Source organism: Bradyrhizobium monzae, from assembly GCF_021458635.1.
Classification (GTDB): Bacteria; Pseudomonadota; Alphaproteobacteria; order Rhizobiales; family Xanthobacteraceae; genus Bradyrhizobium.
In genome coordinates this window covers 57,672-169,566 of sequence record NZ_JAIRDQ010000011.1, presented here as the reverse complement: position 1 = coordinate 169,566, position 111,895 = coordinate 57,672, and the positions used below count along the sequence as shown (strand labels likewise).

The following is a 111,895-nucleotide window of genomic DNA, read 5'->3' as shown; positions in this document are numbered from 1 at the left end:
GCCGCTGTGGCAGGCGCTGAGCGAGGCCGGCTTGCCCTTGTCCTGGGTACCCGACGATCTCGGCGGCTCCGGCGCGAGCCTTGCCGACGGTTTTGCCTTGCTGAACGCAGCCGGCCGTTTCGCGATCGCGGTTCCCCTGGCCGAGACGATGCTCGCCGGCTGGCTGCTTGCGCAGGCGAAGATCAGTTCGCCCGAAGGTGAGATGACCGTGCTGCCTGCGTCTCCGAGGGACCGCATCACGCTCGATGCTGACGGCGCGCTCTCCGGCCGTTGCCGCGGCATTCCCTTCGCCAAGGCTGCGAAGCATTTTGCAGTGCTCGCGTATGGCAAGGACGGCATCTCGATTGCGCTAGTCGATGCGGGCAAGGGCCGGATCGAATCCGGTCTCAATGTCGGCTACGACCACAGCGATACCGTCACGCTCGACAAGGTCCAGCCTGTCGCCATCAAGGTCGCACCCAAAGGCTTCGACCAGACCACGATGATGCTGATCGGCGGCGTCGCGCGCAGCCTGCAGATCGCGGGCGCGCTGGAATCCATGCTCGACATCTCCGTGCGCTACTCCAACGAGCGCGTCGCATTTGAGAAGAAGATCTCGAAATTCCAGGCGGTGCAGCACAATCTCGCGCGCCTCGCCGGCGAATCCGCCGCCGCGCTCGCGGCCGCGACTTCTGCCGCGGATGCTATCGCCAACGCTAAATCGTTCGATGACGAGGTCTATCTCGAAGCCGCCTCCGCAAAGATCCGCTGCGCCGAAGCCGCGGAAAAAGGCGGCGGCATTGCGCATCAGGTTCATGGCGCGATCGGTTTCACCAACGAGCACATCCTGCACCGCTACTCGTTGCGGGCGCTGGCCTGGCGCGATGATTTCGGTTCGGAAAGCCACTGGGCTGTCGAGCTCGGCAAGCTGGTCGCCAGGCGTGGCGCCGACGAATTGTGGCCGCTCGTGGCGTCGCGCTAACAGGGAACGAAACACATGACCGCTGCCCTTCGTTTCGATCCGATCCGCCTGCCCGAGAAGTGCGAGCAACTGCGCAAGGAAGTGCGTGCGTTCCTCGCCGAGGAAATCGCCGCCGGCACCTTCGATCCGCACAAGCCCAACCGCGAAGACACGGACGCGCCGGAATTTTCCCGCCGGGTCGGCGCCAAGGGCTGGCTCGGCATGACCTGGCCGAAGAAATATGGCGGCCAGGAACGCTCCTTCCTCGAACGCTACGTGGTGACCGAGGAGATGCGCGTCGCCAACGCGCCGACGCGGCGCTTCTTCGTCGCCGACCGCCAGAGCGGGCCGGTGCTGATCAAATACGCACCCGAACACATCAAGATGGACATCCTGCCGCGGATCTGCCGCGGCGAGATCTGCTTTGCCATCGGCATGAGCGAGCCGAACTCGGGCTCCGACCTGTTCGCGGCGAAGACGCGCGCGACCAAGACCGACGGCGGCTATCTCATCAACGGCACCAAGATCTGGACCTCGTCGGCGCACATCGCCGACTACATGATCGCGATCTTCCGGACCTCGCCGCCAACCAAGGAAAACCGCCGTCACGGCCTGACGCAGTTCCTGGTCAAGATGAAGCAGCCGGGCATCGAGGTGAACCCGATCGGGCAGATCACCGGCCAGTACGAGTTCAACGAGGTCGTCTTCACCGACTTTTTCGTGCCCGAGGATCACGTCCTCGGCGAGGTCGACGGCGCCTGGAAGCAGGCGACGTCGGAGCTGGCCTATGAGCGTTCCGGTCCCGAGCGCTTCCTCGAGACCTATTACGTGCTGACCGAGCTGGTCCGCGCGGTCGGTCCCGATCCGGATACACGCAGCGCCGAAGGCATCGGCCGCCTCGTCGCCCAACTCCACACCATGCGGCGCATGTCGGTCTCGGTCGCCGGCATGCTGCAGGCCGGCAAGGAGCCGGTGGTGGAGGCGTCCATCGTCAAGGACATCGGCACGGTCTGGGAGCAGCAGCTTCCGCACCGCGTGCGCGATCTCGCCGCCTTCGTCGAGGAGACCGCGACCAACCGCGAGACGCTGCAGCGGCAGCTCGACTTCGCGATCAAGACCGCACCGAAACTCACCATCCAGGGCGGCACCACCGAGGTGCTGCGCGGCATCATCGCCCGCGGGCTTGGTCTGCGCTAGTCGCGCGGACCTGGTTTAAGCTAACTTTTCGAGGACATCATGAGCACCTACAAAGATATCGGCGTCGAGAAAGTCGGGCACGTCGGCACCATCGAGATCCGCAGGCCGCCGCTCAATTTCTTCGACATCTCGCTGATCAACCAGATCGCGGACGCGCTCGACGAGTTCGATCGCGACATCGAGATCCGCGCCTCCGTTCTCTCGGCACAGGGCAAGGCGTTCTGCGCCGGCGCGAATTTCCAGGACCCGGCACGGCAGGCGCAGGAAGCGCGCGAAGCCGACAAGACGGCCAAGGGCGATCCGGCCGACAGCCTCGGGGCGATCAATCATCTCTACATCCAGGCCGTGCGCATCTTCCGCGCCAAGAAGCCGATCGTCGCCGCCGTGCAGGGCGCCGCCATCGGCGGCGGCCTGGGCCTCGCAGTGTCGGCGGATTTCCGCGTCACCTGCCCCGAAGCGCGCTTCTCCGCGAATTTCACCAAGCTGGGCTTCCATCCCGGCTTCGGCCTGACGACGACGCTGCCCGAGCTGATCGGCAAGAACAACGCCGAGCTGATGTTCTACACCAGCCGCCGCGTTACCGGCGAAGAAGCCGTCAAATGGGGCCTCGCCAACGTGCTGGTGCCGCAGGATCAGGTCAAGGCGGGCGCGATGAAGCTCGCCGGCGAGATCGCCGAATGCTCTCCGCTTGGCCTGCTCTCAACCCGCGCCACGATGCGCGCCGGATTGGCCGATCGCGTCATGGCCGCGACCAATCACGAGCTCGCCGAGCAGACCCGCCTGCGAGCGACGGAAGATTTCAAGGAAGGCGTGAAGGCCACGGAAGAGCGGCGCACGGCGAATTTTAGGGGGCGGTGAGCGCGGCGTCTCTCGCCGTATCACTCTGACGTCTCTACAACCTCCCGTGTCGTCCCGGCGAAGGCCGGGGGATTTTCTCGTGATCACGGGAGGCACCGATCAGCGCGACGCTTGCGGGTGCGAAGAAGCTGTCGAGCAGATGCGGCATGTTGAATCCCTGCTTTTATCGTTATCCGTCATCCCAGCGCAGCGGCGTAGCCGCTGTCGCTGGAGGTGCCGGAGCGTGGCGAAGGCCTCGAAGGATGAACGGCCACCAATCGGGCCGCACATCCTTCGAAGCTCCCTGCACGTTGCTACGCACCGTACAGCTCGCACCTCAGGATGACGGATTGAGAGCTGCGAAGGCAAAAGCTCAGACAGCAAGCCGGAACATTACCCCGCCCAACAGAAACTCGTTCCCCGCCACCGCCAGCCCCTTTGACCTCGCCACGTGCAGCACGTGTGCCGCATCAGCCACGCGAAACTCCAGCGCACTCATGATCTCGTCGGCACCCTTGACGAAGCGGAACGTCGCATTGGGCAGCTTCAATTCGGCCTCACCATCAGCTGCAACCCCGACGATCTTGCCCCAGTGCGCCGCCAGCCCTTGCGGGTCCGGGCTCTGCATCTCCACGGCCGTCAGCGCTTGCGTCACATCCTTGCGGATGAACTTTTGCCAGTCCGGTCCGGCCGGCGGATACGTACCCAAAATATCGTCGCTGCCTTCGGTGTGGTTGAATTCGATGAAGGCGGCGCGGCAGTCGCGGGGGTGAAGCTGGACGCCGTGATAGGGCGCGTGGTCGATGACGTTAGCTGTGCGCACACCGAGCGCATCGGCGTTGCGGCCGCGCTCGTCCGGATCATTGCAGCAGAAGATCGCCATGTAGCCGCCGCGGCCGCCGGTCTTCTCGATGAAGCGGCCGGCCGTGGTGCCGTCCTTGAAGGGCGCGACGACCTCGAGCATGATCGTGTCGACCGGGAGCAGCGCGTTCTCCAGGCCGTATTTCGCGACATTGCCGTCGCGGTAGCAGACGGCGAGGCCCATGATCTCGGCGATATCAGAGATGACAGGCGCGAGCTGCGGCGCGACGAGACAAATCTGCCGCAGCCGCATATAGGGCGCCATCGTCATGCGCCCCTGAAGGACGGCTTGCGCTTCTCGACGAAAGCCTTCGCGGCCTCCTTGTGATCCTCGGTATCGCTGCAGCGGGTGTGGTGGATGGCTTCGCCGTCGAAGCAATCTTCCAGCGGCAGGTGTTCGGCATTGTTGATGTTGCGCTTGATGTAGCCGAGCGCGATCGACGGCCCCTGGGCCAGGGATAGCGCCAACTCGTGCGCGGCCGCATCGATCTCGGCGTCGGGGACGACCTTGGTCACCATGCCGATCGCGTGCGCTTCCTTCGCCGTCAGCACGGGCGACGTCAGGTAAAGTTCGCGCGCCCGTGCGCTGCCGAGCAGCTGGGTCAAGAAGTATGTACCGCCGTAGTCACCGGAGAAACCGACCTTGGCGAAAGCCGTCGTGATCTTGCAGGATTCCGAGGCAACGCGCAGATCGCACGACAGCGCCATCGAAAGACCGGCGCCCGCTGCCGCGCCGTCGAGCTGCGCCACCACCGGCTTTGGCATCTGATGCAGAATGCGCGAGACCTCCATGCCGCGGCGGAGGTTCGCCATCTTCACTTCGAACGGCAGCGGCGCGCGGCCGGCCGCCATCGACTTGACGTCACCGCCGACGCAGAACGAGCCGCCAGCGCCCTTGAACAGCACCGCACGCACCTCGGGATCGTCGGCCGCGCGCCGCGCCGCCTCGACCAGACCCGCGACCATCTCGGGATTGAGCGCGTTCTTTCGCTCGGGACGGTTCATGGTGATGGTGAGCAGCCCACCTTCGAGGTTTTGCAGAACCATGTCGTTCATGGGACGTCTCCCTTGTTGTTGTTAGACCGGGCTATCACCTCGTCATTGCGAGCGCAGCGAAGCAATCCAGAGATGTTTCCGTGGAGACAGTCTGGATTGCTTCGTCGCAAGAGCTCCTCGCAATGACGATGCTTACTTCTTCACCTGCGGGCAGCGCGACTGCTCCAGCGACTGGAACGATTCGCTGCCGGGCACGGTGGCGAGCAGCTTGTAATCGTCCCAGCGTCCCTTGGACTCCGACGGCTTCTTCACCTCGAACAGGTACATGTCGTGGATCATGCGGCCATCCTCACGGATCTTGCCGTTCTTGGCGAAGAAGTCGTTGATCGGCGTTTCCTTCATCACCTTCATGACTGCGGCAGAGTCGGTCGTACCCGCCGACTTCACCGCCTTCAGATAGTGCATGACGGAGGAATAGACGCCGGCTTGCGCCGAGGTCGGCATCCGCTTGGTGCGCTCCATGAAGCGCTTCGACCACGCGCGGGTGTCGTCGTTGAGGTCCCAGTAGAAGGCTTCGGCCAGCAGCAGACCCTGCGCGGTCTCGAGCCCGATCGAGTCGATGTCGGAGACGAAGGCGAGCAGCGGCGAGACCTTCTGGCCGCCCTTGGTGATGCCGAACTCGGCCGCCTGCTTGATGGCGTTGACGGTGTCGCCGCCGGCGTTGGCGAGCCCGATCACCTTGGCCTTGGAGGCTTGGGCCTGCAGTAGGAACGACGAGAAATCCGACGTATTGAGCGGATGGCGGACGGCGCCAAGCACCTTGCCGCCGGTCTTGGTGACGACGGCGCTGGTGTCCTTCTCCAGATCCTGGCCGAAGGCATAGTCGGCGGTGAGGAAGAACCAGGTGTCGAGGCCCGACTTCACGGCCGCAAGGCCGGTCACGTTGGCCTGGCCGTAGGTGTCGAACACGTAATGGATGGTGTAGGGACCGCAGGCTTCGTTGGTGAGACGGATCGAGCCCGGGCCGTTGAACATGATGATCTTGTTGCGCGCCTTGGCGATCTCGCCGGCAGCAAGCGCGGTCGCGGACGCCGCGACGTCGTAGATCATTTCGACGCCTTGGTTGTCGAGCATGTCGCGGGCGATGTTGGCGGACAGGTCGGCCTTGTTCTGATGGTCGGCCGCCAGCACCTGGATCTTGCGTCCCAGCACCTCGCCGCCGAAATCCTCCACCGCCATCTTGGCTGCGGTCTCGCTGCCGGGGCCGGTGATGTCGGCATAGAGGCTCGACATGTCGAGGATGCCGCCGATCTTCAGGGCTGGCTTGTCCTGGGCCTGCGCAGCACTCGCGCTGAGAGCCAGCGCGGCGGCAAAAATGCCCGACAAAATATGCTTCATTGAAAAGACCTCCCTTGATCGCCTGACTCTGAATGGCGGCTTGATTATTGCTCTTGGCAAACGCTGTTGCCGTAATCATGCCGCATGCGCAAGAGCGCAGCAAGCAGAAGCGCGACGCGCGTCTCGCGACGGCCTCATGTTTTCCGCAAAGCGGAATGGTGTGTTGCGGACAAATATATCCGCGTCATTGCGAGCGGAGCGAAGCAATCCAGACTGCCTCCGCGAAAAGATTCTGGATTGCTTCGCTCCGCTCGCAATGATGGATTGTGAGCAAGCCCCTTCGCGACCCACCGCGCATGAGTTAAGGTTGAAGCACAACGCAACCTCTCCGGGTCTCTTGACGCAACGACTTCACCTCATCGCCACATTCGTTCTCGCCGCGGGTCACACTGCGTTCGCCGCACCGTGCCAATTCGAAGCACAGGGCGAAGGCCACGTCGCGGCCATCGTCGATGCGCGCAGCGTACGTCTCGACGACGGTCGCGAGGTGCGCCTCACCGGGATCGAGGCGACGGTGACGACGAAGCAGGCGCTGACCTCGTTGCTCGTCAGCCGCGACGTGACGCTGCGCAGCGCGGACGACACACCCGACCGCTATGGCCGCCAGGGCGCGCTGGTGTTCATCGGCGAAAGTGACACCTCGGTGCAGGCCATGCTGCTCGCCCAGGGCGATGCCGTCGTTTCGGCAGAGATCGTGGACAAGGCGTGCGCCACCGCCCTGATGTCGTCGGAGGCCGAGGCAAGGCGCCAAAAAAAGGGCAACTGGGCTGATCCGTCGGCCATAAAAAACGCGGAAAGTCCGGACGATATTTTGGCCGGGATCGGGCGCTTTATGGTGGTCGAGGGCAAAGTCCTGTCGGTCCGGCAAGCTGGGGCAACGACCTACCTCAACTTCGGACGAAGCTGGACACGCGGCTTTGCTGTGACTATTTCAAAGCGCACGCTGCCGGCGTTTGAAAGCGCCGGAATAGCCCTTAAGTCCTTGGAAAACAGACGTATTCGCGTCCGGGGCTGGGTTGAGGGGACTACGGGGCCGCGTATCGATGTGCTCCGGGTGGGGCAGGTCGAATTGCTGGGCGCAAACGAGCCTATCGGGGTAAGGCCTTAACAAAGGCCAGGCACGGGTTAAGCGACGTGAATGGGGTGCTAGAACAGCACAAAAAGGGCGTAGGACGCCGCCTTCGGGCTGCGCCGGCCGCGCTTTGCCTTGTGCTGGGCACAGCCCTCGCCGGTTGCGGCGACATGGGCCGGTTCCAGACCGCGGCGGCCCCGCCCACCGTTGCGTTGCCCAAGCCAAAGCCGGCCGTCGCCCAGACCCCCGCCACCGAGAAAGAGCACGAACGCATCCTGGCGAGCTATGGCGGCGCCTATGACGACCCCAGGCTTGAATCACTGGTCAGCAAGACCGTCGACCGGCTCGTTGCCGCCTCCGACCGCCCCGACCAGGGCTACAAGGTCACGATTCTCAATTCCGGCGCGGTAAACGCCTTCGCGCTGCCGAACGGCCAGCTCTATGTCACCCGCGGCCTGCTTGCGCTCGCCAGTGACACCTCCGAATTGTCCTCGGTGCTGAGCCACGAGATGGCGCATGTGCTGTCCAAGCACGCCGCGATGCGCGAGGATCAGGCCCGCCAGGCCGCCATCGTCACCCGTGTCGTCACCGACATGAGCACCGACCCCGATCTCACCGCGCTCGCGCTCGCCAAGACCAAACTGACCATGGCGAGCTTTTCGCGCAACCAGGAGTTCGAGGCCGACGGCATCGGCGTCGGCATCGCCGCCAAGGCACATTTCGACCCGTATGGGGCTGCACGCTTTCTCTCCGCGATGGAGCGCAATGCCGAGCTGAAGGCCGGCAAGAGCTCGCTCGATCCACGCGCGCAGGATTTCACCTCGTCGCATCCGGCCACGCCCGAGCGCGTGCAGAATGCGCAGACCATTGCTCGTCAATACGTCGCCCCCGAAGGCGGCGAGCGTGACCGCGAGAGCTATCTCGCCGCGATCGACAACCTCGTCTATGGCGAGGATCCCAGCGAGGGCTTCGTCCGCGGCCGGCGTTTCCTGCATCCGAAACTCGGCTTCACCTTCCAGGCACCGGATAATTTCACGCTCGACAACACCGCGCAGGCGGTGATCGGCGTGCGCGAGGGCGGCTCGCAGGCGATGCGCTTCGACGTCGTGCGCGTGCCGGCCGAGCAGTCGCTCGGCGACTACCTCAATTCCGGCTGGATGGAAGGCGTCGAGAAGGCGTCCACCGAGGACATCACCATCAATGGTTTTCCGGCCGCGTCCGCCACCGCCAAGGGCGACCAGTGGCAGTTCAAGGTCTATGCGCTGCGCTTCGGCAGCGACGTCTATCGCTTCATCTTCGCCACTCGGCAGAAATCGACCGAGAGCGAGCGCAATGCGCGCGAGACCGTCAACTCGTTCCGCCGCCTGACCCTCGAGGAGATCCAGGCCGCGCGTCCGCTGCGCATCAAGGTGATCACCGTGCAGCCCGGCGACACCGTGGAATCGCTGTCTCACCGCATGGCCGGCGTCGATCACCCGGCCGAACGATTTCGCGTCCTGAACGGGCTCGATCGCAACGCGCAGGTGAAGGTGCGTGATCGCGTGAAGATCGTGACGGACTGAGGCGCGGCACGGCCTGCGCGGCAAAAGCACGCCGTGCGTTTCTGGCCCACGCAAGAATCCCCGAGTGGTTCGGCTGTGGGCTCCCTGCCCTCGAGACAGCGCTCAATCGCGCGGCGGGCACGGCCGCTGAGGCCATCGAGCATCATCAGTCCGCTCTAGTTGACCAGCACCGCACCGTCGCAACGGACGCCTGACACCCACACGTCCGCCTGGCCGACACCGACTCCGAGCGTTGACAACACCGACGCGACGAGCTTGTCGATCGAGCCGGTCGAGCCGGACAGGATCCCACTGACCGCCGACGTCAGCCCCAAGATCGGAACGCCGACGCCGTTGACACTGAGCGAGAGATCGCCGAGCAAGGTCGATGTCAGCGACGAAGTGAAGTTCCGCGTGCTGACCGTTTTCGCCAGTTGCGACTGGATATCGACATAGCTGAAATCGACCGAGGTCGGCGACGTATTTCCGATCGCCGCATGGGCGCGGCCGGCGACGTTGAATCCGCCGACATTGACGAGCACGGCTGCTGGCGGGTTCGGCTTGGTCGAGAAATTCGTCATGTCCGCCAGCGAGACATTGCCGATCCAGGCGTCGACGAGCCCAGGCGTGACGCCAAGCGTCACTGTCGAGCTGGCGATGTTCGCATGGTTGCACGAAATGGCGTTGAGAGTAGCCGTGCCTTGCGCGATTTCGACATAGAGCGGCAGGTTGATCGCAGGAACGATTCCGCTGCCGCCGATCTGGATCATCAGCAGGATCCGTGTCTGGGCCGTGTGAACGCTCGCACCTTGCGTTCCGACAGCGATCCAGCTCGAGCCCACGGGGCGTTCGCCGACCGTCACCACGAGGCTGGCTGCGGCGATGCCTGGCAGCCCCAGATTGACGGGTGCCGTGATCTGGTGCGTACCGTTCGCCACCTCCGCCACAGCGGAAAGCAGGCTGAAGACCGACATGCTGACGCCGACCTTCGGCTTCTGGCCGGTGATCATGCCGTTATAGGGCCCCAGATCGATCACCGAGCCGAGGCTGATCCTGGTCGAGAGGCTGGAGACGGCCTGTGATATCATGGACAGCGCCGTGGTCGCCGAGCTGGGGCCGTTGGTGGCCTGCTGTGCCGCCAGAGCCGCGGCAACCACATCGGGCAATCTGGCATTGCCCGTCAGCAGGTCGTTATACGTCACGCCCGTGAGACTCATGCGTGTCGCCAGCGCCGACAGAAAGTCGAACGCATCGATCCTTGCATTGATCAGCGACTGGTAGTCCATCGCCGACAGCGAAATGTTGGTCCCCAACATGCCGCCGAGAATGGCGTTGAGCAGGCCGCCATTGATCGAAACCAGGCGCGACCCGATCGCGAAGGAGGCGAATGCCGTGCTCGAGGCGGTGGCCTGGGCGTTGATCGTGAACTGGCTGCTGCCGGTGATGTAGCGAGCGAAGTAGAGCGGGGTCTGGGTCCTCAGCGTGACCCGGGCCGCATTGGCGGATCCCGTGGCCGGTGTAACGAAACGCGTTTGCGACGCCACGGCCGAATTGGGTGTGTAGGTACCGATATCCACGCCAACCAGCGAGCTGGCCGGATAATTGTTCTTCACGACCGTCGCGGACGCTGCATTATAGGCATTGGTCAGATTGCTGGCCGCGACGATTGCGGCGAGGTCGGCGGCGCTCTGCGCCTTTCGCTTGTCGGCAAAGATGGATCCGACATCGACGCCGAGCGCGGTACAGCCGATGACCAGGGTCATCAACCCGGCCGCCATGATGGTGAAGTTGCCGGAGCGATCCGCGATGAAGCGGCGAAACACCGTCGTCAGCTTCACGTCAGAATCCTCCGTACGGAATGACCGCCGATCGCGAGATCGATGGCGGCAAAGCAGGGACGAAAGGAAGCGCAAAGATGAAGCTCGACGAGGCGTCGTAGTTGACCGTGACGACATATACGTTCGGATCGGAGCCGGACGGCGCCGCTACGACGTTCACCTTCGTGGCATCGAGCAACGGATAATCGGCAACGCTGGCGACGACGTAGGATGTGGCGAGACTGTTGCGTTCGGTGTCGCTAAGGCCAGCGACCGACGTTCGCGCAGCCTCCGCGGCGAGCTGTTGAACGCCGTGAATCATCGCGAAATAGGAGCCGAACACCACGATGCCGAATATCAATGCGAGAAATATCGGAAGCATGATGGCGAACTCAACCGCCGTTGCCCCACTTTCGTTTCGCGCAAAACGCATGTGAAAACCTCAAATCCCGAATTTCTACGAGCTTGAGGAATGCGGATTTACGATGTATGCACGATGCTACACGCAAAAGTTGAAGTGGCTATGCATGCAAATAGCCATATAGATTCCGTTGAAGTACTTGGTACCGGGAGCAGTTGGCGGCACGCGTTCGATCGTTTGGCCGTAGAGCTCCGGTGAGTTGCCGCTAAAAACAAGAACACTTTTGAAATGGGAGACGAGTTTTCTCGATATCGCCTGCCGGAAGGAGCCCCGGATGCTTCGACAGCAGATTCAAAATATTCCCATGGAAATCATGCGAACCGTCGTGGCTATCGCTGAGACGGGCAGCATGTCCAAGGCAGCAGAGAAACTCAGCCTCAGCCAGCCCGCGATCAGCGCCCAGGTCAAGCGACTGCAGGGCCTTATCGGTGGTGAGCTCTTCACGCGAACCGCGAATGGGACGTCCCTGACCGAGCTCGGCAAGCTCGCGCTCCAGCAGGCCCGGCGCATCATCGATGCCAACGACCAGCTTCTCCGGCTGGGCGGATCAGACCGATCCTCCATGCGGCGGCTCGGCATTACCCAACTGCTCGCTCCGCGGCTGTTCGATGAGTCCAGCAAGGAGAGCCTGGCCGGTGTCTTCGTTTTCGCCGAACATTCCAGCGAAATTCGACGCGGCCTGCTCGAGGGCTTCATTGATGTCGCCTGCCTGTTCCTGCTCGAGGGCTTCGGGCAGGATCTCGAAGACCGGATTGTCAGCGAATTCGAGTTCGAAACGAACTGGGTGAAGTCGAGGGATTTCGTCGCACGGCCTGGCGCACCGATTCCGATCATCACCCTGCCTGAAGACGATTGGATGATCGGGCCGCTGGACCGAAGCGACATTGCCTACCGGATCGTGCTGCGAAGCTCGGATTCCGCTGTGCGCATGAGCGCCGTCCGGGCAGGATTTGGCGTATCCGCCATGCCGGGCGCGCTCGCCGCTCCGGATCTCGTCAAGTCCAAAGATTACTATCTGCCAAAGCTACCGCCCTCCCGCGCGGTCGTCTGCGTTCGCGAGGGGCGGGACGATTCCGATGTGAAGCAACTCGCAAAGCGATTGTCCGCGCTCCTCGCCAGTCTCAATGCCGATAAGGGCCGCGCCTCACGCAGTTGATCGTGGCAGCGTGAACCTACCGCGCCTTTTCCTTCAAGAACGCGATGATATCCGCGCGATCCTGCGCATCCGGCACGTCGAAGAACATCTTGGTTTCCGGCACCATGGCCTGCGGTCCGGCCAGCCATTTGTCGAGGTTTTCCTCGGTCCAGACGATCCCCGACTTCTTCAGATCGGGTGAGTAGTCGTAGCCGGCGACGCTGCCCGCCTTGCGCCCGACCACGCCTTTGTGCATCGGGCCGACGCCGTTCTCGGCGATCGAGTGACAGTCCGCGCAGCCCTTGTAGAGCGTCTGCCCGCGCGCGACATCGCCGGTCGCGCCGGCGGGGCCGACTGCGCATAGAAGCGCAACCGCGATGGCGGCGAGAGCCGGACTTGTCGTGCTTCGCGGAAGGACGAAATTCGACCGGACGTTCATGTGATCTCCTGTTTGCGGCAGCAAACAGGATCGTCCGGGCCGAATTTTATTCCCGTCAGTTCGAAGATTCGCCCGCGTCCATGTCACCCACCTCGCGCTGGCCGCTGAGCCAGAGCGCGAGCAGGGTCCAGAACGCGCCGGAGAGCAGATAGGCACCCGAGGCAATGACGCCGAGATTGGTGGCGAGCAGCAACGCGACCAGCGGCGCGAAACCGGCGCCGAACAGCCAAGCCATGTCCGAGGTCAGCGCGGACGCCGTGTAGCGGTACATCTGCTTGAAGTTCGAGGCGATCGCGCCCGACGACTGGCCGAAGGAGAGGCCGAGCAGGATGAAGCCGATCACCATGTAGATGGTCTCACCGAACGCGCCGGCATCGAGCAGCTGCGGCGCGAAGCCGCTGTAGATCGCGATCGCGATCGCCGATCCCATCAGCAGCGATTTTCGGCCGACCCGGTCGGCGATGATGCCGGACATGACGATCGCGGCGACGCCGAACACGGCGGCGACGATCTCGATGATCAGGAAGCGCACCGGGCTTTCGCGGGTGAACAGGAACACCCAGGACAGCGGGAACACCGTGACCATGTGGAACAGCGCGAAGCTTGCGAGCGGCGCGAACGCACCGAGCATGATGTTGTGGCCTTCGCGCGCAACCGTGTCGGAGATGCGCGAGGGCTGTAGTTCGCGGGTTTCGAACAGCGATGCGTATTCCTCGGTCGTCACCATGCGCAGGCGCGCGAACAGCGCCACGACGTTGATGGCGAAGGCGACGAAGAACGGATAGCGCCAGCCCCAGTCGAAGAAATCGTCGGCCGAGAGGTTGCCGGCGAAATAGGCGAACAGCGCGCTTGCCACGATCAGTCCGAGCGGAGCGCCGAGCTGCGGCACCATCGCGTACCAGCCGCGCTTGGAGGCGGGCGCGTTCAGGGCCAGCAGCGAGGCCATGCCGTCCCAGGCGCCGCCCCAGGCCAGACCCTGAGCTATACGTGCCAGCGCCAGCAGCCAGATCGCGGCGACGCCGATGTCGTGATAGCCCGGCAGGAACGCGAGCGCCACGGTGGCGGTGCCGAGCAGGAACAGCGCGGAGACCAGCTTGGCCGTCTTGCCGTACTCGCGGTCGACGGTCATGAAAATGACGGTTCCGAGCGGCCGGGCGATGAAGGCCAGCGCGAAGATCATGAAGGAGTAGAGGGTGCCGGTCAGTTCGCTCGTGAAGGGGAACACCAGGCGCGGAAACACGATCACCGAGGCGATCGCGTAGACGAAGAAGTCGAAGAATTCCGAGGTGCGGCCGATGATGACGCCGATGGCGATCTCGCCGGGACTGGCCAGGTCATGGCCGTGCTCACCCGAGTGGAGGTCTGCCATTGCGGGGGTCTGTGCCGTCGCCATGCGTGCGCCCTTAACGTCCTGAAAACCAAAGCCGACCGCCCGGCGGACGCCAGGCAAGCTGGCCTTGTTTGACCCAACACCCCGCACTGCAACATTGGACAAATTGTCCAATGTCCGGATTGCTGCGCCGCAGCTACCCATTGGCCCCGCAAAGGAAACTCATTCTCAAAGGCTCGCCCCGTGTCCCGTCTCAAGATCCTGGCGCTGCTACCCCTGGCAGTTGCGCTCAGCAGCTGCAACTACGTCGTGCTGGCGCCAGCCGGCGATATCGCGGCGCAACAGCGCGACCTCGTCATCATCTCCACCGTCCTGATGCTCCTGATCGTCGTCCCCGTGATGGCGCTGACGGTGCTGTTCGCCTGGCGCTACCGCCAGTCCAACACCTCGGCCCGCTACGAGCCGGATTGGGATCACTCGACCAAGCTCGAACTGGTGATCTGGTCGGCACCGCTGCTGATCATCGTCTGCCTGGGCGCGCTGACCTGGATGGGCACGCATCTGCTCGACCCCTATCGCAACATCGGCCGCATCCATGCGGAACGCGCCGTGGACCAGTCCAAGGCTCCACTCGACGTCGATGTCGTCGCGCTCGACTGGAAGTGGCTCTTCATCTACCCGGATTACGGCATCGCCACCGTCAACGAGCTCGCCGCGCCGGTGGACCGCCCGATCAACTTCCACATCACCGCGTCCTCGGTGATGAACTCTTTCTACATCCCCGCACTCGCCGGACAGATCTACGCGATGCCGGGCATGGAGACGTCGCTCCACGCCGTGATCAACCACGCCGGCGCCTACAAGGGCTTCTCGGCGAACTATAGCGGCGCCGGCTTCTCCGGCATGCACTTCACCTTCCACGGCCTCGACGACAAGGGCTTTGACGCCTGGATCGCGCAGGCCAAATCAGCCGGAGGCTCGCTCGGCCGCGCCGAATATCTAAAGCTCGAGAAGCCGAGCGAGAACGAGCCGGTGCGCCGCTGGGGCACCGTCGATTCCGATCTCTACCGCCTGATCCTCAACATGTGCGTCGAGACCGGCAAGATGTGCCAGAGCGAGATGATGGCAATCGACGCCAAGGGCGGTCTCGGCCATGAGGGCCTGAACAACACCCTGCCGCTGGCCTACGACAAGTACGCCCGCCGCGGCACCGCGCTCGGGCCCGAGCCGACCTTCGTCGCCGGCACCTGCACGCCGGATGCGCCGCAGGGTCGGACGACGGCCGCGATCAGGGCGCCGCTCGATCCCGCGCCGCTCACCGGTGCCGGCCTGAAGCGGCCAAGTTTCGCGCCGCTGAAGTCTTCGTCCTTCTTCCTCGGACAACGTCCCAAGTCAGACTCCTGAAGAGAGCTCACATGTCTCCTGATCTTCTCAAGCTCATCTTCGGCCGCCTCGGCATCGATTCGCTGCCGCTGCACGAGCCGATCCTGGTCGGTACTTTCGTGATGGTCGCGCTCGGTGGCGGCGCGCTATTCGCCGGCCTCACCTATTTCCGCCTCTGGGGCTATTTGTGGCGCGAGTGGTTCACCACCGTCGACCACAAGCGCATCGGCATCATGTACATGATCCTCGGCATCGTGATGCTGCTGCGCGGCTTCGTCGACGCGCTCATGATGCGCGCGCAACAGGCGCTCGCGTTTGGCGGTTCCGAAGGCTTCCTCCCCGCTCATCACTACGACCAGGTCTTCACCGCCCACGGCGTGATCATGATCTTCTTCGTGGCGATGCCGCTGGTCACCGGCTTGATGAACTACGTCGTTCCGCTGCAGATCGGCGCCCGCGACGTGTCGTTCCCGTTCCTGAACAATTTCAGCTTCTGGATGACGGTCGGCGGCGCGGTGCTGGTGATGGCTTCGCTGTTCATCGGCGAATTCGCCCGCACCGGCTGGCTGGCTTATCCGCCGCTGTCGAACATCGGCTACAGTCCTGATGTCGGCGTCGACTATTACATCTGGGCGCTGCAGGTCGCGGGCGTCGGCACGACATTATCCGGCATCAACCTGATCTGCACTATCGTCAAGCTGCGCTGCCCCGGCATGACCATGATGAAGATGCCGGTGTTCACCTGGACCGCGCTCTGCACCAACATCCTGATCGTCGCCTCCTTCCCCGTCCTGACCGTCGTGCTCGCGCTGCTCTCGCTCGATCGCTACGTCGGCACCAACTTCTTCACGAACGATTTCGGCGGCAGCCCGATGATGTACGTGAACCTGATCTGGATCTGGGGCCACCCCGAGGTCTACATCCTGGTTCTCCCCGCCTTCGGCATCTTCTCGGAAGTCACCTCGACCTTCTCCGGCAAGCGGCTGTTCGGCTACACCTCGATGGTCTACGCCACGGTGGTCATCACCATCCTGTCGTACCTGGTCTGGCTGCACCACTTCTTCACGATGGGCTCGGGCGCCAGCGTCAACTCGTTCTTCGGCATCACCACGATGATCATCTCGATCCCAACGGGCGCGAAGATGTTCAACTGGCTGTTTACGATGTATCGCGGCCGCATCCGCTTCGAGCTGCCGATGCTGTGGACGATCGCCTTCATGCTGACCTTCGTGCTCGGCGGCATGACCGGCGTGCTGCTCGCAGTCCCCCCGGCCGACTTCGTCCTGCATAACAGCCTGTTCCTGATCGCGCATTTCCACAACGTGATCATCGGCGGCGTGGTGTTCGGCGCGTTCGCCGGCATCAACTACTGGTTCCCGAAGGCGTTCGGCTTCAAGCTCGATCCGTTCTGGGGCAAGCTGTCGTTCTGGTTCTGGGTCACCGGCTTCTACATGGCCTTCATGCCGCTCTATGTGCTCGGCCTGATGGGCGTGACCCGCCGCCTGCGCGTGTTCGACGATCCCTCGCTCCAGATCTGGTTCGTCATCGCCGCGATCGGCGCCGGCCTCGTCTTCCTCGGCATTCTCAGCATGCTGATGCAGTTCGCGGTCTCCTTCCTCAAGCGCGAGCAGCTCAAGGACGTCACCGGCGATCCCTGGGACGCGCGCACCCTGGAATGGGCGACCTCCTCGCCGCCCCCGGACTACAACTTCGCCTTCACCCCCGTCGTTCACGACAACGACGCGTGGTGGGACATGAAGAAGCGCGGCTACCAGCGCCCGCTCATGGGGTTCAAGCCGATCCACATGCCCAGCAGCACCGGCACCGGAATCATCCTTGCCGGCTTCGCCACCGCGATGGGATTCGGCCTGATCTGGTACATCTGGTGGCTGGCGGCTGCGAGCTTCATCGCGATGCTCGTCGTCGGGATCGGCCACACCTTCAACTATCACCGCGACTTCGACATTCCGGCTGACGACGTCATCCGGACCGAGGACGCGCGCACCAAACTGCTCGCCGGAGCCAAGTAAATGACTGTCGCTGTCAATCCCTCGCAAACCGGCGAGCCGGTCTTCTATCTCGCCGACGAACACCCGCATCCGGAAGGCTACAGCACCTCGCTCGGCTTCTGGATCTACCTGATGAGCGACTGCCTCATCTTTGCGATGCTGTTCGCCGCCTTCGGCGTGCTCGGCGCCAACTACGCCGCCGGACCCGCGCCGAAGGACCTGTTCGACCTCAACCTGGTCGCAGTGAACACCTCGATGCTGTTGCTGTCGTCGATCACCTATGGTTTTGCGATGCTGACGATGCAGCAGAACAAGATCGCGCAGACGCAGATGTGGCTTGCGATCACCGGCTTGTTCGGCGTCGCCTTCATCAGCATCGAACTCACCGAGTTCGCCCACATGATCCATGAGGGCGCGACGCCCCAGCGCAGCGCCTTCCTGTCTTCCTTCTTCACCCTGGTCGGCACCCACGGCCTGCACGTCTCCTGCGGCCTGATCTGGCTGGTGACGCTGATGGTGCAGGTCTGGCGCTTCGGCCTGATCGAGGCCAACCGCCGGCGCCTGATGTGCCTGTCGATGTTCTGGCACTTCCTCGACGTGGTCTGGATCGGCGTCTTCACCTTCGTCTATCTTCTGGGAGTTCTGCGATGAACACCGACACCCACGCCGCCCACGCGGACGACCATCACCACGACGACGGCCACGCTCAAAGTACGTTCTCGGGCTACATGCTCGGGTTCGTGCTCTCGGTGGTGCTCACCGCGATCCCGTTCTGGCTGGTGATGAGCGGCACTCTGCCGAGCAGGCAGATCACCGCGCTGGTCATCATGGCCTTCGCCGTCGTGCAGATCGTCGTGCACATGATCTACTTCCTGCACATGAGCCCCAAGTCCGAGAACGGCTGGAGCATGATGGCGCTGATCTTCACGATCGTGATGGTGGTGATCGCGCTGTCGGGTTCGCTGTGGGTGATGAACCACCTCAACAGCAACATGATGCCGATTCACGAGATGACGGGAATGAAGTGAGCGATCCCGTGAGACCCGAGGATAGCGAACCGCGCAGCCCTGCGAGGGCTGCGCGTCCGCGCCTGTGGCTCACGGCTCTCTCGCTCATTGCCTTCGTTGTTCTGATGGCCCTCGGCGTCTGGCAGGTCGAGCGCCGTGCCTGGAAGCTCGCCTTGATCGACCGCGTCGAGCAGCGCGTCCATGCCGCGGCGCAGCCGATCCCCTCGCGCGCAGCTTGGCCCGCGGTCTCCGCCGCAAGCGACGAATACCGGCATGTCAGCGTGTCCGGCCGCTTCCTGCACGACCGCGAGACCCTGGTTCAGGCCGTCACCGAGGAAGGCCCCGGCTATTGGGTGCTGACGCCGCTCCAGCGCGCCGACGGCACGCTTGTCTTGATCAATCGCGGCTTCGTGCCGTCCGAGCGGCGCGACCCATCGACGCGTGAGGGCGGCAATCCGAACGGTCAGGTCGAAATCACAGGCCTCTTGCGCATGACGGAGCCAAAGGGCGGTTTCCTCAGGGACAACGTGCCCCAGCACAACCGCTGGTACTCGCGGGATGTCGCCGCGATCGCGTCCGCGCGCGATCTCCAGAACGTCGCGCCCTTCTTCGTCGATGCCGATGCCGGATCACAATCCGGCAGCGGTCCAATCGGCGGATTGACCGTGGTCCGCTTTCCCAATAACCACCTGATCTACGCGCTGACGTGGTTTGCCCTGGCGTTCATGCTGGCTGGTAGACTTTTCGTCACATTCCGCGGCGGGTTGTTCCGCCGCAAACGCTTCGTCCACGAACCGGCCGGCGGCTCGGATGCCTCCGCCCGCAGGACGGGATCAGATGCTGGAACGATCGTCGAATCGACCTGACGACGGGAACACTTACGGCGAGCTGGCGGTCACGCTGCAATCGCAGGCGGACGCGCGCAGCGACTTGATCGGCGCTGCCCCAACCGACGACGAGACCAACCGCAAGAACATGGCGCTGCTGATCCAGTTGCGCTGGACCGCGGTGGTTGGCCAGATCGTGACCATCGGCGGCGTGCATTTCTGGCTTGGCATTCCCCTGCCCCTCACCCGCATGGGCGCGGTGATCGGTGCGCTGGTGCTGCTCAATGTCTCGAGCCTGGTCTGGGTGCGCCATCGCGCCGCGATCACCAACAACGAGTTGCTGGTCGCGCTGATGCTTGATGTCGCCGCGCTGACCGCGCAGCTTTACCTGAGCGGTGGTGCCACCAATCCCTTCACCTCGCTGTTCCTGCTTCAGGTCACTCTAGGTGCCGTGCTGCTCGATGCCCGGTCGACCTGGTCGCTGGTGGCGCTGAGTTGTGCGAGCTTCGTGTGGCTGACGATGGCCTATCGGCCACTCGACCTGCCGCCGAATCCGCTGAGCGAGACCTATACGCTCACCGTCACCGGCATGCTGCTGGGCTTCATCCTCAACGCCGTGCTGCTTGTCGTGTTCGTCACCCGCATCAACAGGAACCTGCGCGAGCGCGATGCGCATCTGGCGGCACTGCGCCAGCATGCCGCCGAGCAGGACCACATCGTTCGCATGGGCCTGCTCGCCTCCGGCGCAGCGCATGAGCTCGGCACGCCGCTCGCCTCGCTCTCCGTCATCCTGAGCGATTGGCGCCGCATGCCGGATCTTGCCGCCGATCAGGAGCTCGCCGAGGACCTCACCGAGATGGAAACCTCGCTGCAACGCTGCAAGACCATCGTCACGGGTATTCTGGTCTCGGCCGGCGAAGCGCGCGGCGAAGGATCCTCGCCGACGACGGTGACCGCTTTCGTCACCGCGCTGGTCGAGGAATGGCGCGACGCGCGCTCGGCGCGCACACTGTATTTCGTCAATACCTTTGGCGAGGACGTCGCAATCGTCTCGGACGTCGCGCTGAAGCAGGTGATTTTCAACGTACTCGACAACGCCTATGAAGTCTCGCGCGAGTGGGTCGAGCTGGTCGCCGAGCGCGAGGGCGACAATCTCGTTCTGTCGATCAGCGATCGCGGCCCCGGCTTCGCGCCGGAAATGCTGGCGCAGCTCGGAAAGCCCTATCAATCGAGCAAGGGCCGCGCCGGCGGCGGGCTCGGCCTGTTCCTGGTGGTGAACGTGGTGCGCAAGCTGGGGGGCAGCGTGACCGCCGAGAACCACAGGAAGCGCGGCGCCACCGTCCGCCTGACGCTGCCGCTCGTCACGCTCGCGATCGGAGGCAGCTTTGACGTCTGACCGTTCGCTCATCGTCGTCGAGGACGACGAAGGTTTCGCGCGCACGCTGAAGCGTTCGTTCGAGCGCCGCGGCTACGAGGTCGTGCTCGCCGCTTCGATCGAGGAGGTCCGGAAGGTTCTGGAGGAGCGATCCTTCGGCTATGCCGTGGTCGATCTCAAGCTCGGTGGCGCCTCCGGCCTTGCCTGTGTCGAGCTGCTGCATACCCATGACGAGGAGACGCTGATCGTGGTGCTGACGGGCTTCGCCAGCATCTCCACCGCCGTCGAAGCGATCAAGCTCGGCGCTTGCCACTACCTTGCGAAGCCCTCCAACACCGACGACATCGAAGCCGCCTTCAACAAGGCCGAAGGCAACGCCGACGTCGCGCTGGACGTGCGGCCGACTTCGATCAAGACGCTCGAATGGGAGCGTATCCACCAGACGCTGATCGAGACGGATTTCAACATCTCGGAAGCAGCGCGGAGGTTGGGCATGCACCGGCGCACGCTGGCGAGGAAGCTCGAGAAGCGGCCGGTGAAGTAGAGCGGTTCGCCGCGCGGGTGGAAAACACGCAGCCGAACTGATGACCTCGCGGCCATGCATCACTAGACTGATGATCGGTTGCGGCGGCTGACAGCCGCCGTTGTGCTGCAACGCCCCAAGCGAGGAGACCGCCCCGTGACAATGCTCGTCGAGCGCCTCGACTCGTCTGCCGCGCCTTCACGCGCGCGCAGCCAGCGCGAGACCGAAACCGTTCAGTTCGCGCAGGCCGCACTCGCATCCGCCAAGCAGGAGGGCCTGCAACTGGCCGTGCGGGCTCGCTATGTCGCACTGGCGGTCATCGCCTGCCTGCTGCCGGCCATCAACCCGGCCTGGGAGCAGCTCTACTACGTGGCGCTGCTCGGCCTGTTCGCACTGATCGGCTGGGCCCAGGTCAGGGTCGGGCGGGTGGGCGTGTCGCGATCGGAACTGGCGCTTTTGTTCTGCGACCTGGCGCTTCTCACATTCGTCATCGTCGTCCCGAATCCCTTCGGCACGACGCACTGGCCGGTGGCGATGCAATACCATTTCGGCAACTTCATCTACTTCTTCGTGCTGCTCTCGGGCGCCACGCTGGCCTATTCCTGGCGAACCGTGGTTGCGGTCGGAACATGGACCGCAGCGCTCTGGGTGATCGGCGTAGCCTGGGTGTGGTGGCAACCAGATCGCGATCCCGCACTGACCGCCCGCATTGCGGACGCGGTGGGCAGCGATCACAGGCTGCTCGCGCTGATCTCTCCTGCTGCGATCGGATTCGGCCTCCGCATCCAGGAAGTCGTCGTCTTCATGATCGTCGCCGTGACGCTGGCGCTCGCCGTCCGTCGCAGCAACGATCTGCTGATACGGCATGCCGCGGTGGAACGGGAGCGCGGCAACCTTGCGCGCTATTTCTCACCCAACGTCGTGACGGAATTGTCGAAGCACGACGAGCCACTGAAGCAGGTGCGCACGCAGGACGTCGCGGTGCTGTTCGTGGATATCGTCGGCTTCACGGCCTTTGCCGATGTGCGTCCTCCGGAGGAGGTGGTGCGGACGTTGCGCGAATTCCACGGATTGATGGAGCAGGAGGTTTTCCGTCACGACGGGACGTTGGACAAATATCTGGGCGACGGATTGATGGCGACATTCGGCACGCCCTTCGCCGGCACGCGCGACGCCAGCAATGCGCTGCGCTGCGCCCAGGCCATGATGGCGGCAGCGGACGGCTGGAGCGCGCAGCGAAGAGCGTCCGGTGAACCGCCGATGCACGTCAGCTTTGGCCTGCATTACGGGCCGGTGGTGCTCGGCGACATCGGGCACACCTGTCTGGAATTTGCCGTGATCGGCGCGACCGTCAACGCCGCAAGCCGCCTCGAAGCACTGACGCGCACGCTCGGCTGTGCGCTGGTAGCAAGCCACGATCTCGTCAGCCGCGCCAAGCTGGAGCTCGGCAGCACAGCCGACACATTTGCATCGTTGATCGCCCTGGATCCCCAAGCGATCCGCGGGCTCGAGCGGCCGATCGCGATCTGGACCCAGCCGCGCGCAGCGCCGTAAGGCAAGGCTCGACCGCCGCTGCATCACAAACAAAAAGCCCGGCCATCCGGCCGGGCTTTTGATTGCTTGCGATCGACGTGAGCCGCTTATGCGGCCTCGTCAGCGACGGTGGTGCCATCGCCATCAGTATCGTCGGTATCGCCCTCGGCATCCGTCTCGCCTTCGCCGTCGGCGGCTTCCGCCTTGGCGTTGCGGCGTGGGCTCTTGGCGAGCTGGGCCTCGATCTCCTTGACCGCTTCGGTCTCGGTCGAGTGCTGCACCACTGCGATCTCGCGGGACAGACGATCGAGCGCCGCTTCATAGAGCTGACGTTCGCTGTAGGACTGCTCCGGCTGCGACTCCGAGCGATAGAGGTCGCGCACGACTTCCGCGATCGCGACGATGTCGCCCGAGTTGATCTTCGCTTCGTATTCCTGGGCGCGGCGCGACCACATGGTGCGCTTGACGCGGGCGCGGCCCTTCAGCGTCTCCAGCGCCTTCTTGACCAGCGCGGGCTCGGACAGCTTGCGCATGCCGACGTTGGCGACCTTGGCGGTCGGAACGCGCAGCGTCATCTTGTCCTTGATGAAGTTGATGACGAACAGCTCGAGCTTCGCGCCGGCGATCTCCTGCTCCTCGATGGCCAGGATCTGGCCGACGCCGTGAGCGGGATAGACGACGAATTCATTGGCCTTGAAGCCCTGACGCTGGGTCACGACCTTCTTTTCCTCGACCTTCGGCGCAGGTGCAGCGGCCTTCACGGCCGGCTTCGCAGCAGCAACGGGAGCCTTGGCAGGGGCAACAACAGGGGCCTTCGGAGCAACGGGCTTGGCAGCGGGAGCCTTGGCAAGAACAGGCTTGGCAGCAGCAGGCTTGGCAACGGTCGCTTTCGCGGCCGGTTTGGCAGTCTTGTGAGGCATTGCGCTTCTTTTGTTCTTCGAGGACTTTGCAGCCGGCGGCGCCTTGGCAGCGGCCCGACCCTTGGATGCGCTACGGCTGGCCGCGGCGACTTTTTTGGCCTCCTTATGGGAAGCCCTCGCTGAAGTACTCTTTTTACGCGTTTTCTGTGACACAGCCTGCGCGCGGAAACTGCCACGCCCCTGTTCGACATTTGGTTTCACGGGAACCCAACGGAGCCAACTGGGCTGACGGAGGTTCAGCTTAATGTGCCCAATATAGCACATTTCCCGCAAAAATCAATGATTTAGGGGTCTTCAGGGCTGCTTTTCGACGTTGACGAAGGTATTAGGGTTAAGTTTGCGCCGGAATTTAGTCTCCGGAGCCGGGGTTCGGAGAAAAATATTTCTCGAACTTCCCTTCCATCCCGTCGAATTCCTTCGCGTCTTCGGGTGATTCTTTCTTCTGGGTGATATTCGGCCAGCTCTTGGCGTAGTCGGCATTGACCTGGAGCCACTTTTCCAGGCCCGGTTCCGTGTCCGGCTTGATGGCGTCGGCGGGGCACTCCGGCTCGCACACGCCGCAATCGATGCACTCGTCCGGGTGGATGACGAGCATGTTGTCACCCTCGTAGAAACAGTCGACCGGGCAGACCTCGACGCAGTCGGTGTACTTGCACTTGATGCAGGCTTCAGTGACGACGTAAGTCATCCAACGCTCCGAAAAGCTCTTTTAAAAGTCGCGGCTTGCGTAGCGCGGATGGCCCGGCGCTGCAAGGTCGGGAAGCCCCGATCATGACGGCTTTATGTGCTTGATCGACCAAGAAATGAACTCTAAGCGCAATTAATTACTCTTTGCGTTCACCGAGTTCTTCGTAGAGCACGCGCGCCGAGGCCGAATCGCCGCGGCGCTCGTTGAAGCCGGTCACCTTCAACACGCGCACGGTGCGATCGAGCGCGACCGTGATGACGTCGCCGATCTTGATCGCGTGGCCCGGCGATTTCTCGCGCGTGCCGTTGATGCGAACGTGACCGGACTCGACGAGCTCAGACGCGGAGGTGCGCGCCTTCACCACCCGCGCGTGCCACAGCCATTTGTCGAGGCGCTGCCGCTCGGTCGTGGGATCACTCCTTGCGACCGGAGAGCTGCTCTTTCAGCGCGGCGAGCTTGGCGAAGGGCGAGTTCGGATCGGCTGGGCGATCGCGCTCGCGCGGATTCGCGCTCGAGGCGTAGGGACGCAGCGACGGACCACCCTGACGGTCGCGCCCCTTGTCGCGGTCACGACCACGATTGTCGCGGCCCTTGTCGCGGTCGCCGCCGAACTTCTTGTTGTCGCGGTTGCGATCCTTGTTGTCGCGATCCTTGCCCTCGAAGCGGCGGTTTCCTTCCTGACGCGGCGCGCCCTCGGCACCACCTTCGCGCGGCTTGCGGAAATCCCTGCCGCCGTCCCTGCGATGACCGCCGTGACGATGACGCTCGTTACGCTTCTCTCCGTCGGCGGCTTGGGCTGCTTCACCTTCGGCGGGCGGGCTGCCGGCTTCGGCACCAGCCTGCGGACGCTGGTTGTTGTTGTGACGCTGATGACGATGGCGCTCGTGGCGCGGCTTGCGGTCGTCGTGACGGCCACCTGGACGCCAGACTTCGACCAGCTCCGGCTCGGCGGGCGCGGCAGCAGCCTCGGCGGGGGCAGCCTCGGGCGCAGCCGCATCGGGCGACGCTGCGGCTTCGGTTGCAGCGGTCTCGGCCGGAGCGGCTTCAGCAGCAGCCTCTTCAGCAGCAGCCTCGGCGGGCGCAGCAGCCTCTTCCGCCGGCGGCGCGATGCCGGGAGCATCTTCGGGTGTGACGGGCGCTTCGGGCGAGGCTTCGAGCGCCGGCTCTTCGTGAGCGGGCTCGTCGTGCTGCTCCATACCAGGCGCGTCTTCGACTGTGACGGCTTCGATCGCGACGTCCGCGGGCGCTGCGGCCTCCTCGGTCGCGGGCGTCTCGACGGAAGCTTCAGCGGCCGACGTCTCGGCAGCGGGGGCGGCCGGCTTCGGCGGCAGCGGCGCACGCTTCTCCATGCGATAGCCGAGCGCGCGCAGCACCGAGGCAAAATCCTCGCCGGCGGAGCCGGTGAGCGAGGTCATCGCCTGCGTCACCACGAAACCGCGGCCGTCGAACGCGCCGGCGGGCTTTTCGCCGGGCGCGTTGTCGCGCCAGGCCAGCGCCGGGCGGATCAGGTCGGCCAGGCGCTCCAGGATATCGACGCGGACGGCGCGCTCGCCGGCCTGCTTGTAGCCGAGCACGCGATAGGCATCGCGCGGCAGGCTCTTGTCGACCGGGAACGAGGTGCGGCCCGACGATGCCAGATGCTGCGCACCCGACAGTGCCGACAGATCGACATTGTCCTGCTTCAGCGCCCAGAGCAGCGCGGCGAGCGCACGCGCAGCTGGCTTCAGAATGCCGGGGAAATAGATGTGATAGGCGCCGAAGCGGACGCCGTACTTGCGGAGCGTCGCGCGCGAGGGCTGGTCGAGATCCTTCAGCTCGTTGGCAATCTTGGGACGCTCCAGCACGCCGAGCGCCTCGACCAGCTGGTAGGCGATGCCGCGGGCAATGCCGGTGACGTCCTCGGCCTTCGACAGCTCGAACATCGGCCCGAGCAGCTTTTCGATATGCGTCTTGAGCCAGAGGTCGAGCCGCGCCTGCACCTTCTCACGGGGCGCACCGGTCAGGCGCTCGTCCGAGATGATGCGGATGCGCGGATGCAGCGCCTCCTCTGCGGCGGTCAGCCGCGCCACCGCATCGCCGGTCCAGCGGATGGTGCCGTCGGACGTCAGCACGAACTGATCGTCGGGCGCGCCGCCCAGCTTTTCGGCACGCGTATTGATCTCGCCGGCGAGCACCGCTTGCGCGGCAGCCTGCAAGGCTTTCGCATCGGAGCCGGCTTCTGCCGCATCCGGTGCAAAGGTGAAGCCATCGAGGCGGCCGATGACATGGCCTTCGACGATGACTTCGCCGGTCTTGCCGATTTCCGTATTCAAGCTCGTGTTCTCCCGCAGGCGGCGCATCAATACACTGGTCCGGCGATCAACGAAACGCTCAGTCAAGCGTTCATGGAGCGCATCCGATAATTTATTTTCGACCTCACGGGCGATCCCCTGCCAGCGTTCGGGGTCTCGCAGCCAGTCCGGGCGGTTGGCAACGAAGGTCCAGGTGCGAATTTGCGCGATCCGGGCCGACAACGTGTCGATGTCGCCGTCGACGCGGTCGGCCTGGTCGACCTGGGCCGCGAACCAGGAATCGGGGATGCAGCCCTTCTGCATCAGGAAGCCGTAGAGCGTGGTGACGAGCTCGGCATGGGCCGCCGGCGACAGTTTTCGGTAGTCGGGGACCTGGCAGGCCTCCCAGAGCCGCTCCACCGCGGCCTTGCCATGCGCGACATCGCGCACCTCGACGTCGCGGGCGGCGTGGTCGAGCACGCGCATGTCCTCGGCGATCGGCGCCCGCGTCAGCACCTCGTGGCCGGGGCCGAGGTTCAGCGAGACCTGGAGCGCGCCGAGGGAGGAGAAATCCAGCTTCGAGTTGCGCCATTGCAGCATCTTCACGGGATCGAAAATGTGGTTCTGGAGCGCGTTCACGAGCTCAGGCTCGAACGGGCCGCAGCGGCCCGTGGTGCCGAAAGTGCCGTTGCGGGTGGCCCGCCCCGCACGGCCGGCGACCTGCGCGAATTCGGCCGGCGTCAGACGGCGGAACTGATAGCCGTCGAACTTGCGGTCGGAGGCGAAGGCGACGTGGTCGACGTCGAGATTGAGGCCCATGCCGACGGCGTCGGTGGCGACGAGATAGTCGACGTCGCCGTTCTGGAACATCTCCACCTGCGCATTGCGCGTGCGCGGCGACAGCGATCCCAGCACCACGGCGGCGCCGCCATGCTGGCGCTTGATCAGCTCGGCGATGGCGTAGACCTCATCGGCCGAGAACGCGACGATCGCAGTCCGGCGCGGCTGGCGCGTGATCTTGCGGTCGCCGGCGAATTCGAGCTGCGACAGCCTGGGACGGGTGATCATGGAGACGCCGGGCAGCAGCCGCTCGATGATTGGGCGCATGGTGGCGGCGCCCAGCAGCAGCGTCTCGTCGCGGCCGCGGCGATTGAGGATGCGGTCGGTGAAGACGTGGCCGCGTTCGAGGTCGGAGGCGATCTGGATCTCGTCGACGGCGACGAAGGAGACGTCGAGGTCGCGCGGCATCGCCTCGACGGTGGAGACCCAATAGCGCGGGTTCTTCGGCTTGATCTTCTCCTCGCCGGTGATCAGCGCGACCGCATCAGCGCCAACGCGGCCGACGATCTTGTTATAGACCTCGCGCGCGAGCAGCCGCAGCGGCAGGCCGATCATCCCTGAGGAATGCGCCAGCATCCGTTCGATGGCGAGATGGGTCTTGCCGGTGTTGGTCGGCCCGAGCACCGCGGTGACGCCAGCGCCAGGCACGCGATCGGACAGCGCGCGCTCGGAGGCAAAGGGGGAGGAAGAAAAGGCCATGTCTGAATGACTAGGTAGTGGCTGATGGGGCGAATGTCAGTGCTGTTTGGGGCGGGGGCGATCCGTCATCCTGAGGTGCTCGCCTTGCGGCGCAACCGCGCCGTAGGGCGAGCCTCGAAGGATGCACCGCCCTGGTGCCAACCGAGCGGCACCAGCCGGGCCCGTCGTCCTTCGAGGGCCGCTGAAGAAGCGGCCACCTCAGGATGACGGGATGTGAAAACCTCGCGCAACTGTCTCACTTTGCGACGCTTTTCCCTGTGGCCTTAAGTTTCGGAACGACTCTAGAACGAATCGCGGCCGAATCGCTGACTCCCCGGAGAGTCCTGTTACGTTCACGCAACATGTCGCGGGACTCTGTTTCCATCGCACTAGATGGAGTTTTGTGACGCCGCACAAGCGACGATGTGGTGACGGATTTCGTTAAGTTGGGGACGGCGCGGAGTCGAATCAGAATCGGGGAGGAGTCAAATGGATTCCCGAAGAAGACAGCCCTCACCTCATCTTCGTGAAAACAACCCCATGCACAGTAGCTAAGCCATTGATATCACTCATTGAATCATAGCCCGCATGGAGCGGAGCGGAATGCGGGGAGCGAAAGCAAAGAATCCCGGATTTCGCTACGCTCCATCCGGGCTACGGCAGCGCTCCCTACTGCGTCTTCGCCACCCTGGGCGGCAGGGCGGTGGTGATGAAGCTGGTCGCTTCCAGCATCGCCGGGCCCAGCGGCGTCGGCACTTTCAGCCAGAACGGGACCAAAATCCGCGTTCCCGCCACCGGCGCCAAGGCGATCTCGATGTTGCGCTGGGCGGCGAGGTATTTGATCACGGGGCGGTCGGGGATGTAGCCGGCGACCGGCACGAAATACAGCGCGCAGACCACGACCGGGCCGCGATAGCCCTTCTCGGCTTTCACCGTCTCCATGCGCTTGAAATCGAGCTTGAGCTCGTAGCGCATGCGGCCGTCGAACACGGGCGCGCTGCCGTGGCAGGCCTCCGGCGACAAGGGATCACCGGTGCCGGCGACGCGCACCAGCGAGGCCGTCATCGGATCGAACACGCCGCGGCGATGCGCCTCGGTGACGACAATGCGATCAGCATCGACCGGCGGCTCCGGGATGATGCCGAACTCCTTCACATTGCCCTTGTCGAGCGTGATGTGGATCTCTTCGGTCTTCTTCGAGGTGGTGGTGGAGGCCTGGTAGGCGGAGGCGACCAGCCCGCCATTGACCACGCGCCCCTGCGCGGCGCCGGTGCCGGATCCGCCCGCAAACGATTTCAGAATGCCGGTGGTGCCGCCGCTGGCCGCGGCGGAAAACACGTCGTCCTGGATGTCGATGTTCCAGGCGCCGCGGCCAACCGGAATGCCCGCCAGCGTCGCCTCATACTGCGCCTCGAGCTTGCCTTGAGCTGCCGCAGGCTCCGCCGCCCACGCCAGCACCAGCGCGCCAACAGCGGCCAAAGCCAGCCTGCCGGCTGACCGCAGCCGGGGCGGAAAGAGGGAGGACGTGTGCACGAGACGATCCAATCGGGAAGCGAGTGGTTGTTACTTAAGCCTGTTACGGCCGCAAGCAATGCATCCAGGCGCCATAAGCCGGGAACTCACCGGACTCTTCGGCGGCGAATGCGCCCTTTATGTGATGGTAAGGCGTTTTAAACACTGCCGTTTTGGTGATCGGGGGAGCTCCGGGCTCGAACACCTCTCCCTACCCACTCCGCTGTCATGCTCCGCGAAAGCGGGGCATCCAGTACGCCGCGGCTCCTCTGGTCAACTGCAGGCGCCTCGGGGTACTGGATCGCCCGGTCAAGCCGGGCGATGACACCGAGGGTGGGGCACGAAACCTCCGGCCCAAACGCCCCAAAACCTTGACTACCTGCCCCTCACCCCCTATACGTCCGCCCGCTCCCTGCAAGGACAGAGAATTTGCCCCCGTGGCGCCCCGAATGGCGGCCGCAACTCGTTGGGGGCTCGAACAAGGATTAGTGAGATGTCTCGCCGCTGCGAACTGACGGCCAAGGGCCCCCTCGTCGGCCACAAGGTCAGCCACTCCAACATCAAGACCAAGCGCCGCTTCCTGCCGAACCTGGTCAACGTGACCTTCATCAGCGAAGCCCTGGAGCGCAACGTGCGCCTGCGCGTCTCCACCAACGCGGTGAAGAGCGTCGACCACAATGGCGGCCTCGACGCCTTCCTGCTCAAGGCCAAGGCCGACGTGCTGTCGCCGCGCGCCCTCGAGCTGAAGCGCGCCATCCAGAAGAAGGTCGGCCCGACCGCTGCGCCGGTCAAGAAGGCCAGCTAAGAGATTCCAGAATTGGGCGGGGGCTAAGTTGCGTCGCGTGGCGTAGGCTTAGCCAGGTTGAGTTTTGCGTTGCGGCCGGATCGGAAGATCCGGCCGTTTTTGTTTGCGGATTTGTTTGTGGAGCACAATACCCAGGATCGCCAAGAGGCTCACATATTATCCGTTGTGCTACTGTAGCGTGTGAGCTCGTGCTGCTAACAATAATGCTTCTTGACTAGAATCACTACATTCCCTTTTCCGAGCCCCCTTTGAGCCGATCGCGAAAGGAGGCTTGGACAGCGACCTAAGGTTTATAGATGGATTTTGATGTGGCCGGCCCATTCACGCTCGAGCGCTCCGGCCCGAAAAAGATGATTACCGACCTCACAGTAAAGGCTCTCAAGCCTGTCCTGGAAGAATGGGAGGAAGGACTTTCGGACGCCTGCGGATGCTACGTCTTTGCTGTCAGGGCGGGAAGGGTGTCGGACGATTCGCCGTTCACAAATTAGGAAACAAGATCGAGGTTCGAACGAAGCGTGATGGCGCGCCTGAACTGACTGTGCTCATCGATTGGCTCGAGTATTCGAAGCACAGATACATGGACGAAGCTTTGATTTCGCTTGAGGAGAGCAAGGAGACCGACAAGAGCAAAATTCGCAAGGTGCTCAATACTGTTACCGAGAAGACTATCGCCGACCTTGAAGACCCACTCAATTCGTTACGAGCTGAACTCACGAAGAGGGACCTTGCGGGCGCGTTAGAAAATCACCTCAAGGCGATCGAACGGAAGTTCAATCAGATGAAAGAGGTGATGACTCACGCGGGAAGCGCGGGCCTAAATCTGGGAATCCTTTTTCATGAGATAGATCGAGGCGTGAAGAGTCTGACAACGGACATTCGCAAGAACGCCCCGATGAAGACACTTTTGGACAGGGCAGAACATCTCACGTCCCGGCTTCATAAGCTTTCAGCGAGCCCGCTAACAATCCGAGTCATCACAGGCGGGCACACTCCGTTGCCAAGTAGGCGAACTCTTTCGCGCCGCGTTCCGAGAGGCAAGCTGTAGTCCTTGGTGAACATCTCCAACGTGCTGAAGCTCTCGCTGCCTGCGCAAGACCGCCAAGACGCAGCCGCGGCAGATGGTGCTCTCCGATCCCCGGGTCGGCACTGCGATCCCGGGGTCGGCTCTCCGATCCCCGGGGGGCGGCACGGTGACGGCACCGGTAAACAGCATCGCGCGCGCGTTAACCATGGATTAACCAACGCAGCCTAGCCTGCTGCAATCGTCCAGCCATCATTAGCCCGAAATGCCTTCCCGGTTCGCTCCAGGAGAAGCGCCGATGTCTGTTGCGTTGTTGACGTATGCCGATCTGGGTGCCCGCCTCAATATCTCGCGCGAAGCCGCGCGGTCGCTGGCGCGACGTCGCCGCCTGCCGCGCTCGCGTTCGGATGACGGCAAGGCGCTGGTGAGGGTTGATTTCTCCGAGCTGCGGTACACGCCCCGCCCGCGAATGGGCCGCCGGGCAGACTGCATCGAAGTCTCCATGGCAAGGATCGAAGCCGTAGAGCCATTTCCGTTCCGACAGTGTCGGAACGGGGCTCTAAGTTTTTATTCTGACGCGTTTTCCTTGCGCGAACCGGTATCCACTTCGCTCAAAAACGCTTCTGAGACCGAGGCCTTCAAGGCGGAGATTGCGCGGCTCGAAGACGTCGCAACCGCCTACAGGGCGGTGTTCGAGCGCGAGCGTGAGCGCGCCGAGCGCCTCGCAGTCGAGCTGCAGCAGGCGGGCGCCGAGGCGACGGCAGCCAATGCGTGGGCAACCCGACTGGAAGACGAAATGGCGGCGCTGCGGACCGATCGCCGCCCTGGCGGCTCGCTCGCGGAACGCGCCGCGCTTCGCTTGGGACATCTGGCCGCTTCGATCGTGCAAGCAGACCGCATGGCCCGCAGGTAGCACTCGAAACTTCTTTAATCCCCGGCTTGCCGGAGCAATCGCGAGGGAAGAATGACTGACACCACCGATATCCATGAAATGAAGGCCCGCATCGTCGTGTTCGGCGTCGGCGGCGCCGGCGGCAATGCCGTGAACAACATGATCACGGCCGGGCTGCAGGGGGTCGAGTTCGTCGTTGCCAATACCGACGCGCAGGCGCTGGCCATGTCGAAGGCAGGGCGCCTCATCCAGCTCGGAACGAAGGTGACCGCGGGCCTCGGCGCCGGCTCGCAACCGGAACTGGGACGCGCCGCGGCCGAAGAGGTGATCGATACGATCCGCGATCAATTGACCGGCGCGCACATGGTGTTCGTGACGGCCGGCATGGGCGGCGGCACCGGCACCGGGGCCGCACCCATCGTCGCGAGGATCGCGCGCGAGCTCGGCATACTCACCATCGGCGTGGTCACCAAGCCGTTCTACTTCGAGGGCCAGCGCCGCATGCGCTTCGCCGAAGCCGGCATCGAGGAGCTGCTGAAGACGGTCGACACCCTCCTGATCATCCCGAACCAGAACCTGTTCCGCGTGGCCAGCGAGAGGACCACATTCGCCGATGCCTTCGCCCTTGCCGACCAGGTGCTCTATTCGGGCGTCGCCTGCATCAGCGACCTCATCGTCAAGGAAGGCCTGATCAATCTCGATTTTGCCGACGTCCTCTCCGTCATGAAGGAGAAGGGCAAGGCCATGATGGGACGGGGCGAGGCTACGGGCGAGAAGCGCGTGCTTGCCGCCGCCGTGGCCGCGATCTCCAATCCGTTGATCGAGAATCCCTCGATCAAGCGCGCCAGCGGCCTCATCATCTCCATCACCGGCGGCAAGGATCTCATGCTGTACGAGGTCGACGAAGCCGCGACCCGCATTCGCGACGAGGCCGACCCGGATGCCAACATCATCGTCGGCGCGTCCTTTGACGATAGCCTCGAAGGCATCGTCCGCGTCTCGGTGGTGGCGACCGGCATAGACAATCTCGACGCGGAGCAGGCGCTGCCGGTGGAAACCGCCCTCGCCCAACTCGCCGGAAGGCTGCGCAATGACGGCCGGCGCATCGCCGATCGCATCGAGCGCAGCGCACCCCTTCCGCAAGGAGAAAGCCCGCCGCTCCGCCCGCAGCCGCATCATCCCGTGGGGCCACCAGCAAGGCCGGGCCTGGACTATGCGCGCCACGCGGCAATTCAGCCGCTCCATCCCTCCGGCCGCGCCCCGGCGCGCAATGCGCCCGACGAGGCCGTTCTCGATATCCCGGCTTTCCTGCGCCGCGCCGCCAACTGAGCGGTGGCCCAACAACAGGTCGTCATCCCGGGGCGCGACGAAGTCGCGAGCTATGATGCGCAATTGCGCATCTGAGGATCCATCTAACTGCAGGGACTGTGGAGCAATGGATTCTACGGTGCGCAATTGCGCACCGTAGCTCGCGCCAAGAGGCGCGCCCCGGAATGACGGCGAGAGCGCGCAGCGCGCCGATGCTTCACGCTGCCGTGCTGCGCGGGCTCTCTGCGGTTTCCGTCTTGTCCGCCTCCTTGTCACGGGACAGCCACGCCGGGAAGCGAAGCAGGCGCTCGTTGGTGTCATTCGGCAGCTCGACGGGCGGCGCTTCATTGGCCGAACTCGGCAGGTCCGGCACCGCCTGTCCTGCTCGCACCGCATCCGCGCGCTGATCCAGTTCGCGCAACAAGGGATCGAGCACGCTGTCGATCTCGCTCGCCACCGACACCAGGAAACTATTGAGCTCGCGCGCCTCGGGCACGACCGCCGTAGCCTGCTCGATCGCCCTGGAGAGACCGTCGACGACAGGTGCAAACGCGCCGGCGGCTTGCATGATTCGCGTCTTGATCGCTTCGATCTCGCCCAGGACGCGCTCGCGCTCCCGCTTTTTCTTCTCCTCCGAAAGGCGGGCTTCGATTTCGGCGATCTGGGCCGTCAGGGTCGTGGCTTCGGATGCAAGTGCATCGCGTCTTCCGCGCGCGCGATCGAGATCGCGGCTGAGATGGTCCACTAAGTCGTCCTTTCCGAACATGGCTTTGCTCCGTAGGACAGGTGTTTTGCCGAGTAGGACGGCCCTGGCACGTACCGCCAGCCTCGCCACCGACCGGATGGCCGGATCGGCCGAAACAGGCATCAACTTCGGTCGCGTCAACTTCGGTCGCGTCACCTGGGCCGGCATGGTGAATCCCCCCATTGCCAACATTAGGCGACCGCATGGTTAACAGATGGTTAATGTCAACAATCGATGCTGCCACGGGGCATCATGCCGGCGTGCCGGGTCACCTTCGACAAGGTCACCGCTCCCCCTACCCCCGAAAATCGATGCTCCGCAGCACGATCCCCGGCGGCGTGCCCTCGAACTCCGTCGCGCGATATTTGCTCGCCGCCCGCGCTTCGATGCGGTCGCGGAGGCGGGTGAACTGGGCTTCGCGCTGCTCGGGGCGGGTTTGCGGGCCGCGTTCGAGATCGTCCATGGCGGAGGTCGAGATCGCGCAGCGGATTTCCTTCGCGCCGTCCTGCATCGAGAACTGGACGATCCCGCGGTCCTGTTCGTGGCCGATGAAACGGCCGCTGGTGAGGGTCATGGCTTACTCCTGTTACGCGGGTTGTTGCCTGAGGACTGAACGCGCTGCTCCGGCGGTGGTTCGCTCCCTCTCCCGCTTGCCGGAGAGGTTAAGCGAGACCGCCGCCGTGGCTGCCTTCAGCTTTCCCCGCCAAGCCTGGCAAAATCGTCGAGCAGCGCGGCCACCAGGGCGCGGTGGCGGGTGTCCTCGACGGGGAGGCTCGCGGCATAAAGGTTGAGCAGATGGCGCGCCTTCACCGCGGCCTCGGGCCACGACATCGCGGGCACCGTCAGCATGCGGTTTTCGAGCTCGGCCTCGCGCTCGCGCAGATCCCTGACATGGGTCTCGACCTCGGCCAGCGCGCGGCGCAGGTCGGTCGCCTTCTGCGCGGCCATGCCGCGATGCTTGTCGAGATCGACGGTATGGTCGGTCATGCGCGCCTGCCTTTCGCAAAGAGCGGCCCCAACCGACGCCAGCCTGCGACGACCATGCGCCCCTTGCCCGGCAATAGCCAGCACTATCGTCCCCGCGGCCCGCGTGCGCCGCGGTCGCAGGCTGCAGGGCTTGCGCGCGGCGTTTTAGTCCTCGCCATCGGCGGGGTGCAGGCGTAGGCTTGATCGCGTCAGCGCAGCTCACGCAATGGCCGCGGGCCTGTGTCGCGCTGCATCTTCCGCGTCTCGTGTGCGCGGCGCTGCATTGGCTCACGGAGATCGCGCGCGTTATCTCGTCGCCGCGCGCGTCTTGCGCCTACGGCAGCGCCAATCTTGCAATCGGACGAGTTCGAACCCCAAAGGAGACGGACGTCATGGCCAAGGGACAGCAACGCAGCAATCGCGAAGTCAAGAAGCCGAAGAAGGACAAGGCCAAGGTGATCGCCGCGGCACCGAGCCGCAAGGACGCCAACTGGCAGCCGGATTTCGGGCCGGGGAAGAAGAAGTAGGGTTGTCTCCGCGAACGCGAGAATTTAGCGCGAGGTGAGATACCCCTCACCCGTCTCGCCGCTTCGCGGCGAGCCACCCTCTCCCACAAGGGGAGAGGGGAAGCGCCCCACCCTCGTCTCCTCGCCGTCGCGCTTTTTTGCTATGCTCGTCCCGGTAGCATCACCTGGAGGGGCTGACCTGTGGAGCACGCGCGCAAAGCCGAGCCGAAAAACCTCGTCATCTGCTGTGACGGTACCGGCAACGAGATCTCCGAGAACATCTCCAACGTCCTGAAGCTCTATCGCTGCTTGCGCAAGACCGACAAGACGCAGCCGCGGCAGATGGTGTTTTACGATCCCGGCGTCGGCACAGTGACGGAGCCGTCGACGTGGAACAGGTGGAAGGCCAACATCAGGCTGGTGCTGGGGCTCGCCACCGGCTACGGGCTCGATGACAACGTACTGTCAGCCTATTGCTTCCTGGTCGAGCATTACGCGCCGGGCGACCGCATCTCACTGTTCGGCTTCTCGCGCGGTGCCTATACCGTGCGGGTGCTGGCGGGGCTGATCCACAAGGTCGGCCTGATCTCGCCGGAGCAGGCCAACCTCGCAGGCTCGGGCCTCGTCGCCTACAAGCAATATTCCGGGACCGGGCGCGGCAACGACATCGAGGACGTCAAGGACGACGGCTTCGACGAGGACGGGCCGCTGGCCAAGGACACCTTCGATCTCGCCGCGCAATTCGCCCGCATCACCTCGTCGCGCTGGCCGACCATCCACTTCATCGGCGTCTGGGACACGGTGGCGAGCGTGATCGTGCCGCGCGCCGACCGGCTGTATTGGCCGAGCCTGGAGGAGCTGGCCTTCACGCTGCGCAATCCGAGCGTGAATATCTTCCGCCAGGCGATCGCGATCGACGAGCGGCGCTGCATGTTCCGTCTGAAAGCGTACGAGGAGCCGCAGGCGTACTGGAGCAACCGCTTCGTGCCCGACGAGAAGAAGGTGCCGCAGGACATTCTGCAGGTGTGGTTCGCCGGCGTGCATTGCGACGTCGGCGGCGGCTATCCCGAGGCGGAGAGCGCGGAGTCGAAATACCCGCTGATCTGGATGATCGAGGAGGCGGCGAAGGCCGGCCTGAACTTCAACCCGCGCACGGTGAACCAGCTCGCCTGGGGAGTCCCTCGCAAGAACTCGCCGTTCCAATATGTCCCGCCGGCCTTTACCGGCAAGGCGGGCGTGCTGCACAATTCGATGAGCGCGGCCTGGCGCGTGCTGGAATATCTGCCGAAGAGCGCAAAATACAAGGAATGGCCGGAGCGCAAGGTGTTTTTGGGGTTCTACATTCCCGATTGCGAGCCGCGGCCGATTCCCGAAGGTGCGCATGTGCATGAGAGCGTGTTGAAGCGGATGGCGGCGGAGCCGGACTATCGGCCGGTGAACATGCCGAAGGATTTTGTGACGGTGCCGATGCCGGTGGCGCCGGGGGTGGGTGCCGAGACGGCGGGCACACTGCCACCCTCCCCTGGAGGGGGAGGGTCGGCTCACATTGAGCGCAGCGAAATGGGAGACGGGGTGGGGTGATGGTCTCTCCGCAACGAACAGTGCCCGAGTGGAGAGATCACCCCACTCCGCTCGCGCTACGCGCGATCGACCCTCCCCCTCCAGGGGAGGGTGGGCACCCCACTACCGCCACTTTCTCCTATCGCCGCTACTTTTCATTAAAATTCTCACCGAGACCTTAGCCTCATCGCATCAACTCCCCGCCATCATCTCTCCCCAAGCCCACCGCGCCTTGTCTGGGCATGATCTTACCGGAAAAACCGCTTCGCACTTTTTCCGGATCATGCCACCGCGGTATTGGAGGAGAGTGCCAATGCATCCGCGCCGACATGCCCGTGTTAAGCCCGCCGGCCTGGTGTCCCGCCAGGCCAAGATCATCACCGACCCGCGCGCGCCGATCATCGTCTGTACGCTGGTGGACTATTCACCGGGCGGCGCCTGCATCGATCTCGGCGGGCAGGTGAAGATCCCCGACCGGTTCGAGCTGCTGCATGTGAATACCAAAAAGCGTTGCCGGATTGCGTGGAAGCGCGGCACGCGGGTGGGCGTGGTGTTTTGATCCCGCCGTTGCACTGAGTTCGATCCAAAACTGTCGCCAAGCACTCCGCTCGGCTCCCTCCCCCCTTGCGGGGGAGGGAACGCACCGGTGATGCGGCGCGATCGCCTCCTAACAACTACCGTCACACCCGCATCCTCGCCTTCGCGCCCGCGACGATCTGCATCGCCACGCCGGCGATCCAGCCCAGCAGCACCAGCCAGGTCAGCGCGTCGTGCGGATCGAGCCGGAGCACGATGACGGCGACTGACGCGAGTGAGGCGAGCGTGGCGCAGAGTGTGCCGGCGGAGCTCAAGAGTTCCGCGGCGTCGATCTGGCTGTGCGCTTCGTCGAAAGGCAGTTGCGGCGTGTCGATGCCGAGATAGAAGCCGACGACGCCGAGCAGCATCATCAACAGCAGAAAGCCCTGCGTGGTGAGCGATGGGATCGCGGAGCCGACATAGGCGCCGACGAACAGCCCGCACGCAGCGCCGGCCATCGCGAGGCCAATCCGTTCCAGCACATGAGCAGTCTTGCGGACACGAAATCGCATGGCGGGCCTCGCGCGGCTTTGACTGCTGCGGAAGTTAGGCCTGTTTTGCGGCGGGTGGAAGATTGCGAGAGTTACGGATGCGTGAGGTGAGAAGTGTGACGACCTCGCCACACCTCACTCCCCTCACCGCGCCCCGAAGGTGGTCTTGCCGAACAGCGCCTTCTGCGTCGACGGCTGCGAGCGCCAGAATTGCGGTGGTGCCTCGACTTCGCCGCCCAATTCGGCCGCGGCGTGCCAGCCCCAGCGCGGGTCGTAGAGCATGCCGCGGGCGAGCGCGACCATGTCGGCCTTGCCGGATGCGACGATCTCCTCGGCCTGCTTGCCTTCCGTGATCAGGCCGACCGCGATGGTCGGCAATCCGGTCTCGCGCTTGATGGCATCGGCGAACTGCACCTGATAGCCGGGGCCGAGCGTGATCTTCTGCTGCGGCGACACGCCGCCGGAGGAGGCATCGATCCAGTCGACGCCGCGCGCCTTCAGCGCCTTGGCGAATTCGATGGTCTGCGCCAGATCCCAGCCGCCCTCGACCCAATCGGTCGACGACACCCGCATGCCGATGGGTTTTTCGCGCGGGAATACGGCGCGGACAGCGTCGTAGATCTCGAGCGGGAAGCGCATGCGGTTTTGCAAGCTACCGCCATATTCATCGGTGCGCTGGTTCGAGATCGGAGACAGGAATTGATGCATGAGATAGCCGTGCGCGCCGTGCAGCTCGATCGCATCAATGCCGATGCGCTCGGCGCGCTTCGCTGAGTCGACGAAGGCCTCGCGGATGCGCTTCAGCCCCGCGGCATCGAGCGCGAGCGGCGCGGCCTCGCCCTCCTTGTGCGGCAGCGCCGACGGCGCCACCGTCTGCCAGCCGCCTTGCGACTGAGGAATGAGCTGGCCGCCGTCCCAGGGCCGCGCGCTGCTTGCCTTGCGGCCCGCGTGCGCAAGCTGCATCGCGATCGCGGTCGTCGAATGCTTGCGGACCGACGAGAGGATCTGCTTCAGCGCGGCCTCGGAGGCGTCGCTGTAGAGCCCGAGACAGCCCGGCGTGATGCGGCCGATCGCCTCGACATGGGTCGCCTCGATGCAGAACATCGCCGCGCCCGACAGCGCCAGATTGTTGATGTGGGTGAAATGCCAGTCGGTGGGAACGCCGTCCTCGGCCGAATATTGGCACATCGGCGACACCACCAGACGGTTCTTCAAAGTCAGTCCGCGCAGCTTGATCGGGGAAAACAGGACGCTCATGCGGGGGATCCGGGGATGGAGGGCGATCGGGGTGGATGGAAGCAATTGCATGAAGTGTAGTGACCGGATGGCGGATTGCCAGTTGCGCGGGGGACATGGCCGGTCGTGGGGCCATGCATTGCGCGCGCCCTGTCATGGCGGGGCGTGCCGAAAAACTCCGCTATTCCGCCAGCGTGAACTGCAACAGCAGGGTGCGCTGGAGCAGCGAGAAATTGTCGTCCGACACCATCGTCAGCACCGTCTCGCCCTCTGCCGTGACGTGGGCGTCGATGCCTTCCATGTTGTCGACCTCATGGCCGAGATCGGCCTCGAACAGCACGGGGCCGTCGACGACGGCGCCGGGAGCGATCGTCTTCAGGGGGATCGACCGGATGCGGATGTTGATGCCGGTGAACCAGGAGAATTTGCGTTCGAGAATCAGCAGCTCGCCCAATGGCAGCAGCACGGCGTCGCTGATGAACTGCTTGTCGGTGCGCTTGATGCTGAACTGGCCGGGCGACGGGCCGCCGATCAGAAAGCCGATCAGATTGCCGTCGGCATCGAAGCCGCCTTCCGACATCGCGATCAGCGTGCCCGCGAGCGGCATGCTCTGGTCTTTGCCTCTCGGCACGAACACCAGCGCCTCGAGCCCCTTGTTATAGGGCAGCTTGCGCACCGCCGGCGGCGTCGGAAGCACCTCGCCGCGGGCGCGCGTGCCGCCCTTGGCGAAGTCGAAACGCATGATCTGGTTGACGCGTTCGAGCCCGACATAGACGAGCGAGCCGTCGCGCGCGAGCGACTCGGTGTCATACCAGAGCCGCTTCTCCGTGATCGGCCGCCCCTCGGCGTTCAGCATCGGCGCGGCCTCGACATCGTCGAGCCCGACCATCTTGCCGCCGGAATAGCGGATGCGGCCTGTAAACCAAGTGCCTTGATCTGACAGCGCGAGAAAGCGCTCGCCCTTGTCATCGAGGAAGCGGAAGCCGGACAGGCCGCCAAAGCCACGATGCGGCGAGGTCAATACGAGCCCGCTGCGAAAGACGAGCCGACCGAAGCGCGTGCGCGAACGGTCGCGCGGCTCGAAATTGGCAATCGGCCGCGCATTGACCTCGATGCTGACGGGCTCGGTGACGGCATGCTCGGCCTGCGCCGGCTTCGGCGCAGACTGCGCTTGCGCGAGCCGGGGTAATGCGAGAGTGGAAAATCCCGCCGCCGCGTGGCCGAGGAAGAGGCGGCGGGATGTGGTGGTGCTCACGAATGCAATTTGCGTCGCGGGCGATTGGCCGGTTGCGTGGGCGCGGTGTTGGTCTCGCTGAAGAGTTCGGCGAGCTTTTCTGTGATGGCGCCGCCGAGCTCTTCGGCATCCACGATCGTCACCGCGCGGCGATAGTAGCGCGTCACGTCATGGCCGATGCCGATCGCGATCAGCTCGACCGGCGAGCGGGTCTCGATCTCCTCGATGATGTGGCGCAGGTGCCGCTCGAGATAATTGCCGGGGTTGACCGACAGCGTTGAATCGTCGACCGGCGCACCGTCGGAGATCATCATCAGGATCTTGCGCTGCTCGGGCCGGCCGAGCAGGCGTTTGTGCGCCCAGTCCAGCGCCTCGCCGTCGATGTTCTCCTTCAGCAGACCCTCGCGCATCATCAGGCCGAGATTCTTTCGCGCACGGCGCCAGGGAGCGTCGGCCGACTTGTAGATGATGTGACGGAGATCGTTGAGGCGGCCGGGATTGGCCGGCTTGCCGGCGGCCAGCCACGCCTCGCGCGATTGGCCGCCCTTCCAGGCGCGCGTGGTGAAGCCGAGGATCTCGACCTTGACGCCGCAACGCTCCAGCGTGCGCGCGAGGATGTCGGCGCAGGTTGCAGCCACCGTAATGGGGCGGCCGCGCATCGAGCCGGAATTGTCGAGCAGCAGCGTCACCACGGTGTCGCGGAACGTCGCCTCCTTCTCGTGCATGAAGGACAGCGGATGATGGGGATCGGTCACCACGCGCGACAGGCGCGCAGGATCGAGGATGCCCTCTTCGAGATCGAACTCCCAGGCGCGGTTCTGCTGCGCCATCAGGCGGCGCTGCAGCCGGTTGGCGAGGCGGGCGACGATGCCCTGCAGATGCGCGAGCTGCTTGTCGAGATAGGCGCGCAGGCGCTCCAGCTCGTCATGGTCGCAGAGATCTTCGGCGGCGATGACCTCATCGAACTTCGGAGCGAAGGCGTGATATTCGGGCCCGCGCGGCTCGTTCTTGCCATGCGCGTTCGGACGCGTCGCCTCGCCCGGCGTCTCGTCGTCGCCGAGCTCGCCGTCGTCGAACGTATCGGAGGTCGAGGCCTGCGCGCTTTCCATCGCGCTGTCGCTCATGTCTTCGCTCGAGGCCTGCGCCTGGTCGGCGCTCATCTCCTGCGCGGCATCGGAATCGGGCGAGCCCTCGGCACCGGACTGATCGTTGTCGCCGTCCTGGTTCTCGTCGTTGTCGTCATTGTCTTCGCTGTCGGCGCTGCGCTCGTCGCCGAGCTCGAGCGCGGTCAGCAGATCATGCACGGCGTCGCCGAACCTGGTCTGGTCCTCGACGAGGTTGTCGAGCCGGTCGAGCCGCTTGCCGATCTTGTCTTCGAGAATCGGGCGCCAGAGATCGACCATCTTCCTGGCGGCCGTCGGCGGCGCCATGCCGGTCAGGCGCTCGCGCACCAGCATCGCCAGCGCATCGGCCAGCGGCGCATCGGCGCGGTCGGTGATCTCGTCGAACTTGCCGCGATGAAAATGATCGTCGAGCATCGCGGTGAGATTCCTGGCAACGCCCGCCATGCGGCGCGCACCGATCGCCTCGACGCGGGCCTGCTCGACCGCCTCGAACACGCCGCGCGCCTGCGGATTGCCGGGCATCAGCTTGCGATGCAGCTTGGCGTCATGACAGGCGATCTTGAGCGCGATGGAGTCCGCGTGGCCGCGCACGATCGCAGCATCGCGCTTGGTCATTTTTCGCGCGGGTTCGGGCAGCCGCGCCTTGCCGGGCGCGAGGCCCGGGCGCTCGGCCGCAAAGCTGACTTCGAGCTCGGGCGACTTCGCAATCGCCTTGAGGCACGAGGCCACCGAGCGCTTGAACGGCTCGGTCGGCGCTTCCTTGGTGTTGCGGAATTTGGAGTTGGAGGGCGTGCTCATCTCGATCTCACCGTCGTCCCCGCGAAGGCGGGGACCCATAGCCACCGACGGTTTGGTGCGTCAGGGAAAACTATCAGCGTCGCTTCATCGAGAGACCTCGCGGCATGGATCCCGGTTTTCGCCGGGACGACACGCCGCGAGAGAGATCAGGACAGCGCCACGTTGACTGCCGATTCCGGCAGCTCCGCGTTGAAGCAGCGCTGGTAGAACTCGGCGACCAGGGGACGCTCGAGCTCGTCGCATTTGTTGAGGAATGTGACCCGGAACGCGAAGCCGATATCGCTGAAGATATCGGCGTTCTCGGCCCAGGTGATCACCGTGCGCGGGCTCATCACCGTCGACAGATCGCCGTTGGCGAAGGCGTTACGGGTGAGATCGGCGAGACGCACCATCTTGTTGACGATGTCGCGGCCTTCCTGGGTACGGTAGTGCTTGGCCTTCGCCAGCACGATCTCCACTTCCTCGTCATGGCTGAGGTAGTTCAGCGTGGTGACGATCGACCAGCGGTCCATCTGGCCCTGGTTGATCTGCTGGGTGCCGTGATAGAGGCCCGAGGTATCGCCGAGGCCGACCGTGTTGGCGGTCGCGAACAGGCGGAACGACGGATGCGGCTTGATCACCTTGTTCTGGTCCAACAGCGTCAGGCGGCCGGAGACTTCCAGCACGCGCTGGATCACGAACATCACGTCCGGGCGGCCGGCGTCGTATTCGTCGAACACCAGCGCGACGTTGTTCTGCAGCGCCCACGGCAAAATGCCGTCACGGAATTCGGTGACCTGCTTGCCGTCGCGGACCACGATCGAGTCCTTGCCGACGAGGTCGATACGGCTGATGTGGCTGTCGAGGTTGACGCGCACGCAGGGCCAGTTGAGGCGGGCGGCGACCTGCTCGATATGGGTGGATTTACCGGTACCGTGATAGCCGGTCACCATCACGCGGCGGTTGCGGGCGAAGCCGGCGAGGATGGCAAGCGTGGTGGCGCGGTCGAAACGGTAGTCGGAATCGACTTCGGGTACGTGAGGATCGACTTCGGAATAGGCCGGCACTTCGAGATCGCTGTCGATCCCGAACACCTGGCGCACCGACACCTTCATGTCGGGCAGACCGGAAACTTCCTCAACTTTGGACATGGCGGCGGTCGTCATCAATCCTCCGAGGTCCCGGGCGATCCCGAGACCAGTTATTTGCACGTTGGCTGCGGCTGGGTGCGGCTGCGAACCTATCAGAGACAACGTGCCGGCAGAAGCCCGCGCCCCAATCAAAGTTCCGTTGTCTTTTCATTTAGATAGGTAAGGAACGCGATTTTTGGAAGGCTGCCCTGCAAATCTCGCCCAAATTTCGCCCCGGATCGCGGCCGCGCCTAGGCGAATGGCACTTTCACCACCTCTCACTACTTGTGTAAGGGTCTGAACCCGAACGCCCCAGCCCACCACAGAGACGACGTGACGTCATTCCTTGATCCCCTGATATCCTTCGTCTCAGTCCATGCGTGGCTGGCCTATCTGACTCTGTTCTTGGCGGCGCTGCTCGAAGCGGTCCCGGTGGTGGGGTCGGTGATCCCCGGCTCGACCATCATCCTGGCGCTGAGCGCCCTGGTTCCGGGCGGCGATTTGAAACTGCAATGGGTGCTGCTCGCAGCCGCAATTGGCGCCGTGCTGGGCGACGGTTCGGCCTACTGGCTCGGGCACCGGCAGCAGCGCGAGATCCTCAACACCTGGCCGCTGACCAATTATCCGCGCGTGGTCGAGGAGAGCGAGACCTTCTTCCACCGCTTCGGCACCTGGGCCGTGTTCTTCGCCCGTTTCGTGCCGCCGATCCGCGCCTTCGTACCGGTCACCGCCGGTGCGCTCGGCATGGCGCCGGCGAAATTCTATGCGGTCAACATCCCAGCGATCCTGGTCTGGGCACCGGCCCATGTGCTGCCGGGCGTGCTGGCGGTGTCGGCCTTACACGAATATTTCGGGGTGCCGCATCACGGGCATCCGATCAAGCACATGTGGATTTTGACGGTGGTTGCCGTCGCGATCGTGGTGGGCGTGACGGTCTGGATCTATCGCCGCAGACAGAACGGCATCGTCGTGGCTGAGGCCAAGCCGCCAACCTAATCTGCATCCAAGTATTCTGCCCTCGTCCTGAGGAGCCCGCAACGCGGGCGTCTCGAAGGATGGCCGCGAGCGAGAGCCGGGCCTGCATGGTTCGAGACGCGCGTTCCGCGCTCCTCACCATGAGGATCTAGCTCCTGGAGTCGGCGCCCCCCATCCTTCTGCCCGGCGCCGGCCCCACATACCTCGCCCGCGGCCTGATCAACTTGCCGAACTGCAATTGCTCGCTCGCATGCGCGATCCAGCCGACGCTGCGGGCCATGGCGAACAGGGCGAGCTCGCTGCCTCCCGGCAGGCGCAGCGCGTGCACCAGCACGGCGAGCACGTAATCGATATTGACGAATTCGCCGGTCGCTTCCGCGATCCGCTCCGGCACCTCGCGGGTGAACTTACGCGGCGCGCCGGCGCGCGCCAAAGCGTTCAGCAGCGACTGCGCACGAGGGTCGCCGCGCTTGTAGACGCCGTGACCGAAGCCCGGAAAACGTTCGCCGAGCGCGACGCGCTCGCGCACCATCGGCTCGACGTCGCGGTCGACCAGCGTCTTGACCAGCTGCGAGGCCAGCACGCCGGCGCCGCCGTGTTTTGGGCCTTTCAGCGCGGCAAGGCCGGCGATGACGGCATCGTAGAGATTGAGCCCGGTCGACGCCGCGCAGCGCGCGGTGAAGGTCGAGGCGTTCAGCTCGTGATCGGCCAGCAGCACCAGCGCACGACGGATCAGGTCGGGCGCGTGCTTGTTGTCGGGTGCCCAGATATGCGCGATCTGCTGATGCAACGGCTCGGCTGAAGACGCCGCATTGAGCATGGTCGCGACCAGCAGCCGAACGATGCGCGCGCCGACCATCGCACGGCCATCGGGCGCACGGGTGAAAGCGCGCGAATCGGCGCTGGCCGCGAGCGCCAGCACCGCGATGGCGCGATCGATCGGAGCTGCGCGGCGCGCGGCTTCCGCAATCGCGCGCATCTCGTCGGACATCGCGGGCTGATTGTCCGGCGCGAAGGGATCGACGTCGGAGACGTCCCAGAGCAACGTTGCGGTGTGCTCCAGCGTGTCGTTCTCGGCGAGATCGATGCAGTTGACGCCGCGGTAGATCGCGCCCTCCTCGGTGATGGTGGAGATCTCCGTGTCCATGACCGGCAGGTCGGCATCGAAGCTGCGCAGGCCGCGCGGCTCCGGCGACGGCACGCGGCGCTCCTTCAAGGCGCGGACGTCCTCGGCGCGGTAGCGATTCTTGCGCGAATCCGGCGTCGGCTCGGAGCGGATCAGCCCGCGGCTGACATAGGCGTAGAGGGTAGCCGGGGAGATCGCGAGCTCCGCCGCGGCCTCCCGGGCGGAGAGATACAGACCTTCGGAATTTTTCATATTGATTGATGTAATCAAGATTGATCAATCTGTCGAGAGGCCCGATTTTCTCCTGGTGCAGTGCAAAGGAGATTTGGGTCATGAACATCCACCTCACCAAAAGCCAGATCGGGCTGGACGGCGTTCCCGCGGCCGAGACCGTCCTGAGCGATGTCGACGGCGAGCGCGGCGAGCTGATCATTGCCGGCGAGCATATCGGCCGCCTCGCCGCCAAATCGAGCTTTGAGGGCGTCACCGCCCGGCTCTGGAACGGCGCCAGCAAGACCACCCTCACCGAAGCCAATGTCCGGTCGAGCCTGGGCGCGGCGCGCGAACGCGCCTTCGCGCGGCTCTCCGAGCTGCTGCCGGCAACGCAAGGCATGGGCATCGTCGACGGGTTTCGCGCGGCGGTCGCCGGCCTGCGCGCCGAACACGGGCTGGAGCATGAGGCCACGATCGTCGGCGCGTTTCCGGTGATCGCGGGTGCGCTGGTGCGCCGCGCCAAAGGGCTCGACCCGATCGCGCCCGATCCGAACGTGAGTCACGCCGCCGATACGCTGCGCATGCTGCATGGGCGCGCGCCCGCCGCGCGCGAGGTCACCGCACTCGATGCCTATCTCGTCACGGCGAGCGACCACGGCATGAACGCCTCGACCTTTACGGCGCGCGTGGTGGCGTCGACGCAGGCCGATCTGTTCGCTGCCGTCACCGCCGGCTATTGCGCGCTGACCGGTCCGCTGCATGGCGGCGCGCCGGAGCCGGTGCTGGAAATGCTCGACGCGATCGGCTCGCGCGAACGCATCCAGGCCTGGGTGGATGCGGCGCTGGCGCGCGGCGAGCGGATGATGGGCTTTGGTCACCGCGTCTATCGCGTGCGCGACCCGCGCGCCGACGTGCTCAAGACCGCAGTCGAGGCGCTGGCGTCTAACGGTACCGACCTGCCGTTTGCCGCCGAGGTCGAGGCCTATATCCGCGCAGCGCTGCGCAAGAAGAATCCGGAACGGCCGCTGGAGACCAATGTCGAGTTCTTCACCGCGATCCTGCTCGATGCGCTGGCGATTCCGAGACAGGCGTTTACGCCGATCTTCGCGGTGGCCCGAGCAGCCGGCTGGACCGCGCATGCGCGCGAGCAGCAGCGGACCGGACGGCTGATCCGGCCAAGTTCGTCCTATGTGGGGGCAATGCCGCAGGGATAGGGAGCGCGTAGCCGAGTGAAGCGCGACAGCGGAGCCAATCACTCCGCTGTCGTCCCTGCGAACCGCAGGGACCCATACCGCGTGATCTATCGGTGATTTCGGGTGTGAGTACCACGGGAAGACTCTTCACTACGAATCTTCGCCAAACTGCTCCCTGGGGTTATGGATCCCGGATCTGCGCTTCGCTTGTCCGGGACGACACCGAGGGTTTGGCGCCGTAGTGCTCATACGGCAAGTGCGGAGACCCTTACGCCTCCCGCACCACGGTCTTCAGATAATTATACGCCTTGATGATCTCGATCAGCCGGTCTTCGGTGGAGCGGTCGCCGCCGTTGGCGTCGGGGTGGTGCTGCTTCACCAGTGCCTTGTACTTGGACTTGACGTCGGCGAGCGTCGCACTTGGGCCGAGGCCCATCACCTGGAGCGCCTTGCGCTCGGCGTTCATCACCTTGCGCGTTTCGGCCTTGGGCTGGGCGGCCTCTGGACCCTTCCGCCAACCGGTGCGGCCGTTGAGCTCCTGGAACATGCTGAACGGATCGAAGGCACCGTCGATCTCGGCCTCCGCGCCTTTCTTGACACCGCCATTGGCGCCCATCTTCCAGGTCGGACGATGGCCGGTCAGCGCATCCTTCTGATAGCGCGCGACTGCGTCGGCATTCATGCCGGAAAAGAAATTGTAGTTCTGGTTGTACTCGCGGACGTGGTCCAGGCAGAAGTGCCAGTACTCGCGCTGGTTATCCCGGCCCTTCGGCGCGCGGTGCGCGCCCTTGTTCTGACACCCGGTCCATTCGCAGGCGACCACGGTATCGCGCGGCTTCACCTCGGGCTGCTTGCCCCGCGGCTTCACGCGGATGGAGTCGAAGAACTTTGATGAATCGATCGGCATGGCTGACTTTGACTACGCAATGCAAAAACCTTCAAGTCTTGACATTGCAATTAGCTGATAACCCATAGCCGAAACTTCGTTTCGGCGTCTTTGAAGTACGGCCGCCAGAGGCGGCCTATGCAATTGACGGGGCACGATCGCACGCTTTAATGGCAGTCATGGTTATGAAAGACACTATCAGCAACAAGTTGCAGGAAGCTTTCACGCCGGAAAGCCTGCAAGTCGTCGACGAGTCACATCTGCATGAGGGTCACGCCGGCCATCGGCCCAGCGGCGAGACGCACTTTCGCGTTTATATTGTATCTCAAGCCTTCAAAGGGAAGAGCCGGGTCGACCGTCACCGCATGATAAATGCGGCGCTGGCTGCGGAACTTTCGGGCAGCGTACATGCGCTGGCGATCCACGCGCAGGCACCGGGGGAAGGGTGATCTTGTCTTACCCTCCCCTGGAGGCAGGGGAATCAAAACGACGTCCCGGCTCTTCTCGGCTTCGCCTCTTCCATTTCGGCCTCGCGCGGCACCGGTGAAATACGGAGCGCGGTGATGCGGTTGCGTTCGCGGCGGAGGACGCGGAAGCGGAAGCCGTGGAACGTAAAGCTCTGACCGCGGTCGGGGATCGAGCGCGCCTCGTGAATGACGAGGCCGGCAACCGTGGTGGCCTCTCCATCGGGCAGGCGCCAGTCCATGGCGCGGTTGAGGTCGCGGATCGGCACCGAGCCGTCGACCACGACGGAGCCGTCCGGCTGGGCGCGCACGCCGGCGACCACCACGTCGTGCTCGTCGGAGATGTCACCGACGATCTCTTCCAGAATGTCTTCCAGCGTCACGAGACCTTCAACTTCGCCGTACTCGTCGACGACGAGTGCGAAATGGGTTTTTCGCCGGCGGAATGCCTTGAGCTGCTCGGACACGGGCCGCATCTCGGGCACGAACCAGGGCGGCAGCGCGATGGTGGACACGTCGATGCGCGAGGTGTCGCCGTCGGCGGCGCGGATCGCGCGCAGGAGATCCTTGGCGTGGAGCACGCCGATGATGTTTTCGGGCTTCTCGCGCCAGAGCGGGATGCGGGTGTATTCGGTCGCCAGCACCTCCCGCACCAGCTCCTCCGGCGGCAGATCGGCGTTGATCATCATCATCTCGGTGCGATGGATCATGACGTCGGAGACCTGGAGCTCGCGCAGATCGAGCAGGCCGCCGAGCATGTCGCGGTCCTGCTTCTCGAACTTGCCCTCGTGGTGCAAGAGGTCGACCGCGCCGCGCAGGCGCTCGGTCGGCGACAGGATCGCCTGGTGCTCGCCGGCAAGGCCGAACAGGCGCATCAGCAGACGGACGATGACTTCGACGACCCGCAGCAGCGGCCCCAGCACGTACATGGTCAGCCGCATCGGGCGTGCGACCGCGAGCGCCATCCGGTCCGGCGCGTTGATGGCGATGGTCTTGGGCAGCACTTCCGCGAAGATCACGACCAGCGCCGTCATCACACCGGTGGCATAGAGCACGCCGACATCGCCGAACCAGGCCGTGAATATGCTGGTGGCCAGCGCCGAGGCGCTAATATTGGCGATGTTGTTGCCGAGCAGCAGCGCGCCGATCAGGCGCTCGCGCATGTCGAGCAGTTGCGAGACAACGTCGGCGTCGCGATTACCCTGCTTGGAGAGCCGCAGCATGCTGGCGCGCGAGGCGCCGGTCAGCGCGGTCTCGCTCGCGGCGAAGAAGCCGGACACGAGCAGGCAGATGATGACGATGGTGAAGCCGAGCCAGTCCATGAACCACTCTGGTTTCTTGTTTTAGCGCCGTTGAGCCGAGTCTCACGCCTTGAGGGCGAGCTTGTCCTTGAGGAAGTCGCGCACCGGCGCCGGCTCGACGTCCTTGGCGATGACGGCGCGCCCCACAGCCTCCAGCAGGATGAAGGTGAGCTTGCCGCGCTTGACCTTCTTGTCCTGCGCCATCAGCGCCATCAGCGCGTCGGCGTCCGCGAGGCCTTCCTGCGCGAAGCCGGCGATGTCCTGCAGGCGCGTCGGAAGACCGGCTTCGATGAGGTGCCGCTCCACGCGCGCCGCGTCGGCCTCGCCGATCATGCCGAGTTTTGCGGAAAACTGCGCCGCCAGCGTCATGCCGATCGAAACGCCCTCGCCGTGAAACAGGCGGTCGGAGAAGCCGGTCGCAGCTTCCAGCGCGTGGCCAAAGGTGTGGCCGAGATTGAGCAGCGCGCGCTCGCCGGTCTCACGCTCGTCACGCGAGACGACACCGGCCTTGGCGCGGCAGGAGGTCGCGATCGAGTGCTCGCGCGCGGAGCCACCTTTGAAGATGTCGGAATGATTCTTCTCCAGCCAGGCGAAGAAGGCCTCGTCGCCGAGCACGCCATATTTGGCGACCTCGGCATAGCCGGCGCGGAACTGCCGCGGCGACAGCGTGTCCAGCACGGCGGTGTCGGCAATGACCAGCACCGGCTGGTGGAAGGCGCCGAGCAGATTCTTGCCCTGCGGCGAGTTGATGCCGGTCTTGCCGCCGACGCTGGAATCGACCTGCGCCAGCAGCGAAGTCGGCACCTGCACGAAATCGACACCGCGGCGCAGGATCGAGGCGGCAAAGCCGGCGAGATCGCCGACCACGCCGCCCCCGAGCGCGATGACGAGATCGTTGCGCTCGATCTTTGCCGCGATCAGGGCCTCGCTGACCTTTTCCAGCCCCGCATGGGTTTTTGAGATCTCGCCTTCCTCGACGACGACGCGCGAGGTCGGAATGCCGGCGGCAGCGAGCGAGGCCTCGGTCGGCTCGAGCCAGTATTTTGCGACGGTGCGGTCGGTGACAATCGCGGTGCGCACGCCGGGGCGCAAAGCGGCGACCCGCTCGCCGAGCGAGGACAGCACGCCGCGACCGATGACGATGTCATAGGCGCGGTCACCGAGCGCGACATCGACCTTGACGGGGTCGGAATGTTTCAGGGGCGCAGTCATCGAACGGCACTCGCGACGTCGGCTGGAGGCTGGGACGCGCTCTCGCCGCAAAGATGGGCGCGCAGCGTCTCGATGGTCTCGTCGACGATCCTGTCGTGCGGCACGTCGCGCGAGGCGATGGTGAGGTCGGCTTTGCCGTAGACCGGCTCGCGCTCGGTGAGCAGGCGCGTCACGGTGCCTTCGGGATCGGGGGTCTGGAGCAGAGGCCGGTCGGCGCGGCGGCGCACGCGGCGCATGATGACGTCGTGGTCGGCCCTGAGCCAGATCGAGATCGCCTTCGCCGCGATCCGGCTCCGCGTCTCCTCGCGCATGAAGGCGCCGCCGCCGGTCGCCAGCACCACCGGCCCGCCGTCCAACAGGCGCGCGATCACCCGCGCCTCGCCATCGCGGAAATGCGGCTCGCCATGGCGCTCGAAAATCTCCGGTATGGTCATGCCGGCCGCCGCCTCGATCTCGGTGTCGGCGTCGATGAAGGGCAGCTTGAGCCGCGCCGCCATGCGGCGGCCGATGGTCGACTTGCCGACGCCCATCATGCCGACCAGCACGATCGAACGGGTCCCGAGCGCCGACAGGATGTCGGCCTCAGGGCTCGCTTGTGCTGGCAACGCGGCGTCGGACATTCGACCTTGCTCTGGATCTCGCTCAATTTGCCGCCAAAGGCGGCATCCCGGCCACCTATACGACCCCCTCGGGGCCCTCGCCAGAGGACTCTTGCCACGAAACGGCGAACATGTTGGATGATTTCATTGGTTAATTTGCCCGTTCGAGACCTTCGTCGAGACCTTGCCCGATGCCCAGCCTGTTCCGCTTCCTGACGGTCGTCGCCGTGCTTGCCGGCATCGTCTATGGCGTGGTGTTCGCGCTGGCCAACTTCGTCAATCCGAAGCCGCGGGAAATGACGGTGACGATCCCGCCGGATAAATTTCTCAAGAAATAGCAGCTAGCCTCCGAGGCATGCGCAAATCATCCGCCAGCAAGCCCTCCGACGCCAAGCTCACCGGCCTGTTCCTCGACATGCTCGCAGCGGAACAAGGCGCCGGACCCAATACGCTCGATGCCTATCGCCGCGACCTCACCGATTTCTCCGAGTTTCTCGGCCGCACCGGCCATGGTTTCGCAGACGCCGAAACCCAGACGCTGCGCGACTATCTTGCCGACCTCGATACGCGCGGGTTCAAATCCTCCAGTGTCGCGCGGCGGCTGTCGGCGATGCGACACCTGTTCCGCTTTCTGCTGAACGAGCGCATCCGAACTGAGGATCCCGCGGCGATCCTGTCCGGCCCCAAGCGCGGCCGCGGCTTGCCAAAGGTGCTGTCGATATCAGATGTCGATCGCATGCTCCGCCGCGCCAAGGAGACGAGCGACGCCGCGGACGCCTCGCCGTCGCAGCGACTGCGTTCTTTAAGGCTCTACTGCCTGCTCGAGGTGCTCTACGCCACGGGCCTGCGCGTCTCCGAGCTGGTGTCGCTGCCGCGCACGGCGGCCAAGCGCGACGCCCGCATGATCGTGGTGCGCGGCAAGGGCGACAAGGAACGGCTGGTGCCGCTGAACGAGGCGTCGCGGCAGGCGATGGCGGATTACCTCGCGGCGACGGAAGCCGCGAAAGGCGAGAAGAAGGGCAGTGTCGCCACCACGAAATGGCTGTTTCCCTCGTTCGGCGAGAGCGGACATCTGACGCGGCAGCATTTTGCCCGCGACCTCAAGGAGCTCGCGGTCGCCTCGGGGCTTCAGGCGCGCCTGGTCTCCCCTCACGTGCTGCGCCACGCGTTCGCCAGCCACCTCCTCCACAATGGCGCCGATTTGCGCATCGTGCAGACCCTGCTCGGCCATACCGACATCTCGACCACCCAGATCTATACCCATGTGGTCGAGGAGCGGCTGAAGAGCCTGGTGCGCGACCTGCATCCGCTGGCGGAGAAGTAGCCGCCGCTGCGCGGCGGCGGCCGAAACCGCCTTGACTTCGGCCACATCTCCGCAGAAAGAGCCGTGGCCTCATTCGTGATTTGGCGCGCTCCTGCGAGTGCACAGGTCAAGCCCTTGAAGAAGCTACACTTCTTTACGAGAAGCCAACCTCGCTTCGCCTCTCCGCCCCGTCCTCCTATACTGAGTTGATGCCAGACCAGATGCGCAGCTATCTCGACTTCGAAAAGCCCGTCGCCGAGCTCGACTCCAAGGTCGATGAGCTCAGGACGCTAGCGGCCTCCGGCACCGACATCGCCGATGAGATCGGACGGATCGAGGACAAGGCGGCGCAGGCGCTGGCGGACCTCTATCAGAACCTGACGCCGTGGCAGAAGACGCTGGTCGCGCGGCATCCGCAGCGGCCGCATTTCAACGACTTCATCAAGGGCCTGATCACCGAATTCACCCCGCTCGCCGGCGATCGCAAGTTCGGCGAGGACGAGGCGCTGGTCGCAGGCTTCGGCCGCTTCCGCGGCGAAGCCATCTGCGTGATGGGCCAGGAAAAGGGCGATTCCACCGAGAGCCGCATCAAGCACAATTTCGGCATGGCGCGGCCCGAGGGCTATCGCAAATGCGTGCGGCTGATGGAGATGGCCGAGCGGTTCGGCCTGCCGGTGCTGTCGCTCGCCGATTCCGCCGGCGCCTATCCCGGCATCGGCGCCGAGGAGCGCGGCCAGGCCGAGGCGATCGCGCGCTCGACCGATGCCTGCATGGCGCTGACCGTGCCGAACGTCGCCATCATCACCGGCGAGGGCATGTCGGGCGGCGCCATCGCCATCACCACCGCCAACAAGGTGCTGATGCTGGAGCACGCGATCTACAGCGTGATCTCGCCGGAAGCCGCCTCCTCGATCCTCTGGCGCGACGGCAGCAAGGCGCAGGAAGCCGCCAACAACATGAAGATCACCGCCCAGGACATGCTGCGCTTCGGCGTGATCGACAGCATCTTGAAGGAGCCGGTCGGCGGCGCCCACCGCGACCCCGCGGCCATGATCGCCACCACGGGCGATGCCATCGCCAAGGCTTTCGACGAGCTGCGCGGCCTGGACGGCGACGCCATCCGCAAGCAGCGCCGGCAGAAATTCCTCGATATCGGCCGGAAACTGGGCTGATTCGGGCTGATTGAGCGCCAGTGCGCTCCCTCCCCCGCAAGCGGGAGAGGTGAAGTGGGGCCGGTAACCCCGCATTAACCCTTTTTTTGCCCAAATCGGCGATCTCTGTAGCGGTTTGGCTGCAAAGCCCCATTGAGTCCCAAGTTACGGCCCAGTTTAAGTCTCTGTTGACCACGCCGCCTCGCCAACGGGCTCGTGATCCCCGGTCGGGTTGCGACCCAAAGGCGCGGAGGTTAGAATTTTAATCAATGGCTTCAGGGCATAAGCGCTGGGGCTTGGTCTGAATAAGGTCCGGTTCTCCGGTCAGGCCATGCTCCAAAGATCGGGGTTCGCGCTCCTTGCCCGGCACGTTGTGGGGTCCATCTTGAATTCTCGTTCGCTTGCTCGTGCGCTTTTGGCTTCGGTCGCGCTTGCCACCAGCATCGTGCTGGCCGGCTGCGACACTGACCAGGTCTCGCTTGCGACCAACGCCAAGGCCAATCAGCCGGTCTCGCCAAAGCTCGTCGCCGCGATGGGCGAGAAGGACATGGATCTGCAATCGCCGATCCTGATCCGCCTGTTCAAGTCGGAGGCCGAGCTCGAGATCTGGAAGCAGACCCGCTCCGGCCAGTTCGCACTGCTCAAGACCTATCCGATCTGCCGCTGGTCGGGCGACCTCGGACCGAAGGTGCGCGAAGGCGATCGCCAGGCGCCGGAAGGATTCTACTCGATCAACCCGAGCCAGATGAATCCGCAATCGGCCTATTACCTCTCGTTCAACACCGGCTTCCCCAACGCGTTCGACAAGGCGCTCGGCCGCACCGGCTCGCAGCTGATGGTGCACGGCGATTGCTCGTCGCGCGGCTGCTACGCGATGACGGACGAGCAGATCGCGGAGATCTATTCGTTGGGGCGCGAGTCCTTCTTCGGCGGCCAGAAGGCGTTCCAGTTCCAGGCGTATCCGTTCAAGATGACGCCGGTGAACATGGCCAAGCACCGCAACAATCCGAACATGGCCTTCTGGAAGATGATCAAGGAAGGCTATGATCATTTCGAGGTGACGCGGCAGGAGCCGAAGGTCGACTTCTGCGAGCGGAAATACGTGTTCGACGCCGCGAAGGCGCCCGATGCCAAGCGCGATCCCGTGTTCGACGCTTCCGCGAAGTGCCCGGCCTATGTGATCCCCGAGGACATCGCCAGCGCCGTACGCGAGAAAGAGCAGCGCGACGAGGCCGAGTACAACAAGCTCGTCGCCAAGGGCACGCCGGTGGCGCGCATGAACACCGGTATCGACGGCGGCATGAACAAGATCTTTGCCGCGAAGATTCCGGAAGGCTCGACCGGCCTGTCGGAAGGCGCCGAAGGCAATACGCTGCAGATGCTGGCGATGTCGAAGGCTCCGGGCACGATCCCCGGCACCGTCAACCCGCCGAAGCCGAATCTCGAGCCGGCCGCAGCCGCGCCGCAGCAAGAGCCGGTCGTCGCAGTCGCAGCCCCTGCGGCCAACACCCGCGTCGCCTCGGCCGACAAATCCGGCGGCTTCTTCTCCAATCTCGGCCGCAAGATGGGCCTGGGCGCCGCGGACACGACAGCAACGACATCAGCGCCGCAAGCGACCGCCTCGGTGACCCCGGCCCCCGCGGCGCCGAGCACGGCCTCCAGGCTGAGGGCCGCGGTGACGCGCTTCGTGCCCGGCCACGACAAGTCCAAGGACGCCCCGGCGGTTGCCGCAAAACCCGCCGAGCCGGCGAAGCCCGCCGAGACCAAGGTGGTCGCCGCGACGCGCCCCGCATTGAAGCCGTCGGTGAGCGGTGGTGCGGGTGACGGCGCGCAGTTGGCCGGCGCAGCACCGGTGGTGTCGTCGAATTCGTTCGACAGCCGCTTTGGCGCGGTGAAATAGGCGGCGTTAGGCCGGCGAATACCTACGGCGCCAGGTACCGCATCAGCTCCGGATTGCCTCTCACCTCGGCCGCCTGCCCTTGCAGCGCGACCCTTCCGCGATCGAGCACGTAGGCGTAGTCGGCGACGCGGAGCGCGAGGTCGAGGTGCTGCTCGACGATGATGACGGCGATATTCTTGGCGAGCTCGATCAGGCGCTCGGTGATCTCCTCGATCACGCCGATCCAGACGCCTTCGGTCGGCTCGTCCAGCAGCAGCAATTTCGGATCGCCCAGCATGGCGCGGCCGATGGCGAGCATCTTGCGCTCGCCGCCGGAAAGCGTGCCGGCGGGCTGGTCGAGGCGCTGACCGAGTTTCGGGAAAATCGCCAGCACGCGATCGACCGCGGTGGCGTCCTTGTTGAAGAGCGAGCCGACCGCGAGATTGTCGCGCACAGACAGGCGCGCAAACACCGAATGCTCCTGCGGCACGTAGCCGATGCCGGCGCGGACGCGTTCTTCGGGCCGGCGGCGGCTGATGTCACGGCCGTCGAAGCCGACCTCGCCCTTCCACGCCGGCAGCTCGCCGACGATGGTCTTCATCAGTGTGGTCTTGCCGGCGCCATTGCGCCCGAGCACCGCGACGCCGCCGCGCCAGGGAATGCCGAGATTGACGTCGAACAGGACCTGGCTGCGGCCATAGCCGGCGTCGAGATGCTTGATGTCCAAAAATTCAGGCACGGCGCAGATAAATCTCCTGAACGGATTTGTTGGCCTGGATCTCGGACACGGTGCCCGATGCCAGCACCTTGCCCTGGTCGAGTACGGTCAGCCGATCGCAGATGTCGCGGATGAAATCGAGGTCGTGCTCGACGATGACGAGCGAGCAATGCTGCTTGATCGGCTGCAGCAATTCGCCGGTGACGCGACGCTCCTCCAGGCTCATGCCGCCGGTCGGCTCGTCGAGCAAAAGAAGCCTGGGCTTGCCGGCAAGCGCCATCGCGATCTCCAGCCATTGCTGCTGGCCATGCGACAGCGCGGCAGCCGCATCGAAGGCGCGGTCGGCGAGACGGAATTGGGTCAGCATGGTCATGACCTGGTCGTGCAGCGCGTCCCGCGTGCGCGAGAACACGAGGTCGAGCAGCGAGGACTGCGCCTGCAGCGCGAGCAGGATGTTGTCGTACAGCGTCAGCGACGGCAGCACGCTGGTGATCTGGAATTTCAGGCTCATGCCGGCCCGCGCCCGTTCGGTCGGCGTGAAGGCGGTGATGTCGGTGTTGACGAAGCTCACCTTGCCCTGCGTCGGCACTTCGGCACCGGCGATGCACTTCATCAGCGTGCTCTTGCCCGAGCCGTTGGGGCCGATCAGGCCGTGAAACTCGTTCTCGCCGACAGTCAAGGCCGCGCCGTCGAGCGCGGTGAGCTTGCCGAATATCTTGGAGATGCCGGCGGCTTCAAGGAGCATTGCGCTTCTCCTTGATGCTTCCTTTGGCCTTCGCCCCGAAGCTGCCGACCCGCTCGCGTTCGCCGAGCACGAAACTGATCAGGCCGAGCGGCCGGAACAGGATCACGAGCAGCAGCAACAATCCTAAAATGATCGGCCAGATGTCGCGATAATTGTCCGACAGCCAGAAGCTGACGCCCTCGACGATGACGGCGCCGATGACGGCGCCGATCAGCGTGCCGGAGCCGCCGAACAGCACGTAGAGCACCACCTGCGTCGAGACCACGACGCCGACCATATTGGGCCAGACGAAGCCTTCGTGGAAGGCATAGAGGCTGCCGGCAAGCCCTGCGATGGCGCCGCCGACCGCGAAGATGATCGCCTTGAGGTGTTGCGCCTTGTAGCCGAAGAAGGCGATGCGCTGCTCGTTCTCGCGCAGGCCGGCGAGCGCCAGCCCGAACTGCGAGCGCACCAGGAAGCGGCAGAGCAGGTAGACGACAATCAGGATGCCGAGAACGAGGTAGTAGAACGGCGGGCCCTCGGAGAACTCGTAGCCACCGAGCGTCATCGATGAAATCGAGGGAATGCCGTTCTGGCCGCCGAGATAATACCAGCCGCGCGCGAGACGATCGGCGGCGTAAGAGCCGGTCAAGGTGCCGAGCGAGACGAAGATCACGCTGGAGGGATGCCGTCCCAGCAGCAGGAAGCCGCCAAGCAAAAGCGAAAAGGTGAGACCGATCACCGTGCCCGCCGGTAGCACCAGGAAGATGTTGGTGATGTCCAGATCGCGCGCGAGCAGCGCGACGCCATAGCCGGCCGAGCCGAAGAACAGGGCCTGGCCGAAGCTCATGATGCCGGCATAGCCCCAGACCAGATCGAACGACAGCGCGAACAGTGCGAGGATGATTACGCGCGTTGCGAACACCGTGAGGTAATCCTGCAGCACCAGCGGCGCGGCCAGCGCGGCGACGAGCACCACGCCCTCCACGATCGGCAGGACTTTTCGTCCCGCCGCGACCTGTGGCGCCGCTCCGCTGTTATCCATTACAATGTCCGTCTCCCCGCCGATCTCGGCGGGGATTGCCTGTTTCACTGCGCCCATCGACTTCGGCATCTGACCTTAGCATTCCTTGGGATCGACGAGACCGTCACTGCGTCCGACGATCTCGTAGTTCCCGGCCTTGGCGACGGCGGTATACATCTTCATCTTGCAGTGCCGCTTGCCCGGCACCATCTCGGCCGGTCCGCCCGGCCCTTCCGCGATCTTGGCGTGATCGAGCGCGGCCGCAACCGAGTCACGGTCGACCTTGCCGGCTTCCTTCACCGCCGCTTCCCACAGCTTGAGGCCGCGATAGGTGCCGGTCGCAGCACTGCCGGCGGCGAACAGGAAGTTGCCCGGAAAGTCCTTCTCGTAGGCCGCCTGGATTTTGGCGTCGAACGGGTTCTCCTTGGTCAGCACCTTGAAATAGTCGAGGCAGCTCGCAAGGCCCTCGATCTCGGCGGCCTGGTTGATATTGAGCGTGTTCTCGTCGTAGTAGACGCAGGCGAGACGGCCGCCGTTCTTGAGGAAGCCTGCTTCATAAAGCTGCTTGAAGAACGGGCCGACGCCTGGCGGGATGACGGTGTTGAAGACGACGTCGACCTTGTTGGAGATGATGCGGTTGACGGTCGCGGAGAAGTCGACCTGGTCGAGCGGGTAATACTCTTCGAACACGACCTCGCCGCCATTCGCCTCGATCACCTTGCGGGCGTAGACGTTGAGCGTATGCGGCCAGACATAATTGGCGCTCGGCAGCGCGAATTTCTTGCCACCGTTCTTGATCAGCCAGGGGATGAATTCGTCGCACTGCTGTGCCGGCGTCGGCCCGGTGCAGAACAGGTAGGGCGTGCACTCCTTGCCTTCGTAGAGCTGCGGATAGATGTAGAGCGTCTTGCCGCGCGCCACGATCGGGTCCTTGATCGCATTGCGCATCGAAGACGTAATGCCGCCGAGCACCATGTCGACCTTGTCGCGCTGGATCAGCTTTCGCACGTTACCCACCGCCACCGATTCGTTCGAGGCAGTGTCCTCGATGTAGAGTTCGAGCGGACGACCGAGCAGGCCACCGCCCGCGTTGATCTCCTTGATCACCATTTTGGCGACGTTGGCGTCGGCATTGCCGGCGTAAGCGATCGGGCCGGTGAGATCGGTCGCGATGCCGACCTTGATCGGGGCTTCGGCCGCATTGGCCCAGGGCGCCGGCATCACCCAACTGCCGACACCGGTGGCGACCGCACCGGACGCGAAGGCGAGATTGGACATGAAGCGGCGGCGTGAGAGTTGACGATCGAACATGTGACTAAACCCCTTTTCCAGCGATGAGGCCCTGCGGCCGGAATTTGATGAAGGCAATGGCGAGAACGAAGACGAGGACGTCGGCGACGACAGGCGCCATGACCCAGGGCAGCGCGGCGCTGAGCGTGCCGATGACACCGGCGCCGGCGACGGGGCCGATGAAGGACCCGACCCCACCGACCATGACCGCGACGAAGCCCTGGATCAGGAAACGGATGCCGAGATCGGCATAGAGGCTGAACACCGGCACGATCAGCGCGCCGGCAAGACCGGCGAGCGCAGACCCAAAGGCAAAGGTGGCGCCGTACATCAAGGGCGTGGAAATGCCCGATGCGCGTGCCAGCGACGGGTTCTCCAGCGTTGCGCGCATGCGCAGACCAAAATTCGTGCGCGACAGCAGGAGGTAGCAACCAACCATGACCAGCAGCGTGATGACGATGATGGTGAAGCGCCACGCCGAGATGTGCATGGTGCCGATGTCGATCGAGCCGCCGATCGGCTCGGGGACGGTGAGATAGAAACCGCCGATCAGGCCGCGCACGGATTCACGGATAATCAGGCCGAGCGCGTAGGTGCCGAGCATCGCCACGATCGGCGCGGCGTAGAAGCGCCGGATGATCAGCGCCTCCAGCACGAAGCCGAGTGCGCCGACCAGGAAGGGGGCCGCCACCATGCCGGTCCAGATCGGCAGGCCCTTGGCGTAAGCGAGATAGGTGATGTAGGCCCCGAGCAGGACAAACTCGCCTTGCGCGAAGTTGAAGATGCCCATCATGCTGGCGATGATCCCGAGCCCCAGCACGATCAGGACGATGATCGCGCCAAAGCTCAGGATTTCGAATGCCGCGACGAACGCGTTAGCCATGAGGTAGATTCTTATTTTGACGCGTTTTCTTCACGCGAACCGGTATCCACTTCGCTCGAAAACGCTCTGATCTTCCGTTCGTCTGCATCAATGCTTCACTCACATCTTCTTCCAGTCGCCGATCTGCTCGAAGGCGTGCGCGGCGCGATAGATGGTGGATTCCTCGAACATGCGACCAACCAGCATCAGGCCGACGGGGAGGCCGTCGACCATGCCGCAGGGCAGCGACATCGCCGGATGATGGGTGATGTCGAACGGCGCGGTGTTGGAGATCATCTCCAACGCGCGGGCGACATAGTCCTCGCGACTGGCCGTCGGCTCCGGCAGCTTGGTCGCCTTCATCGGCGTCGTCGGCAGCAGCAGCAGGTCGTATTCCCCAAAGGCCTTGTCATAGGCCGCGGTCAGGCGTCGCGAGACGTTGAGCGCCTTGCCGTAATAGCGGGGACCGAAAGTGTTGTTGATGTAGGTGCCCAACATCAGGAACAGCTTTGTGGTCTCGGACAGCGAGTCCGCCTGCCGACGCCAGCCGCGGTGGAAATCCATCAGCGTGGTGGAGTAGAGATCGGCGCGGGACAGGCCATAGCCGTCGCCATACATCATGGTCTGGGTCATGCCCTCGGTGCCGATCGGCGTCCAGATCGCGGGGCCGGCGAGGTGCATCGGGATCGACACGATCTCGACCGTCGCACCCAGATCCTTGAAGCGCTTGGCGGCCTCGCGGACGCTTTCGTTGACCGCGGCTTCCGCATTCGCCTGCTCGAAGCCTTCCTTCAAGATGCCGATCTTCATGCCCTTGACGCCCTGGCCGAGCGCCTTGGTGTATTCCTCGACCTTCGGCGCCTTGATACGGGGATCGTAACCGTCATCGCCGGCGAGCACCTCGAGCAGCAGCGCGTTGTCGGCCACGGTCGCCGTCATCGGGCCGGTGTGATCGACGAAGATCTCGATCGGCATGATGCCGGTATAGGGCACGAGGCCCCAGGTCGGCTTCATGCCGTAGGTACCGCAGAACGAGGATGGCATGCGGATCGAGCCGCCCTGGTCGCCGCCCATCGCCATGTCGGCTTCGCCCAGCGCGACGACGACGCCGCTGCCCGAGGATGAGCCCCCGGCCGAATAGCCCATCTTGTAGGGATTATGCACGGCGCCGACCGCCCCGGTGTGGCTGCCGCCGGACATGCAGAAGGATTCACAGTGGGTCTTGCCGAGGATTTCCCCACCGGCGTCCAATATGCGCGTAACGACGGTAGCGTCGAAATCCGGCACGTAGCCTTCCAGTGTCGCGGAGCCGTTCATCATCGGCACCCCGGCGAGCATGATGTTATCCTTGAGCGCGACGGTCTTGCCCTTGAGCTTGCCGCTAGCGGCGCCCTTCACGGTCGATTTGCGGTACCAGGCGTTGCGCGGGTTCTCTTCCGCCGACGGCCGGTAGCCCGGCGTGCGCGGATATTTGACCTCCGGCACCTCGTCCGGCATCGCGCCGACGAGGTTGTAGGCATCGATCGAGCCCTGCATCAGGCCGCGGAACGAGGCGACATCGTCGTCGGTCAGCGCGAGGCCGCACTGCTCGGCGACGCTGCGAAGTTGGGCTGGCGTGGGAAGGACAACTGTCACGGCGCTCTCCTGAAGTTTCTTGAAACGGTCTCTCGGATCGTTGGGCGCGGCCGCCCAGGCACGACGCACGCACCCCGGCCTCGCCGAAACATTCAAAACGGAAATATTTTCCTTTTCAAGTATTATTTTGCATTTGCGCGTGTCCCGATTGCCGCTGGTATCTCAGATCGGTTTGATCAGCTTGAAGTCGAGACCGTCGGCCTCGGCGAGATGCATCGGCATCCGTGCGTGCCCGTTGCGGACGGCGACCGGACCGCGGGCGCCGCTGTAGACGATGTTGCGGCCGGCTGCGATCATCGGCCCCATCGCCAATGTGCCGGCCTTGTTGGCGACCGCCTCGAGAAAGCGCAGGCCCTCATAGCTGGACTGTCCGACCGAGCCGATCGGCGGCGCATTTGGTCCGAACATGGCGCGATAGTGGCTCTGGAAGTCGTCGTTGGCGCGCGCGCCGGTGCCGGTGAAATAGCCGGAGGCGCAGAACATGTTCTCGCTGTTGTCGGCGCCGATGCCGAGCAGCACCGTGTCGTCCATGGCGCCTGCAAACCGCAGCGTGGTGGCACCCAAGCCGCATTCGCCGAAGGCGCGGTTGAAGGTGCTGCTGTCGGTGCCGATCAGCGAGATGAGCACGACGTCGGGTCTCGCAGCACGGATGCGCGCCAGATGCGGCTCGTGATTGTCCTCGCCGAGGGGAACGAACTCCTCGCCGACGACGTGACCGCCGGTTTCCCTGATGTAGTTCTTCACGGCGCGGTGCGATTGCCAGGGCCAGACGTAATCGCTGCCGATCAGATACCAGCGCTGCGCCTTCTTGACGTCGGCGAGCCAGTGGATCGACGGCCGGCTCTGCCAGCGCGGCGTCTCGCCGATCGCCATCACGCCCGGCGTCCGCTCGCCGCCTTCATAGACCGGCGTGTAGATGTAGGGGATGCGATGCCGCCTGGTGACGTCGCGCAAGCCGACACGGACCGCGCTGGTGTGCAATCCGACGATGAGATCAATCTCGTCGAAGGCGATGGCCTGCTCGGCGAGGTTCAGGACCTCATCAAGAGGTCCGCCGGCGTCGTAGATGGAAAGCTCGATCTCGCGGCCCAAAATGCCGCCGCGCTTGTTGATCTCGGCGACCGCGAGCTGCGCGCTATTGGTCGCGCAGGGACCCCAGACCCCGGGTGAGCCGCTGCAGCAAATGAAGCAGCCGACGCGTAGCTTGTTGGTGCCGCGACGCCGAAGAAAGGCATGATCGCTCGGCGACAGCGCGCCATCAGCCGCCGATGACGACAGATTCCGGAGCAGCAGAGACGGCGGCAACGCCGGACCGCCGTGAGCCGGGAAGTTTACCGTCGCGCGCACGCCAACTCCTGTCTGGTACCAGACCTGAAAGCACATTGAGCAGGCGGCCGCGGCTTCCGCCCTTTTGTTGTGCAATCATCCTATTTTGAAAATATTGAATATTCAACAATTGAAGTGCATATAGAAGCAGCATTGATTGCAAGACATTCACTCATTTGGGTCAAGACGAAGTCTTAGCCGTGGCAAAATCGAACGCTCCAATCACCGAACACCTCGCTTACCTGCTCGCGCAAGCCAACCGGGAGATCAACCGACAGCTCGAGCTGCGGTTGAGCAAGGAGGGAGTTCCCGTCGAGCAGTGGCGCATCCTGAAAGTGCTGTCGGACGGCGATGGCCATTCGATGGGCGAGCTTGCGGACGCGGTGCTGCTCAACCATCCGACGCTGACCAAGATGATCGACCGCATGGTCTCCGACACGCTGGTCTATCGCGTGCAGGACCCGAACGACCGCCGCAAGGTGCTGATGTTCATCTCCGACCGCGGCAAGGTGCTGTGCAGGAAGCTCAATTCGCTCGCGGTGGACCAGGAGGAGCACATCCTGGAGAGCTACGGCGACAAGTCGACGAGCGAGCTGAAGCGGCTGCTGGAAAGCTTGATCGATAGCTCGAATTGAGTTGCTTCGTCGTCCTGGACAAGCGAAGCGCAGATCCAGGACGACGATGTAGGGCAAGCGACGCGCCACACACTCGCTGTCATCGCCCGATTTAATCGGGCGATCCAGTATTCCAGAGACGATAGAGATTCAACCGAGAGGCCGCGGCGTGCTGGATCGCCCGGTCAAGCAGTGCGACGACAACGGAGTGTGAGGCGCTGATCTCGCGCCACACCGCTCCAACTTCAATCGCTAACCGTACCGCCCGTGGCAGTGCTTGTACTTCTTGCCTGAGCCGCAGGGGCAGTCTTCGTTGCGGCCGATCTTGCCCCAGCTGGCCGGGTTTTTGGGATCGCGCAACGCGGCGTCGGTGGCCTGCGGGGCCAGCGAAACGTTGGCGACGGCCATTTCGTCTTCGCCGGTGTCCGGGTTGAGCTTGTGGGCTTCCATCTGCGGCAGCAGCGGAGCTTCCTGCTCCGGCGGGACGATCTCGACCCGCATCAGCTGCGCAGTGACGGCCTCGCGCAAATGCGCGCTCATCTCCTGGAAGAGATTGAAGGCTTCGGTCTTGTATTCCTGCAGCGGATCGCGCTGGCCGTAGCCGCGCAGGCCGATGACCTGACGCAGATGGTCGAGCATGATCAGGTGCTCGCGCCAGAGATGGTCGAGCGTCTGCAGCAGGATGGTCTTCTCGACGTAACGCATCACGTCGGGACCCCATTGCCCGACCTTGGCCGCCATATGCTCGTCGGCGCGGGTCTCGATGCGCTTGAGCAGTTCCTCGTCGGCGATGCCCTCTTCCTTGGCCCAGCCCTCGACCGGCAGGTCGAGATCGAGCACGCGCTTGAGCTCGTCCTTCAGGCCGGCGACGTCCCATTGCTCGGCATAGGCATGCTCGGGCACGTGCTTGGCGACGAGGTCGTCGATGAAGGCGTGGCGCATGTCGGTGACGGTCTCGGCAACGCTGTCGTCCTTCATCAGGTCGACGCGCTGGTCGAAGATCACCTTGCGCTGGTCGTTCTGGACGTTGTCGAACTTGAGGAGGTTCTTGCGGATGTCGAAGTTGCGCGCTTCGACCTTCTGCTGCGCCTTCTCCAGAGCCTTGTTGATCCAGGGATGGATGATCGCCTCGCCCTCCTGCAGGCCGAGACGCTGGAGCATGCTGTCGAGGCGATCCGAGCCGAAGATGCGCATCAGATCGTCTTCCAGCGACAGGAAGAACTTCGAGCGGCCGGGGTCGCCCTGACGGCCGGAGCGGCCGCGCAGCTGGTTGTCGATGCGGCGGGATTCGTGCCGCTCGGAGCCGATGATGTAGAGGCCACCCGGCTTCTTGACGGTCTTGGCCGGCTTCGAGCCCTTCGCCGGCTCGATCTCGACGGTCTCCTCGGCCTTCAGCACGATCTCGCGGAAGTGCTCGATGTCAGCCTTGATCTGCTCGATCTTCCTGGCCTTCTCGGCCTCGTCCGCGATATCAGCAGTCTCCTGCTGGATGCGCATTTCGAGCGAGCCGCCGAGCTTGATGTCGGTACCGCGGCCGGCCATGTTGGTCGCGATCGTGATCGCGCCGGGGACGCCGGCCTCGGCGACGATGTAGGCTTCCTGCTCGTGGAAGCGCGCGTTCAGCACCGCGAACAGCTTTGCCGGCTTGTTGGCGCGCGCCGCGGCGTACAGCTTCTGCATCGAGTTCTCGTTGCCGAAGTCGATCTGCCGGTAGCCGTGCTTCTTGAGGTACTCGGCAATCACCTCCGACTTTTCGATCGAGGCGGTGCCGACCAGCACCGGCTGCAGCCGCGCATTGGCGCGCTCGATCTCGGCCAGGATCGCGGCGTATTTCTCGTTCTGGGTGCGATAGACCTCGTCGTCCTCGTCCAGGCGGGCGACCGCCAGATTGGTCGGGATTTCCACGACCTCGAGCTTGTAGATGTCGAACAGTTCGTCCGCTTCCGTCAGTGCCGTGCCGGTCATGCCGGCGAGCTTTTCGTACATGCGGAAGTAGTTCTGGAAGGTGATCGAGGCCAGCGTCTGGTTCTCGGGCTGGACCTGAACGTGTTCCTTGGCTTCCAGCGCCTGGTGCAGGCCTTCGGAATAGCGGCGGCCCTGCATCATGCGGCCGGTGAACTCGTCGATGATCACGACCTCGTCGTCGCGGACGATGTAGTCCTTGTCGCGGGTGAACAGCGTGTGGGCGCGCAGCGCCTGGTTGATGTGGTGCACGACAGAGACGTTCTCGACGTCGTAGAGCGACTCGCCCTTGAGCTGGCCGGCATCGCGGAGCAGCTTCTCGATCTTCTCCATGCCGGCTTCGGTCAGCGTCACCGTACGCTGCTTCTCGTCGACGTCGTAGTCGCTCTTGTCGAGCTTGGGCAGGAACGAGTCGATGGTGTTGTAGAAGTCGGAACGGTCGTCGAGCGGGCCGGAGATAATCAGCGGCGTGCGCGCTTCGTCGATCAGGATCGAGTCGACTTCGTCGACGATGGCGTAGAAGTGCGGCCGCTGGACCATGTCCTCGAGCCGGTACTTCATGTTGTCGCGCAGATAGTCGAAGCCATATTCGTTGTTGGTGCCGTAGGTGATGTCGCAGGCATAGGACGCCTTGCGCTCGGCATCGTCGAGGCCGTGGACGATGACGCCCGTGGTCAGGCCGAGGAAGCCGTAGATCTGGCCCATCCAGCCGGAGTCGCGGCGAGCGAGGTAATCGTTGACGGTGACGACGTGGACGCCCTTGCCGGCGAGCGCGTTGAGGTAAACAGCCAGCGTTGCGACCAGCGTCTTGCCTTCACCGGTCTTCATCTCGGCGATGTCGCCCTCGTGCAGCACCATGCCGCCGATCAGCTGCACGTCGAAATGGCGCTGGCCGAGCGTGCGCTTGGCAGCCTCGCGCACCGTGGCGAAGGCAGGCACCAGCAGGTCGTCGAGCGTCTTGCCCTCGGCAAGCTGCTGCTTGAACTCGGCGGTGCGGGCCTTGAGCGCCTCGTCGGATAATTTCGAGACCTCGGGCTCAAGCGCGTTGATCGCGTTGACGCGGGATTGGTATCCCTTCACCCGCCGGTCATTGGCGGAGCCGAAAAACTTGCGGGCGAGCGCGCCGATCATGCCTAGTTCCTGTGTTCGCGATTTAACCGCGTTGCAGCCAAGAAGTTGTCACCCGCCTGCCTATCAACTCACCGTGACGCCTGCTGGCGTCAGAGCCCGGACTGCGGGGGTCATCCGCCATATGGGTGGGAATTGGGCTAGTCTGGGTTCAACGGCCAAAAACGCAGCAAAATAAACGCCATCGCCATGGTCGCGACCGGGCAGAGATATGGCCCGGTCAGGGCCTTGTCAACGGCGGGCGCATTGCGGCTAATTCATCATTTTGACAGACTTTTCGCGTTGCCAAGCCCCCCTGAATTGGGCGAGTGTCCGCCCCGCTTAAGCAGCCCCTGCTTCAACATAAGGATTTTGCATGACCACCTCGTTCCCGGTAACCACCGGCCAGCGTTTCCGCCACGCGTCCGCCCTGGCTGGCTGCTTTGCCTTGGCGCTGTGCCTGGCGTTCGCGGGCCCGCTCCGGGCCGCCGACGATCCGGTCCTGGCGAAGGTCAATGGCGCTGAAATCAAGAAGAGCGACGTGACGATGGCCGAGGAGGAACTCGGACCGAGCCTCGCCCAGATGGATCCCGCGACCAAGGACGAGAACGTCCTGTCGTTCCTGATCGACATGAAGATCGTGGCCAAGGCCGCCGAGGACAAGAAGGTCGCCGACGGCGAGGAATTCAAGAAGCGGATGGCGTTCGCCCGCAACCGCCTCCTGATGGACAGCCTGCTGGCCCAGGAAGGCAAGGCCGCCACCAACGACGACGCCATGAAGAAGGTCTATGAGGAGGCCTCCAAGCAGATCACCGGCGAGCAGGAAGTCCGCGCCCGCCACATCCTGGTCGAGACCGAGGACGAGGCCAAGGCGGTGAAGGCCGAGCTCGACAAGGGCGCCGATTTCGCCGAGCTGGCCAAGAAGAAGTCCAAGGATCCCGGCTCCGCCGACGGCGGCGACCTCGGCTTCTTCACCAAGGAACAGATGGTGCCCGAATTCTCGGCTGTCGCGTTCGCGCTCGAGCCGGGCAAGATTTCCGATCCCGTGAAGTCGCAGTTCGGCTGGCACATCATCAAGGTCGAGGAAAAGCGCAACCGCAAGGCGCCTGAGTTCGACCAGGTCAGGCCCCAGATCGAGCAGTACGTCACCCGCAAGGCCCAGGCCGACTACGTCGCCAAGCTCCGCGCCGAAGCCAAGGTCGAGCGGACGGACCAGCCGGCGGCCGACGCCAAGCCGGCCGACGCGGCCAAGCCTTCCGACAGCAAGATGGCTCCCCCAGCGAAGAAGTAAGAATTCGCTGTCACTTCGCTGACGTGAAGAGTATTTAAGCCTACCTGATGCCCGGCCCCAAGCGCGAAGCGCGTCTTCGCAAAGAGGGGCCGGGCATCTGCATGTCCAGACCTCACCAAGGCGCCCCCGCGATGTCCTCAACCGTCTCCCCGCTCGCCCCGAAGAACGTTCCCGACATGCCCGTGATCGCGGGCGTCCGTCTCGCGACGGCCGAGGCCGGCATCCGCTACAAGAACCGCACCGACGTGCTGCTGGCGATCATGGACAAGGGCACCGCGGTCGCGGGCGTCTTCACCAAGTCGAAGTGCCCGTCCGCGCCGGTCGAATGGTGCCGTGCAAAACTGAAGGGTGGCAAGGCGCGCGCGCTGGTCGTCAATTCCGGCAATGCCAACGCCTTCACCGGCAAGACCGGCCGCAGCTCCACCGCGCTGACCGCGAAGATCGCGGCCAAGGCCGTCGGCTGCAGCGAGAGCGAGATCTTCCTGGCCTCGACCGGCGTGATCGGCGAGCCCCTGGACGCAACCAAGTTCGACGGCGTGTTGGGCCGCCTCGCCGAGACCGCCGAGGCCGGCGATTATCTCGCCGCCGCCAAGGCGATCATGACCACCGACACCTTCCCCAAGGTCGCGACCGCGACCGTGAAGCTCGGCAAGGCCAAGGTCACCATCAACGGCATGGCCAAGGGCGCCGGCATGATCGCCCCCGACATGGCAACGATGTTGTCCTTCATCTTCACCGACGCCCCGATCGCGCCCGTGGCGCTCCAGGCGCTGCTCAAGGCCGGCGTCGAAGACACGTTCAACGCGGTCACCATCGACGGCGACACCTCGACCTCGGACACGCTGCTGGCTTTCGCCACCGGCGCTGCTGCCGAGCAGGGCGCACCCAGGATCAGCCGCGCCGGCGATCCGCGCCTGAAGGCTTTCGTGAAAGCCTTCAACCAGATCCTCGCCAATCTTTCCGAGCAAGTGGCCCGCGACGGTGAAGGCGCGCGAAAACTGGTCGAGATCACCGTCGAGGGCGCCAAGACCAAGGCTTCCGCTCGCAAGATCGCGATGTCGATCGCGAACTCGCCGCTGGTCAAGACCGCGATCGCCGGCGAGGACGCCAATTGGGGCCGCGTGGTCATGGCGGTGGGCAAGGCCGGCGAGCCGGCCGACCGCGACAAGCTCTCGATCTCCTTCAACGGCATCCGCGTCGCCAAGAGCGGCGCGCGCGATTCGTCCTATGACGAGGCGCAGGTGTCGGAAGCGATGAAGGCCCCCGAGATCGCGATCAAGGTCTCGCTCGGCCTCGGCAAGGGCCGCGACCGCGTGCTGACCTGCGACCTCACCAAGGAATATGTCGCGATCAACGGCGACTACAGGTCGTAAGCTCACGCATGGCCGATCTCAGACTGACACTGGTGGTGGCGTGCGCGCTGGTCGACGCCGACAAGCGCGTCCTGATCGCGCAGCGCCCCGAAGGCAAGACGCTCGCCGGCCTCTGGGAATTTCCCGGCGGCAAGCTGGAGCCCGGCGAGCGGCCGGAGCAGAGCCTGATCCGCGAGCTCAACGAGGAGCTCGGCATCACCGTCGCCGAGCCGTGTCTGGCCCCGCTGACATTCGCGAGCTACGGCTACGAGACCTTTCATCTGTTGATGCCGCTCTACATCTGCCGACGCTGGGAAGGGATCGTCGAGGCCCGCGAAGGCCAGGCCCTTGCCTGGGTCCGCGCCAACAAATTGCGCGATTATCCAATGCCGCCGGCGGACATTCCGCTGATTCCGCACTTGATCGATCTGCTGATGTGAGCGGAGGCCGTCGCCACACTCTCAACGTCATGCCCGGGCTTGTCCCGGGCATCCACGATCTTCGTGCTGAGCTGAAAGACGTGGATGGCCGGGTCAAGCCCGGCCATGACGGAGGAGAGAACTCACGTCTTCCCCGCCTTCTTCACCGCCTCCGCCAGGCTCGCCTTCGCCGATCCCGGCTTCAGCGGCTGCTGCTGGCTCGCATGCGGGGCCCAGCCGGAGAGCCAGATGATGTCGAACGTCGCACGAATGCGACCGTCGGCATCGGCAAAGCGCTCCGCATAGATTTCGGCCATGCGCAGCAGGGTCGCACGACGGCTCGGCGTACGCCTCCGCTCGACCAGCACATTGGCCGCGCCCATGCGGCGGAGATCCTGCATCAGCGCGAACGCGCTGGAATAACGCACCACGACGCGATCGACATCGGTGACCGGCAACGCAAAGCCCGCGCGCTGCAACAGCGCGCCGACGTCGCGCAGATCGGCGAACGGCGCCACGCGCGGCGACACGCCACCCTCGCATTCGGCTTCCGCCGCGGCGAACGCCTGCCGCAACTCCGTGAGGCTGTCGCCGCCAATCATCGCCGCAAGCATTAGCCCGTCCGGCAGCAGCGCACGGCGAATTTGCGCGAGCACGCCCGGCAGGTCGTTGACGAATTGCAGCGCCAGCGCTGAGACGACGAGATCGAGCCTTTCCGGCGCGAAGGGCAATGTCTCAGAGCCCGCCGCATCGAGCGCGATCAGTTCGATGGACGGCAACCGCGCCCGCAGCGTCGCGAGCCCCTCACCGGGCGTCCAGAGATCAGCCGGCGCGTGGAATTCGCGCATCACCGCGGCCAGCCGGTCCGACATGTCCTCGGCGACCCGGTCGAGCAGGAAGCTCACGGCCCCTTGCGCACGCGCGCGCTGCTGCCGCGCATGCAGCAATGCGCGATCGAACAAGGCCGGCGGGGTCTGCGGGTTCTGAGCCATGCCGCTGGTTACGCCGATCACGGCGGTTCTGGCAATCCGGTGCATGCGGCGCTAGCCTTCCGCCATGGACGCCGACGCCACCCCACCCCGCTCCATCGCCGCACCCTTGCGTGCCGCATGGACGGCCGGCCGCCACGTGCTGTCGCGCGCGGCGAGGCTCGTGCTCGACATTGCGCTGCCGACGCTCTGCGTGTCCTGCCGCGAGCCGGTGGATGGCGAGGGCGTTTGCGCGGCTTGCTGGGCGCGGCTGTCGTTCATCGAACGGCCGTACTGCCCGCGGCTCGGCATTCCCTTTGTCTATGATCCCGGTCCCGACATGCTGTCGATGGAGGCGATCGCCAGTCCGCCCGCCTATCAGCGGGCACGCGCAGCGGTGCGCTATGACGATGTCGCGCGCACGCTGGTGCATGCGCTGAAATACCAGGACCGCACGGATCTCGCGCCTGCCATGGGCCGCTGGATGGCGCGCGCGGGCGGCGAGCTGCTTGCCGGCGCTGACATGCTGGTCCCGGTGCCCCTGCATTGGCGCCGGGCCTGGCGCCGCCGCTACAACCAGTCCGGCGCGCTGGCGCACATCATCGCACGGCAGAGCGGGGTCAAGGTGCGGGGCGAGGTGCTGCGCCGTGTGCGCGCCACCGAGCAGCAGATCGGCCTGTCGCGGGCCCAGCGCGCCACCAATGTGCAGGGCGCATTCCAGGTATCCCCAGACCGTCAGGCCGAGGTCCAGGGCCGGCGCATCATCCTGGTCGATGATGTCCTGACATCAGGTGCGACGCTGGATGCCTGCGCGCGTGCGCTGCTTCGTGCCAAGGCGGCCCAGGTCGACGTGCTGGTCTTTGCCCGGGTTGTCGAGAGCCGGTAAACTCCCATATAATTCAACAAATTCATGACATGAGAGCGCTGGACGCCATGACCGCTGCTGTCGAGATCTACACCAGGCCGGGGTGCGGCTATTGTTCCGCTGCCAGGTCGCTTCTGACCCGCAAGAAGGCGACCTTCACGGAATTCGACGTCGCCCAGAACCCCTCCTGGCGCGACGAGATGTACGACCGCGCCGGCGAGGGCTCGACCTTCCCGCAGATCTGGATCGGCGGAACCCATATCGGCGGCTGCGACGACCTCTACGCGCTCGACCGCGAAGGCAAGCTCGACGGCCTCCTCGATAGCGTCAAGGCGGTCTCATGAGCCAGGATCAAGCTCAAGATCAAGCTCAAGATCGCACTTTCACCGCGGCCATGATTCAGATGCGCACCGGCCTGATGCCCGAGCCGAGCCTTGCACAGGCAACGAAGCTGATCCGCCAGGCCGCGGCCAACGGCGCCGACTACGTGCAGACGCCCGAAGTCAGCAACATGATGCAGCTGAACCGCAAGGCGCTGTTCGAGCATCTGCAGAGCGAAGAGGACGACGCCTCGCTGAAGGCGTATCGCGCGCTCGCGGCCGAGCTGAAGATCCATATCCATGTCGGCTCGCTGGCGCTGCGCTTCTCAGCCGAAAAGGCGGTCAACCGCTCCTTCCTGATCGGGCCCGACGGCCAAGTGCTCGCGAGCTACGACAAGATCCACATGTTCGACGTCGAGCTGCCGGACGGTGAGAGCTATCGCGAATCCGCCAATTACCAGCCGGGCGAGACCGCCGTGATCTCCGACCTGCCCTGGGGCCGCGTGGGCTTGACGATCTGCTACGACGTGCGCTTTCCCGCGCTTTACCGCGCGCTGGCTGAAAGCGGTGCCTATTTCATCACGGTTCCCTCCGCCTTCACCCGCAAGACCGGCGAGGCGCACTGGCACATCCTGCTGCGGTCGCGCGCGATCGAGACCGGCTGCTTCATCTTCGCGGCCGCCCAGGCAGGCACCCACGAGAACAAGCGCGAGACCTATGGTCACTCGCTGATCATCGATCCCTGGGGCGAGATCCTCGCCGAGGGCGATGTCGAGCCCGGCATCATCATGGCCAAGATCGACCCGGCCAAGGTCGAGACCGCACGCCGCGCGATTCCCTCGCTCCAGCACGGCCGCCGCTTCGGCGTCTCCGATCCCAAGGCCGGGCCGGATCATCTGCATCTGGTGCGGGGATCGGCATGATCCGCTACGCGCTCCATTGCGACCGCAAGCACGCGTTCGAGAGCTGGTTCCAGAGCTCGTCGGCTTATGATTCGCAGGTGAAGCGCAAGCTCGTGACCTGCCCGATCTGCGGCTCGGCCAAGGTCGACAAGGCAATCATGGCGCCGCGCATCGTCGGCAAGAAGGGCCGCGCAACACCGCCGCCGGAGCCGGCTACGACTGCCGCGCCCGAAGCTGCCCCGTCTGGACCCACCTCGCTGATGATGGCGCAGGAGAAAGAGCTCCGCACCAAGCTGAAAGAGCTGCGCGACCACATCGTCAAGAACGCGGACAATGTCGGCGAGCGCTTTGCCAACGAAGCCCGAGCGATGCATTACGGCGACAAGGAGCACCGCCCGATCTACGGAGAGGCCTCGCCCGACGAAGCAAAATCGCTGATCGACGAAGGCATCGAAGTGTCGCCGCTGCCGATACTGCCGGAAGACCGGAACTGAAGCGCGAAGCGCGTCAGAATGCCACCAGCAGCGCCACGCCCACCACGATCAGCGCGATCCCAAAAATCTCGCGCGACGCGATTGGCTGCTTGAACGAGTAATACGCCACCCCTTGCGCGAACAGCACCTCGATCAGCGCGAGGGTGCGGACGTTGGCGGCCGCCGTCAGCGCGAAGGCAAGGAACCAGAACTGCGAGGCGAAGGCGCCCATGAAGCCCGCGAGCAACGACGGCCGCCATAGCCCCAGGATCGACTGAAGGACTTTTGGCGCCCGCCAGAGCAGATAGATCGTCAGGATCAGCGTCTGCACGAACAGGCCGAGCACCAGCGTGAACGAGGCCGCGGTCACGAAGGAGACGCCGGGAACGTTGATGATCGCACCGCGGAAGCCGACCGCCGAGAGCGCGAATGCCGCCGCGGCGACGAGGCCGGTGATGGTCGGTTTCAGCTCGGCAAAGCTCTTCTCGCCGCCGGGCCGCAGCGCGGTGATGACGACGCCGACGGTCGCGATCACGATCGCCAGCACCTTCAGCCATGTCAGGTGGTCGCCAAGGAAGACGAAGCCGAAGATCGCAGTCTGGATCGCCTCGGTCTTGAGATAGGCCGTCGTCACCACGAAGGAGCGGTCGTTCATCGCGAGCAGCATCAGGCCGGTCGCAACGATCTGGCTGAGCGCTCCCAGCAGCAGCCACGGCCAGAACACGGTCGGCGGCATGCCGATGTGATCGCCGGTCGCAACCAGCACCACCCCCAAAAACAGCAGCGAGAACGGGAAGCCGAACAGAAAGCGGATATTGGTCGCGCCCCAGGTCCCCAGCGGCTTCGTCAGCGATCGCTGCATCGCATTGCGCGCGACCTGGCCGAGCGCAGCAACGACGGTGAAGGGAATCCAGAGGCTGGTGACGGTGAACATGGGGTGGGGGCTGGAGGCTACTACGGGGAATGTTGATGCAACCTGCCGACGGCGTGGCAACAGGTCAATCACACTCATGTCATGGGAGCGATGCTCCCGCTACAAACTCCGCCGTCGTCCTGGACAAGCGAAGCGCAGGTCCAGGACGACCCGATTTTGCTGATACAGCGAGCCTCTCGCGAGCAACTCACAACCTCCTTACACCGTCCCTTCCGCCACGACCATGTAGTTCACGTCCATGTCCGACGAGAGGGTCCATTTGTCGGCGAAGGGGGAGTAGACGACGCCGGTCTGCTCGGTGATGACGAGGCGGTTGTCGAGGAGGTGTTTGGTCAGCTCGTCGGGGGTGACGAACTTATTCCATTCATGGGTGCCGCGCGGAAGCCAGCGCAGGACGTATTCGGCGCCGACGATGGCAAGCGCAAAGCTCTTCCAATTGCGGTTGAGGGTGGACACGACCATCAGGCCGTTCGGCTTCAGCATCGCGGCGCAGCGCTTCAGGAAGACGCCGACATCGACGACGTGCTCGACCACTTCCATCGCCAGCACGATGTCGAAACGCTCGCGCGGGTCGATCTCCTCCACCGTGGTGCAGCGGTAGTCGATCGACAGATGGCTCTTGTCGGCATGCAGTTTCGCCGCGGCGATGTTGCTGGCCGAGGGATCGACGCCGATGACCTGTGCGCCCAGCCGCGACAACGGCTCGCACAGCAGGCCGGCGCCGCAGCCGATGTCGAGCACGCGCAGGCCGCCGAGGCAATTGAGGCTGCGCACATTGCGCTCGAACTTGCGGCAGGCGGCGTCGCGGATATAGCCGAGCCGCAGCGGATTGATCCGGTGCAGCGGCGCCATCTTGCCCTTGGGGTCCCACCACTCGGCCGAGAGTTTTGAGAATTTCGCGATCTCGGCGGCGTCGACGGTCGAGCCCGGCGGGAGGCTTGCGGTTGCGGAAGTATCTTGCTGCATGCTCATGGTTAGGCGCGGTCCTACCGCGTGGTGATCGAACTACGGAAGGCCAGTGGCGAGGCGATCGTGCGGATGGTTTCGCGACCTTCGCCGACGCCGTTAATGGTCACGTCGCCGTAGTTGAGAATACGTCCGAGAATCGACTGGTTGACATCGACACTTTCGACCTTGTCCAGCGCCATTTCAAAGGTGCGACGCTTGATGAAGCCGGTCTTATGCACAACCCTGAGGTTGGTGACATCGGTCTCGGTCGTGAAGCGATGGAACCAGCCCTTCAGGGTCCAGAACAGGGCGGCCAGCGCCACCAGGCCGGAGCCGAACAGGCAGAGGATCATCACGCTATAAATATCGATCATCTGGCGGGAGGCCACGAACAGGGCCAAGGCCACGATCCAGGCGAGAATAGCCGGGACATAAAAGATCCAGTGCGCATTGGTCGAATACAGCACCCGCTCGCCGGGCTGCAGGATTTCGTCAATATAGCGCGCCATAACCTCGATTAACCCATTGCCCGGATTGGCCCCGCAGGAACCCGCTTGCCCCCGGCCCCGCCGCTATGTATACGCGCGGTCGGTGTCCGCAGGCACCCGTCCAGCGCGGGTCACCATACTGATCCTTATGAAGGAATGCACGCGTCGTCATGAGCCGCCTCGTGATGAAATTCGGCGGCACGTCCGTCGCCAACATCGAACGTATCCGCAACGTCGCACGCCATGTGAAACGTGAGGTCGACGCCGGCCATGAAGTGGCCGTGGTCGTCTCGGCGATGTCGGGCAAGACCAACGAGCTGGTGGCCTGGTGCACCGAGGCCTCGCCGATGCACGACGCGCGCGAATACGACGCCGTCGTCGCCTCCGGCGAACAGGTGACCTCGGGCCTGCTGGCCATCGTGCTTCAGGGCATGGGTATCCAGGCCCGCTCCTGGCAGGGCTGGCAGATCCCGATCAAGACCAGCGACGCCCATGCCTCGGCCCGGATCGAGGACATCGACGGCAGCGAGATCATCACCCGTTTCAAGGATCGCAAGGAGGTCGCGGTCATCGCCGGCTTCCAGGGCATCGATCCCAAGACCAACCGCATCACCACGCTCGGCCGCGGCGGATCCGACACCTCGGCCGTGGCGATCGCGGCCGCCGTCAAGGCCGACCGCTGCGACATCTACACCGACGTCGACGGCGTCTACACCACCGACCCGCGAATCGTGCCGAAGGCCAAGAGGCTCGACAAGATCGCGTTCGAAGACATGCTGGAACTGGCCTCCCAGGGCGCGAAAGTGCTCCAGGTGCGCTCGGTGGAACTCGGCATGGTCCACAACATGCCGATCTTCGTCCGTTCAAGTTTTGACAAGCCCGAGGATATCGACCCGCATGCCAACCAGCCGCCCGGCACGCTGATCTGCAGCGAGGAGGAGATCATGGAAAGCCACGTCGTCACCGGCATCGCCTTTTCGAAGGACGAGGCCCAGATCTCGGTGCGCCAGATCGAGGACAAGCCCGGCGTGGCGGCGTCGATCTTCGGCCCGCTCGCGGATGCCAATATCAACGTCGACATGATCGTTCAGAACGTGTCTGAGGACGGCAAGACCACCGACCTCACCTTCACGGTGCCGGCCGCCGACTACAACCGCGCCAAGGACACGATTACCGCCGCCAAGGCCACGATCGGCTATAAGAGGCTGGATACCGCGACCGATGTCGCCAAGATCTCGGTGATCGGCAGCGGCATGCGCAGCCATGCCGGCGTCGCCGCCCAGGCGTTTTCGGCCCTCGCCGGACGGAATATCAACATCCGGGCCATTACAACCTCCGAGATCAAGTTCTCGGTTCTGATCGACACTGCCTACACCGAGCTTGCGGTGCGCACGCTGCACACGCTCTACGGCCTCGATCAGGCCTAAAGCGCGACTGTCGTCGCGCTTTCGATTGCTGTTCGAGCATGGTCTTTCCGGAAAACCGCTTCGCACTTTTCCGGACCATGCTTAGACTAATTTTCTCTTAGCGGTCGCAGCAAACGCGAAGGTGTAGACACCTTCGCGTTTGGCAGGCGTTTTGCTTGGCAAAACAAGCCCCAATTCGCTATACGGCGAACAGGGTGGGCTGCCGCAGACTGTGTCCCAGTTCGGGCTGCTGATTCGGTGCAAGCGGTTGTTTGCGCCTGGGCCGGACAGACAATTTGATTGTTTTTCTGGAATTTTAGGCCAGCCGCCGGCCATTATCGCCGGGTCGGGCAGACGGAGGAGATTGACGGTTCATGCGGAGCGCGTCGGGAGGTCCCCGCGTCTTGTTGAGACGGCTCCGCGAAACCATGGCGGAGCAGGTCTCGGCCCAGGAGCGGCTGGACAAGATCGTGGTGCTGATCGCCGCCAACATGGTGGCCGAGGTCTGCTCGGTCTATGTGCTGCGCATCGACAACACCCTCGAGCTCTACGCCACCGAAGGCCTCAACCGCGAGGCTGTGCACCATACCGTGCTGAGCGCCCATGAGGGCCTGGTCGGCCTCGTCGCCAGCGAGGCGACGCCGCTCAATTTGAACGACGCCCAGAGCCATCCGGCCTTTTCGTTCCGCCCCGAGACCGGCGAAGAAATCTACCACTCCTTCCTCGGCGTGCCGATCCTGCGCGCCGGTAATACGCTCGGCGTGCTGGTGGTGCAGAACCGCGCCAAGCGCACCTATATCGAGGAAGAGCTCGAGGCGCTGCAGACCACGGCCATGGTGCTGGCGGAGCTGATCGCGTCGGGCGAATTGTCCGCCCTCGCCCAGCCCGGCGCCGAGCCGGCCGCGCGCCATTCGACGCAAAAGGCCGGCGCGATCCTGTCAGAAGGTATTGCGCTCGGTCATGTCGTGCTGCACGAGCCGCGCGTCGTCATCAAGGACTACATCGCCGAGGATCTGCCGAAGGAGATCAAGCGGCTCGACACCGCGCTCGCCAAGCTGCGCTCGGATCTCGATCGGATGCTCGAGCGTGGCGACGTCGCCGAGGGCGGCGAGCACCGCGACGTGCTCGAAGCCTACCGCATGTTCGCCAACGACCAGGGCTGGTCGCACAAGCTGCACGAGGCGGTCGCCACCGGCCTCACGGCGGAAGCCGCGGTCGAACGCGTCCAGTCCGACACCCGCGCCCGCATGCTGCGCGTGACCGATCCTTATTTGCGCGACCGGCTGCACGATCTCGAGGATCTCGGCTATCGCCTGATGCGGCAGCTGGTCGGCCAGGACCATGCGCCCTCGCGCGAGCAGATGCCCGACAATGCCATCGTCATCGCGCGCGCGATGGGACCGGCGGCGCTGCTCGACTATGACCGCAAGCGCCTGCGCGGCATCGTGCTCGAGGAAGGCACCGCCAACTCCCACGTCTCGATCGTGGCGCGCGCGCTCGGCATTCCCGCCGTCGGCGAGGTCCCGAACGCGCCCGGCATCGCCGACCCCGGCGACGCCATCATCGTCGACGGCACCTCGGGCGCGATCTATGTGCGGCCCTCGCAGGAAGTCGAGGCCGCCTATGCCGAGCGCGTGCGCTTCCGCGCCCGTCGCCAGGCGCAATATCTGGCGCTGCGTGACCGCCCCTGCGTCACCAAGGACGGCCAGAAGGTCGAGCTCCTGATCAATGCTGGCCTTGCCATCGACCTGCCGCATATCGAGGACACCGGCAGCGCCGGCATCGGCCTGTTCCGCACCGAATTGCAGTTCATGGTCGGCCAGAGCCTGCCGCGCACCAGCGACCAGCTCGCGCTCTATCGTGCCGTACTGGATGCCGCGGGCCAGAAGCCCGTCACCTTCCGCACCCTCGACATCGGCGGCGACAAGGCGCTGCCCTATATGGAGACCGTGATCGAGGAGAATCCCGCGCTCGGCTGGCGCGCGATCCGGCTCGGGCTCGACCGTCCCGGCCTGTTGCGCGGCCAGATCCGCGCGCTGCTGCGCGCCGGCGGCGGCCGCGCGCTCCGCATCATGTTCCCGATGATCTCGGAGGTCGCCGAGTTCGATTCCGCGAAAGCGCTGGTCGAGCGCGAGCTGACTTATCTGCGCCAGCACGGCCACACGCTGCCGGAGCGCATCGACATCGGCACCATGGTCGAGGTGCCGGCGCTGCTCTACCAGATGGACGAGCTCCTGAAGAAGGTCGACTTCATCTCGGTCGGCTCCAACGATCTGTTCCAGTTCCTGTTCGCGGTCGATCGCGGCAATGCCAAGGTCTCCGAGCGCTTCGACACCATGTCGACGCCGATCCTGCGCGCGCTGCGCGACATCGCGCGCAAGTCGCAGGACGCGCAGAAGTCGCTGTCGCTCTGCGGGGAGATGGCCTCGAAGCCGATCGGCGCGCTGGCGCTGATCGCGATGGGCTACCGCTCGCTGTCGCTGTCGGCGACCGCGCTCGGGCCGGTCAAGGCGATGGTGATCGACCTCGACGCCAAGAAGGCCGAAGCGATGCTCGGCCCCCTGCTGGATGCGCCGACCGGCAGCGTCTCGATCCGGCAGAAGCTGACGGAATTTGCCGAGGCCGAGGGCCTGGCGTTGTAGCGGGCCTGCCGCCCGTCTTCGCCGCCTCGCCTCCCTCCGCCTTTTGAGACCAAACCGATGTCGTCACTCCCCGAAGCCAAACTGGACGTGCTCCTTGCACATCATGCCTCTCTCGAGGCCGAATCGCTCGGACAGCTCTCCTCCGAGCGCTATGTGCAGGTCACGCGCGAGCTCGCCGAGATCACCCCGCGGATCGAGGCGGTGAAGACTTATCGTGCTGCCGTGAAAGAACTCGCCGACACCGAGGCGCTGATCGCCGATCCTGCGACCGATGCCGAGATGCGCAGCATGGCGGAAGCCGAGCGCGACGAGCTCAATCCGAAGATCGAGGATCTGGTCCAGAAAATCCGCGTCGCGCTGCTGCCCAAGGACGCCATGGACGACCGCAACGTCGTGCTGGAAATCCGCGCCGGCACCGGCGGCGACGAGGCCTCGCTGTTCGCCGGCGACCTGTTCCGGATGTACGAGCGCTTTGCCGCGTTGCAGGGCTGGAAGGTCGAGGTAATCTCGGCGAGCGAAGGCACCGTCGGCGGCTTCAAGGAAATCATCGCGGAGGTGCAGGGCCGCGGCGCGTTCTCCAAGCTGAAGTTCGAGTCCGGCGTGCACCGCGTGCAGCGCGTGCCCGACACCGAGACGCAGGGGCGTATCCATACTTCGGCGGCAACCGTCGCCGTACTGCCCGAAGTCGAGGATGTCGACGTCGAGATCAAGAACGACGATCTGCGCATCGAGACCATGCGCGCGCAGGGCGCCGGCGGCCAGCACGTCAACAAGACGGAATCGGCGATCCGCATCACCCACATCCCGACCGGCATCGTGGTGATGATGCAGGACAGCCGCTCGCAGCATAAGAACCGCGCCTCTGCGATGAACATCCTGCGCTCGCGCATCTACGACGCCGAGCGGCAGCGCGTCGACGCCGCGCGTTCGGCCGAGCGCAAGGAGAAGGTCGGCTCCGGCGACCGCAGCGAGCGCATCCGGACCTATAATTTCCCGCAAGGACGCGTCACCGACCACCGCATCAATCTGACGCTCTACAAGCTGCCGCAGGTGATCGCCGGCGAAGCGCTCGGCGAATTGACCGATGCACTGACCACCGAGCATCAGGCCGCACAGCTCGCCGCACAGGGCGCGGCGGCGTAACGAGACCATGTCGTTCAGGCCCCGCCGGCTTGCCGGAACGATTTCAGCAGCCGGCTCAAGGCCGGGCTCGCAGCACGACGGAGCTCCTCGAGATTCTTCCGCGAGAGCGCCCGCAGCTTTTGCTCGCCTTTCCCCGTCAGCTTGAGATGCACGCGCCTGGCATCCTCGGGGTCGGCAACCTTGCTGATCAGTCCGACCTTGGCCATGCGATTGAGCAGCTCGACGGCGGAGTGATGCCGAATCAGGAGAAATCGCGCGATATCGCCGACCGTCGCAAGCTGCGGATGAACAAAACCCTTGATCCCGAGCAACGCCTGATGTTGCTGCGGCGTCAATCCCTGATCTTGCGCGGCGGCCTCGCTGAACGCCAGGAAGCTCCGAATCTGATAGCGGAATTGGGCCAGCGCGGCATAGTCGGCCTCGCGCATCGCGCCGCCCTTCGGGGGCACCGCGGACGCCGCGCGTCCTGTCTTCCGCTTTGAGTCAGCCATTCCCTGCCTTCGACATCGCGCCCGCCGATGATGCGGGCGTTGCCGAGACTAGCAAGGAAGGCGCGGTGGAACCAATCGGCGGGCGCCGGGATGCACACATATCGGCAGCCTCGCGGGCCGCCTATTCGAAGCTGGACAGCAGGATTTTCACCAGGATGACCTGAAACGCGATCGGGATGCGGACGCTCTTCCGCCGGATCGAGCGCTGCAGTGCGCCGGCGATCTCCGCACTGGTCAAGGCGCCGGCCGATGCGTTGGCAATCAGCTCCGCCCACATCTGCGACAGCGAGCCACCCGGCGGGAGCGCCGGCTTGATGGTCACGCCACAGCCCTGCGCCCAGTCGACGATCTCCCGCATCGTATGCGGACCGCAATTGCGCGCGGTCGTGAGGCGCTCGGCCGTCAACGCGCGCAGCAGCTCGCGCGACGGCGACCAATTTCCCTTCGGCGGCTGCTCGCCGGTGAGCTCGACCGCGAGCTCCTTCAGGACGTTCTGGGCCCGTACGCTCAGTCTCTTCATCGGCGCAGGCGCGCGCTTCGCCTGAGCGGAGCCGATAGCCGGTCCCCGCTCGCTGGTCGGCCGAGGGCCCTCCGCAGGCCACGCCGCCTCAGGCCGCTCCGCCTCCTGCGGCCAGGATCGTCGCTTCCGGACACCTGCCACTGTCGTCTGCCGCGCCATTTCTCTCGCCGAACCCGTCAGCCTCATAGTCACAAAGACTAATATATATCGTTATCCGATATGTTTTCACGACATAATTTTCGTCGTTCGACCAAAGGCGAATTTGACAGACGGCGTTCACAAGCAATGCTTGCGCCTAAGAGCTACACGCGGATGTGACGTGCCCGGCGCGGGCAGGCCTGTGAGGCCGGCCGCCGCCGGACAAGTCGTGTTTGCCTGCAAACAAGAACGATGTTCGGAGGAAACGACCATGACTGACGATCTCATCCGCCGCGGCCTTTCGCGCCGTGGCTTGCTCCAGACCACGGCGGGCCTCGTTGGCGGCTCGATGCTGCCGGCGATGCCGGCGTTTGCCGAGGACAAGCCGGCGATCGGCTCCTATCCCGCGGGCGTGTCGGGTTCCACCGCCTTCATCGGCATCTCGGTGCCGCGCACCGGAACCTATGCCGTGCAGGGCGAGGACGAGCTCAAGGGCTACCAGCTCGCGATCGAGCACATCAATGAAGGCCACGAGCTGATCAAGAAGATCTCGCCCAAGACCAGCAAGGGCGTGCTCGGCAAGGAGCTGAAGTTCGGCGTCGCCGATTCGGCCGCCAAGCCGAACGAGGCGGTGCAGGCGCAGCAGCGCTTCATCAGCGAGAACAAGGCGATCATGATCACCGGCGGCACGTCGAGCGCCGTTGCGGTCGCGCTGAACAAGCTCGCCCAGCGCGAGCACGTGCTGTTCGTGTGCGGCATCTCCGGCTCGAACGACACCACCGGCAAGGACTGCGTGCGCTACGGCGTGCGTCAAAACTTCTTCGGCCAGACCGCGGCCGCGGCGATCGGCCCGGTGATGGTGCGGGAGTTCGGCAAGGGCAAGAAGGCCGCGTATCTCACGCCGGATTACACCTACGGCCACACCGTCACCAAGTCGATGCAGGATTTCCTCGCGACCGCCGGCTGGACCACCGTGACCAACCAGGTCGCCCCGCTCGGCGCCCCGGACTATTCCTCGTACCTGCTGAACGTCGCGAACTCCGGCGCCGACGTGCTCATCAACGTCAACTGGGGCCACGACGCCGTGCTCTCGACACAGCAGGCCAAGCAGTTCGGCGTGCTCGACAAGATGAAGCTGGTGGTCCCCTACCAGGTGCCGTTCATCGCACGCGAGACCGGCGGCCTGATGCAGGGCGTCTATGCCGCCACCGACTATTGGTGGACGATCGAGGATAAGTTCCCGCTGGCCAAGATGTTCAACGAGGCCTTCGAGAAGAAGTACGGCTACAAGCCGGAATGGGGCGCCGAGAACGCCTATGTCAGCTTCGCGCACTGGGCCCACATGTGCGAGCAGGCCGGCAGCTTCAATCCGCCCGACGTGATCAAGGCCTATGAGAAGGGCGAGACGATCCCCTCCCTCGTCGGCGACGTGCATTACCGCCCCGAGGATCACCAGTGCATTCGCCCGGTGATCATCGTCAAGGGCAAGCAGCAGAAGGACATGAAGAACAAGGAAGACTGGTACGACGTCGTCGAGATCGTACCGGGTGAAGGCCTGATGCAGAAGCCGGACGCCTTCGGCTGCCATCTCGGCGACTACACCTGATCCCGCGCTAACCCCTGTGACGCCGTGGGCCTTACTCTGGACCTGCGGCGTCACCTTTTTTGACGACGCACCGCCGCGCGTCACAACAGCGATCGCCGCATGATTAGTTGGCCCAATCTCGTTTCGCAGCTTTTCAACGGGCTCGCGCTCGGCGCCCTGCTTGCGCTGATCAGCTCCGGCCTGACCATCATCTACGGCACGCTCGGCGTGCTCAACCTCGCGCATGGCGCGATGTTCATGATCGGCGGCTATGCCGGTTTCGTCACCTACCAGTACACGGAATCGTTTATCCTCGCCGTGATCGGGGGCTCGCTGTTCGTGATGCTGCTCGGCGTCGTGATGGAACGCGTCATCATCCGCCATTTCTATCATCGCCCGCACGAGGATCAGCTGCTGGTGACCTTCGGCCTCGGCATCTGCTTCGTCGAGCTCGTGCGCCTGATCTTTTCGAGCCAGTCTCAGCTGGTGCCGCCACCGGCGCTTTTCCAGGGCATCACCAATCTCGGCTTCATGTTCTATCCGACCTACCGCCTCGCCGTGGTCGGCATCGTCGCGATCGCGCTGGGCGCGCTGTTCATCATCCTCTACCGGACCCGGCTCGGCATGATCGTGCGCGCCGGCATCGAGGATTCGGTGATGGTCGATTCGCTCGGCATCAACGTCTACCGCGTCTTCATGGTCGTGTTCGGCATCGGCGCCATGGCCGCCGGCTTTGCCGGCATCGTCAACGCGCCGGTGGTGTCGCTGACACCGGGGATCGGCGACGACATCCTGGTTCAGACCTTCGTAGTGGTGGTGATTGGCGGCGTCGGCTCGTTCCCCGGCGCGATCCTCGGCGGCCTGATCGCCGGCGAGATCATCAGCGTCACCTCCATGTTCAACCCAGGCTACGCCTATGTGATGCTGTTTGCGGCGATGACGCTCGTGCTCGTGGTGCGACCGCATGGCCTGCTCGGCGTCCAGGGCCGCGAATAAGTGATCCGCTGATGCTCAAGCAACGCCCGCTCTTGATCGAGACACTGACGGCCATCGGCCTGATCGTGGCTCCCTTCGTGCTGCCCCATCTCGGCTTTGCGCCGAACACGGTGAACCGGATCCTGGTCTGGGGCCTGTTCGGCCTCGGCTTCGACATCCTGTTCGGCTTCACCGGCCTGCTGTCGTTCGGCCAGTCCGCCTTCTACGGCACCGGCGGCTTCGTCGCCGCCTACCTCCTGACCCGCGCCGGCTTCAGCAACGTGCTGGGCGCGCTGATCATCGGCATGATCGCGGCTGCGGCGACCGGCTATCTGATCGGCCTGATCGCACTGCGCCGCACCGGCATCTATTTCGCCATGATCACGGTGGCGATCGCGGAAGTGTTCTTCTTCGTCGAGTTCAATCCACTCTCCGATTTCACCGGTGGCGAGAACGGCCTGCCGGGCGTGCCGACCCCGAGCTTCAATCTCGGCTTCACCACCATCCACTTCACCAATGGCTGGTCGCTCTATCAGTTCATCGCACTGTGCTATTTCATCGGCGTCATCATCGCGCTCAGGATCGTGCGCTCGCCGGTCGGCGCGATTCTGAGCGCGATCCGGGACAATCCGCTGCGCGCCACCGCGGTCGGCCACAACATCCACGGCTACAAGCTGACCGCCTTCGTGATCGCCGCCGCTTACGCGGGCTTCGCCGGCGGCCTGCTCGGGGTGCTCCAGGCTTTCATGCCGCCGGACGCCTTCACCTTCGACACCTCGGGCCAGCTCGTAATGCAGACCGCCATTGGCGGAAGGGGCACGCTGTTCGGGCCGCTGGTCGGCGCCACCGTCTGGCTCTTCCTGCAGGATTTCCTCCAGTCCGCACTTGGCCTCGGCGCCGCCTGGAAGCTCGTGCTCGGCGTGGTGTTCGTGCTGCTGGTCTGCTTCCTGCGCGGCGGGATCGTCGGCGGCCTCGTCGATCTCTATGGCCTCATGTCCGGCAAGCGACCCCGGAAGGCCGCGGAAACGGAGCAGGCTGAGGTCGAGATGCCACGGCAAGCTCCGCCTGCACCGATGCACGCCAAGGAGGTCGAGCATCCCGTCTATTCCGGTCCAATCCTGAAAGCCACCGGTCTCACCAAGCGTTATGGCGGCCTCGTCGCCAACAGCGACATCGACTTCAGCGTCGATCATGGCGAGCTGCGCGGCATCATCGGCCCCAACGGCGCCGGCAAATCGACCTTCTTCAAGATGCTGACCTGCGAAGTCGCGCCGACTTCAGGCCAGATCATGTTCGAGGGGCGCGACATCACAGGACTGAAGGTCACCGAAGTCTGCCAACTCGGGCTCACCAAGAGCTATCAGGTCAACCAGCTCTTCACCGGGCTGACGGTGCGGCAGAACCTGACGATCGCCGCCCTCGCGGAGCTGCGCGGAAAATTCCGGCTCGACCTGTTCCGCTCGCTCGCCGGCGTGAAGGGCCTGACGGAGCAGGTCGAGCACACGCTCGCTTTGGTCAACCTGACCCGCCGCGCCGACACGCCGGTGTCCGAGCTCGCCTATGGCGAGAAGCGCAGGCTGGAGATCGGGCTCGCGCTCGCGACGTCGCCGCGCCTGCTGCTGCTCGACGAACCGCTTGCGGGCATGAGCCCGCGCGAGCGGGTCGAGACCGTCAAGCTGCTCAAATCGATCGCGCGCGGCCGCACCATGATCATCATCGACCATGACATGGATTCGCTGTTCGAGCTGGTCGAGCGCGTGACGGTGCTGCAGGAGGGCCGCGTGCTGGTCTCCGGTACGCCTGAGGAAATCAAGACCAACGCCGCGGTGCAGGAAGCCTATCTCGGCGGCGTGCACGGAGAGATCGCCGCATGAGCCTGATCGAGGTCAAAGGCCTGAACAGCCATTACGGGGATTCCCACATCCTGTTCGACGTCGCCATGCACGTCGAACGTCACGAGGTGGTGGCGCTGCTCGGCCGTAACGGCGCCGGCAAGAGCACCACGCTGAAAAGCCTGATGGGCGTAGTGACGCCGCGCAGCGGCAGCGTGAAGTTCGACGGCGTCGATATCGCCGGCCGCAGGAGCCACAAGATCGCCCAGGCGGGCATGCAGCTCGTGCATGAGGAGCGACGCATCTTCGGCAGCCTGTCGGTGGAGGAGAACATCGTTCTCGCCGGGATCACCGCGCCAAAACGCTGGCCGCTCGGTCGTGTCTACGAGATGTTCCCGCGGCTGAAGGAGCGGCGCAGCAATCGCGGCACCGAGCTCTCCGGCGGCGAGCAACAGATGCTCGCGATCGCACGCGCCCTGGTGCGCGATCCCAAGATCGTGCTGCTGGATGAGCCGTTTGAAGGATTGGCGCCTGTCATCGTCCACGATCTCGTCAAGGCCTGCCGCGAGCTCGTGGCGGCCGGCCAGACCATCGTGCTGGTCGAGCAGAACCTGGCGGCAACACTGGCGCTGGCGACGCGGATCTACATCATCAACAACGGCCACATCGTCCACGAAGGCCCGGCGCAGGAGCTCAAGGCCCAGCCGGAATTGTTGCAGCGATACCTTGGCGTCTAGGGCGCGTGCCCATAAATCCAGGATATCTGCATTCGAGGGTAAAGCGGACACGCGCCCCCCGAAATGTCGCCTTCTGCCCAAGGCGGACATAGTGTCGCCTTTAGCTGATGGGAGATCTTGCCCAAGCTGAGCATAAGGGAGGAAACGCTATGAGCGTGGTCTGGCCGGAGATTCCCTTCGAGGCATGGCGCGAAACCTGCTCGGCGCTTCATTTGTATTGCCAGATTGTCGGCAAGTATCGGCTCGCGAGAACGTCGTGGGTCAACCATTCGTGGCACGCGACCTTCTACGTGAATGCACGCGGATTCACGACTTCGTTGATTCCCGACGCGTCAGGTATCGAGATCGTCTTCGATCTCTCCCGTCATGTCCTGATCGGAGAGGCCGCTGATGGGCGCAGGGCTGAAATGCCGCTCGGGCGAACGTCCGTCGCCGAGTTTCACACCCGGTTCTGTGATTTGGTCGGACGCCTCGGTGGAACACCAGAATTCGATGGTCGGCCCAGCGAAGTCCCGGATCCCATCCCGTTCAGGGAGGACCGCCAGATCAGGCCTTATGACGCAGACGCCGTGACGCGGTTCTTCCGCGCCCTCGTCGCGATCAACGGAGTGTTTTATCGGTTTCGGACGGGGTTCACCGGGAAGGTCAGTCCAGTCCATCTCTTCTGGGGCAGCTTCGATCTCGCGGTAACGCGTTTCTCCGGGCGTCCCGCTCCGCTCCACCCGGGCGGCATCCCAGGTTTGCCGGACGTCGTGACCCGCGAGGCCTACAGCGATGAGGTCTCGTCCGCCGGCTTTTGGCCGGGCGGAGGTGGTACAGACTTTGCGGCTTTCTACTCCTATGCCTATCCCGCCCCGAATGGCTTTGCTGACGGACAGGTCATGCCGGCGGGCGCATACTTCGATCAAAAGCTCGGCGAATATCTCCTGCCCTACGACATTGTGCGAAGATCCAGCGAGCCGGAGACGACCCTCATGTCGTTTCTGCAAAGCACCTATCGAGCGGCAGCCGATGCCGGACGCTGGGATCGTGCCGCGCTCGAATGTCCGATTGGCTCTCCCCTTCGCCCCCGTCCCCTGAACAAGAAATGATGAAGGTTCGAGGAAAGACGCCGACTCGTAGTTTGGCTGGAGCGAGGCGACAGCCGTCGATTGTCTAGTCAGCCGCCAATCGGCTCCCAAGCGCCGCGATCATCCGCTTGGCATGATCGGCGAGCACGGCCATGTCTTCCTTGCGAGTCTGTGCCGGCAGCAGCTCGACTCCGGCCCTGACCGGCATGACGTGCATGTGCAGGTGAAAGACCACCTGCCCGCTGGCCGGTTCGCTGAACTGCTGCAGGATAATCCCTTCCGCGTCGAACGCTTTCATCGCCGCGACCGCGATCCGCTTGGCAGTTTGGGCAACCGCGGCGAGATCGTCATCCGCAATGTCGAGAATGCCGCGCGCCGGCGCCCTCGGAATCACCAGCGTGTGGCCCGGCGAGCGCGGCATGATGTCCAGGAAGGCGAAGCTGCGGTCGTCTCTGAACACCTCGAAGCAAGGAATCTCGCCGCGCAGGATCTTTGCGAAGACGTTCTGATCGTCATAGGCCGTCATGGATGCCCTCCTTCGCTGCGCGGCGCGATCAAACGCGCTCCTTTCCGTTGACGCAAGCAAGGTCGCCGATCTATCCACGATGCTAGGCAGGATGGTTCCATTGGCGACAGGTTTCGAATCGGGACACAACATCGAGGGTGCGCGGCGTGCGCTCACGGCGCGGCTGCAATCGGCCGGCATCGAGGAGCCATCTCTCGATGCGCGCCTGCTCGTCGGTGCCGCGCTGGGGCTCGATCTGACCGGCCTGATCACGCAGGCGGCACGATACCTGTTGCCCGAGGAGGCGGAGCGGCTCGAGGGATATGCGCAACGAAGGCTCGCGCACGAACCGGTTGCCCGCATTCTCGGTGTGCGGGAATTCTGGGGCTTGCCGTTTCGCCTCTCCGAGGCGACGCTGGTGCCGCGACCGGACACCGAGACCGTGGTGGAGCTGGCGCTCGAAATTTTTCGCGAACGCGCTGGCGCAGGACGGCGCCCGCGTATCGCCGACATCGGGACCGGATCCGGCGCGATCCTGCTCGCGCTGCTGCACGAGATTCCCGAGGCATTCGGTGTCGGCACCGATCTGAGCCTCACCGCACTCGGCACGGCAAAAGGCAATGCCGCCGCCCTCGGCCTCGCCGACCGCGCGGCATTCGCTGCCTGCTCCTACGCGTCGGCTCTTCGCGGCCCGTTCGATCTGATCGTGTCGAACCCGCCCTATATTCCCGCCGGGGAAATTCCGAAACTGAGCATCGAGGTGCGCGAGCACGATCCGCATCTGGCGCTCGACGGCGGGAATGACGGCTACGACGCGTATCGCGCCCTGATTCCGCAGGCGGCTGAGCGGCTCGTGCCCGGCGGCGCGCTGATCGTCGAAGCTGGACAGGGCCAGGCCGGCGATATCCAGGCCTTGATGGCGAGTGCCGCGTTGTCGATCGACAGGCCGCCCAGGGCCGACCTGGCGGGGATCCCGCGGGCCGTCTCGGCCCGAAAAATGCCCCCATAAAAGCCGGATTGGGCTCTAAAAAACCTCTTGGAATATCCCTTGGGAACGACTACCTTCCGATCAGCACATCGGTGTCGGCCCCGTAGACCTACGGGCGAAAGCCGGGCTCTCAGGCGAGAGCTTCACTGATTTAAGGTTCCAAGCCGCAGGTCCTGTTAAGCGCGATAGCCCATTGAGGTACGCTGCTTTCCGACCGCAACGTGAACGAAAGCCTGATATTGCGCTTGAAGACTTACGCAACAAAGCAGGGCTTGTTTCGGCAGGCGATATGAATGGGTTCGCTGGCAATGAATGCTGGCGGGTGGGGAACGCGTCTTTGTTGAACGCGACGGTCGACGAACATCGGCAGGGTTCAATCCGCTCTTGCGCGGTGCGCGTGAGGCATGTGAACCGCTGTCATCAGGTCACTCCTAGCAATCAGTAATGCGTGCAACCTTTAGGGCTGGAATTAAAGGCAGGACATGAGAAACGGTCAGAACAAGCAGCGGATGCGCAACCGCAACAACAACAATAATAACAACAACAATAACCGGCGCGGCCAGAACCCGATGACCCGGGTCTACGAATCGAACGGCCCTGACATCAAGATCCGCGGCACGGCCTCGCACATCGCCGAAAAATATCTTCAGCTTGCGCGCGACGCGCGCTCCTCCGGCGATCCGGTCGCCGCCGAAAACTACTACCAGCATGCCGAGCATTATTTCCGCCTGATCGCGGCAGCGCAGGAACAGTTCCGTCAGAACCAGCAGCCGCGCGGCGACGAGCCCATCAGCACCAGCAGCGGTGACGACGGCGAGGACGACGGCGAGAATTTCTCGAACTTCGGCCAGGAGCCGGGCTTCGTTCCGCAGCCTCCGCCGCAGCAACAGTCCTATCAGCGTGACGGCCAGCGCGATCACAATCGCGACTACCAGCAGCGCGACAATAACCAGCAGCCCTATGTTCGCGACCAGCAGCAGCCACGCGAGCACCGCGAACGCGACCATCGTCCGCAGCCGCAATATCAGCAGCCGCAACCGCCGAACCAGCCGCAGCCTGTCATCGCCGATGCCGGCAATGTCGACCGCCTCCCGTCCTTCATCACCGGAGCGCAGCCGCAGACGAACGGCGCACCGGGCGGCTTCGAAGCTGGCAATGGCGGCGGTGGCGAGCGTTTCCCGCGGCGGCGCCGCCGGCCGCATAACGGCCCGCGCCCCGAGCGCGAGGCTGCGCCTGCCGCTTCCGGCGACGACCTCGCCCCCAGCGAGTAAGCTGCAACCAAATCCTGGATTTACGATGCATGATCGTCCCGGCCTCGCCGGGACGATTTGTTTTCAGCCCCGCGTCACCGTCGGCGAGGATGGCACCAGCACCGGCTTCAACGAGGGAATCAGCCGCGCTCGTTCGCGCTTGGCGGGGATCGCGCGATAGACCTGCTTGGTCGCTTCGACGATGTGGACGCCGGCAAAAGGCAGCGACAGCGCAGCACCGGCACGCTCCCACATCTGCGCTGATTTCAGCACCCAGCGGCCCGCGTAAGGCGGCATGAACAGGGCCTCGCCCCAGCCGGTCGGCGTGAACCAGGTCTGGCGCAACAGGTCCGTGATCTGCGAGCGCGAATAGGGACGGCCATGGCCGAACGGCGTGTTGTCGCTGCGCGTCCACACGCCGCGCCGGTTCGGGATCACCGCCATGACCCGGCCGGACGGCGACAGCACCCGCCAGACCTCCCGCAGCAGCGCAGCCGGATCGTCGGACATCTCGAGCGCATGGATCAGCAGGATGCGGTCGACCGCGGCGTCGGGAAGCGGCAGCGAGAACTCGTCGACCAGCGTGGCCAGTGCGGGCCGCCCCGTGGGCCATTTCAACACGCCCTGGGCCGCCGGCATGAAGGCGATGCAGCGCTCCGCGTCCTCGCGGAACAGCCCGAGATAGGGCGTGGGATAGCCGATGCCGAGCACGCGCTGGCCCTCGGCGTTCGGCCAGCGCTCCCGGATGCCGCGATTGATCATCTGCCGCGCCACGATGCCGAGGCGCCGGGAATAGAACTCGCGAAGGTCGACGACGTCGATGGTCATGACGGCAATGTAACATGCACAAGGCGGCGGCCGCGCGCTGAATATTGCATTGCCTGCGCAACGTTAACGCCATATTTGTCTGACGGGGCTGAGCGCGATGGAGATGACATGGCCGCCGAAATTCGTACTTTCAACTGTTTAAACGACAATTTCGGTTATCTGATCCACGATGTGGAAACCAAGGCAACCGCCTCGATCGACGCACCGGAAGCCGGCCCCATCATCAGGGCGCTGGAGCGCGAGGGTTGGCAGCTCACCGATATCCTGATCACCCATCATCATGGTGATCATGTCGGCGGGGTCGCCGAACTCAAGCAGAAATACAATTGCCGCGTCGTCGCGCCGCATGACAAGACGACGAAGATCGCCGATGTCGATTTGCGCGTCGCCAATGCCGACGTGGTGAAGGTCGGCAGCTTGCTGGGGCGTGTCGTGGAAACGCCCGGTCACACGCTCGACCATATTTCCTACGTCTTCGACAACGAGAAGACGCTGTTCGCTGCCGATACGCTGTTCTCGATCGGCTGCGGCCGCGTGTTCGAGGGCACCTACCCGATGATGTGGGACTCGCTGTTGAAGCTGCGGGCCCTGCCCGACGACTTCAAGCTCTATTGCGGCCACGAATACACCGCGTCCAACGTCAAGTTCGCACTGACCGTCGATCCCGATAATGCGGCGCTCCAGGCCCGCGCGGCGGAAGTGACGAGGCTGCGGGCGGAGAACAAACCGACCATTCCCTCACTGCTTGGTGATGAGAAGCGAGCAAACGTGTTCTTGCGCGCTGATGAACCGTCGGTCGCAGCCAGGCTACACATGAAAGGCGCGGATGCCGCCGCAGTGTTCGGCGAGTTGCGCGAGCGCAAAAACAAGTCCTGAAGACCTGACGGGGATCGATGCCGACCGCAGCCGAGATCATCGCGCGCCTTGAGCTCCGCCCGCACCCCGAGGGCGGCCATTACCGCGAGACCTTTCGCGACCAGACCACCGACGCCAACGGGCGCTCTCGTTCGACCTCGATCTACTACCTGCTCGCGCGCGGCGAGCGCTCGCACTGGCATCGCATCGATGCGGTCGAGACCTGGCACTACTATTCCGGCAGCCCGCTGACGCTGCGCATTGCGCATGACGGCTGCTCCCAGCACGAGGTGCGGCTCGGCACGGACCTTATGCGGGGCGAGCGACCACAGGCCATCGTACCAGCGGATGCGTGGCAGATGGCGGAGACCACCGGCGAGTGGACGCTGGTCGGCTGCACCGTGGCGCCCGCCTTCGAGTTCGCAAAATTCGAGCTCGCGCCGAAGGGCTGGGAGCCGTAACCCCGGACTCTCACCGCTTCTTCAGCACCATGTCCTTTGCCGCGATCAGACCGCCGCCGGCGATCAGGATTGCGGCAATCGCAATGTTGGCGCTGGCTTTGGCAAAGCCGGCGGCGATGAGGAAGCCGGTCGAGAGCAGCGGCGTCGCGTAAGAGGCGGCGCCGAGCACGCGAATGTCGCCCCGCTTCATGCCGATGTCCCAGGCGTAGAAGGCAGCACCGACAGGACCGATGCCGAGCGCGACCACAGCGAGCCATTGTAACGTCGTCTCGGGCCACACCGTGGTTTCGAGCAGACCATGCACAAGCGCGGCGAGCACCGATGTGGCGAGGCAGAAGCCCGCGACCGCATCGGTCGGCACCGCCTTCAATCGCCGCGACAGCACCGAATAGGTCGCCCAGACGAAGGCGGCGATGAAGGCCGCGACCAATCCCGGCACCGCACCCGGCGCGAAGCCGGAGGTATTGCCGGCAAACAACAATACGGTGCCGACGAGGCCGAGCGTGGCGCCGATGATGTGATGCGCGGCCAGCCGCTCGCCCGGCAGAAACGACGAGAACAGCACGATCAGCAGCGGCCACATGTAGTTCAGAAGGCCGGCTTCGGCCGGCGGCGCGAAGCGAAGCGCGAGGAAATAGAGCGCGTGATAGCCGAACAATCCGCCAACGCCAACGACCCACACGACGAGCGGCTGGCGCAGGCTTTTCGCGGCGCCGCCGCGGCCGATCCAGGTGAGCAGGCCGACGAGACCGCCGATCGCAAAGGTCATTGCAGCGAGTTGGAACGCCGGGATCTTTCCGGTCGCCACCGTCATCACGGACAACAACGACCACATCAGGATCGCGGTCAGTCCGATCAGCGTAGCTGTGCGCGGGGTCATGGATCAAATGGCTCTGAGGACGTTGATGCCCGGCGCGAGGCCGGGCATTTGCGTCTTCCCTATCGACTTGTCTCGCCCAACGCTACAGGCTTGACGCCATATCAGGCGTGATACTGGCCGCCATTGATGGTCAGGGTCGAGCCGGTGATGAAGCCTGCCTCGTCGGCTGCCAGGAACACGACCGCGCGCGCGATCTCTTCCGGCTCGCCGAGCCGGTTGACCGGGATCTGCGGGATCACGTTCTTCTCCAGGACGTCCTTGGGCACGGCCTGCACCATCTCGGTGTTGATATAGCCAGGCGCAATGGCGTTGACGGTGATGCCGCCCTTGGCGTTCTCGATTGCGAGTGCCTTGGTGAAACCGATATCGCCGGCCTTTGCCGCGGAATAGTTGACCTGACCGAACTGGCCCTTCTGGCCGTTGATCGACGAGATCGAGATGACGCGGCCGAATTTGCGCGCACGCATGCCCTCGATCACCTGGCGCGTCATGTTGAACAGCGAGCCGAGGTTGGTGTTGATGACGGCGTTCCACTGCTCGAGCGTCATCTTGTGGAAGGCGGTGTCACGGGTGATGCCGGCATTGTTGACGAGGACATCGACCGGGCCGAGCTCGGCCTCGACCTTCTTCACGCCTTCGGCGCAGGCATCGAAATTGCTGACGTCCCATTTGTAGACGGCGATGCCGGTCTCGGCCTTGAACTTCTCCGCCGCCGCATCATTGCCGGCATAGCTCGCCGCGACCTTGTAGCCAGCCGCCTTCAGCGCCTTGCTGATCGCAGCTCCGATGCCCCGCGTACCACCCGTCACCAATGCAACTCGCGCCATATCGTATTCCTTCCCTTGGGCTCTTCGGACGTTTCTGAGTGATCGTTTTTAGTGATGGATTATGCGGTTGGTTTGACGGACATCAAGAACAAAACGCCCGGCGTTGAGCCGGGCGTTTGTATTTAGTCGAGGCTTGCGCGGTTGCGAAGAATATTTGATTTGCAATCGCCGCCTTTTTAATCGCGTGCAACGCAATCACTGACGTGTGCAGCGCACGCGTAAGCCAAGTGTAAGCTCAGTCGCGCGCCAGACACATCGCGATACCCATGCCGCCGCCGATGCACAGCGTGGCAAGGCCCTTCTTCGAATCACGCTTCTGCATTTCGTGCAGCAGCGTCACCAGCACGCGCGCACCGGACGCGCCGACCGGATGGCCGATTGCGATCGCACCACCGTTGACGTTGACCTTGGAGGTGTCCCAGCCGAGGTCCTTGTTGACGGCGCAAGCCTGTGCCGCGAAGGCTTCGTTAGCCTCGATCAGATCGAGATCACCGACGCTCCAGCCGGCCTTCTTCAGCGCGGCGCGCGAGGCCGGGATCGGGCCCGAGCCCATAATCTTCGGATCAACGCCGGCCTGCGCCCAGGACACGATGCGCGCGAGCGGCTTCTTGCCTTCCTTGGCGGCCTGCTTTGCGGTCATCAGCACCACGGCGGCAGCGCCGTCATTGATGCCCGAGGCCGAGCCTGCGGTGACCGTGCCTTCCTTCTCGAAGGCGGGACGCAGCTTCGCCATCGCGTCAAGCGTGGCACCATGGCGCGGATATTCGTCGGCGCTGACGACGACATCGCCCTTGCGGCCCTTGATGGTGACGGGGACGATCTCGTCGTTGAACTTGCCGGCCTTCTGCGCCGCTTCGGCCTTCTGCTGCGAGGCAACCGCGAACTCGTCCTGCTGGGCACGGGTGATCTGCCACTGCCGCGCGACGTTCTCGGCGGTGTTGCCCATGTGGTAGCCGTTGAAGGCATCCCACAGACCGTCCTTGATCATGGTGTCGATGAACTCGACCGCGCCCATCTTGACCCCGCCGCGCAGATACTGGGCGTGCGGAGCCATGCTCATGGACTCCTGGCCGCCGGCTACCACGATCTCGGAATCACCGTTGAGCAGCGCCTGATACCCAAGCGCAACCGTGCGCAGGCCCGAGCCGCAAAGCTGGTTGACGCCCCAGGCCGGGCTCTCCACCGGAATACCGGCCATGATCGAGGCCTGGCGGGCGGGGTTCTGGCCCTGAGCGGCCGTCAGGATCTGGCCCATGATGACTTCGGAAACCCGGCCGGGCTCGATGCCACCGCGCTCCAGCGCGGCCTTGATGGCGATCGCGCCGAGATCGTGGGCGGGAAGGGTCGCGAACGCTCCGTTGAAGCTTCCGACCGGGGTGCGGGCGGCGCTGACGATGACGACATCGTCTGACATGGGCATCTCCTGGGGTTGAATGGGGGCAGACGGGGCTGGGAAACGGCTCGCCAGTCTCGAAGGGCATCCTGTTAACGTCATTGCGGCATGTCAATCGGCAGGTCACCGAATCCATGCCGCAGCGCATTCAAAATAGCGTTCTTGGCGATTTCGCAAGCACGTTTTTGCTGTGCAATTAACCGTGCCGCACAAAACGGTAGCGTGACCCCTTTGAAAATGCTTATTTTGTTGCGTTGCGTACTCTTCCCGCCCTGCGGCATTGGCCCTGCAGGTTCCCGTTCTCAGCGTCTTTGAAGTGAGAGCCCATGGCGAAATCAGACCAACCCACCACCATCAAGAAATACGCGAACCGCCGGCTCTATAACACCGGAACGAGCACCTATGTGACGCTCGAAGACCTCGCCGCCATGGTCAAGGACGGGGAAGATTTCCTGGTCTACGACGCCAAGACCGGCGACGACATCACCCGCTCCGTGCTCGCCCAGATCATCTTCGAGCAGGAGAACAAGGCCGGCCAGAACCTGCTGCCGACCACCTTCCTGCGCCAGCTGATCCGCTTCTACGGCGACAGCATGCAGATGGTGGTGCCGAAATATCTGGAGCAATCGATCGCGACGCTGACCCAGGAGCAGGAGAAGTTCCGCAAGCAGATCGCCAACACCCTGTCGGGGACTCCCTTTGCCCCGCTGGAAGAACAGGTCCGCCGCAACATGGAGCTGTTCCAGCAGACTTTCTCGATGTTCAAGCCGTTTGCCCCCGGCACGGGCCGCTCCGAGCCGGAGCCCGATGCGAGCGCCGAGCCGGCAAAGGACACCAACATCGACGACCTGCGCCAGCAGATGAAGGACATGCAGGAGCGCCTCGAAAAGATGTCGAAGAAGGACGAGTAGGTCTCTCGTCCGCACCGGCGCGTCCGCATGCGGCGGACGCGCGCGATTGGCTCGTTTGGCCGGCGGCTACGCCGCCAGTTTCACCGCATGCGCGAAGTCCCAATAGAGCTTGCGCGCCTTGGTGTAGAGCGGCCCCGGCTTCAGCTCGCGCACGTCAATACGAATCACGGGCGCGACCTTCGCAAAATTGCCGGTTGAAAAAATCTCGTCGGCAGCGAGGAAGTCAGCGTAGCGCAGCGTCTTCTCGACCACGGTGACGCCGTCACCGCGGAGCAGGCTGATCACCCGTTGGCGCGTGATACCATTGAGGAAGGTGCCGTTCGGTACCGGCGTGAAGACGACACCGTCTTTCGCCATGAACACATTGGAATTGCCGAACTCGGCGACATTGCCGAGCATGTCCAGCATCAGCGCGTTCTGGAAGCCGCGCGAAGCGGCCTCCGCCAGCGCCCGCGAATTGTTCGGATAGAGACAGGCAGCCTTTGCGTCGACCGGCGCGCATTCGGCGGTGGGCCTGCGGAACGGCGACAGCGTGATCGCGTTGCCGACCGGTTTCGGCATCGGCGCCTCGTAGATGCACAGGCACCAATTGGTGGTGTCGGGGTCGAACAGCACGCCGCCGCCGGCGCCGTTCTGCGCCCAATACATCGGGCGGACATAAAGCTCCGCATTCGGCGCAAAGCGCGCGATGCCTTCGTTGGCGAGCGTGAGCCAGGTGCCGGCATCGACCACCGGCTTGAGGCCAAAGTTGATCGCGGATTGATTGGCGCGCGCGACATGGCGGTCGAGGTCGGGCGCGACGCCTTCGAACGCGCGCGCGCCGTCGAACACGACCGAGCCGAGCCAGGCCGCATGCGTGCGCGGGCCCATGATCGGCACGTTGCCGTCATGCCATTTGCCCTCGAAGAAGGTCCAGCTCGGCGAATATTCGATCGGCTTCCTGATCTCGGCCATGACCGGCCTCCCCTCGAAAAATATCCGGGCACTATTGTCCCAATTTCTAAACGATTTGCTGCTGCGAAGCATCAACTCTCCTTTCCCGGGGAGGCGAAGACAAAACCGCGGCCAAACCGGCTATAGTGTCGGGCACGTCACGGAGTTTCCCATGCCGCTCGATCCGCTCGCAAAGCGCTTGTTGACCATGATGGCTGCGGCCGCGCCGCAGGCGCGGAGCCGACCGAGCGTCGAGGCGCGGCGACAATCGCTTGCGAAGCTGATGCAGTTCGCGCGCACCGACGCGCCGGATGTGACGGCCTCCGACGGCAAGTTGCCCGGCCCTGGCGGAGAGCTGCCCTATCGGCTCTATTCGCCGGCGTCTGCCGGCGAGCGCGCGCCGGGCTTCGTGTTCTTTCATGGCGGGGGACTCGTCGCCGGCAGCATTGCGACGCATGACCGTATCGCGGCGGCACTGGCCCATGCGACCGGCTGCCGCCTCGTTTCGGTCGACTACCGCCTCGCGCCCGAGCACAAATTTCCTGCTGCCGTCGACGACGCGATCGGAGCCACCGAGTGGGTGGCGCGCGAATCTTCATCGCTCGGCATCGACGCCGAGCGGCTTGTCGTCGGCGGCGATTCCGCCGGTGCGACGCTGGCCGCGATCGTATGCCAGGAGGCGGTGCAGAGCGCGGGCCTCTCCATCGTCGCGCAATGCCTGATCTGCCCAGTGCTGGATTTCGAGGAGACCTCGCCCTCGCGCGAAGCGTTCGCGGAGGGACATCTGATCGACCGCGCCACCATCGAGGCCGATCTGTCCGATTACCTGCCCGAGGGCCTGGATGCCGCCGATCCTCGCATCTCCCCGCTGCGCGCGACGCGTCTCTCGGGCCTGCCGACCGCAATCATCCACACCGCCGAATTCGACCCGATGCGCGACGAAGGCAATGCCTATGCGCGCAGGCTGCTCGCCGCGGGCGTCGCGGTCGAGCACGTTTGCCATGACGGCATGGTCCACAATTTCCACGCCATGGGCGCGATCCTGCCGCAGGCGCAGCTCGTGCTGTCGCAGATCGGCGAACAGGTCAGGCGCGCGGTGGAGAGATAGACATAGAGGCGCGAATCACGCGCGCGCGTCGAGCACGGCCCTGGCTGCCACGACATAGTCCGGCCAATGCACATCCGCATAGCGCTCGGCCTGCCGCGCGCTGGTCACGTCGGGCGCGTGCGCGGCGGCAATCATGCGCGCGAAGCGCTCTTCGGCAACCGTCACATCGCCAATGGCCAGTGCCGGGGCGGCGGCCACAGTCGTCGGAGCCACGGCGAGCCCCGCCATTCCAGCGAGCAGGATGCGGCGTGACGTGTTCATGGCTGTCGTCTCCATTGTCGGGCCTGCACTGTGGCGGGCGAGTGTGTCAGTGCGATCACGGCAGGGTAACCGCGCACACGCGCATCGTCCATTGCCCGCGGATAGACCTTGACCACGCGAACGAACACGTTCCATCTAGCGGGCGGTTCCGTCACCAGAGCGCCACGCGTCGGATTGTCACGTGTCCCACCACAGCCCAGCGTCCGGCCCAGTCTTGCGCGCTGTCGCGATGGGACTGCTTTGTCTGACGATCCCGGGCGGCGCCGCCTACGCCGGCGATGGGGCCGAGGACACGGCGGCAAAGCCGGTCGTCCCGAACATCTACCTCGATCTTCGCACGACCTATGCAACGATCCCTGCGGGCACGCTCGGGCTCGGTTTCGGCAACACCTCGCTCTCGGCCGCGTTCGAAGCGCTGGCGGCACAACGCGGCGCGACGCTGCCCAACGGCTTGCCTGCCGCGAGATCGATAGCCGTCGACCTGCCACTGACCGTGGACGTCAGCGATAGCGTGTCGCTCTATGGCGGCGTATCAGGCTCGGCGGCGGATATCGGCGGCGGCTGGTCGACGTTCGACATCACCAGTTGGAACATCGGCGTACAGGCCGACCTCTACCAGCAGAATGGCGGCAGCATTCCGACGATGACGTTGCAATCCACGCTGACCCAATCGGTGCCGAACGAACAGGGCATGACGAATTCGTTCAACAACATCCTGGAATTCGACTACGCGCTCGACGAGGACGAGACACGCGGCTGGCTTGCCGGCGTGCAATACACCTACACCGACATTGCCAGCCTGGTGGTTCGGATCAGGCCGAATACAATCCTCTACGCCGGCGGCTATTACCAGTGGCCGAGCAACTGGAAATTCACCGGCCGCCTCGGCGTGCAGTCATTCGGCGGTGCGCAGCTCGCAGGCCGGGCGCTTGCGGAGCCGTTCACCCAGCCGATCCTGCGCCTCGACCTCGACCGCATGGATGACAATGACAACCGCCTGTTCGGCATCACCGCCCAGATCGCGTGGATGCCGAAACCATCCTACCAGGTGACGCTGCGGACGCCGCTTTACGCCGTGCGCAACTGACCGCTGGCTTTGGTGAGCTTCTAATAGAGTTTCGCGTCAACGGATCGTTAATCCTCATCCGAAAACATCGATCGCGTTACATCGACGCAAGGAACCTTGCGCGACACTCAGGCCGCTTTTCGCATCTATGCAGCGTTGGAGACAGCGAATGTCCCGCTTGGTGACGGAACGGACGTTCCTTTCTGGGAAGATCATCTTCAATTTCGGCCAGTCGTCGATCGACTGCGTCGTGCGCCGGCTGTCCGAGGAAGCCGCGACGCTCGAGATGCAGAGTGGCCTTGGCGTGCCTGACCGCTTCCAGCTCACGCTTGCAGGACGCGACATCCTGAGCTGCCGCGTGATCTGGCGATCGGACCGTCAGGTGGGCGTCGCTTTCGAACAACCCGGCAGCATCCAACGCCCCACCAACGACGAGCAGGGGCGTTCGCCGGAGTCGCTGATGCGCGCCCAGATGCTGGCCCTGCGCGCCGCCCTCGATCATGTGCCAACCGGCATCGTTCTGCTCGACACCCACCTCAGGGCGCGGCTCATCAACCGGTCGTTTCGCCAGATGTGGCACCTGCCCGATCAGGTCGCCGACAGCAATCCATCCATTGTCACGCTGCTCCATCACGGTCGCGACATCGGAGCCTACGAGGTGCCCGACCCCGCCCTCGAAGCCCATGTGAAAGAGCGTGTCCGCGTGATCGAGGCTGGCGATCCGACACCCGTCGATGTGCGCCGAACCAATGGCGATGTCGTGCGCATACAATGCACGCCACTGCCTGACGGCGGGCGCATGCTGACCTATACGCCCGTCACCGACATCGTACGCTTCTCCGACGAGCTGAAGCTGCTGCGCGATGCCCTGGAAAACGTTCAGGACGGCGTACTTCTTCTCGACTCCGACTTGAACGCGAGCTTCATGAACCTGCGGATGCGGCGGTTCTGGGAAGTGAGCGACGAGGAAGCTGCCTTCCGCCCGGCCTATGCTTCGCTGGTGAGCCGCGCGCAACGCGCGAGCGCACCGGACCTTGCGGCAAACGAGCTGGCGAAATTCCCCGGCAAGCGTCTTGCCGAGGTCAGGGCGGGCGATCACGTGCGCGACCTCCGGACGCCCGACGGGCGACAGATCAGGGCCCATTGCACCACGATGGCGAACGGCGGCCGCATGCTGACCTATGTCGACATCACCGATCTCAACGACAAGGCCAACATGCTGGAGCGGCTCGCGACCACCGATCCGCTCACCGGCCTGTATAACCGCCGGCATTTCCTGGGTTCGCTCGATGCGGAATGGAGCCGCTTCCAGCGCTACTACCGCTCTGTCTCCGTCCTGATGCTCGACATCGATCACTTCAAGTCGGTCAACGACCGCTACGGTCACGCGATCGGCGACGAAGCGATCAAGGCTGTTGCAGCCGCGTGCAACGAGGGCAAACGCAAGTCCGATCTCGTCGGCCGCATCGGTGGCGAGGAGTTCGCGGTTCTGCTGCCCGAGACCAGCCTGTCACGCGCCAAGCTCGTCGCCGAGCGAATCCGCAAGCGCGCGATGGCGATCCATTTGAACGTTCATCAGGTGCAGTTCGGCCTTACCGTGAGCATCGGCATTGCCGAGGCCGCCGTCAGCATGTCCGGGATCGACGCCCTGATGGGCGCGGCCGATCAGGCGCTCTATCAGGCCAAGAACGAAGGCCGCAACCGCTGCATCGCCTGGACGCCTCCGCCGCCTGCAAGCAAGGCGGCGGAGTGATCGTCCGCAGCCGCCTCTATTCCGGCACCGGCACGTCGAACGTATTCAACGTGACCGAAACCATGCAATAGACGCCGACGAGATAGGACAGCTCGGCGGCGCCGTGCTCGCCGAATTCCTTCACGGCTGCCCGATAGGTCAGCTCAGGCAGCACGCCGCCGCTGACCAGGGCCGACGCCATGTCGTAGGCGACCGCCTCCTGCTTGGTCAGATCGACCGGCCGTTGTCCGGCAACGATGGTCGCAAGCTTTTCGTCGGAGAGGCCACGCTGCTCGGCGACGAGCACGTGAGCATAGAGTTCGTAGCCGGAGCGGAAATGCGAACCGGTGACGAGGATCGCGACCTCACGCACCGGCGCCGGCAGCAGCGGATTCGACGCGATCGCCTTGACCAGCTCCCACACCGGCCCGCCGAAACGCGGCTCGCGAATCCAGGGATTCCAGGGGCCGAGCAGCGCGCCGTCGTCGCGCATGTTCACGAAGCCCTTGAAGTGGTCCTTGATGCCCGCTTGCATGTCGGCATAGAGCGGCTTCTGTTCGGCACTCAGGTCTTTCGGATCGAGAATGGGAAGTCGCACGGTGGGGATCTCCTCGTTGAGAAGGTCGAAAACTCGCCCGCGTTCGCGCGCAAGGCAAGTGAAGTTGCCGTGACGACCGTGCAATTTGGCAAATGACAGAGAGACACCGCTATGAAGCCTTCAGGGCTTTAAGGGCTCTGCGGATTGACGACATCGTCGACTGCAAGCGCCAGCGGCTGCGCGGTGTCGAGGAACGACGACAAGGCCGCCTCGAACGGCGCTGGATCGAGGCCTCGCGCGGCAAGCCAGGCGGGCTCATAATAGGTCTGCCGGTAACGCTCGCCGGAATCGCAGATCAGCGTCACCAGCGATGCCGTTCGGCCCAACTTGCGCATCTCGGAGGCGAGCCGGCACAGCGCCAGAAAATTGGTGCCCGTGGAGCCGCCGACGGCACGGCGAAGCCGGCGCGACAGCACGTTCATTGCGGCGATCGTCGCCGCATCCGGAATCTTCATCATGCGGTCGACCACACCTGGCACAAAGGACGGCTCGCAGCGTGGACGGCCGACGCCTTCGATCAGCGAGGGGCGTTCACAAACATGGGAGCGGTCCTGCGAGCGGAAGCAATCGAAAAAAGCGGAATGCTCGACATCGGCCACGCACAGCCGCGTCGGATATTGGCGATAGCGCAGATAGCGACCGATCGTGGCCGAGGTGCCGCCGGTGCCCGCCCCCATCACGATCCAGTCCGGCAGCGGGTGCGGTTCGCCCTTCAACTGCGTAAAGACCGATTCGGCGATGTTGTTGTTGCCGCGCCAGTCGGTGGCGCGCTCGGCGAAGGTGAACTGGTCCATGTAATGGCCGTTCAGCCGGGTCGCGAGCGCAGCGGCCTCCGCATAGAGCGCGCGGCCGTCGTCGATCAGATGGCAGTTGCCGCCATAATGCTCGATCGCGGCGATCTTTTCCGACGAGGTCGTGCGCGGCATCACGGCATAGAAGGGCACGCCGATCATCTGCGCGAAATACGCCTCCGACACCGCGGTCGAGCCCGACGACGCCTCCACGACGGGCGTACCTTCGCGGATATGGCCGTTGCAGAGGGCGTAGAGGAACAGCGAGCGCGCGAGCCGGTGCTTCAGGCTGCCGGTCGGATGCGTGGACTCATCTTTCAGATAGAGGTCGATGCCTGCCAGCGCCGGCACGATCAGCCGGATCAGATGGGTGTCGGCCGTGCGGCACTGGTCGGCCTCGATCGCAGCCACGGCCTCGTCGACCCAGCCGCGCCGATACGCCGGGGCGACAGGGTCATGTTGGCGAAAGGGAAGCGGCTGCATCGGATGAATCTCTCACGATGCGCATCGCGCATCAATAGCGTGGGCTCAAAACTCCAATGGCGCGTTGTCGACGACTTCCTTCATCACGAAGAAGGTGCGGGTCTGGCGGACCCCGGGGAGCGCGATCAGCTGCTCGCCATGGATGCGATTGAAGTCCTCCATGTCGCCCACACGGATTTTCAGGAAGTAGTCGAAGTCGCCGGCGACGAGGTGGCAGTCGAGCACGAATTTCAGCCTGGCGATCGCCTGCTCGAAGGTTGCAAAGCTCTCCGGGGTCGAGCGGTCGAGCACGACGCCGACCATCACCAGCGTGCCCTTTGCCACCTTCTTCGGTGCCACCATGGCGCGGACCGCGGCAATGAAGCCCTCCTCGAACAGGCGCTGGGTGCGACGGTGGCAGGTAGCAGGGCTGATCGCGACGGTTTCGGCCAGCTCGGCGTTGCTGATCCGGCCATTATTCTGCAGCAATCTCAACATCTTGAGGTCGATGCGATCGAGACGAGCGGACATGGAAGAAACTTCCGATAATTGGCACAGCTTCGGAAGTAATATCAGCCCACGCCGGAATTCTCGCAAGATTATGTGCAATATGGGCGCGATATTCGAGAGCACCTTTTGGCGACGCAATGCTAGCGACATCCCAGACATTAACGCCAATCGGGATGATCCAATGAGACTGGACAAATTCGCGCGCTATCCGCTGACCTTCGGCCCGACGCCCATCGAGAAGCTGGAGCGGCTGTCGAAGCACCTCGGCGGCAATGTCGAGATCTACGCCAAGCGCGAGGACTGCAATTCCGGCCTCGCCTATGGCGGCAACAAGCTGCGCAAGCTCGAATACATCATCCCCGACGCGATCGCATCGAACGCCGACACACTGGTCTCGATCGGCGGCGTGCAGTCGAACCATACCCGCATGATCGCGGCGGTCGCCGCCAAGATCGGCATGAAGTGCCGCCTGGTGCAGGAAGCCTGGGTGCCGCACGAGGACGCCGTCTACGACCGCGTCGGCAACATCATGCTCTCGCGCATCATGGGCGCCGACGTCCGACTGGTCGACGACGGCTTCGACATCGGCATCCGCAAGAGCTGGGAGCAGGCGATCGAGGACGTGAAAGCTGCGGGCGGCAAGCCTTACGCGATCCCGGCCGGCGCTTCAGTGCACAAATTTGGCGGGCTCGGCTATGTCGGCTTCGCCGAGGAAGTGCGCCAGCAGGAGAAAGAGCTCGGCTTCAAGTTCGACTACATCATCGTCTGCACCGTGACCGGTTCGACCCACGCCGGCATGTTGGTCGGCTTTGCCGCCGACGGCCGCGCGCGAAAGGTGATCGGCATCGACGCCTCCTTCACACCGGCGCAGACGAAAGCGCAGGTGCTCTCGATCGCGCAGAGCACGGCAAACCTCGTCGAGCTCGGCAAGGACATCGTTGCCGACGACGTCGTGCTGATCGAGGATTACGCCTATCCCGCCTATGGCGTACCGTCGGAGGAGACCAAGGAGGCGATCCGCCTCACCGCACGGTTGGAGGCGATGATCACCGACCCGGTCTATGAAGGCAAATCGATGCAGGGCCTGATCGACCTGACCCGGAAAGGCCATTTCGAGAAGGGCGCGAAGATTCTCTACGCCCATCTCGGCGGCGCGCCGGCGCTCAACGGCTATGGGTATGCGTTCCGGAACGGGTGAGGCAGGCTACACCTCGCCCTCCACTCTGCTGTCATCCCGGGCAAGCGCAAGCGCTGTGCTCGTCCGGGATGACAAGAAGCCCTACCGCGTCTTGACGATCTGCAGCAGCTCTTCACCATAGTGCTCGAGCTTCTTGTCGCCGATGCCGGGGATGTTGCGCAGCTCGTCCAGCGTGGTCGGCCAGGCCCGAACGATGCCGTCGATGGTGGCATCGTGCAGCACGACATAGGCCGGCACACCGCGCTCGCGCGCGATATCCGAACGCCAGGACCGCAGTCGCGCGCGCAATTCGGGATCGACGTCGCCCTGCGCTGCGCTGGCTGCCGGCGCGAGGTCGCCGCGGCGGGATTTTGCGCGGCTTGACCGGACCCGCGTGCTGGGCGCTTCCTCGCGCAGCCACACCTCGGTTTCCCCGCGCAGCACGCCGCGCGCGGTGTCCGTCAGCTTCAGCGCGCCAAAGGCTTCGCTGTCGCTCTGCAGATGGCCCATGGCCACCAGCTGACGCAGCACGGTGCGCCATTGCTTCTCGTTGAGTTCGCGCCCGATGCCGAACACCGACAGCTTGTCGTGGCCGAACTGCGTCACCTTCTCGGTCAGGCGTCCGATCAGCACGTCGATCAGGTGCATCGCGCCGAAGCGTTGTCCGGTACGGTAAGCACAGGACAAGAGCTTCTGCGCCAACACCTTGCCGTCACGCATCTTTGGCGGCGTGAGGCAGTTATCGCAATTGCCGCAGTTATCGCCGTGCAGGGTCTCGGCGAAATAGGCGAGCAGGCGCCGGCGCCGGCACTGCGCGGTCTCGGCGAGCCCGACCAGCGCATCGAGCTTGCCAATCGATACGCGCTTGAAGTCGTCGGAGCCACTGGACTCGTCGATCATGCGGCGCTGCTGCACGATGTCGGAGAGGCCGTAGGCCATCCACGCCGCCGACGGCTTGCCGTCGCGCCCCGCACGCCCAGTCTCCTGGTAATAGGCCTCGATGCTCTTGGGCAGGTCGAGATGGGCAACGAAGCGCACGTCGGGCTTGTCGATGCCCATGCCGAAGGCGATGGTCGCGACGATGACGATGCCGTCCTCATTGAGGAAACGGTCCTGGTTGCGCGAGCGCACCTGGCCATCGAGCCCGGCATGATAGGGCAGCGCCGCAATGCCGGCCTCGGCGAGTGCGGCAGCAACCTCCTCGACGCGATTGCGGGACAGGCAATAGACCACGCCGGCGTCTCCGGCATGGCGTTCCCGGATGAATTCCTTCAGCTGCGACACCGCATTGCGCTTGTCGACGATCTCGTAGCGGATGTTCGGCCGGTCGAAGCTCGAGACGAATTGCGGGCTATCCGTCAGCTGGAGCCGCTGGACGATCTCTTTCCGCGTCAGTTCGTCGGCGGTCGCGGTCAGCGCGATGCGCGGCACATCGGGGAAGCGCTCGGCGATGATGGAGAGGCCGACATATTCGGGCCGGAAGTCATGCCCCCATTGCGAGACGCAATGCGCTTCGTCGATCGCGAACAGCGATACCTTGGCCTGAGCCAGCATCGACAGGCAGCGAGGCGTCACCAGGCGTTCCGGCGCGACATAGAGCAGGTCGAGATCGCCCGCGATCAGGCGCCGCTCGATGTCCGAGGCTTCCTGCGATGTCAGCGACGAGTTCAGTGCGGCGGCGTTGACGCCGGCCTCGAGCAGACCGGCGACCTGATCGCGCATCAGCGCGATCAGCGGCGAGACGACGATGCCGCAGCCCTCACGCAACAGGGACGGCAATTGATAGCACAACGACTTGCCGCCGCCGGTCGGCATCAGCACCAGGCAATTGCCGCCGTCGGTGACGTGCCGGATGATTTCGCCTTGCGCGCCCCGGAACCCCGGCAGGCCGAACACCGAATGCAGCACCGACAGCGCATCGCGGCCATCGGCCGGCGCTGGCAGCGGAGCGGTGGAAGGGGCGGACATGGGCGTTGTCGGGGGTTTGCCAGATTCGTCACCACGCCAGTCGCATGACGGCGCTGGCGTTGCAAGACTATCTTCTGCCTCTCCCGGGAAACGCGGTATGGCGAAAAGCTACGCCCCGATCCTGCGCAGCGCCTCGGCGACCGTCACGATCGGCATGTTGCGCTTTTCCGCAGCTTTCAGCGCGTGGCGCAACAGGGCCTGCGTGCAGCCATAGGGGCTCGGCGCGTCGACGACATCGTGGCCGTAGAAGATCAACCAGCCGCCGCTTGCGACCGCCTCGTCGAAATAGCGGTCCACGCCCGCCGTATCGATCTCGCAATTGACCAGCGGCGAGGCACGCAGGAACTGGAGATCGATGACATCGCTGTTGACGCCCGGAAGGATGCCTCGCGCGGAGCGGAAGGTTTGGGCGAGCTGCGGTTTGCGCCAGACCGAGGCGAGACCATAGGGATAGGCAAAATTCTCGAGCCGGATCGAGGAATCGATGCCGAGAAAATAACTGCGGTTCCGCTCGATCTCGCGCGCCATAGCGCTCTCGTCGAGATCGACCGCGCGCAAATGCGAGAACGTGTGGCAGCCGATCTCGTGGCCGCCGCGATGCAGCCGGACGATCGCATCGTTCGACAGACCGTGCCAATGGTCTCCGGGCTGATCGACCAGGCTGCCGGCGAGATAGAACGTACCGCGCCCGCCATGCGCTTCCAGCAGCGAGGCGCCCTCGCCTGCTGCGCTGTCGGGAGCGTCATCGAAGGTGAAGCTCACCATCGGTGCGTGCGCCGGCAAGCGGTGCGGCGCGGCGCGGAAATGCCGAGCGAGCCGATTGCTCAAGCGTCCGTTGAGGGTGGACAGCACGGGTGCATTCCCTGTGATTCTATATTTCCGCACTGAAACATTTGCGCGCGGTCTGACGCAAGCTTAACGCCTGGGTAATCCTAACGCGGAACGGACAGCCTTGGGTTAACGTGCCAGCAGCGGAGCTTCGGCGTCCGCGCCGAGATATTGTAACCAATTGCGGAAAAGCGCGGCTGCGGCGCTGCCTGCCGCAATATCGGTGCGCAAAGTCAGCGCCGGCAATTCATTGGTGAGCGCCGGATGCCGCTGATGCCTCGCCCGCTTTTCGAAGCGCGCGAGTTTTTCCTCGGTCGCCGCGTCAAAATAACTCACGGGGAGCGCCGGATAGGCATCCCGCTCGCGCGCGAGGAAGCGGCCGATGTCGCGCAAATACTCGCGCTGGAGCGACAGCGCGTCATATTCGGGATGACCCTGGAAGAACACGAAACGGCTGTCATACTGCCGGACGAAGACGTCGACGCCAGCCTGGGCCGATCGGGTCAGCACCTGATAGCCGGCCTGCGCGAGATCCGCCTCGGTGACTTCGTTGAGGCGGGAATGCGAGACCTTGAGCGGTGCCGGGGCATCGCGCGTCAGCGGGTCGCCGGTCACGGTCTCGCAGTCGAAGATGCCGTGACATTTGGACGGCAGGCGCTGCCGTTCGATGCGATCGAGGTGCAGCACCGCCGCATGTGCGGCAAGGCACGACCAGATCGTCGAGCGGGTATTGGTTCTGGCCCAGTCGATCAGCTCGGTGAGGTCGCGCCAGTACGGCTCCTGATCGAGCTCGGGCGCGACCGGTTCGGCCCCGGTCACGATCAGCCCGTCGAACCTATCGCGCTTGAGATCGGAGAGATCGGAATATTCGCTCTCGACGTGCCACTTCGCTTCCGGCGAACGCTTCACCGACGGCAGCGAGAAGCAATGAAAGCGGATGCGGCGCGGCCCTGCGGCCGCCTGAAGCAGCTTCATGAACTGCCGCTCGGTCGCCTTCAGCGCCGTATCAGGCATGTTGTTGATCAGCCCGATGTTGAGCTCGGCGCCGGCGTGATTGCGCGCGATGTCGCCCTCGGCCGGCACCAGCGCCGGGCTTGCGATACCTTGATCCCTGTCGATCAAGACGCTCATCGGCCCGATTGCCTACTCCGCCGCCTGAAGACGCGCGGTGGGACAGGCCTTTTCCAGCGCCTGATCGATGTCCTCGATGATATCGGCGGCATGTTCGATACCGATCGAGAGGCGGATCGCTTCGGGCAGCACACCGGCCGTGCGCTGCTGCTCCGGCGACATTTGCCGGTGCGTGGTCGAGGCCGGATGGCAGGCCAGCGACTTGGCATCGCCGATATTGACGAGGCGCGTGATCAGCTTCAGCGCGTCATAGAAGCTCTTGCCGGCTTCCATGCCGCCCTTGATGCCGAAGGTAAATAGCGAGGAGGCATTGCCGTCGAGGTACTTCTGGACCAGCGGATAATAGCGGCTGTCCGGGAAGCCGGTGTAGTTGACCCAGGCGACGCGCGGATCGTTGCGCAGGAATTCGGCGACCTTGCGGGCGTTCTCGCAATGGCGTTCCATGCGCAGCGCCACCGTCTCGATGCCCTGGAGCAGCAGGAAGGCGTTGAACGGCGACAGCACCGACCCCATGGTGCGCTGATAGATGCTGCGTGCGCGCTCGATATAGGCGGTCTTGCCGAAGCGCTCGGCATAGACGAGACCGTGATAGGAAGCGTCCGGCTTGTTGTAGCCGGGGAAGCGGTCGGCGTGCTTGGCCCAGGGGAAATTCCCGGAATCGACGATGGCGCCGCCGAGCGTGGTGCCATGGCCGCCCAGGAATTTGGTCAGCGAATGCACGGCGATGTCCGCGCCGTAGTCGAACGGCTTGAGCAGGATCGGCGTGGCGACCGTGTTGTCGACGATCAGCGGCACGCCATGGGCATGCGCGATCTTGGCGAGCGCCTCGATGTCGCAGACGTTGCCTGCGGGATTGCCGATGGTCTCGGCGAACACGGCGCGGGTGTTCTCGTCGATCAGCTTTTCGATGGCCTCGGGTTTGTCGCTCTCGGCGAAACGGCCGGTGATGCCCTGCCGCGGCAGGATGTGCGAGAGCAGCGTGTGGGTGGTGCCGTAGAGCTGCGGCACGGACACGATGTTGCCGCCGTGGTCGGCGACGTTGACGAAGGCGAAATGCAGCGCAGCCTGGCCGGTCGCAACCGCGAGCGCGCCGACGCCGCCTTCGAGCTGGGCGATGCGCTTCTCCAGCACGGCGCTGGTCGGATTGGCGATGCGGCTGTAACGGAAACCTTCGGCCTCGAGATTGAAGAGAGCCGCGCCATGATCGGCGCTGTCGAAGGCATAGGCCGCAGTCTGGTAGATCGGCACGGCAACCGCGTGCGTGGTGGATTCGGGCTCGTAGCCGGCGTGAATAGCAATCGTCTCGTTGCGCATCGTACCACCTCCGCGTGGAGCGGCCCGCACTTATTGGCCTGTATGAGGCATGTGCGTTGTCCGCCGTCCCTCTGTTAGAGGCGGGTGGTAAAGCGGACAATAATTCGCTTAGAGATCGAGGAAGTAACCCTAATG

Annotated in this window: 107 protein-coding genes and 1 pseudogene (1 of these 108 running past the window's edge); 54 read left to right on the top strand and 54 right to left on the bottom strand. The window is 64.4% G+C overall.

All coding sequences use genetic code 11. The annotated features are described in order from the left end of the window. The 3 genes in view from K3F49_RS31570 to K3F49_RS31560 are tightly spaced (at most 39 nt apart) and all read left to right on the top strand, a layout consistent with a single transcriptional unit that may run on beyond the window. A protein-coding gene (locus K3F49_RS31570) for an acyl-CoA dehydrogenase family protein (RefSeq protein WP_234684796.1) crosses the window boundary here: on the top strand, positions 1 to 961 show its 3' portion. Its footprint begins 104 nt before the window's first position; 961 of the gene's 1,065 nt are visible here — the last part of the coding sequence; its start codon lies beyond the left edge, outside the window; it ends in the stop codon at positions 959 to 961. A 15-nt stretch (positions 962 to 976) separates the two neighbouring features. After that, positions 977 to 2,137: an acyl-CoA dehydrogenase family protein gene (locus K3F49_RS31565; protein WP_234684795.1), complete on the top strand. Its 1,161-nt coding sequence runs from the start codon at positions 977 to 979 to the stop codon at positions 2,135 to 2,137. A gap of 39 nt (positions 2,138 to 2,176) precedes the next feature. Continuing rightward, the gene (locus K3F49_RS31560; RefSeq protein WP_234684794.1) at positions 2,177 to 2,995 is read left to right on the top strand and encodes an enoyl-CoA hydratase/isomerase family protein; all 819 of its coding nucleotides are present in this window, start codon (positions 2,177 to 2,179) and stop codon (positions 2,993 to 2,995) included. Between the two features lie 352 nt (positions 2,996 to 3,347). Here the strand turns inward: K3F49_RS31560 and K3F49_RS31555 are convergent, their stop codons facing one another. The 3 genes from K3F49_RS31555 to K3F49_RS31545 all read right to left on the bottom strand — a co-directional run bounded on the left by K3F49_RS31555 (position 3,348) and on the right by K3F49_RS31545 (position 6,229). Further along, a complete protein-coding gene (locus K3F49_RS31555; RefSeq protein ID WP_234684793.1) occupies positions 3,348 to 4,100 on the bottom strand; it encodes a VOC family protein in 753 nt (250 codons plus the stop codon). Between the two features lie 2 nt (positions 4,101 to 4,102). Further along, positions 4,103 to 4,891, bottom strand: a complete 789-nt coding sequence (locus K3F49_RS31550) for an enoyl-CoA hydratase (RefSeq protein ID WP_234684792.1) — start codon at positions 4,889 to 4,891, stop codon at positions 4,103 to 4,105. Between the two features lie 132 nt (positions 4,892 to 5,023). Beyond that, complete coding sequence (locus K3F49_RS31545) at positions 5,024 to 6,229, bottom strand: ABC transporter substrate-binding protein (protein ID WP_234684791.1); 1,206 nt, start codon at positions 6,227 to 6,229, stop codon at positions 5,024 to 5,026. A 256-nt stretch (positions 6,230 to 6,485) separates the two neighbouring features. Here K3F49_RS31545 and K3F49_RS31540 point away from each other — a divergent pair, with 256 nt between their 5' ends. Next, on the top strand, positions 6,486 to 7,337 hold the full coding sequence (locus K3F49_RS31540) for a thermonuclease family protein (protein ID WP_234684904.1): 852 nt from the start codon (positions 6,486 to 6,488) through the stop codon (positions 7,335 to 7,337). Positions 7,338 to 7,471: 134 nt separating this feature from the next. Then, complete coding sequence (locus tag K3F49_RS31535; protein WP_234684903.1) at positions 7,472 to 8,863, top strand: M48 family metalloprotease; 1,392 nt, start codon at positions 7,472 to 7,474, stop codon at positions 8,861 to 8,863. Between the two features lie 155 nt (positions 8,864 to 9,018). Here K3F49_RS31535 and K3F49_RS31530 read toward each other — a convergent pair whose 3' ends face one another. Together K3F49_RS31530 and K3F49_RS31525 are read right to left on the bottom strand one after the other, a co-directional pair. Next, complete coding sequence (locus K3F49_RS31530; protein ID WP_346657370.1) at positions 9,019 to 10,680, bottom strand: pilus assembly protein TadG-related protein; 1,662 nt, start codon at positions 10,678 to 10,680, stop codon at positions 9,019 to 9,021. A gap of 1 nt (position 10,681) precedes the next feature. Then, positions 10,682 to 11,092: a TadE/TadG family type IV pilus assembly protein gene (locus tag K3F49_RS31525; RefSeq protein ID WP_234684790.1), complete on the bottom strand. Its 411-nt coding sequence runs from the start codon at positions 11,090 to 11,092 to the stop codon at positions 10,682 to 10,684. Positions 11,093 to 11,354: 262 nt separating this feature from the next. On the opposite strand from K3F49_RS31525, the gene K3F49_RS31520 reads away from it, so the two are divergent. Beyond that, entirely contained in the window at positions 11,355 to 12,236 is an 882-nt protein-coding gene (locus K3F49_RS31520; protein WP_234684789.1) for a LysR family transcriptional regulator, read from the top strand. A gap of 16 nt (positions 12,237 to 12,252) precedes the next feature. Here the strand turns inward: K3F49_RS31520 and K3F49_RS31515 are convergent, their stop codons facing one another. Both K3F49_RS31515 and K3F49_RS31510 read right to left on the bottom strand, forming a co-directional pair. Further along, positions 12,253 to 12,654, bottom strand: coding sequence for a c-type cytochrome (locus K3F49_RS31515; RefSeq protein WP_234684788.1), 402 nt, complete (start codon positions 12,652 to 12,654; stop codon positions 12,253 to 12,255). A 55-nt stretch (positions 12,655 to 12,709) separates the two neighbouring features. After that, positions 12,710 to 14,047 (bottom strand): MFS transporter, encoded by a 1,338-nt coding sequence (locus tag K3F49_RS31510; RefSeq protein ID WP_234684787.1) that lies wholly within the window; start codon positions 14,045 to 14,047, stop codon positions 12,710 to 12,712. 180 nt (positions 14,048 to 14,227) lie between these two features. Here K3F49_RS31510 and cyoA point away from each other — a divergent pair, with 180 nt between their 5' ends. From cyoA to K3F49_RS31470, 8 genes are all read left to right on the top strand, one after another. Further along, a complete protein-coding gene (gene cyoA / locus K3F49_RS31505; protein WP_234684786.1) occupies positions 14,228 to 15,388 on the top strand; it encodes a ubiquinol oxidase subunit II in 1,161 nt (386 codons plus the stop codon). Between the two features lie 11 nt (positions 15,389 to 15,399). Further along, positions 15,400 to 17,397 (top strand): cytochrome o ubiquinol oxidase subunit I, encoded by a 1,998-nt coding sequence (cyoB, locus tag K3F49_RS31500; protein ID WP_234684785.1) that lies wholly within the window; start codon positions 15,400 to 15,402, stop codon positions 17,395 to 17,397. Next, positions 17,398 to 18,027 carry a cytochrome o ubiquinol oxidase subunit III gene (cyoC, locus tag K3F49_RS31495; RefSeq protein ID WP_234684784.1) on the top strand — a complete coding sequence of 210 codons (630 nt, stop codon included), beginning with the start codon at positions 17,398 to 17,400 and terminating at the stop codon, positions 18,025 to 18,027. It abuts the gene before it with no gap. After that, on the top strand, positions 18,024 to 18,404 hold the full coding sequence (gene cyoD / locus K3F49_RS31490) for a cytochrome o ubiquinol oxidase subunit IV (protein ID WP_234684783.1): 381 nt from the start codon (positions 18,024 to 18,026) through the stop codon (positions 18,402 to 18,404). The genes cyoC and cyoD overlap by 4 nt, the downstream gene beginning before the upstream one ends. A gap of 8 nt (positions 18,405 to 18,412) precedes the next feature. Beyond that, positions 18,413 to 19,249 carry an SURF1 family protein gene (locus K3F49_RS31485; RefSeq protein WP_234684782.1) on the top strand — a complete coding sequence of 279 codons (837 nt, stop codon included), beginning with the start codon at positions 18,413 to 18,415 and terminating at the stop codon, positions 19,247 to 19,249. After that, the gene (locus K3F49_RS31480; RefSeq protein WP_234684781.1) at positions 19,221 to 20,606 is read left to right on the top strand and encodes an ATP-binding protein; all 1,386 of its coding nucleotides are present in this window, start codon (positions 19,221 to 19,223) and stop codon (positions 20,604 to 20,606) included. Before K3F49_RS31485 ends, K3F49_RS31480 begins: the two co-directional genes overlap by 29 nt. Then, complete coding sequence (locus K3F49_RS31475) at positions 20,596 to 21,129, top strand: response regulator transcription factor (RefSeq protein ID WP_234684780.1); 534 nt, start codon at positions 20,596 to 20,598, stop codon at positions 21,127 to 21,129. Before K3F49_RS31480 ends, K3F49_RS31475 begins: the two co-directional genes overlap by 11 nt. Before the next feature lie 141 nt (positions 21,130 to 21,270). Continuing rightward, positions 21,271 to 22,662 carry an adenylate/guanylate cyclase domain-containing protein gene (locus K3F49_RS31470; protein ID WP_234684901.1) on the top strand — a complete coding sequence of 464 codons (1,392 nt, stop codon included), beginning with the start codon at positions 21,271 to 21,273 and terminating at the stop codon, positions 22,660 to 22,662. 86 nt (positions 22,663 to 22,748) lie between these two features. Here K3F49_RS31470 and K3F49_RS31465 read toward each other — a convergent pair whose 3' ends face one another. The 5 genes and pseudogenes from K3F49_RS31465 to K3F49_RS31445 all read right to left on the bottom strand — a co-directional run bounded on the left by K3F49_RS31465 (position 22,749) and on the right by K3F49_RS31445 (position 29,516). Beyond that, on the bottom strand, positions 22,749 to 23,561 hold the full coding sequence (locus tag K3F49_RS31465; protein WP_234684779.1) for a CarD family transcriptional regulator: 813 nt from the start codon (positions 23,559 to 23,561) through the stop codon (positions 22,749 to 22,751). Positions 23,562 to 23,910: 349 nt separating this feature from the next. Beyond that, positions 23,911 to 24,249: a ferredoxin FdxA gene (gene fdxA, locus K3F49_RS31460; RefSeq protein WP_200470515.1), complete on the bottom strand. Its 339-nt coding sequence runs from the start codon at positions 24,247 to 24,249 to the stop codon at positions 23,911 to 23,913. Between the two features lie 136 nt (positions 24,250 to 24,385). Beyond that, positions 24,386 to 24,652 (bottom strand): annotated as a pseudogene (locus tag K3F49_RS31455) (RNA-binding S4 domain-containing protein); the annotation flags it as partial. Between the two features lie 10 nt (positions 24,653 to 24,662). After that, positions 24,663 to 28,058, bottom strand: coding sequence for a helicase-related protein (locus K3F49_RS31450; RefSeq protein ID WP_234684777.1), 3,396 nt, complete (start codon positions 28,056 to 28,058; stop codon positions 24,663 to 24,665). Positions 28,059 to 28,706: 648 nt separating this feature from the next. Then, the gene (locus K3F49_RS31445; protein ID WP_234684776.1) at positions 28,707 to 29,516 is read right to left on the bottom strand and encodes a DUF3108 domain-containing protein; all 810 of its coding nucleotides are present in this window, start codon (positions 29,514 to 29,516) and stop codon (positions 28,707 to 28,709) included. A 526-nt stretch (positions 29,517 to 30,042) separates the two neighbouring features. On the opposite strand from K3F49_RS31445, the gene rpmB reads away from it, so the two are divergent. From rpmB to ftsZ, 5 genes are all read left to right on the top strand, one after another. Continuing rightward, a complete protein-coding gene (gene rpmB, locus K3F49_RS31440; protein WP_027535901.1) occupies positions 30,043 to 30,354 on the top strand; it encodes a 50S ribosomal protein L28 in 312 nt (103 codons plus the stop codon). Between the two features lie 296 nt (positions 30,355 to 30,650). Further along, positions 30,651 to 30,842: a hypothetical protein gene (locus K3F49_RS31435; protein ID WP_234684775.1), complete on the top strand. Its 192-nt coding sequence runs from the start codon at positions 30,651 to 30,653 to the stop codon at positions 30,840 to 30,842. Between the two features lie 89 nt (positions 30,843 to 30,931). Further along, on the top strand, positions 30,932 to 31,399 hold the full coding sequence (locus K3F49_RS31430; RefSeq protein WP_234684774.1) for a hypothetical protein: 468 nt from the start codon (positions 30,932 to 30,934) through the stop codon (positions 31,397 to 31,399). 274 nt (positions 31,400 to 31,673) lie between these two features. Beyond that, entirely contained in the window at positions 31,674 to 32,288 is a 615-nt protein-coding gene (locus K3F49_RS31425) for a hypothetical protein (RefSeq protein ID WP_234684773.1), read from the top strand. Between the two features lie 51 nt (positions 32,289 to 32,339). Continuing rightward, positions 32,340 to 33,596: a cell division protein FtsZ gene (gene ftsZ / locus K3F49_RS31420; RefSeq protein WP_234684772.1), complete on the top strand. Its 1,257-nt coding sequence runs from the start codon at positions 32,340 to 32,342 to the stop codon at positions 33,594 to 33,596. A gap of 196 nt (positions 33,597 to 33,792) precedes the next feature. On the opposite strand, the gene K3F49_RS31415 is transcribed toward ftsZ, so the two are convergent. The 3 genes from K3F49_RS31415 to K3F49_RS31405 form a co-directional block, all read right to left on the bottom strand. After that, complete coding sequence (locus K3F49_RS31415) at positions 33,793 to 34,488, bottom strand: hypothetical protein (RefSeq protein WP_234684771.1); 696 nt, start codon at positions 34,486 to 34,488, stop codon at positions 33,793 to 33,795. A gap of 127 nt (positions 34,489 to 34,615) precedes the next feature. After that, positions 34,616 to 34,894, bottom strand: coding sequence for a DUF1488 family protein (locus K3F49_RS31410; RefSeq protein WP_234684770.1), 279 nt, complete (start codon positions 34,892 to 34,894; stop codon positions 34,616 to 34,618). 116 nt (positions 34,895 to 35,010) lie between these two features. Then, positions 35,011 to 35,307 carry a hypothetical protein gene (locus tag K3F49_RS31405; RefSeq protein WP_234684769.1) on the bottom strand — a complete coding sequence of 99 codons (297 nt, stop codon included), beginning with the start codon at positions 35,305 to 35,307 and terminating at the stop codon, positions 35,011 to 35,013. A 371-nt stretch (positions 35,308 to 35,678) separates the two neighbouring features. Here K3F49_RS31405 and K3F49_RS39265 point away from each other — a divergent pair, with 371 nt between their 5' ends. The 3 genes from K3F49_RS39265 to K3F49_RS31395 all read left to right on the top strand — a co-directional run bounded on the left by K3F49_RS39265 (position 35,679) and on the right by K3F49_RS31395 (position 37,911). Beyond that, positions 35,679 to 35,813 carry a hypothetical protein gene (locus K3F49_RS39265; RefSeq protein ID WP_276575433.1) on the top strand — a complete coding sequence of 45 codons (135 nt, stop codon included), beginning with the start codon at positions 35,679 to 35,681 and terminating at the stop codon, positions 35,811 to 35,813. A gap of 180 nt (positions 35,814 to 35,993) precedes the next feature. Next, positions 35,994 to 37,373, top strand: a complete 1,380-nt coding sequence (locus K3F49_RS31400; RefSeq protein WP_234684768.1) for a DUF2235 domain-containing protein — start codon at positions 35,994 to 35,996, stop codon at positions 37,371 to 37,373. Between the two features lie 292 nt (positions 37,374 to 37,665). After that, a complete protein-coding gene (locus K3F49_RS31395; RefSeq protein ID WP_234684767.1) occupies positions 37,666 to 37,911 on the top strand; it encodes a PilZ domain-containing protein in 246 nt (81 codons plus the stop codon). 121 nt (positions 37,912 to 38,032) lie between these two features. Here K3F49_RS31395 and K3F49_RS31390 read toward each other — a convergent pair whose 3' ends face one another. The 5 genes from K3F49_RS31390 to cobS all read right to left on the bottom strand — a co-directional run bounded on the left by K3F49_RS31390 (position 38,033) and on the right by cobS (position 43,956). Next, the gene (locus tag K3F49_RS31390; RefSeq protein WP_234684766.1) at positions 38,033 to 38,440 is read right to left on the bottom strand and encodes a hypothetical protein; all 408 of its coding nucleotides are present in this window, start codon (positions 38,438 to 38,440) and stop codon (positions 38,033 to 38,035) included. Between the two features lie 123 nt (positions 38,441 to 38,563). Continuing rightward, on the bottom strand, positions 38,564 to 39,676 hold the full coding sequence (locus tag K3F49_RS31385) for an NADH:flavin oxidoreductase/NADH oxidase (RefSeq protein ID WP_234684765.1): 1,113 nt from the start codon (positions 39,674 to 39,676) through the stop codon (positions 38,564 to 38,566). Positions 39,677 to 39,836: 160 nt separating this feature from the next. After that, a complete protein-coding gene (locus tag K3F49_RS31380) occupies positions 39,837 to 40,910 on the bottom strand; it encodes an esterase-like activity of phytase family protein (RefSeq protein WP_234684764.1) in 1,074 nt (357 codons plus the stop codon). After that, the gene (gene cobT / locus K3F49_RS31375; protein ID WP_234684763.1) at positions 40,907 to 42,811 is read right to left on the bottom strand and encodes a cobaltochelatase subunit CobT; all 1,905 of its coding nucleotides are present in this window, start codon (positions 42,809 to 42,811) and stop codon (positions 40,907 to 40,909) included. The genes K3F49_RS31380 and cobT overlap by 4 nt, the downstream gene beginning before the upstream one ends. Before the next feature lie 146 nt (positions 42,812 to 42,957). Then, positions 42,958 to 43,956 (bottom strand): cobaltochelatase subunit CobS, encoded by a 999-nt coding sequence (gene cobS, locus K3F49_RS31370; protein ID WP_234684762.1) that lies wholly within the window; start codon positions 43,954 to 43,956, stop codon positions 42,958 to 42,960. Between the two features lie 297 nt (positions 43,957 to 44,253). Between cobS and K3F49_RS31365 the strand changes: the two genes are divergently transcribed. After that, on the top strand, positions 44,254 to 44,916 hold the full coding sequence (locus K3F49_RS31365) for a DedA family protein (RefSeq protein ID WP_234684761.1): 663 nt from the start codon (positions 44,254 to 44,256) through the stop codon (positions 44,914 to 44,916). 127 nt (positions 44,917 to 45,043) lie between these two features. Here K3F49_RS31365 and K3F49_RS31360 read toward each other — a convergent pair whose 3' ends face one another. After that, positions 45,044 to 46,273 (bottom strand): citrate synthase family protein, encoded by a 1,230-nt coding sequence (locus K3F49_RS31360; RefSeq protein WP_234684760.1) that lies wholly within the window; start codon positions 46,271 to 46,273, stop codon positions 45,044 to 45,046. 80 nt (positions 46,274 to 46,353) lie between these two features. On the opposite strand from K3F49_RS31360, the gene K3F49_RS31355 reads away from it, so the two are divergent. Continuing rightward, positions 46,354 to 47,448 (top strand): citrate synthase/methylcitrate synthase, encoded by a 1,095-nt coding sequence (locus tag K3F49_RS31355; RefSeq protein WP_234684759.1) that lies wholly within the window; start codon positions 46,354 to 46,356, stop codon positions 47,446 to 47,448. 247 nt (positions 47,449 to 47,695) lie between these two features. Here K3F49_RS31355 and K3F49_RS31350 read toward each other — a convergent pair whose 3' ends face one another. Further along, on the bottom strand, positions 47,696 to 48,334 hold the full coding sequence (locus tag K3F49_RS31350) for a J domain-containing protein (RefSeq protein WP_234684758.1): 639 nt from the start codon (positions 48,332 to 48,334) through the stop codon (positions 47,696 to 47,698). 158 nt (positions 48,335 to 48,492) lie between these two features. Here K3F49_RS31350 and K3F49_RS31345 point away from each other — a divergent pair, with 158 nt between their 5' ends. After that, positions 48,493 to 48,762, top strand: a complete 270-nt coding sequence (locus K3F49_RS31345; RefSeq protein ID WP_234684900.1) for a BolA family protein — start codon at positions 48,493 to 48,495, stop codon at positions 48,760 to 48,762. 32 nt (positions 48,763 to 48,794) lie between these two features. Here K3F49_RS31345 and K3F49_RS31340 read toward each other — a convergent pair whose 3' ends face one another. The 3 genes from K3F49_RS31340 to K3F49_RS31330 are packed head-to-tail and all read right to left on the bottom strand — an operon-like array spanning position 48,795 to position 51,910. Next, a complete protein-coding gene (locus K3F49_RS31340) occupies positions 48,795 to 50,099 on the bottom strand; it encodes an HlyC/CorC family transporter (RefSeq protein ID WP_234684757.1) in 1,305 nt (434 codons plus the stop codon). Between the two features lie 42 nt (positions 50,100 to 50,141). After that, complete coding sequence (gene aroB / locus K3F49_RS31335) at positions 50,142 to 51,290, bottom strand: 3-dehydroquinate synthase (protein ID WP_234684756.1); 1,149 nt, start codon at positions 51,288 to 51,290, stop codon at positions 50,142 to 50,144. Beyond that, positions 51,287 to 51,910 carry a shikimate kinase gene (locus K3F49_RS31330; protein ID WP_234684755.1) on the bottom strand — a complete coding sequence of 208 codons (624 nt, stop codon included), beginning with the start codon at positions 51,908 to 51,910 and terminating at the stop codon, positions 51,287 to 51,289. Before K3F49_RS31330 ends, aroB begins: the two co-directional genes overlap by 4 nt. Before the next feature lie 170 nt (positions 51,911 to 52,080). On the opposite strand from K3F49_RS31330, the gene K3F49_RS31325 reads away from it, so the two are divergent. The 4 genes from K3F49_RS31325 to K3F49_RS31310 all read left to right on the top strand — a co-directional run bounded on the left by K3F49_RS31325 (position 52,081) and on the right by K3F49_RS31310 (position 56,243). Then, complete coding sequence (locus K3F49_RS31325) at positions 52,081 to 52,227, top strand: hypothetical protein (protein WP_008144572.1); 147 nt, start codon at positions 52,081 to 52,083, stop codon at positions 52,225 to 52,227. A 17-nt stretch (positions 52,228 to 52,244) separates the two neighbouring features. After that, positions 52,245 to 53,213: a site-specific tyrosine recombinase XerD gene (gene xerD, locus K3F49_RS31320; RefSeq protein WP_234684754.1), complete on the top strand. Its 969-nt coding sequence runs from the start codon at positions 52,245 to 52,247 to the stop codon at positions 53,211 to 53,213. A 188-nt stretch (positions 53,214 to 53,401) separates the two neighbouring features. After that, a complete protein-coding gene (locus K3F49_RS31315; RefSeq protein WP_234684753.1) occupies positions 53,402 to 54,364 on the top strand; it encodes an acetyl-CoA carboxylase carboxyltransferase subunit alpha in 963 nt (320 codons plus the stop codon). A gap of 364 nt (positions 54,365 to 54,728) precedes the next feature. Then, a complete protein-coding gene (locus tag K3F49_RS31310; protein ID WP_234684752.1) occupies positions 54,729 to 56,243 on the top strand; it encodes a L,D-transpeptidase family protein in 1,515 nt (504 codons plus the stop codon). 22 nt (positions 56,244 to 56,265) lie between these two features. Here the strand turns inward: K3F49_RS31310 and K3F49_RS31305 are convergent, their stop codons facing one another. From K3F49_RS31305 to K3F49_RS31275, 7 genes are all read right to left on the bottom strand, one after another. Continuing rightward, on the bottom strand, positions 56,266 to 56,961 hold the full coding sequence (locus K3F49_RS31305) for an ABC transporter ATP-binding protein (protein WP_234684751.1): 696 nt from the start codon (positions 56,959 to 56,961) through the stop codon (positions 56,266 to 56,268). Beyond that, positions 56,954 to 57,685 (bottom strand): ABC transporter ATP-binding protein, encoded by a 732-nt coding sequence (locus K3F49_RS31300; protein ID WP_234684750.1) that lies wholly within the window; start codon positions 57,683 to 57,685, stop codon positions 56,954 to 56,956. The genes K3F49_RS31305 and K3F49_RS31300 overlap by 8 nt, the downstream gene beginning before the upstream one ends. Beyond that, positions 57,675 to 58,778: a branched-chain amino acid ABC transporter permease gene (locus K3F49_RS31295; protein WP_234684749.1), complete on the bottom strand. Its 1,104-nt coding sequence runs from the start codon at positions 58,776 to 58,778 to the stop codon at positions 57,675 to 57,677. Before K3F49_RS31295 ends, K3F49_RS31300 begins: the two co-directional genes overlap by 11 nt. A gap of 6 nt (positions 58,779 to 58,784) precedes the next feature. Then, on the bottom strand, positions 58,785 to 59,999 hold the full coding sequence (locus K3F49_RS31290) for a substrate-binding protein (protein ID WP_234684748.1): 1,215 nt from the start codon (positions 59,997 to 59,999) through the stop codon (positions 58,785 to 58,787). Between the two features lie 4 nt (positions 60,000 to 60,003). Continuing rightward, positions 60,004 to 60,861 (bottom strand): branched-chain amino acid ABC transporter permease, encoded by an 858-nt coding sequence (locus K3F49_RS31285; RefSeq protein ID WP_148776439.1) that lies wholly within the window; start codon positions 60,859 to 60,861, stop codon positions 60,004 to 60,006. Positions 60,862 to 60,960: 99 nt separating this feature from the next. Continuing rightward, positions 60,961 to 62,475 (bottom strand): amidase, encoded by a 1,515-nt coding sequence (locus K3F49_RS31280; protein WP_234684747.1) that lies wholly within the window; start codon positions 62,473 to 62,475, stop codon positions 60,961 to 60,963. 162 nt (positions 62,476 to 62,637) lie between these two features. Further along, positions 62,638 to 63,822 carry a substrate-binding domain-containing protein gene (locus tag K3F49_RS31275; protein ID WP_234684746.1) on the bottom strand — a complete coding sequence of 395 codons (1,185 nt, stop codon included), beginning with the start codon at positions 63,820 to 63,822 and terminating at the stop codon, positions 62,638 to 62,640. Positions 63,823 to 64,001: 179 nt separating this feature from the next. Here K3F49_RS31275 and K3F49_RS31270 point away from each other — a divergent pair, with 179 nt between their 5' ends. Further along, positions 64,002 to 64,436, top strand: coding sequence for a MarR family winged helix-turn-helix transcriptional regulator (locus K3F49_RS31270; RefSeq protein WP_234684745.1), 435 nt, complete (start codon positions 64,002 to 64,004; stop codon positions 64,434 to 64,436). Positions 64,437 to 64,667: 231 nt separating this feature from the next. Here K3F49_RS31270 and secA read toward each other — a convergent pair whose 3' ends face one another. Then, positions 64,668 to 67,508, bottom strand: coding sequence for a preprotein translocase subunit SecA (gene secA, locus K3F49_RS31265; protein ID WP_234684744.1), 2,841 nt, complete (start codon positions 67,506 to 67,508; stop codon positions 64,668 to 64,670). A gap of 352 nt (positions 67,509 to 67,860) precedes the next feature. Here secA and K3F49_RS31260 point away from each other — a divergent pair, with 352 nt between their 5' ends. The 3 genes from K3F49_RS31260 (at position 67,861) to K3F49_RS31250 (ending at position 70,567) form a co-directional block, all read left to right on the top strand. Next, complete coding sequence (locus K3F49_RS31260) at positions 67,861 to 68,775, top strand: peptidylprolyl isomerase (RefSeq protein ID WP_234684743.1); 915 nt, start codon at positions 67,861 to 67,863, stop codon at positions 68,773 to 68,775. A gap of 131 nt (positions 68,776 to 68,906) precedes the next feature. Continuing rightward, positions 68,907 to 70,148 carry a bifunctional glutamate N-acetyltransferase/amino-acid acetyltransferase ArgJ gene (argJ, locus tag K3F49_RS31255; RefSeq protein ID WP_234684742.1) on the top strand — a complete coding sequence of 414 codons (1,242 nt, stop codon included), beginning with the start codon at positions 68,907 to 68,909 and terminating at the stop codon, positions 70,146 to 70,148. Positions 70,149 to 70,156: 8 nt separating this feature from the next. After that, on the top strand, positions 70,157 to 70,567 hold the full coding sequence (locus tag K3F49_RS31250) for a (deoxy)nucleoside triphosphate pyrophosphohydrolase (RefSeq protein ID WP_234684741.1): 411 nt from the start codon (positions 70,157 to 70,159) through the stop codon (positions 70,565 to 70,567). Between the two features lie 122 nt (positions 70,568 to 70,689). Here the strand turns inward: K3F49_RS31250 and K3F49_RS31245 are convergent, their stop codons facing one another. Then, positions 70,690 to 71,538, bottom strand: coding sequence for a methyltransferase domain-containing protein (locus K3F49_RS31245; RefSeq protein WP_234684899.1), 849 nt, complete (start codon positions 71,536 to 71,538; stop codon positions 70,690 to 70,692). Between the two features lie 64 nt (positions 71,539 to 71,602). Here K3F49_RS31245 and K3F49_RS31240 point away from each other — a divergent pair, with 64 nt between their 5' ends. The 4 genes from K3F49_RS31240 to K3F49_RS31225 are packed head-to-tail and all read left to right on the top strand — an operon-like array spanning position 71,603 to position 74,095. After that, complete coding sequence (locus K3F49_RS31240) at positions 71,603 to 72,400, top strand: ComF family protein (RefSeq protein WP_234684740.1); 798 nt, start codon at positions 71,603 to 71,605, stop codon at positions 72,398 to 72,400. Positions 72,401 to 72,447: 47 nt separating this feature from the next. Beyond that, positions 72,448 to 72,723: a glutaredoxin 3 gene (gene grxC, locus K3F49_RS31235; RefSeq protein ID WP_234684739.1), complete on the top strand. Its 276-nt coding sequence runs from the start codon at positions 72,448 to 72,450 to the stop codon at positions 72,721 to 72,723. Beyond that, positions 72,720 to 73,622, top strand: a complete 903-nt coding sequence (locus K3F49_RS31230; RefSeq protein WP_234684738.1) for a carbon-nitrogen hydrolase family protein — start codon at positions 72,720 to 72,722, stop codon at positions 73,620 to 73,622. The genes grxC and K3F49_RS31230 overlap by 4 nt, the downstream gene beginning before the upstream one ends. Further along, positions 73,619 to 74,095, top strand: coding sequence for a DUF1178 family protein (locus K3F49_RS31225; protein ID WP_234684737.1), 477 nt, complete (start codon positions 73,619 to 73,621; stop codon positions 74,093 to 74,095). Before K3F49_RS31230 ends, K3F49_RS31225 begins: the two co-directional genes overlap by 4 nt. Before the next feature lie 13 nt (positions 74,096 to 74,108). Here K3F49_RS31225 and K3F49_RS31220 read toward each other — a convergent pair whose 3' ends face one another. The 3 genes from K3F49_RS31220 to K3F49_RS31210 form a co-directional block, all read right to left on the bottom strand. Beyond that, positions 74,109 to 75,008 (bottom strand): EamA family transporter, encoded by a 900-nt coding sequence (locus K3F49_RS31220; RefSeq protein ID WP_234684736.1) that lies wholly within the window; start codon positions 75,006 to 75,008, stop codon positions 74,109 to 74,111. A gap of 198 nt (positions 75,009 to 75,206) precedes the next feature. After that, positions 75,207 to 75,980 carry a bifunctional 2-polyprenyl-6-hydroxyphenol methylase/3-demethylubiquinol 3-O-methyltransferase UbiG gene (gene ubiG, locus K3F49_RS31215; RefSeq protein ID WP_234684735.1) on the bottom strand — a complete coding sequence of 258 codons (774 nt, stop codon included), beginning with the start codon at positions 75,978 to 75,980 and terminating at the stop codon, positions 75,207 to 75,209. A gap of 14 nt (positions 75,981 to 75,994) precedes the next feature. Continuing rightward, a complete protein-coding gene (locus tag K3F49_RS31210; protein ID WP_234684734.1) occupies positions 75,995 to 76,465 on the bottom strand; it encodes a PH domain-containing protein in 471 nt (156 codons plus the stop codon). Between the two features lie 149 nt (positions 76,466 to 76,614). Here K3F49_RS31210 and K3F49_RS31205 point away from each other — a divergent pair, with 149 nt between their 5' ends. The 3 genes from K3F49_RS31205 (at position 76,615) to prfA (ending at position 81,635) form a co-directional block, all read left to right on the top strand. Further along, positions 76,615 to 77,871 carry an aspartate kinase gene (locus tag K3F49_RS31205; RefSeq protein ID WP_234684733.1) on the top strand — a complete coding sequence of 419 codons (1,257 nt, stop codon included), beginning with the start codon at positions 76,615 to 76,617 and terminating at the stop codon, positions 77,869 to 77,871. A 353-nt stretch (positions 77,872 to 78,224) separates the two neighbouring features. Beyond that, positions 78,225 to 80,492, top strand: coding sequence for a phosphoenolpyruvate--protein phosphotransferase (gene ptsP, locus K3F49_RS31200; protein ID WP_234684732.1), 2,268 nt, complete (start codon positions 78,225 to 78,227; stop codon positions 80,490 to 80,492). 57 nt (positions 80,493 to 80,549) lie between these two features. After that, a complete protein-coding gene (gene prfA / locus K3F49_RS31195) occupies positions 80,550 to 81,635 on the top strand; it encodes a peptide chain release factor 1 (RefSeq protein ID WP_234684731.1) in 1,086 nt (361 codons plus the stop codon). Positions 81,636 to 81,649: 14 nt separating this feature from the next. Here the strand turns inward: prfA and K3F49_RS31190 are convergent, their stop codons facing one another. Then, positions 81,650 to 82,126: a MarR family winged helix-turn-helix transcriptional regulator gene (locus K3F49_RS31190; protein ID WP_234684730.1), complete on the bottom strand. Its 477-nt coding sequence runs from the start codon at positions 82,124 to 82,126 to the stop codon at positions 81,650 to 81,652. Positions 82,127 to 82,247: 121 nt separating this feature from the next. Further along, on the bottom strand, positions 82,248 to 82,646 hold the full coding sequence (locus tag K3F49_RS31185) for a hypothetical protein (RefSeq protein WP_234684729.1): 399 nt from the start codon (positions 82,644 to 82,646) through the stop codon (positions 82,248 to 82,250). A gap of 409 nt (positions 82,647 to 83,055) precedes the next feature. Between K3F49_RS31185 and K3F49_RS31180 the strand changes: the two genes are divergently transcribed. From K3F49_RS31180 to K3F49_RS31160, 5 genes are all read left to right on the top strand, one after another. Beyond that, the gene (locus K3F49_RS31180; RefSeq protein WP_234684728.1) at positions 83,056 to 84,390 is read left to right on the top strand and encodes a substrate-binding protein; all 1,335 of its coding nucleotides are present in this window, start codon (positions 83,056 to 83,058) and stop codon (positions 84,388 to 84,390) included. A gap of 99 nt (positions 84,391 to 84,489) precedes the next feature. Then, positions 84,490 to 85,365, top strand: coding sequence for a branched-chain amino acid ABC transporter permease (locus K3F49_RS31175; protein WP_234684727.1), 876 nt, complete (start codon positions 84,490 to 84,492; stop codon positions 85,363 to 85,365). 11 nt (positions 85,366 to 85,376) lie between these two features. Next, positions 85,377 to 87,218 (top strand): branched-chain amino acid ABC transporter ATP-binding protein/permease, encoded by a 1,842-nt coding sequence (locus K3F49_RS31170; RefSeq protein WP_234684726.1) that lies wholly within the window; start codon positions 85,377 to 85,379, stop codon positions 87,216 to 87,218. Continuing rightward, a complete protein-coding gene (locus K3F49_RS31165) occupies positions 87,215 to 87,913 on the top strand; it encodes an ABC transporter ATP-binding protein (protein WP_234684725.1) in 699 nt (232 codons plus the stop codon). The genes K3F49_RS31170 and K3F49_RS31165 overlap by 4 nt, the downstream gene beginning before the upstream one ends. Before the next feature lie 149 nt (positions 87,914 to 88,062). After that, positions 88,063 to 89,004, top strand: coding sequence for a DUF5996 family protein (locus K3F49_RS31160; RefSeq protein ID WP_234684724.1), 942 nt, complete (start codon positions 88,063 to 88,065; stop codon positions 89,002 to 89,004). Between the two features lie 64 nt (positions 89,005 to 89,068). Here K3F49_RS31160 and K3F49_RS31155 read toward each other — a convergent pair whose 3' ends face one another. After that, positions 89,069 to 89,509: an HIT family protein gene (locus K3F49_RS31155; RefSeq protein ID WP_234684723.1), complete on the bottom strand. Its 441-nt coding sequence runs from the start codon at positions 89,507 to 89,509 to the stop codon at positions 89,069 to 89,071. Between the two features lie 91 nt (positions 89,510 to 89,600). Here K3F49_RS31155 and prmC point away from each other — a divergent pair, with 91 nt between their 5' ends. Next, entirely contained in the window at positions 89,601 to 90,497 is an 897-nt protein-coding gene (gene prmC / locus K3F49_RS31150; protein WP_234684722.1) for a peptide chain release factor N(5)-glutamine methyltransferase, read from the top strand. Between the two features lie 461 nt (positions 90,498 to 90,958). Beyond that, a complete protein-coding gene (locus tag K3F49_RS31145; RefSeq protein WP_234684721.1) occupies positions 90,959 to 91,747 on the top strand; it encodes a DUF4167 domain-containing protein in 789 nt (262 codons plus the stop codon). A gap of 63 nt (positions 91,748 to 91,810) precedes the next feature. On the opposite strand, the gene K3F49_RS31140 is transcribed toward K3F49_RS31145, so the two are convergent. Then, a complete protein-coding gene (locus K3F49_RS31140; RefSeq protein ID WP_234684720.1) occupies positions 91,811 to 92,554 on the bottom strand; it encodes a methyltransferase domain-containing protein in 744 nt (247 codons plus the stop codon). Between the two features lie 108 nt (positions 92,555 to 92,662). On the opposite strand from K3F49_RS31140, the gene gloB reads away from it, so the two are divergent. Then, positions 92,663 to 93,430 (top strand): hydroxyacylglutathione hydrolase, encoded by a 768-nt coding sequence (gene gloB, locus K3F49_RS31135; RefSeq protein WP_234684719.1) that lies wholly within the window; start codon positions 92,663 to 92,665, stop codon positions 93,428 to 93,430. Positions 93,431 to 93,447: 17 nt separating this feature from the next. Continuing rightward, the gene (locus K3F49_RS31130; protein WP_234684718.1) at positions 93,448 to 93,870 is read left to right on the top strand and encodes a cupin domain-containing protein; all 423 of its coding nucleotides are present in this window, start codon (positions 93,448 to 93,450) and stop codon (positions 93,868 to 93,870) included. Between the two features lie 10 nt (positions 93,871 to 93,880). Here the strand turns inward: K3F49_RS31130 and yddG are convergent, their stop codons facing one another. From yddG to K3F49_RS31110, 4 genes are all read right to left on the bottom strand, one after another. After that, on the bottom strand, positions 93,881 to 94,750 hold the full coding sequence (gene yddG, locus K3F49_RS31125) for an aromatic amino acid exporter YddG (RefSeq protein ID WP_234684717.1): 870 nt from the start codon (positions 94,748 to 94,750) through the stop codon (positions 93,881 to 93,883). 101 nt (positions 94,751 to 94,851) lie between these two features. Next, positions 94,852 to 95,577 (bottom strand): acetoacetyl-CoA reductase, encoded by a 726-nt coding sequence (phbB, locus tag K3F49_RS31120; protein WP_028149509.1) that lies wholly within the window; start codon positions 95,575 to 95,577, stop codon positions 94,852 to 94,854. A 235-nt stretch (positions 95,578 to 95,812) separates the two neighbouring features. Next, positions 95,813 to 96,991 carry an acetyl-CoA C-acetyltransferase gene (locus K3F49_RS31115; RefSeq protein WP_234684716.1) on the bottom strand — a complete coding sequence of 393 codons (1,179 nt, stop codon included), beginning with the start codon at positions 96,989 to 96,991 and terminating at the stop codon, positions 95,813 to 95,815. A 77-nt stretch (positions 96,992 to 97,068) separates the two neighbouring features. Further along, positions 97,069 to 97,251, bottom strand: a complete 183-nt coding sequence (locus K3F49_RS31110) for a hypothetical protein (RefSeq protein ID WP_234684715.1) — start codon at positions 97,249 to 97,251, stop codon at positions 97,069 to 97,071. 45 nt (positions 97,252 to 97,296) lie between these two features. Between K3F49_RS31110 and phaR the strand changes: the two genes are divergently transcribed. Next, positions 97,297 to 97,881, top strand: a complete 585-nt coding sequence (gene phaR, locus K3F49_RS31105; RefSeq protein WP_234684714.1) for a polyhydroxyalkanoate synthesis repressor PhaR — start codon at positions 97,297 to 97,299, stop codon at positions 97,879 to 97,881. A gap of 66 nt (positions 97,882 to 97,947) precedes the next feature. Here the strand turns inward: phaR and K3F49_RS31100 are convergent, their stop codons facing one another. Continuing rightward, positions 97,948 to 98,835 (bottom strand): branched-chain amino acid aminotransferase, encoded by an 888-nt coding sequence (locus K3F49_RS31100; RefSeq protein WP_234684713.1) that lies wholly within the window; start codon positions 98,833 to 98,835, stop codon positions 97,948 to 97,950. Positions 98,836 to 98,986: 151 nt separating this feature from the next. Here K3F49_RS31100 and K3F49_RS31095 point away from each other — a divergent pair, with 151 nt between their 5' ends. Then, positions 98,987 to 99,922, top strand: coding sequence for an alpha/beta hydrolase (locus K3F49_RS31095; RefSeq protein WP_234684712.1), 936 nt, complete (start codon positions 98,987 to 98,989; stop codon positions 99,920 to 99,922). A gap of 15 nt (positions 99,923 to 99,937) precedes the next feature. On the opposite strand, the gene K3F49_RS31090 is transcribed toward K3F49_RS31095, so the two are convergent. Beyond that, positions 99,938 to 100,183, bottom strand: a complete 246-nt coding sequence (locus K3F49_RS31090; RefSeq protein WP_234684711.1) for a hypothetical protein — start codon at positions 100,181 to 100,183, stop codon at positions 99,938 to 99,940. Between the two features lie 214 nt (positions 100,184 to 100,397). On the opposite strand from K3F49_RS31090, the gene K3F49_RS31085 reads away from it, so the two are divergent. Together K3F49_RS31085 and K3F49_RS31080 are read left to right on the top strand one after the other, a co-directional pair. Next, positions 100,398 to 101,270 carry a hypothetical protein gene (locus tag K3F49_RS31085; RefSeq protein ID WP_234684898.1) on the top strand — a complete coding sequence of 291 codons (873 nt, stop codon included), beginning with the start codon at positions 100,398 to 100,400 and terminating at the stop codon, positions 101,268 to 101,270. A gap of 148 nt (positions 101,271 to 101,418) precedes the next feature. Further along, a complete protein-coding gene (locus tag K3F49_RS31080; protein ID WP_234684710.1) occupies positions 101,419 to 103,002 on the top strand; it encodes a sensor domain-containing diguanylate cyclase in 1,584 nt (527 codons plus the stop codon). A gap of 16 nt (positions 103,003 to 103,018) precedes the next feature. Here K3F49_RS31080 and K3F49_RS31075 read toward each other — a convergent pair whose 3' ends face one another. The 3 genes from K3F49_RS31075 to K3F49_RS31065 all read right to left on the bottom strand — a co-directional run bounded on the left by K3F49_RS31075 (position 103,019) and on the right by K3F49_RS31065 (position 105,363). After that, a complete protein-coding gene (locus K3F49_RS31075) occupies positions 103,019 to 103,579 on the bottom strand; it encodes a carboxymuconolactone decarboxylase family protein (RefSeq protein ID WP_234684709.1) in 561 nt (186 codons plus the stop codon). Positions 103,580 to 103,707: 128 nt separating this feature from the next. Further along, positions 103,708 to 104,853 carry a PLP-dependent cysteine synthase family protein gene (locus K3F49_RS31070; protein WP_234684708.1) on the bottom strand — a complete coding sequence of 382 codons (1,146 nt, stop codon included), beginning with the start codon at positions 104,851 to 104,853 and terminating at the stop codon, positions 103,708 to 103,710. Between the two features lie 45 nt (positions 104,854 to 104,898). Continuing rightward, the gene (locus tag K3F49_RS31065; RefSeq protein WP_234684707.1) at positions 104,899 to 105,363 is read right to left on the bottom strand and encodes an Lrp/AsnC family transcriptional regulator; all 465 of its coding nucleotides are present in this window, start codon (positions 105,361 to 105,363) and stop codon (positions 104,899 to 104,901) included. 160 nt (positions 105,364 to 105,523) lie between these two features. Here K3F49_RS31065 and K3F49_RS31060 point away from each other — a divergent pair, with 160 nt between their 5' ends. Continuing rightward, entirely contained in the window at positions 105,524 to 106,540 is a 1,017-nt protein-coding gene (locus K3F49_RS31060; protein ID WP_234684706.1) for a 1-aminocyclopropane-1-carboxylate deaminase, read from the top strand. Positions 106,541 to 106,621: 81 nt separating this feature from the next. Here K3F49_RS31060 and recQ read toward each other — a convergent pair whose 3' ends face one another. From recQ to K3F49_RS31040, 4 genes are all read right to left on the bottom strand, one after another. Further along, on the bottom strand, positions 106,622 to 108,487 hold the full coding sequence (gene recQ, locus K3F49_RS31055) for a DNA helicase RecQ (RefSeq protein ID WP_234684705.1): 1,866 nt from the start codon (positions 108,485 to 108,487) through the stop codon (positions 106,622 to 106,624). Positions 108,488 to 108,595: 108 nt separating this feature from the next. Then, positions 108,596 to 109,339, bottom strand: coding sequence for a polysaccharide deacetylase family protein (locus tag K3F49_RS31050; protein WP_234684704.1), 744 nt, complete (start codon positions 109,337 to 109,339; stop codon positions 108,596 to 108,598). A 105-nt stretch (positions 109,340 to 109,444) separates the two neighbouring features. Then, entirely contained in the window at positions 109,445 to 110,446 is a 1,002-nt protein-coding gene (gene metA / locus K3F49_RS31045; RefSeq protein ID WP_234684703.1) for a homoserine O-succinyltransferase MetA, read from the bottom strand. Positions 110,447 to 110,458: 12 nt separating this feature from the next. Continuing rightward, positions 110,459 to 111,760, bottom strand: coding sequence for an O-acetylhomoserine aminocarboxypropyltransferase/cysteine synthase family protein (locus K3F49_RS31040; RefSeq protein ID WP_234684702.1), 1,302 nt, complete (start codon positions 111,758 to 111,760; stop codon positions 110,459 to 110,461). Positions 111,761 to 111,895 lie beyond the last annotated feature (135 nt).

What these genes read in the sequence shown, in the direction of transcription:
- K3F49_RS31190 (WP_234684730.1), bottom strand. Translation starts at nt 82,126, where the DNA reads ATGGCTGACTCAAAGCGGAAGACAGGACGCGCGGCGTCCGCGGTGCCC.
- cobT (WP_234684763.1), bottom strand. Translation starts at nt 42,811, where the DNA reads ATGAGCACGCCCTCCAACTCCAAATTCCGCAACACCAAGGAAGCGCCG.
- K3F49_RS31295 (WP_234684749.1), bottom strand. Translation starts at nt 58,778, where the DNA reads ATGCCGAAGTCGATGGGCGCAGTGAAACAGGCAATCCCCGCCGAGATC.
- K3F49_RS31090 (WP_234684711.1), bottom strand. Translation starts at nt 100,183, where the DNA reads ATGAACACGTCACGCCGCATCCTGCTCGCTGGAATGGCGGGGCTCGCC.
- K3F49_RS31520 (WP_234684789.1), top strand. Translation starts at nt 11,355, where the DNA reads ATGCTTCGACAGCAGATTCAAAATATTCCCATGGAAATCATGCGAACC.
- metA (WP_234684703.1), bottom strand. Translation starts at nt 110,446, where the DNA reads ATGAGCGTCTTGATCGACAGGGATCAAGGTATCGCAAGCCCGGCGCTG.
- K3F49_RS31385 (WP_234684765.1), bottom strand. Translation starts at nt 39,676, where the DNA reads ATGAGCGTCCTGTTTTCCCCGATCAAGCTGCGCGGACTGACTTTGAAG.
- cyoB (WP_234684785.1), top strand. Translation starts at nt 15,400, where the DNA reads ATGTCTCCTGATCTTCTCAAGCTCATCTTCGGCCGCCTCGGCATCGAT.
- K3F49_RS31535 (WP_234684903.1), top strand. Translation starts at nt 7,472, where the DNA reads ATGGGCCGGTTCCAGACCGCGGCGGCCCCGCCCACCGTTGCGTTGCCC.
- K3F49_RS31260 (WP_234684743.1), top strand. Translation starts at nt 67,861, where the DNA reads ATGACCACCTCGTTCCCGGTAACCACCGGCCAGCGTTTCCGCCACGCG.
- K3F49_RS31210 (WP_234684734.1), bottom strand. Translation starts at nt 76,465, where the DNA reads ATGGCGCGCTATATTGACGAAATCCTGCAGCCCGGCGAGCGGGTGCTG.
- K3F49_RS31540 (WP_234684904.1), top strand. Translation starts at nt 6,486, where the DNA reads ATGATGGATTGTGAGCAAGCCCCTTCGCGACCCACCGCGCATGAGTTA.
- K3F49_RS31345 (WP_234684900.1), top strand. Translation starts at nt 48,493, where the DNA reads ATGGTTATGAAAGACACTATCAGCAACAAGTTGCAGGAAGCTTTCACG.
- prfA (WP_234684731.1), top strand. Translation starts at nt 80,550, where the DNA reads ATGTCGTCACTCCCCGAAGCCAAACTGGACGTGCTCCTTGCACATCAT.
- K3F49_RS31060 (WP_234684706.1), top strand. Translation starts at nt 105,524, where the DNA reads ATGAGACTGGACAAATTCGCGCGCTATCCGCTGACCTTCGGCCCGACG.
- K3F49_RS31160 (WP_234684724.1), top strand. Translation starts at nt 88,063, where the DNA reads ATGAGCGTGGTCTGGCCGGAGATTCCCTTCGAGGCATGGCGCGAAACC.
- phbB (WP_028149509.1), bottom strand. Translation starts at nt 95,577, where the DNA reads ATGGCGCGAGTTGCATTGGTGACGGGTGGTACGCGGGGCATCGGAGCT.
- K3F49_RS31205 (WP_234684733.1), top strand. Translation starts at nt 76,615, where the DNA reads ATGAGCCGCCTCGTGATGAAATTCGGCGGCACGTCCGTCGCCAACATC.
- ubiG (WP_234684735.1), bottom strand. Translation starts at nt 75,980, where the DNA reads ATGAGCATGCAGCAAGATACTTCCGCAACCGCAAGCCTCCCGCCGGGC.
- fdxA (WP_200470515.1), bottom strand. Translation starts at nt 24,249, where the DNA reads ATGACTTACGTCGTCACTGAAGCCTGCATCAAGTGCAAGTACACCGAC.
- K3F49_RS31330 (WP_234684755.1), bottom strand. Translation starts at nt 51,910, where the DNA reads ATGTCCGACGCCGCGTTGCCAGCACAAGCGAGCCCTGAGGCCGACATC.
- argJ (WP_234684742.1), top strand. Translation starts at nt 68,907, where the DNA reads ATGTCCTCAACCGTCTCCCCGCTCGCCCCGAAGAACGTTCCCGACATG.
- yddG (WP_234684717.1), bottom strand. Translation starts at nt 94,750, where the DNA reads ATGACCCCGCGCACAGCTACGCTGATCGGACTGACCGCGATCCTGATG.
- K3F49_RS31175 (WP_234684727.1), top strand. Translation starts at nt 84,490, where the DNA reads ATGATTAGTTGGCCCAATCTCGTTTCGCAGCTTTTCAACGGGCTCGCG.
- K3F49_RS31145 (WP_234684721.1), top strand. Translation starts at nt 90,959, where the DNA reads ATGAGAAACGGTCAGAACAAGCAGCGGATGCGCAACCGCAACAACAAC.
- K3F49_RS31165 (WP_234684725.1), top strand. Translation starts at nt 87,215, where the DNA reads ATGAGCCTGATCGAGGTCAAAGGCCTGAACAGCCATTACGGGGATTCC.
- K3F49_RS31115 (WP_234684716.1), bottom strand. Translation starts at nt 96,991, where the DNA reads ATGTCAGACGATGTCGTCATCGTCAGCGCCGCCCGCACCCCGGTCGGA.
- K3F49_RS39265 (WP_276575433.1), top strand. Translation starts at nt 35,679, where the DNA reads ATGGCCAAGGGACAGCAACGCAGCAATCGCGAAGTCAAGAAGCCGAAG.
- cobS (WP_234684762.1), bottom strand. Translation starts at nt 43,956, where the DNA reads ATGACGACCGCCGCCATGTCCAAAGTTGAGGAAGTTTCCGGTCTGCCC.
- rpmB (WP_027535901.1), top strand. Translation starts at nt 30,043, where the DNA reads ATGTCTCGCCGCTGCGAACTGACGGCCAAGGGCCCCCTCGTCGGCCAC.
- K3F49_RS31285 (WP_148776439.1), bottom strand. Translation starts at nt 60,861, where the DNA reads ATGGCTAACGCGTTCGTCGCGGCATTCGAAATCCTGAGCTTTGGCGCG.
- K3F49_RS31250 (WP_234684741.1), top strand. Translation starts at nt 70,157, where the DNA reads ATGGCCGATCTCAGACTGACACTGGTGGTGGCGTGCGCGCTGGTCGAC.
- K3F49_RS31405 (WP_234684769.1), bottom strand. Translation starts at nt 35,307, where the DNA reads ATGACCGACCATACCGTCGATCTCGACAAGCATCGCGGCATGGCCGCG.
- K3F49_RS31480 (WP_234684781.1), top strand. Translation starts at nt 19,221, where the DNA reads ATGCTGGAACGATCGTCGAATCGACCTGACGACGGGAACACTTACGGC.
- aroB (WP_234684756.1), bottom strand. Translation starts at nt 51,290, where the DNA reads ATGACTGCGCCCCTGAAACATTCCGACCCCGTCAAGGTCGATGTCGCG.
- K3F49_RS31315 (WP_234684753.1), top strand. Translation starts at nt 53,402, where the DNA reads ATGCCAGACCAGATGCGCAGCTATCTCGACTTCGAAAAGCCCGTCGCC.
- K3F49_RS31470 (WP_234684901.1), top strand. Translation starts at nt 21,271, where the DNA reads ATGCTCGTCGAGCGCCTCGACTCGTCTGCCGCGCCTTCACGCGCGCGC.
- K3F49_RS31170 (WP_234684726.1), top strand. Translation starts at nt 85,377, where the DNA reads ATGCTCAAGCAACGCCCGCTCTTGATCGAGACACTGACGGCCATCGGC.
- K3F49_RS31465 (WP_234684779.1), bottom strand. Translation starts at nt 23,561, where the DNA reads ATGCCTCACAAGACTGCCAAACCGGCCGCGAAAGCGACCGTTGCCAAG.
- K3F49_RS31095 (WP_234684712.1), top strand. Translation starts at nt 98,987, where the DNA reads ATGCCGCTCGATCCGCTCGCAAAGCGCTTGTTGACCATGATGGCTGCG.
- cyoD (WP_234684783.1), top strand. Translation starts at nt 18,024, where the DNA reads ATGAACACCGACACCCACGCCGCCCACGCGGACGACCATCACCACGAC.
- K3F49_RS31100 (WP_234684713.1), bottom strand. Translation starts at nt 98,835, where the DNA reads ATGGCCGAGATCAGGAAGCCGATCGAATATTCGCCGAGCTGGACCTTC.
- phaR (WP_234684714.1), top strand. Translation starts at nt 97,297, where the DNA reads ATGGCGAAATCAGACCAACCCACCACCATCAAGAAATACGCGAACCGC.
- K3F49_RS31355 (WP_234684759.1), top strand. Translation starts at nt 46,354, where the DNA reads ATGAACATCCACCTCACCAAAAGCCAGATCGGGCTGGACGGCGTTCCC.
- K3F49_RS31415 (WP_234684771.1), bottom strand. Translation starts at nt 34,488, where the DNA reads ATGCCGGCCCAGGTGACGCGACCGAAGTTGACGCGACCGAAGTTGATG.
- K3F49_RS31290 (WP_234684748.1), bottom strand. Translation starts at nt 59,999, where the DNA reads ATGTTCGATCGTCAACTCTCACGCCGCCGCTTCATGTCCAATCTCGCC.
- K3F49_RS31230 (WP_234684738.1), top strand. Translation starts at nt 72,720, where the DNA reads ATGAGCCAGGATCAAGCTCAAGATCAAGCTCAAGATCGCACTTTCACC.
- K3F49_RS31510 (WP_234684787.1), bottom strand. Translation starts at nt 14,047, where the DNA reads ATGGCGACGGCACAGACCCCCGCAATGGCAGACCTCCACTCGGGTGAG.
- K3F49_RS31525 (WP_234684790.1), bottom strand. Translation starts at nt 11,092, where the DNA reads ATGCGTTTTGCGCGAAACGAAAGTGGGGCAACGGCGGTTGAGTTCGCC.
- K3F49_RS31515 (WP_234684788.1), bottom strand. Translation starts at nt 12,654, where the DNA reads ATGAACGTCCGGTCGAATTTCGTCCTTCCGCGAAGCACGACAAGTCCG.
- K3F49_RS31155 (WP_234684723.1), bottom strand. Translation starts at nt 89,509, where the DNA reads ATGACGGCCTATGACGATCAGAACGTCTTCGCAAAGATCCTGCGCGGC.
- K3F49_RS31325 (WP_008144572.1), top strand. Translation starts at nt 52,081, where the DNA reads ATGCCCAGCCTGTTCCGCTTCCTGACGGTCGTCGCCGTGCTTGCCGGC.
- xerD (WP_234684754.1), top strand. Translation starts at nt 52,245, where the DNA reads ATGCGCAAATCATCCGCCAGCAAGCCCTCCGACGCCAAGCTCACCGGC.
- K3F49_RS31240 (WP_234684740.1), top strand. Translation starts at nt 71,603, where the DNA reads ATGGACGCCGACGCCACCCCACCCCGCTCCATCGCCGCACCCTTGCGT.
- K3F49_RS31140 (WP_234684720.1), bottom strand. Translation starts at nt 92,554, where the DNA reads ATGACCATCGACGTCGTCGACCTTCGCGAGTTCTATTCCCGGCGCCTC.
- K3F49_RS31070 (WP_234684708.1), bottom strand. Translation starts at nt 104,853, where the DNA reads ATGCAGCCGCTTCCCTTTCGCCAACATGACCCTGTCGCCCCGGCGTAT.
- prmC (WP_234684722.1), top strand. Translation starts at nt 89,601, where the DNA reads ATGGTTCCATTGGCGACAGGTTTCGAATCGGGACACAACATCGAGGGT.
- K3F49_RS31220 (WP_234684736.1), bottom strand. Translation starts at nt 75,008, where the DNA reads ATGTTCACCGTCACCAGCCTCTGGATTCCCTTCACCGTCGTTGCTGCG.
- K3F49_RS31300 (WP_234684750.1), bottom strand. Translation starts at nt 57,685, where the DNA reads ATGCTCCTTGAAGCCGCCGGCATCTCCAAGATATTCGGCAAGCTCACC.
- K3F49_RS31565 (WP_234684795.1), top strand. Translation starts at nt 977, where the DNA reads ATGACCGCTGCCCTTCGTTTCGATCCGATCCGCCTGCCCGAGAAGTGC.
- K3F49_RS31360 (WP_234684760.1), bottom strand. Translation starts at nt 46,273, where the DNA reads ATGAAAAATTCCGAAGGTCTGTATCTCTCCGCCCGGGAGGCCGCGGCG.
- secA (WP_234684744.1), bottom strand. Translation starts at nt 67,508, where the DNA reads ATGATCGGCGCGCTCGCCCGCAAGTTTTTCGGCTCCGCCAATGACCGG.
- K3F49_RS31245 (WP_234684899.1), bottom strand. Translation starts at nt 71,538, where the DNA reads ATGGCTCAGAACCCGCAGACCCCGCCGGCCTTGTTCGATCGCGCATTG.
- K3F49_RS31340 (WP_234684757.1), bottom strand. Translation starts at nt 50,099, where the DNA reads ATGGACTGGCTCGGCTTCACCATCGTCATCATCTGCCTGCTCGTGTCC.
- cyoC (WP_234684784.1), top strand. Translation starts at nt 17,398, where the DNA reads ATGACTGTCGCTGTCAATCCCTCGCAAACCGGCGAGCCGGTCTTCTAT.
- gloB (WP_234684719.1), top strand. Translation starts at nt 92,663, where the DNA reads ATGGCCGCCGAAATTCGTACTTTCAACTGTTTAAACGACAATTTCGGT.
- K3F49_RS31410 (WP_234684770.1), bottom strand. Translation starts at nt 34,894, where the DNA reads ATGACCCTCACCAGCGGCCGTTTCATCGGCCACGAACAGGACCGCGGG.
- K3F49_RS31390 (WP_234684766.1), bottom strand. Translation starts at nt 38,440, where the DNA reads ATGCGATTTCGTGTCCGCAAGACTGCTCATGTGCTGGAACGGATTGGC.
- K3F49_RS31555 (WP_234684793.1), bottom strand. Translation starts at nt 4,100, where the DNA reads ATGGCGCCCTATATGCGGCTGCGGCAGATTTGTCTCGTCGCGCCGCAG.
- K3F49_RS31450 (WP_234684777.1), bottom strand. Translation starts at nt 28,058, where the DNA reads ATGGCCTTTTCTTCCTCCCCCTTTGCCTCCGAGCGCGCGCTGTCCGAT.
- ftsZ (WP_234684772.1), top strand. Translation starts at nt 32,340, where the DNA reads ATGACTGACACCACCGATATCCATGAAATGAAGGCCCGCATCGTCGTG.
- K3F49_RS31180 (WP_234684728.1), top strand. Translation starts at nt 83,056, where the DNA reads ATGACTGACGATCTCATCCGCCGCGGCCTTTCGCGCCGTGGCTTGCTC.
- K3F49_RS31350 (WP_234684758.1), bottom strand. Translation starts at nt 48,334, where the DNA reads ATGCCGATCGATTCATCAAAGTTCTTCGACTCCATCCGCGTGAAGCCG.
- K3F49_RS31040 (WP_234684702.1), bottom strand. Translation starts at nt 111,760, where the DNA reads ATGCGCAACGAGACGATTGCTATTCACGCCGGCTACGAGCCCGAATCC.
- K3F49_RS31065 (WP_234684707.1), bottom strand. Translation starts at nt 105,363, where the DNA reads ATGTCCGCTCGTCTCGATCGCATCGACCTCAAGATGTTGAGATTGCTG.
- K3F49_RS31080 (WP_234684710.1), top strand. Translation starts at nt 101,419, where the DNA reads ATGTCCCGCTTGGTGACGGAACGGACGTTCCTTTCTGGGAAGATCATC.
- K3F49_RS31225 (WP_234684737.1), top strand. Translation starts at nt 73,619, where the DNA reads ATGATCCGCTACGCGCTCCATTGCGACCGCAAGCACGCGTTCGAGAGC.
- K3F49_RS31395 (WP_234684767.1), top strand. Translation starts at nt 37,666, where the DNA reads ATGCATCCGCGCCGACATGCCCGTGTTAAGCCCGCCGGCCTGGTGTCC.
- K3F49_RS31545 (WP_234684791.1), bottom strand. Translation starts at nt 6,229, where the DNA reads ATGAAGCATATTTTGTCGGGCATTTTTGCCGCCGCGCTGGCTCTCAGC.
- ptsP (WP_234684732.1), top strand. Translation starts at nt 78,225, where the DNA reads ATGCGGAGCGCGTCGGGAGGTCCCCGCGTCTTGTTGAGACGGCTCCGC.
- recQ (WP_234684705.1), bottom strand. Translation starts at nt 108,487, where the DNA reads ATGTCCGCCCCTTCCACCGCTCCGCTGCCAGCGCCGGCCGATGGCCGC.
- K3F49_RS31560 (WP_234684794.1), top strand. Translation starts at nt 2,177, where the DNA reads ATGAGCACCTACAAAGATATCGGCGTCGAGAAAGTCGGGCACGTCGGC.
- K3F49_RS31185 (WP_234684729.1), bottom strand. Translation starts at nt 82,646, where the DNA reads ATGAAGAGACTGAGCGTACGGGCCCAGAACGTCCTGAAGGAGCTCGCG.
- grxC (WP_234684739.1), top strand. Translation starts at nt 72,448, where the DNA reads ATGACCGCTGCTGTCGAGATCTACACCAGGCCGGGGTGCGGCTATTGT.
- K3F49_RS31435 (WP_234684775.1), top strand. Translation starts at nt 30,651, where the DNA reads ATGGATTTTGATGTGGCCGGCCCATTCACGCTCGAGCGCTCCGGCCCG.
- K3F49_RS31430 (WP_234684774.1), top strand. Translation starts at nt 30,932, where the DNA reads ATGGACGAAGCTTTGATTTCGCTTGAGGAGAGCAAGGAGACCGACAAG.
- K3F49_RS31550 (WP_234684792.1), bottom strand. Translation starts at nt 4,891, where the DNA reads ATGAACGACATGGTTCTGCAAAACCTCGAAGGTGGGCTGCTCACCATC.
- K3F49_RS31425 (WP_234684773.1), top strand. Translation starts at nt 31,674, where the DNA reads ATGTCTGTTGCGTTGTTGACGTATGCCGATCTGGGTGCCCGCCTCAAT.
- K3F49_RS31110 (WP_234684715.1), bottom strand. Translation starts at nt 97,251, where the DNA reads ATGCCGCAGGGCGGGAAGAGTACGCAACGCAACAAAATAAGCATTTTC.
- K3F49_RS31130 (WP_234684718.1), top strand. Translation starts at nt 93,448, where the DNA reads ATGCCGACCGCAGCCGAGATCATCGCGCGCCTTGAGCTCCGCCCGCAC.